Raw genomic sequence first — 113,377 nt, 5'->3', positions numbered from 1 at the left:
TCGACATCGATCAGCTGGTGGCCTTGGCGAAGAACTCGTTCCGCGGCTCCTGGATCACCCCGGCGCGGCTGGACCAGTTCCTTCGCGAGATCGACGATTACGTCGCGGCCAACCGATAACTAAGGACCGACCCGAATCGGTACCGGCCCCGGCCGGAAGACCGGGAACATCGGCGGCGGCAGCACCCGGCGTTGCCGCTCGGCGATCACCGCGCCGAGGATCTGCAACGGCGGATACCCCGTCGGCACCGGCACCTGGAGTCGCGCGCACACCGCACTCACCAGCGCGATACCCAGCTCGTGTTGCACAACGGGGGTGAGGGTGCGGAACCGGCTCAGATACTGACGCACCGCGAGCGCCAGATCGTCCGGCAGCATCGCGAGCGGCAACGGCACCGCCCAGCCCGTGAGCCACGGCGGTGCGACCGCGAGCAGCGGCACCGGCAGCGGCCGCTGGGCATGGATGACCACGGTGCCCGCGAGCACGTCACCGACCCGTCGCGCGTTCGGCGAGCACATCGACGTCACCACCGCGACGGCACCGAACGCGCCGAGCATCCAGAAGTCGACGATGGCACCGGCCAACCCGCGGGTCAGCGCGTGCCGGAAGTCGATCGGGCCGCCGTCCGCGCGCACCACCCGCAGCCCGAGCAGCAACTTGCCCAGCGTGCGCCCGTGCGAGGCGGTTTCGCAGGCCACCGGATAACCGACCAGCACGCCGACGATGGTGACCAGCACGGCCACATCCAGCCACGCGGTGTCCGCCCCGCCGGGCAGCAGCACGCTCACGGTCAGCACGAACAGCACGCTGGCCAGCAGGAACTGTGCCACCACGTCGACGAGGAACGCGGTGGCCCTGGTGGGGAGCCGGGCGATCGGCAGCTCGAGCGCGACCGCTTCGCCGGTGGTGAATTCAGCCATGTCGATAGCATTCTTCCGACCGGCGGTAGTGGGAGGCAAGCCAGTGGATGTTGACGCTTACAGCTATGCGCACCGGAGGGCTTGGGAACGACTCGACTACCTGGCCAAGCGGAGCCAGCTCAGCGGTGCCGAGGCGGACGAACTCGTCACGCTGTACCGGCGCACGTCCCAGCAGTTGGCCCGGTTGCAATCGCACAGCCCGGATCCGGAGCTGATCGCCGGGTTGAGCGCGCTGCTGGCCAGGGCGCGCGGGCGGGTGCTGCGCAGCCGGGGCGACACGTGGCAGGAGATCGGCCGGTTCTTCACGCACCGTTTCCCGGCCGCCCTGTATCGGAGCTGGCCGTGGTGGGTCAGCGTGGCGGCGGTGTTTCTGCTGGTGTCCGCCGGGTTGGCGATCTGGGTGGCCGAATTCGATTCGGCGCGTACGGTTCTCGGGATTTCGCCGAATACCCGCCAGCTGACCGAGCAGGGCGGCGCCTTCGAGTCCTATTACTCCGAACATCCGCAGGGGGCATTCGCCGCGCAGGTGTGGACGAACAATGCCTGGGTGACGGCGATCGCGCTGTTCACCGGGGTGCTGATCCTGCCCGCCGTGTATCTGCTGTTCATGAACGCACTCAATCTGGGTGTCTCGGCCGGGCTGATGGCCGATGCGGGGCGGTTGGATTCGTTCTTCGGGTTCATCCTGCCGCACGGCACGCTCGAGTTGACCGCGATCTTCGTGGCGGGTGGTGCGGGGCTGAAACTCGGTTGGACGCTGATAGATCCGGGTCGGTTGAGCCGGTTGGCGGCGGTGGCGCGGCAGGGTCGGGCGACCGCGACGATCGCGCTCGGGTTGGTCGGCGTGCTGCTGGTGTGTGGCTGCATCGAGGGGTTCGTGACGCCGAGCGCCCTGCCCGCGCCGGTGCGCATCACGATCGGGTTCACCGCCGAGGCGTTGTTCCTGGTCTATGTATTCGGGGTGGGTCGCCGGGTGGTGCTGGCGAAGGCCGAGGCGGCGCTGGAATCGTCGGGCGAGGGTCTGTAGACAACCTCGAGCACACACTGAGCGAAGCGGGTTCGGACACTCGACAGCTACGCCGTGTCACGGATCGGTTTCGATGCCCCCAAATTGAGTTCCGCTGGCCGCAGCGAGTCATGCTCAGCTGCGGCCAGCGTTACCGTTGACTCTACACAATCGTTATCCCTATGCAACCCTCCCCGCTGGTGTCAAGCGTATAAAGCAGCACGCCAGCAAACCCTTGTGAGGGCATGGTTTTTCACAGTTCCAGCTAACTTGTAGCTGTCGCTTTCGGCGCGTTTCGAACAGCCGAGAAGTCGACGATCGCGCGAATCCGCAGGTCCGTCCATATCTCCTTCGTGGCGGTACAAACATTGTTCGAACGATTAGCTGCGACATCGACATAGACCCCTCAATGGCCCATACGCAGGGCCAACGACCTGCGGGTTCATCTCGGAAAATCCAGATAGCTGGACGCTGGATGAACAGAAAGCGACCATAGGTTTGTTTACAGCGTTATTAACACGACGCATACCCAGTTGGACTGCCTGTGGACATGCATGTGTCTTGTCAAGATCGGGAATAACCAGACACGAAAAGGCGACCGCGTGACCGCCTCGGCGGGGTCGGTTCAGCACCACGGCCGCAACCTCGAGCCGGACTGTGATCTTCGCCTCACTGGCCGCGCAGACCCGACGAAAGCGGCGAAATCGACACTGCGGCAACCATTCCCCACTTGAGACACGCCGGGACAACACGCCGAAAGGTGCACGTCGAGCCTGTTCTCGGCCCGGTCGGACCGGCGTTATCAGCACGAGGTGACAAGTTCCCGTCGTCCGGCCATACACAACGATCCAGCCGCGATCGCACTCGTCCACAGGCTGGGAGTCGCGAACCCTCCACCGCTGTGGACAGGATCGACGCGTTCCCGCACTGCCTGTTAGTCCGCCGAGAGCTGGGATCGATGTACACACCCGGGCAGCTCCACGTCATCCACAAAGGCCACGCTGCCTCAACACCTTTCGCGCACGTTTCTCCCCACCCGCGCGAACCGTCATGCACAGCCACCAGCCAGGCGCTTCGGAGTCGATTGCGCCGCAACGCTCGAGTTCAGCCAGGCAACGCGAAGGTGAACGGCATTCGGCCATCCCGAAACAACACACAGCATCATCCACAGCCACGATCCGACTCCGCCAAACCTCGTGCGGCGCAATATCGCGCCCAGAAGAGGGCAGAACAGGGGTGTGCACCGATCGATGATCCTCGAGCAGCACACAGCTTTATCCACAGGGGAATCATCGGCACTCGGCATGTGCATAAACCGTGAACTCGGCTGAGCGGCACCGGTATCCATCCGGCAAGAAGAGAAGGAGGCGCGTCGCGAACCCGGGCTCAGCCGACGCGCAGAATCCCGGTGACCGTGCCCTGCAACACCTGTCGGCCATGCGTGATCAACGGCGATGTCTGCAGCGGATCATCGACGATGGTGCCGGGTAGCGGACGACTGGCGGTCACCGCGCCAGTGTCCGGATCGATCACCGTGAACGCGTAACCGTCCAGCGGAGTGGTGGTATCGAGCCCGAGCCGGGTCACTGTGTATACCGCCGCATCGGCTGTGGACAAGTGTGGAACAGCCGCGCTGCGCACCGTATTCTCCCAGACCGTGTGACAACCGTTGTCGTCCACATCAACCCGGGTCATCCCGCCGGTGAACGGCGCGGTCGGCGGAACCGCGGGTCCGGCGCCTGCTGGCACCGCCGGATACGGATAGCCGTAGGTGCTCGCGACGAACAGCGACCGGCCGATGCCGACCGGTGAGTTCTCGCTCCCCGCACGGCCCTTCGTCAGGACCGGCTGCGAGCACACCAATTGTCCGGTTCCGGAACGGAATACCAGCGCGTTGACCTGGCCGTCGGCATTGTCGACGATGGTCAGGTAGTCGGCGCCGGTGTTCGGCCCGAAGTAGGTGGGTGTCGATCCGGTACCCCAGCTCAACTGTCCCGGCTTGCGGGCCGCGCCGCGTTGGTAGGCCGCGCGCCAGAGGATTTCGGGCCGGCCGGACGAGTCGGCGTGCAGCTCGTACAGCGCGTGTGTGGTCGCGATCGCGATCCGTCCGCTCGGCGCCGCCGAAATGCTGTTGGCCACTTGCTCATCGGCGGGCAACGTCACTGTGACCGCCGCACCGGACGGCGTGACCAGACCGACGACGCCCTTGCCGGTGGCGAACCAGATGTTGCCCGCCCAATCCGGCACCAAGCCGGTCACGTTGTCCCCCACCGGAATCACCGCCGACAGGTCAGCCACCTGCTCGCTCGCCAACCGCCACCTACCCGCCGCATCACGGGCATGGCCGACGCGGAGCAATCGATTGCCGCCGTCCACGACCACGAGCCGGTCGTTGTTGTCCAGATACGCGTAGACGCCGCCGAGCAGACTGCCCTTGGTGAGTTGGAGCGAGGCCAGCGAATGTCCGACCGGTCCGGGCGACGCAGGATCGATCAGCTGCACGGTCGGCGCCTGACCGACGATCGCCGTGCACAACGCGGCCACCAGATTGTCCGACCCCTCCAGCAGCGTCGGGCACGCCGACGCGAGCGGATACGCCGACACCGACGCCGCGCCGACGCCGGGCCCGGCCAGCGGAGTGGCATCCGACGAACCCGCGTCCCCATGCATCGTCGAGGTGCCGAGCGGCCCGAGATAGGGATTGGGCGGCGCCAGCGGACCCCACGGCCCGGTCGCCGCGGCCGGGCCCGCGGTCAGCAACGCCGTCGAACAGGCGGCAAGGAGAATCAGCGGAACGCGCATAGCGGTCTTTCGGGTCGACAACACAGCATCCGATCGAACCGAAACGAACGCCCTCGGCACAGTATTCGAAACGCCAATGATCCAAATTCGGGCGGTCCGGGCCACCGGGATTCGGTCGTCGGCAGCAATAGCGGATTCGCGCATACGATGGCGCCATGACCGGTGTGCGCGCCCGCTTGATGTCCACCCTGGCCGATCAACTCGGCAATCCACACGGTGTGCTCGGCAAGGGCGTTGCCTTCATGCTCAACCGCGGTAACAAGCGCGCCATCGAGGCCGCGGTGACGGCCGCCGGGATCAGCGCGGGCGAGACCGTCGCCGACCTCGGATTCGGCGGTGGCGCCGGGCTTTCCATACTGCTGGCGCGGGTCGGTACCGACGGCATCGTGCACGGCATCGAGCTCTCCCCCGACATGCTCGCCCGCGCCCGTTCGAGCCACTCGCGCGAGACCGCCTCGGGCCGACTGCTGCTCGCCGAGGGCTCGCTCACCGCGTTGCCGCTCGCCGACGACAGCCTCGACGCCGCGATCACCGTCAACACCATCTACTTCGTGCCGGATCTGGACGCGGTCTGCGCCGAGCTGGCCCGCGTCATCCGGCCCGGCGGCCGGGTGGTGATCGGCATCGGCGACCCCGACACCATGGCGAAGCTGCCGTTCACGCCCTACGGCTTCACCCTGCGCCCGGTCGCCGACGTCATTGCCGCGCTGGAGAAGTCGGGCTGCACCGTGACCCCCGAGCAGCTGCCGAATCCGCCGATCCCGCATAATCTGCTGATCGCGAAGCGCGCGTAACTACATCAACGCGCCGCCGTCGATCCGGATCTCCGTGCCGGTCATATAGCGCCCGTCGTCCGAGGCGACCATCGCGACGACACCGGCGATGTCCTCCGGACTGCCGAGCGCGCCGCCGTTGAGCCAGCCGGTCATCCGGGCGAACAGCTTCGGGTCGAAGCCTTCCGGCTGATCCCGGATCGACTTCGTGGTGATTCCGCTGGTGATGCCCGCGGGCACGATGTTCACCGCGCGCAGCCCCTGCTTCGAGTACTCCAGCGCGATCGCGTGCGTGAAGGCGTTGACGCCGCCCTTGGACGCCGCATAGGCCGCGAGGTAGGGCGCCGCACTGAACGCGGCGGTCGAGGAGATGTTGACGACGACGCCGTGCCCGGATTCCACCAGTGCGGGCAGCGCGGCCTGCGTCATCAGGAAGGTGCCGGTCAGGTTCACCCCGATCACCTGATTCCACGCTTCTAGGGGCATCTCGTGGGTGCGCGCCGGGCGCAGGATGCCCGCCCCGTTCACCAGCACGTCGAGCCCGCCGAGGAACTCGAGCGCCGTCGCGGTCGCCGAGCGCACCGAGTCCGGGTCGGCGACGTTCACCGCGACCGTCCGCAGTCGCTCGGCGGCGTCGCCTGCCTTTTCCGCCGTGGCCGCCAGCCCCGGCTCGTCGATATCGGCGGCGACCAGCTGGGCCCCCTCGTCCAGCAGCCGGAGGGCGATGCCCTGTCCGATGCCGGAGCCTGCTCCCGTCACCACCACGCGGCGGCCGTCATATCTGCGCATGCCAAGAATTAGAACAGGTTCTCATTGTGAGTCAAGGCACTTCCGGCACCTCATTTCGCGAACGCGGAACTGAAACACGTTCTAGTGTGAGCAGATGCCGAACGACGCGTTCCAACCGGCCAGGCTCGGGCCGGTTCAGCTGCGCAACCGCATCATCAAGGCCGCGACGTTCGAGGGGCGCACGCCGGACGCCCTGGTCACCGACGAGCTCATCGAGTTCCATCGCGGCGTCGCGGCGGGTGGCGCCGGGCTGACCACGGTCGCCTACTGCGCGGTCGCGCCCGAGGGCCGGACCGATCGGCATCAGATCTGGATGCGCCCCGAGGCGGTGCCCGGGTTACGACGGCTCACCGACGCGGTGCACAGCGCGGGCGGCGCGGTCTCCGCCCAACTCGGCCACGCGGGCCCCGTCGCGAACGCGGCCTCCAATCGCGCGCCCGCGCCCGCGCTCGCGCCGAGCAGGCAGTTCAGTCCGATCAGCCTGCGGCTCACCCAGGCGGCGACCGAGGGGGACGTCCGTCGGATCATCAAGGCCCACGCGCACGCCGCCCGGCTGGCGGTGGAATCCGGATTCGACGCCGTCGAACTGCATTTCGGGCACAACTATCTGATCAGCTCGTTCCTCAGCCCGGCGCTGAACAAACGCTCCGACGAGTACGGCGGCACCCTGGTCAATCGCGCGAAGCTGGCCAGGCAGACCGCCGACGCGGTGCGCCAGGAAGTCGGCGGCGAGATCGCGGTACTGGCGAAGTTCAACATGGACGACGGGGTGCGCGGCGGATTCGGCGGCGCCGAAAGCCTGTCCGTCGCACGGTGGCTCGCGCAGGACGGCAACCTGGACGCGCTCGAACTCACCGTCGGCAGCTCGCTGCGCAATCCGATGTATCTGTTCCGCGGCGACGTGCCGCTGCGCAAGTTCGCCGACCAGTTCCCGACACCGCAGCGCTTGGGCATTCGCCTGGCGGGCCGCCGATTCTTGCGCGCCTACCCGTACCACGAGGCCTACCTGCTCGAGCAGACGTGCGCTTCCGCGCCGAACTCGCGCTCCCGCTGGTGCTGCTCGGCGGCATCGCCTCGCGCGCGGCGATCGACACCGCGATGTCGCACGGTTTCGAGTTCGTCGCGATGGCGCGTGCGCTGCTGCACGATCCGGAATTGGTGAACCGCATGCGGTCCGACGCGGCGGCCGCGTCGCTGTGTACCCACTGCAATCGCTGCATGCCGACCATCTATCGGGGCACGCATTGTGTATTGACTTCTCCGGTGCCGGATTCCGCGACAGCGACATAGTCCGATGGATAGCGAGAAGGCCCGGTCCTGATGGACCGGGCCTTCTTTCGGTGATGTATCCGCATTGCTCGCAATGCGGATTACGGCGCCTGACCGGGCTTCGTCAGCCTGGCACCGACTACGCCACCCTCACCTGTCGAGCAATTAGGCGGGCTTGGCAGCGGACGCGGTCAGCTCCGGACCGACGATCGACACCCACTCGTTCATCTCCGGGGAATCGTCCTTGGCGATTGCCGCGACGTCCTGCCTATTGCAGCCGCCGCCGATCGGGACCCCGTCGAACCTCTCCTGGAGCCACTGATAGGTGCTCGGCACGGACAGGAAGGCCTGCGAGTAAGCCTCGCCGATTTGGAGGCGCCGGTAGGTGATCTGCCCATCATTCTGGCAGTAGGTGTCCACCAGTCGGTCCGCCGCGTAGGCGGGCATAATCCAGTCACCCATCGACTGGAAGATATACGTCGGGCGGTCGGGAGTCACATTTCCCATCTTGACCTGATCCAAATACTTGGCCGGGATCGGCTCACGCGTCAGGTCCGGGGTATCGAACAGTCCCTTTATGTTCAGATTAGGAAAGGTCGATACATTCCAGCCCTGGCACACGTTGCTGTGCACGGTGCGCAGTCCCTGACCCAGCGGGTTCATGTGCTGATCCAGGTACGTCTGCAGTTCCGGGTATTCGCGGCTCAGGCCGATAATGCCCGAGAACACGGCCCCGGCAGCGGGCCCGCTGTTCTGATAGTCGACCAGGTCACGCAGGTCCGCCGGGGTGGAGCCGGAGACAATACCGGCGATGTTCACGTCCGGAGCGTAGGTGGCGCGCTGCTCTGCGGCGTGCATCGTCGGGATGGCGCCACCCGAGTCGCCCCAGAGGCCGACTTTTGTGTCGCGCCCTTGATGCAGTTCCATCGGCTTGAAGTTCTCCGCGGCCCGGATGCCGTCGAGTGTGATCCGGCCGGCCAGCGGGCCCGCGGCGAAGGCGGAGAGCAGGCCTTCGTGATCGGGGATGGAGACGCCCCAGCCCTTCGTGACCGCGTAGAGCGCCATCGGGAGCATGAAGTTCGGGCCCATCGTGCCCGCGTAGTTCGGCGGCAGCGCCAACATCTGGCTGGTGTAGGACGGTGCGCAGTGTGCCGCGACCGCGTCTTCCGGGATCTGCACCGACACCAGGTTCGTCGGGGCCTTACCGCGTGGCTTCATGACCGTGGTCACCGCGGCGATCGGCTCATCCCGGCTGTTGTTCGAGCGATACGACAGCTGCCACGCGTCGACGTCGGGCTGAATGATCGACTGGAACGCGGGATGCACTTCGCGAGCGGCAATGATCTCGCCCGGCTGCTTCGCCGCGACCACGTCACGCGGCGGATTGAGAAACACCTGATCATCGGCGGGCATGGCCGGCGGAGTCAGGGCAGGCTGAATCGGGACATAGTCATCCGAAGCGCATGGGCAAGCCGCGGCAAAGCCGACAGCCGCCACTTGAATCACGGCCGCAGCACCTGCGGCCAACATCGTTGCCCGCCCATATCGGCGGTGCCGTGTTTTGAAGATGTTCATACCTGATCCTTCAGCTGAGGGAGAGGTGCATGACAAGCCGTAACCAGGAGCAGCGGCACCAAATCCCCGACGAATGCAGGTATAGGCGAAGTGACCACTCCGGTGTGAGCCGCCGCAATCGTAGATGAACATTCGAATAATCCAACGCGAAACGCGAGGGAGAACCCATTTAAATCCCCCTACCACCACCAACACTCATCAGACCCGACCCCAATTAACTTCCGCCCGAGACCTTTCCGCCCCAACCTCAGTCCGAAATGTCCGATGTGATGACAAACCCGCAGGCCTGAATCAACAACGTTTCATCAATAGAGAACAGCTACGTACACAAACCAAGAATCCTCGAAAATAACGCCCATTGGGCGGATTTTGCGTTATGCACACCTTGTGGATATCGATAGTTGTACACAGCTTGTGGATATGCCCCGCCGCGCCCATCGCCGAGAAATCAACTCCGCCAACCCGAGTCACGCGCACCACCTCCAGTCCCACTCCCCCGAAACCGAAACACGGCACCAATCCCACTCGAGCCCTTAGACACGCACCCACCACTCGCTCAAAGAACGTGCAACCACGCGACTCACATAACCAACGCGCCCACCATGGGACTCACGCAACAGACGCAGCAGAGGGCGGGCTCACACCCGAACGAGGCTGCCATCGCCTCACGCGATCCACACGATGTAGCCACCGACCCCAAGCGGTCGTCATCGGGCTCTACTCCGCCGGTGGGCAGTCATCGCCGCCGCAACCCACACACGGCGTTCAAAGGCGGGGGAGTTCGGGGGGCGAAGCCCCGCCGAGCGGGTGTGGGGCTGCGCCCCACAAAGACAAACGACCGAAACGAGAAAAGCCCACGCTCTGTGTGAGCATGGGCTTCCCCGAGTGAAGGTGGGCGAAGGGGGACTTGAACCCCTAGCCGCTGCCGGTTGGACTAGGCCCAATCGGCGAAAACGCAGGTCATTGGCACACATCCGGACATCTGAGGACATCTCGACGCCTGTGGAAACACGAAGGTACCGCGATTCTGTGTACCGTGTCCACACTCGATTTGGCCCGTCTAGGACAACCACGGACAACCCCGCCGCCGCCTGAAACCAACCGCATCGTCGGGCGCGTCGAACCATGCATGACCGAACCCCTGGACCCTGATTCGGACTACAACCCGTTGTTCGGCGGGTGGACCGCTGATGGCCTGTTGAGCCAGTTCGAACGCTGGCAGGAGTGGACGGCGGGGACCTACTTTTCGAGCGACGCGAGCCGGCGAATCCCCTTCGAGAACGACCCGGATCGCCAGTCCAGTGGATAGCCGATCAGCTACGGTGAGTCGATGTTTGCACTCGTGGTGAAGTTCGATCTGATCGACGCCGAGAGAGCGGCGGGTTTCGACCAGCTCGTCGCCGAGACTGTTAAGAGCATTGCTGAATCTGAACCCGGCACCCTTGTCTACGCGACCCACACTGTCGAGGGGGAACCTCTCTCGCGGGTCTTCTACGAGGTGTATCGCGACCGTGAGGCGTTCGAGGAGCACGAGCGTCAGCCGCACACACGCCAGTTCCTGAGCCAACGTAACGACTACGTCGCGTCACACCGTGTCGAGTTCCTGACACCCGACGCTGCCAAGGGTCTGCCCGCCGCCGACTGACTACAGGCGTTCCGCGATCCCACACCACACGGCAAAGCCGTGCACCGTTTCGACGGTTCGCGCCTCGGCCCGAGCCAGTGCGCGGACCGTCTCGTGCACCATGGGGTTATACCGAGTCTGCGTCGGTGCGATGGCTTTCGCGGTCCGAAGCGCCTCGAACGCGCGTCCGCGGTCGCCATGCAGCAGGTATGCGCGAGACATGTCCATGTAGTGGTGCCCTACGCGTTCCTTCGGCGCGTCCGTCGGGATCGTGAGCGCCTGCGCCCTGTTGAGTGCTTCGGTTCCGTCCATCGCCTCGACTGCCAGCGCTACAGACCAGATTCCGACGTTGGTTGGGCCGAATGACAAAATCGGGTCGCGGTCGTCACCCAAGCGTTCCGCAGTCTGCCGGGCCTCGTCGAGATGCATGTCTGCGAGGCCGCGATTGCCTGAGCGTGAGGCAGCCAACCCAGATTGCAGGTGTAGACCTCCCCATGCGATGAGGTCTTGCCGTCGACCGGTACCGAGGCGGGGCTCGATATCTGATCGACAGCGTTCGAGGAACCTAAGCGATGAGTTCCAGTCACCACCCGAGGTCAATATCGCGGCCCGTTGGAACTGACCCGTCGCAATCCATAGCCCATGACCCGATTCATTGGCTGCCCACGAGATCCGATCAATCGCTAGGGCGGCGAGGTCTGCGTAGCCGAGCTTGTGCGCCAGGCTGTGAGCCGCGTAGTACAGCTCGCACAACAACGTCAATGCCTGCTCGCGGTCACGACCACTTGTGCGGTGTACCGCAGCACGTACCTCCCCCAGCAATGACGGTAGGGCGTCGCCGAGCTTGTGGAATGACGCGGCACGACGGTAGCGGCACACCTTCTCGACATCAGCGGCGATCTGAGGCAGCGAACGTAGATACGGCACGTACGCGTTGTCGATGTCATAGGCGGCCAACTCGGTACGAAGCACGGATATTGCCGCATGAAGCTCGGTGTCTTCGCCGGGCGGTGGCGGGTAAGGCTGCCCAGTCAAGTCGTTCACGCTGACACGCAACGCCTTGGATACCGCGCCGAGGAATGCTGGCGTCGCGGTCGCCTTCTTCTGCTCAACCGCCCTGATTAGGCCCAACGACACGTTCGATTTCGCGGCGAGTTGCTTCTGAGTGAGCCCGCCGAGAATCCGGGCTTGCTTCACCCTGGCCGCAACGCTGGCGCGATCTTCGCTCATCGGGATCACTACTCCATTCAACGCCTTTCGCAGTACTAAGGGTACGAAAAACTTTGGTACTTCGCGGTCAAGAACTGCGGCACGGTACTACTCATGCCCCGACGCCGGGTAGACGGCGTTCCCGTTTGGCACATGACCGACCCGCGTCGAACGCCCGTCGGAGTGCGCGCCTCCCCGGCGTCGGTGCGTTCAACCGAACGAGCGACCAGGAGGCGCAGGCGATGGGTTTGGACGACGAAGACGGCGACGCGACGCCGCAGCAGATCTACTACGGGAAGTTGTTCCACCTTGAGCAATTCGGCACCCCAGAGGAGGTCGCCGAGTTCTCCGCCGCCGGGCCGCCGCCGCCGGGAAAAGCGGACGGGGTAACCGGCAAGATCCTGTTCTACGGGGCGAACACGCCCACGGTTGAGGAGTTCGCCGGGCTGCTCACGGAGATGGAAAAGGCAGGCTGGATCACCAGCGAAGTTCGGGAGAAGGTCGAGGGGCTGCCGCGCGCGGATGGCGTCGCCGAGCTGAAAGCACGCATGGTCGAACCTGATTCCGGCCAGCGGCAGCCAGCGGCCGGGACCGAGTGATCCGCTATGGAGAACACCGAGCTTCTCCCTGACAAACAGGCTGCTGTGCTGGAGTCACAGCGCAGGTTCTACCAAGTCACATGCGGGTTGCCCGCTCGCGTGCGGCTTGAGTACTCACGGATCGAATTCAGGGTCGGCAGTGTCGGCGCGGTCACCATGCCCGCTCTCCTCGGGGCGCTGGTCAAGGCGCACATGCTGGCGCAGCGCAACGGCCGGGTTGGGCCGATCGTCTCGCACCCACGCTCGAAACGTTGGACATTCCTCGTGTGCCCGGACATCCCTGGCGACGCATCGCTGTCCGCAAAGTTGTTCCGCTACAACGTCTCTGTTGTACCGATCGGTGGCGAGGTCGCATTGCCTTCACTGTTCGATACGTCGGATCCGTCGGTTGGATACCGAGAGTGGGTGCACAAGCCTAGCGACGGATACCGGCCCCCAGGTACGGAGATAGTCGAGGCGATCCGGTGCTGCGTGTCTGCGCTGCCCTCATCCGATTCGGGGCGCGTTCGATGAGGCGGCGGCTATACCCCTCGGATGTCGACCGTTGGTTGCGCGAGAAGCACGACGCGGTCGTGCAGACCCTCGACGAGGTACTCGACCTCGAGGCGGGTCTCGCGCAAACGATCGGTGGCCGCTTGGCCGGGTTCGCTACCGGCCGCACCGGTGAGATTGCGACCTACCGGCGGAACGAAATCGCCCCTTCGGTGAGGCAGCTACTCGCCGAGTTCAATGCGGACACGCTGGAGAAGATGCGGATTGCCCCCGTGGATAGTCGACCAACGATTCACCAATCTGACGGAACGCTGTGCGAGGTGGACGCGGACGGTTGGGTGCGCGAGCCAGACGAGATGGATACGCCCCCCGTGATCGACGTCGAGCCGATCAGCGTTCTCGATATCCCCACACGCCCACAACTCCCCCCGGCTACCTCGGGCGTGCACACAAGTCCCGAATCTCGAGTACCAGCTCATTCGACAGACAGCAGCGGCAACAGTGAATCCGGAAAGGAGTCGTATATGGATAGCGAATCCAAAAGCGCGACAATTGAATTGGACGATCATCCTGGCGTCGAGTACTCGGTGACGATCACCCAGCCATCACCCGATAGTTGGGTATTGAGCCGGGTTACCGTCGCCTCCAGGAGCGGGATTCTGACCGGTTGGGACCTCCAGCCCAGCGCGGAAAGACTGGTCTACAACGTCCTATACGGCATCGACATGCTGTTCCGGGAACCCGGAGAACCACCAGAGCACGAATTCGACTGGATGGACGAAACCTCCCGAAACATATTGATCTTCAACGGAATACGCACCATGGCGATGCTCGCGGACAAGACCGACGCGCAGTTGCTCGAGCTTAGGAACATGGGGTCAATCCGGGTCGGAAAGCTCCGCGAAGGCATCACGAAGTGGCAAGCGAAGTACGCGCAGCAGATAAGCGGCGCAGGGCTAAGGCCATGAAGGCGCATCTACCGAGAGTTCGGGCTCCACCGCGAGTTCGCCTCGCGCAGAATCGCATTCGACTGTCTCGTCCGCACCTCGACGCGGGCCGCTCTCAACCCGGCACCCCGGCTCTTACTCCGGGGTAGTCCAAACCACAGACACGAAAGTGTCTGTTCACGCCTAGATTCCTTGGGGGGAATCATGCGAAAAATATTGAACCGCTTCTTATTTCTGATTACTGCGCTCTGCGCGTCGTTCGCACTCATCGGGCTTACACCCGCTCTTACGGCGTCGGCGTCGGCTGGGCCGCAAGGGTGCTCGTCGACGTGGATCGTTCCCGAGATCACGGCACAAGGTACCGGCACGGCGGTGTGGTTCGGGATCAACTTTGTGTGCACTCGGCCGGTGGAGTACAGCCTCACTGTGGCGGCCTACTCGGGCAACGGCAAGGCCGGGGAAGCGACGCGCAACGGCGTCTCGTCCAATCCGTCAGTCTCGGCGTTATCCCTGCCGTGCGTGAACAACAACAGCAGTTGGAGTATGAACTTGCGCGGAACGATCATCGACACCAACGGCAGAACACACGTACTCGACGACGAACCGGGCAGTTGGCGCGCGGGGGTCACCGTGGGTTGTAGCCTGCGATGATGCCCCTCACCCTGGCTGCTCCGGCCGAGATCCATGTCGACGGCGATGTTCGGATCTGGCACGGCGGACTCATCCAAGGACGCTCGCGGACGTACTTCGCGATCGTCATCGAAGCTGTTGAGCCGAACGGCGATTCGTTCCCGCTGCCCGTGGATGTGATCCTAGGGCTACAGCGGTCGGTCACCGTGACATTTCAGCGCGACGAGGTCACCTTGCCCTATCCGATGATTGCCGGTGCGGAAGACCTGGCGTCGATGGCCTGGTCGACCACGTTCCCCCGCTTGGAGCCCGGTACGTACACGATGCACGTCGATATCGCTGCACTGAACATCAACCACACCACGCCGATCGAGGTCGTGGCGGACTAAATACACCAAGAGCGCCCCGACCCGTCAAAGGGTCGGGGCGTTCGCGTCTCTGGTGCCGGTCGACGCCTGGTAGTAGCGTCACGGCAACGTCGGGGCCGATCAGGGGAGATTCATGAGAACCGTTGCAGTACTGACCATTGCCGCCGCATCCATCGCGCTTGCCGGGTGCAGTACGGACAGCACGAGCGAGACCAAGGACGCGCCGACCTCGGCCGCCGCCGCGCCCGCGAGCGCGGCACCTGCCGCAGCCGGTTGCTACAAGTCGTCGCCGATCAGCGATCCGGATCTCGCGGCGTTCGCGGCCGGTCTCCAGTTGCCGCCCGGCGTACATGTGGTGACCGGTCGAGTCAGCACACAAAGCGACAAGCCGGGCCTTGTCGGTGTGGCGCTCGATCTGTGTGTGCCCGATTCCAAGACCCCCGATGCGTTGCGGCCGATCGCGACACAAATTGCCGCAGCGCTCAAGCCGACCGACCTCGGCTCGCGGACGTTCGCGCTGTACGTCGCCGACAAAGATCCGGCGTTCAAGGATGAGGCGAAGATCAAGGACGGCGACTACAAACTCCACCTGTGGAACGGTCAGCCCTCGGCGGCGGCCGAGCTGGAACGGTGGCAGGTGGTTACGGGCTGAGCCGAGAGACGACAAAGCGCCCCGGCCGTTCGGCCGGGGCGCTTGTTGTTTGGTTGGCTGCCTTATCAGGTGATCGTGAGAGATGTTGCGGCACCGGCGGATACGGAGCCGTTTCCGAAACTATTGGGGCAGGACATTTGCACGCCGATCGTGGTGATTCCCGAGAGGTTGACCCCTGTGAGCGAGGCTGTGCAGGTGCCCGCCTGCGCGCTCACCGGTGCACCGGTGACGAGGACAGCGCCGCTCTGGTTGACCAGGCGTATTCGATGGTCGCTGGCGAACCCGGCCCCAGAGAATCCGACGCTAGCCGAGACCGCCGCGTTGGTCTTGGTGCCCTGCACGACCAGGCGGTTCGCGGAGATCGACGAGCCGGGATAGGTGCCGGTGTTAGGTGTCCAGCTGATGAGGTCGAGCCAGTCGTCGCCGCCAACGGCCCAGTTCTGTGTGCCGCTCTTGGTCATGCCCGAGGGCCGGAACACGACCACAGCTGCGCCTGCCGTTCCGGCACCGGCGGCCGTCGCGAGCACAAGCGCCCGAGGCACGGCGGAAGCAACTGCGCTGGCTATGCCGGTCGCGTGCGCCGCGACCAGCACCCCCGGCACGATGGCGGCGCTACCGGCACCTGCCGAGGTGGCAAACGCTTGCACGACCGCGATCGGGCGGCCGACGGTTCCGGCGACCGCGCTACCGGCCGCACTCGCCGCGAAAAGCAGGGAAACAATCGGTGCTGCGGTCGCGCGGCCCGCTCCGTTCGCGGTGGCGTCGACTTCGGTATTGATGACAGCGCCTGCCGCAATGCCCGCGCCTGTAGCTCTCGCCTCGACCATGGCGGCTACAGCGGCGGCGGCCGAGCCAACGCCAGCACCAACGGCGGCGGCGTTGCGCCAGGGAGTCAACAGCACCACCACGCCCGCGGTACCGGTGCCGAGAGCAGGCACGAGCAGCAGAACCGCGAACTTGGGTGCGGGCGGGAACCTCACCGCGCGGGCTTCCGGTGCGGGGAACGCCGTTGCGCGGGAATCTGGTCGAGGGGCCGCCATCGGCCGGGCGTCGGGGCCGGGCCACGGATACGACATCAGTCGGCGGTGCCGCTGTAGGTGTAGGACGGCGTCACCTTGACCTCGCCGGCGGGCGACACGACGGCGTCTGTGGTGTCGAGAACCGTCAACAGGGTCGCGCCGTTCCAGCGGCACATGTGGGTGTAACTGCCTGCGGGCACGGTGAATACCAGCTGAGTGCCGGTCACGGTGCCCGCGACCGCAGCGCCCCAGGTGGTTGTCTGGCGTGCATAACCGCCGCCAGTGGCCTCGTTGGAGGTGCCGCCCGCACCGGGGTCGCCGGTGTGCAGGCTGTAGCTTGCGCCGAGGCTGGCCCAGTGATCGGCCATGGAATTCTTGACCGCAGCTGTAGACGACATTATCTCTCCTGTCTGCGGATCATCGGCGAGCTACGCCCTTGATCCATTCGTAATCGTCTGTGGTGGAGGTGATTTGGTTTGGGTAGTGAATCCACATGACGAACGCTGTGCCTGCGGCGATGGCCGCAACGGCGGTTGATTCAATGCGCCACGACACTGTTGCGCCGTCGATGGTCGCAGGCCAGGTTTGTCCTGTGGCCCAAACGATTTCGGCGGTCGTCCCTGGTAGGAGCGCGCCGCCGGGGTTGGTGCGCGAGGCGATGAAATCGCCTCGCGTGAGTTCGATGTCGTCGCGGATCGTTCGCCATCCGATGCCCATGGCCGTGCCTCCAAATCAGTTAGCTCAGTGCGTAGTAGGGGATGAACCCGGCATCGAAAGTGAGCGAGGAGTACGAGATCGACGTGAGCGGCGTCGATGACGCGGGCGCGTAGGCGTAGAGCGCATACGGCCGCACGCCGGGCGGCGGCGTCATCGGCCACACCGACCGCGCGAGGATCGACTTGCAGGTCTGCACCAGCCCTGTCACTTGCAGCAGGCCGACCGCCCAGACCTCACTTTTGAGTGCGGCGTACGTACTGGGCAGGGTGAGGGTGTACTCGCGGTTGGTCGCGGTGATCGTGTCTTTGATGTCACCGGTGGCGGCCTTGAGGATGAGATCGCCGGTGGTCTCGCTCATCAGGTAGACCATGGCGTACATAGCGTTGATGCCAAGGGCCGTAACCGAATTGCCGGTGCCGAAAGTGATTCGACTGTATGCGCGGTCCTTGCTGCACTCGATAAACCCGAGTTCCGTGAAATTGGAGCCGTGCCCGGCCGGTTGGTAGTCGGGCGGGTCGTCGAACGTGATCGAGTGCGAATGCGAGCCACCCCCGCTCGACCCTGCCGAACCGGTGCTTGTCGCGGTGGGCGTCAGCAAGATTCGGGGAAACGTCGGGTCGGCGTTGCGGACGTACGCGTTCCACAGGCCAGCGCCGGACGGGATCACGTTGCGATCGGTGGCCGCGATGTCTTGCTGTGCTCGGGTGGCCGAGCCCGAGCCGCCGACGATAGGTGCCTTGGATTTGTCGTAGATGCTCGCCTCGGTGAGGTTTCGCCACTCCTCGAACGACCCGGGCCTCGTCGGGTTGTGTGCGCCATTGGGATTCGCGCCGTCCGGCTGAGTCATCTAGATCTCCTCCTCGAGCTCGGCCGGGATACTGACCGGGTTCGGCGGCGGCGGGTCGCCGGTCCGGCGGGAGATGAACACGACGAGATCCTCGATATGGCGCAGTAGCCCGCGGATCACTCGCACAGCGGCCTTGAACCGGCGGTGTTCCTCGGCCATCTGCGCCTCGAGCGCGTCGACGCGCTCGCGCAGCTGGCGCACCTGTTTGGCCTGCCACGCCGAGAACGCCCCGACAACGGTCGCGACGGCGACGCCGAACGCCTGGACGAACTCGGCGTTCAACCAAGTCATAGGCCACCGCCGACGGGCTCGGCGGCCAGCCACGGCGCCCAGATGGCAAGCGCGGCATTGACCGCGGGCACGCCCATAAGCCGCGTGATCGCCGCCGAGATCGCCAGCGCGGTACCGATCCCGGCGGCGGTGGCCGGTAGACCGGACGCCGAGACAATGATCGGCAAGGCGCTCGCGAGACCGACGACGAGCTGAAACACCGTACGGACAAGGGCTCGCCACGGGTAGCGCACCTGCGAGGGCTGCTCGGTGGCCTGGTCGCGGCTCATCACTTCGCCTCGCGGATAGCGGCGGCGATCTTGACCGGTAGCTCGTCGAGGGCCGCCTCGATCCGTGCCAGCGCGGCGGGCACGTCGACGCTCGCCTCGTGCACGCGCCCGTCGGTGTTGAGCGCTATTCCGGCGAGGGTGTCGACTGGTTCGTCGGTGTCGCGGTAGTGCGACCTTGACGGGTAGCGCTGTGTCAGTTCGCGGTGCACGTCGGCGAGCTGCTGTGCCTGGTCGGGCGTCATGTCGGTGTCTCCTCCGGTGAGTAGTGCTCTGAGTTGGTCGGGAGTGCCTCGGTAGGCGTCCACGTCGATGGCGCGACCGGCGACCGCGCCGCGCTCGGAAAACTGGAAGATCTCGACCGGTAGGCCGCCGTAGCCCTGCCACCCGATGTCGTCGGGCCCGGGGTAGATCAGTGAGGCGATACCGGCGCGGTTGGGGCCGTAGTGCGAACTCATGAGCGGCGGTAGCGCGCTCAGGTCGGCGCGGCCGATTTGGTCCCAGTACCAGCGCGGCAGGTAGGTCAGCGCGCACCGGACGCCGCGGCGTTGGATGGCGTCGCGCACCGCTCGCAGTACCTCGACGCCGCCGGAGTTGGCCTCGTGGTCGAGCATCGCGGGAATCGTGGTGTCGCCGAGGTGGTCGACGAACAGCGCGGCCTGTGCCTCGATATCGCAGTCGGCGCGCACGTAGTGATAGCCGACGAGCACCTTGCCCGCGGCGAGGGTGGTGTCGCGAAATCCGGGCCAGGCGTGATCGCAGAAGTAGTCGCCCTCGCTGACCTTGGCGAGTACGAACTCGAAACCCTCACCGAATACGGCCGAGAGATCGAGTCCGCCTTGATGGTTCGAGATATCGACGCCGAACGTCGTCGTCGGTTCTGGCATGTCCTCACCTCCACCGGCCGGGGTTTCCGGTTCGCGGGCGCCGGTCAGCCACGCGAGCGGGTCGAGTCGATCCGGGCCAGGCGGCGCCCACACCGAGCGATGCACCTCGAAATGCAGGTGCGAGGCGACCCCACCGTTCGTGTTGCCGTCTGGGTTGATGTGGGCGACGCGTTGGCCCGCGACGATGAGGTCGCCGACGAGCACCTCGGGCACGACGTGCCCGTATACGGTGGTGCCGCCGCCCGCCTCGGTCGGGTGGTCGATGACTACCCACATGCCGAAACCCGTTGCCGGTCCGCACATCACGACTGTTCCGGTCTGTGCGGCGTAGACGGGCAGGCCGCCGCTACCACCGGCGCGGCCGAAATCGACGCCCCAGTGCATCTCGCCCCACCGAGGCCCGAACGTGCTCGTCACCTCGCGGCCGTCGCCGAGTGGCCAGAATCTTTCGGGCATTACCGCACCTCCGGAAAGCGTTTGAGGATCCCTTTGCGTTTGCTCTGTTCGGCCTCGATGCCGATCACGCGGGCGATCTCGTCCGGGCTCGCGGTGCGCAGATGCGCGAGGGTCTCGACGACGCTGTGCTCGGTCGGATCGAACCGGGTTATGTGCGTGACGTAGGCGTGCGGTCGTTGCGGTGGCGGCGCGGCGGCCTGCTCGCGTTCGGCGAACTGGCGTTGCAGCTCGGTTTGCATGGCGCCGGAGAGCTTTTCGATATCGACCTCGGTCGTCCAATCCGCCGGCGGTGGCTCGTCTTTCCATTCACCGGCGGCGAATAGCGGATTCAGCTCGCCCGCCTTGGGCGGCCAATACCAGGTGACCGCCTGCTCGGTCCGGCGTGCGCCGCCATCCCAGAGCCGTTGCGACCACTGCCGAAGACCGGCGATCGGGACCGCCATACTCGCCCCACGCATCCCCGGCAGGCCGACGAGATACGGAACGAATGCCTCGCTCGGGCAATGTGGATTGCAGTTGTCGACCGTGGGGAACGCACCGGTCGGTAGCCGCGGTTCGTGGTCGAGCGTGCACTCGCGATGACAGTGCACGCACGGACAGCGCCGGGTGCCACAGATCTTGCACGGACGCGGCAATGGTGCCCGTTCGGCCATCACAGCACCGGCCGTATCGCGTGCAGCGGTGCGGCCATGACGCGCCCGCGATAGCGCACCGGCACCTGTGTTGCCTCGTCGATCTCGTCGTCCTCGACCTCGTCGAACTGGGCGACCGCGCCGACGAGCACACGGGCCGCCGCACCTCGCGGCAGGACAGCGGAGCGCAGGGGCGAGAACGGCCGACAGCGCGGGCCGGGCGTCTCGGGTACCTGAAAGTAGACGAGCTGCTGTTTCGACATGACGAATTCGCCTCCGATGAGGTTGGCGTGGTGGGTGTTTGGTGCTCGGCTAACCGAATACGCCGAGGTCGTGCAGTGCCGACAACGCACCGTTGAGGCGCTCGAGTGCGCGTTGTGCGGGGTCCTTGTCGCGGGCGTTGTCACCTATGACGGGAATCCAGGACATGGGCTCGGTGTCGCTGTAGCGCAACCGAACCGACTTGATCCGGTCGACATGGATACGGCCGGTGCGGTCGCCGAGGATCCCGAAACCCACACGATCGCCGACCCAGCAATGCCCGCGGCCTTGGTCGCCGATCACCCAGGGCGATCCGTCGTTGACGTTTACCTCGGCAGCGAACCGCCCGCGAGTCGCCTGGAACCCCGCACGCAGCACTAGAAGCGACTGGAGCGTAAAGGCACGATCGGCCCCATCCTGGAAGTACTCGAAATAGCGACTCCAGCCCGAATGCTGTGCTCTCGCATTGGATTTGACGTTCATCCAGCTGAGCACGGTGTCGGTGTAGAGCACGGATAGCAGCCGGTCCACCGTGCCCCCAACGGCAGGGACGAATAGGGCAGCGGACAGAAGATCAAAAGAGAGCTGAATCGAAGCTGAGATCGCCTCGTTCACGCCGTAAGCGCTGTGCCCGCCGACGACGACTTGCACGCCCTTGGACGGCCAGCGCGTGAGCTTGGACGATTGGATGCCGGTCTCTTCGCCCTCGAGCCACACCACATAGGGGCGTCGACGGTCGGTCAGTAGCAGGCCGGGGACGCGGTAGGCGGGCACGTCCACATCGACGGCGGTGTCGAGGGTGGTGTCGATGAAGTCGGACGCGAACTTGGCGATCGTGCGAATCAGGCCGTCCCACAACGTTCCCCCGTTGGAGGTGCCGATGTAGAACCCGGACTTGTCGACGATGTCGATCACCAGCGCGCCGGGCCGAAGGGTCTGGCCGGGGATCGGCGGCGGGTCGCCGAGGTGAGGCAGGTAGCGCCGCCACACGACCGACAGCTCGGCGTCCTCCAAAATGGGTGCCGCCACGTCGTGCCAGTTCTTGAACCTGCTTGCCAGCAGGCACCACAAGATCCCGTCGTTGAGGTCGTCGACGAACGAGTGCGGCTTGACGACCACGCTCCAGTTCGCCACCGAGGCGGGCACCCACGAGGCGGGATTGAGCGGGTCGTCTGGCAGTGACCACCAGTTCTGTTGCTCCCGCATGATTTGCAGGTGCAAGGCCGTGAGCAAGCACCAGCGCGCGCCACCCGCCAGCAAAAAGACCCTGGGGAATTGCAGGATGCTCGGCAGGGCCGCGTTGGCCCAGATCGTATACCATTTCAGCGTCTCGTAGTCCGAAAGCCATTGCACAACAAGGACTTTCGATCCGTCCTCACGTTTGTCCGGTGCGCAGGATTCGAGCCGTCCGGACCATCGCGCACCGTTGGCGCACTCGACGACGATGTGAACGTTGCGCTTCTCGCCTCGTGAGAGGCGGCCCCATTCATCCCAAATCCATTGCGCGACATAGTGATCCCAAGGCAGCTCGACGACACCGGCGCCGGTGTCGTTGTCGACCCACTCGAAATCACCCAAATACTCGCTGTCGATCCAACCGTGCAGGTTCCAATCGCCGTCGTAGACGGTGGTCGAGGGCGGTTCGAGACGCTGGGCCTGGCGCTGGCGCTCGCGCTTTTCGGTCTCCTGCCAGATCGCCTCGCACTCGGCGAGGGTGTCCGCTGCCATCACGGCCATGTCAGAACCTCTCGAGTCCCCACGGGCGCGACCAGTAGCGCGGCTGCTTGGCGAGAACCCCGAATACAGGGGAGGTCACACTGAGCGCCGCGACCGGTACCGGGGTGGGCCGGGTGTAGGGCGGCACCACGTAAAGCAGCCTGTTGCCGCCCATCTCGGCTGTGATGTTGGTGCCGGTGAAATCCTCGAGCGGGATCCTCATGCGGTCGGTACGGGCGACCGCGCCGTGACCGTTGGTCGCGTCGATCGGCGGCAAGGTCAGCAGGCGACCGGAATCGTCACGGCCCGTGCGGAAGTCGATGCCGGGGACACGCTCACCCTTCGCGCCTGTCCAGCTGAAATCGGGCAGTCGCACGACGCCGTCGCCGGTGATTACCCAACTGTGCGCCATCGGCCGATCAGTCGGATTCGACAGCCACACCGTTCCGCTGCCCGACGCTGCGCCCTCGAGCTGCCACCCGACCGGGTGCTCGGCGTCGCCGGTCCAGTCGGCCTCGCGCCACATCGGTTGTGGCGCAACCAATGTGACCGGCAACAGGCTGTGCCCGTAGTCCCACGGATCGACATCCATTGCCATGATCGGGCTCTCGAGTAGCAGCACGTCGAGCCAGCGGGTACCGCTGCGCGGCGTGGTAATCGACAATCGCGCCGGTCCGGCGCCTGGATCCCACCCGTCGACCTCGTAGTCGAACGCCATGCGCAAGCGACTGTCGACCTCGGCCCACTCCTCGGGAGTGTCACCGAGCGCGCCGAGCCCGAGCATCAGCTCGCGGTGCGGGCGGTCGATCTTGGCCGGTTTGCCGCCGACCTCGAACGCGCCGCGCTTCATGGTCACTTTGACCGGGGCGTCATACAGGCCAGTCGGCGAGGTGCCGAGTACCACGCCTTGCTTCCCGGCGTCCGGCCCCGACAGCTGGAAATAGGAACCGTCGCAACCGAATAGCTCGACAGTGGCGTATATACCCACTAGAACCGGCTCCCTGCCGCCATGGCCTGGCGCTGCTGCTCGCGCCGCCAACGACTGATCGCCTCGTCTACGTCCTTGACGATGATGTTGACGTTGTTCACGGTCTTCTCGATGCCCTCGGCCGCGCCGCCGAACGGGGTCGCGGACAGCTGGCCTCGGGCGAACGCGTCGCCCGCCTTGCCGAAGTTCTTCCCGGCGTTGCCGAGCGCGGTGTCGATCGCGCCTTGCTGGTCGAACTGATCCGCGGCACCGCCGCCGGGCTCGAACCCCGGAGTCGCCGGGCTCGCGCTACTCGGCGTCGAACTGCTCGGCGACGCCATGCCGATGCTGTCCGGCCAGTTCGACACCCAAACGCGCACGGTATTGCCGCCGGGATCCGAGGCGCTGCCACCGGTCCCGGCCGCCGACGAGCCGCCCGCGCCGGTCCCTGAGCCGAGGCCGGCGGAAGTGCCGCCGCCGGTGCCGGGCGTGCCCGCGCCGCCGCCTGGATTGAGCAGGCCGCCGGGATCACCGGACAGCGGTAGATGCCACTTCAACGGGAAGTCGGCCGCGCCCTTCGCGTCCGGCCCGACCTCGACACCCTCGGAGCTGCTCTCGGCGTTGAGGTCACCGATGGTGCCCGCCATATGGCTATTCGGGCCGCCCCCGCCGCGCATGACACCGATCGAATAGTCGCTAGGACCACCCAGACCGGGCAAGAAGCCGAGCCCGCTGAAATCGGTCTCGGTGGTGAAATGCCGCACCCCGAGCGGCTTTCCGGTCAGAATCGCGTAAATGTCCGACTGCAAGCCCGAACAATCCCAGCTCGGATCACCAACTCCCCCATACTGATACGGCGCACCCGCCTTACCGCGCGCCCAGTTCTGCGCCTCGACCAGGCCGCCCCCGGCGAATCCTGGTAACAGCGCGTGCAGCAGTTCGGGGGAGGGCACCCACCCGGCGCGGATCGCTTCCAGCAAGGGGAGCGTCGCCGGGGTGACCTTGTCGGCAGGTTCGATGAACTCGCCGTTCGAGATCCTGGCGAGGATGGAATCGCTTGTGCCCGTGCCGGGTCCGCGCGCAACACCGCCCCCGGCGAGTTCGGGGATATCGGGTAGGCCGAGGGTGAATCCGTCGTAGCCGACGGGGCCGACCTTGAAACCCGGAATCTTGAATTCGAGGCCGTTCCACGCGCGGATAATGAAGTTCACGGCCGCGCGGAACGCTTCCTTGATCCCGTCCCACATGCCCGACGCCGCCGAGCGGAGCTTGCCCGGCAGTCCGGTCACGAACGCGACGAGGTCGCCGAACCGGTCGACCACCCAGTCTTTCGCCTGTCCGGCCTTCTCGCCGACGAGCGAGAGCGCCGCGCCGAACAGCTCGAGCGCTGGCTTGATGAAATTCGACCAGGCACCGGACACGGCCGCGGCGATCGCGGCGAATCCTGGTTGTATGACGTTCTGCCACAACCAATTTGCGATCTCACCGGCTTTCTGGAGGTTGCCGACCCACCAGGAAAAGAACGGCTTGAGAACGTTGTCCCACACGAACAGGGCTGCGGCCTTGATTCCCTCCCAAGCGGCCGTGACGACTGTGCGGAAGGTCTCGGAGTTGTTCCACGCCCAGATCAGCCCGGCGACCAGCGCGGCTACTGCCACGGTGACACCGATGATCACCAGACCGATCGGGCTCAGCGCGGCATTGAGCAACCATTGCGCTGCCGCCCATGCCATCGTGGCTCCGCGAATAACGCCGGTAGCGATGGTGTACGCGCCCAGGGCGATCGAGTTGCCTGCCAGTGCAGCGGTACCCGCGCCAGTCGCGGCGGCCATGATGCCTTGCGCCACTGCGTATCCGGTGGCGGCGATCTTGGCGGCGAGCAGTGCCGCGCCGAGGGTGCCCAGCGCCCCGGCGAGCACGAGAGCGGCGGTCTTGTTGTTCTCGATCCATTCCGCGCCCTTGGTGAGCCCCTCGACCAGGCTCCCGTGAATACTTCGCTTGAGTACCTCGAGCTTGGACGCGGTGTTGTCGGCGAGCGTGGCGCCCATTCGATCGGCGGCACCCTCGAATCCAGCCATGGCACCCGAGCCACCCGAGAGGGCTTGGAGGAACGCCGGAATCTGGTCGACCGAAAGGTCTTCCACCGGTGTGCCGAATAGGGCAATCGCGGTGTTCGCGCGGGTCGCGGGGTCCTCGATGCCGAGCAGCCCGCGCGCGGTCGCCTGTAGGGCGTCTTGGGCGGCGGGGCCGCCGGTCGCGATGGCGTTCGACATGTCCGTCGCTGAGAGTCCGATCGCGGTGTACGCGTCGACCGAGGTCTTGGACATGTCCGAGCCGCGAATCGTGAACTCCTTCAACGCATCCCCGGTTTTGTCGAGCACGAACTTGCCTTGCTGGGCGGCGTTGACGAGCAGCTCGAACGACTGCTGACCGGTGAATCCCAAGGCGCGGAAGTTGATTCCGTACTCGTTGAGGATCTCGGGTAGCTCGTCGCGCATCGCGACCGGAACACGCTGGAACGCGGCGGTCATCAGATCGAACGCTTGCGTGCTGTCCTTGGCCAGTCCGTTGGTGACCAGCTGCGAGGCGGTCTGTACCGACTCGGGAACCTCGGTCCCGAAGACCTCGGCGAAATTCAGGGCGCGCCCGGTCACGGTCTCGAGTGATGCCTCGCCCTCGGATCCCAGCGTCGCGAAACCTGAGCTGACCGCGCCGATTGCCTCGCTCACCGCGCCGAACGACTCGCCGAATCCCTTCGCGTACAGCTGTCCCGTGGTCTTGCCGTACTCGGCGGCCAACTTCGGCGAGGCACCCCGCGACGCGGCGAGAACGTCGGTGGTCTTCTCGCGTCCGATCGCCTCGTTCGCCAGGTCCATGGCCGAGCCGATACCGGCGGCGGCCACGCCCATGGCGAGCATTTGTTTCGTGGCCGGGCCGAGTCGGCTCGTCAGCCCGCCGACGCGGTCGCCGAATCGCTGCTCTGACTCGGCGGCCTCGTCGGTCGCGTTGGCCATCCGTGCGCGGGCTTGAGCGAGTTCATCGGCGGCGCGGGCGCGGCGAGTGGCGGCGGTGTCGGCGGCACGCTGGGCTCGGGCGAGGGCTTCCTCGGCGGCGGCGATCTGTGAGGCGGTCGCGTTGCCGCGTCGGCGTACCTCCTCGAGTTTCAGCTCGGCGACTCTGAGTTTGCCGTTCGCGTCGGCTTCCTTGTCGCGTGCTGCCGCGAGCGCGGCCGAGGCGCGTTGGACCTCGGCCGTCGCGTCGGCCAGTCCTCGCGCGATGCCCGCGCCCGCGGCTCGGCCCGCGCTGCGCCCGGCCGCGCCGAGTGAGTTCGTGATCTCGCCCTCGAGCGCGCCGGTGGTGCCGCGCATGGACGGGATGACTTGCAGCGTGGTGTACGCAAGCGCTGTATCGCTCACTCGGTCACCCCCTCACCGGATCCGTTGGCGCGGCGACGCTTTGCGAAGCGCCGGTGCACGGCGCGCTCGGCGCGCAGCCGTTGGGCCGTGAGCTGTTGCTGTGTACGGGTTTTCGGTCGCGCGTCGTGCGCACGGCCGGTCAGTGCCCGGTAGACATCGGCGAGTAGGTAGTCGGTCACGCTCCAGCGCGGGCCGCCACTGCCCTTGACCACGAGCGCCGAGTCGTTGGGCAGGATTTGGATGCGCACCCAGATCTCGCGCAACGTGAGCAGGCGCCGCCCGCGGGCGTCGAACCGCCACCGGTCGGTGTAGCGCAGCTGGTGAAACCTGCTCAAATCGGCCTCGACGGCGTCGGCCTGCTCGGCTAGCAGCCGTAGCAGGCTGGTCAGTTTCCCGTGCTACCGAATCCGACCGCGTCGGAGATCGCGTCGAACAAGTCGCGGGCCTGCGGGCCTTTCATGCGCGGCATAGCTCGTTGCAGCACGGTCGTTTGCCGCGGCCCGAGCAGCCCGAAAATCGCCTGTGGAATGTTGTTCGCCGACAACGGGGTAAGGACGGTCCAGAAATCCCACTCGTCCGGATCGGCGACGATCTCGAACTCGAGCCCCTCCCACTCGACGACGACGGTCTCGACGCCCTCGGCCTCGCGCTGCGCGGCGGGCCGCTTGTGGTCCTGGGGCTCACGAACCCCTGCGGGCTTGGTCGGGGTCGCGCGCTTGGTGGCGGTCTTACGAGGTGCGGTCATGGCGTGGTTTCCTCTCGTGGATGTAGTTGCAGCCCTACGGTTTTCAGCAGGTGCTCACCGGCTGCGACGACCAGGCCGACGCGGGCTGTGCGGCAGGTGATTCCGGCGGCTTTCAGCTCGGCGTCAAAGCGGGCAAGCTGGGCGGCGGTCGTGTCTGCCGGTGCCGGGTCTGCCTCGGCGGTCTCGTGGTCGGCGAGCTGTAGGGCGGCGGCGAGCTTGCTGCGCAGCCGTTGCGGGTAGTTGCCGTGTTCGTCGGCGTGGCCGAGCCGGGCGGCGGCGTCGCGGATCTGGGCCTCGGTGGGCAGGGACATGGCGCGGTTCCCTTGCTGGCGTGGTCGAGGGAAGGGCGGCGGGCGCGGCGAACCACGCCAGAACTCCGAGCCCGCCGCGTCTGTTACGGCGCCGCAGCGACCTGCACGCCACCGCTCGGGGTGAGCCCCGTTGCGATGCCGACGAGCAACTCGTTCTCCTGTCCGGCGAGCGCGCCTTGCAGCGTCACCGAGTAGGGACCGCCGGCGGTGCCGGTCACCGCCACGTTGCCGCTGCCGATGCTCGACAGCGCGGCGAGCGCGCTCTGAACAGCGGTCGCGGCGGCGTTGTATGCGATGTCGGCGGTGGGGATGCCGAGGTAGCTGAGCTTGAACACACCACCGCTCGGGCTGCCGGTGATCGTGATGAGCTGGTGCTCGAGGATCGGGGTGTACTGGCGCGTGTAGAGCAGGCCGTCACCACGCGCGAAAATGTCGGCCGTGACCTCGTGACTGGTGGGGTCGCTCTCGTTGCGGTCGAGGTCGGGAATCCAGCACTGAGCGGGGCGGGCGGTGTACAACCTTTCCGGGAGCCCCAAATCGTTGGTGAACTCGAACGCCAACATGAACACCCCCGGGCGCGGCACAACGATGTTCGTCGCGGTCGAGCCAGGGTGCGCGATCCGGCGTGTGGTTGTGTTCGACTCGAGGCAGGTGAATTCTCTGCTCTCTTTGAAATTCTTGAATCCCTTGCGGTACAAGCCGATTCCCCAGCCGAAATGTTCGGTGACGTCCCATTCGCGCGCGTTTTTGATGCCGTCGTCACCGCTCAAAATGCCTGCGTTGTCCCAGGTTTCATCGAAATCGGCGGTGATCGTGGCGGGCCGGTTAGGGGTGAGGGTCTTACCGACGAACACCGCCGCGTCGGCGAAGATTTGGACTTTGTCCGGGTTCCTGGTCAAAGACATGGCAATGCGTCCCCTTTCGTGAGGATGAGCGGTTACTCGGGGTGCGTGGTTCCCCCACCCGAAAGGGGCAGGTGGTCAATGGGTTCGCGGTCATCCCGCGAGCGTCCGCGCTTGCGCGGTCACCGTGAACGAGCACATTTGCCCGCTGTTGTGCGCGTCGAGCGCCTCGAGCAGGCCCGTCGGCGCGGTGATCGTGGCGACGCCGTCGATTCGGTAGGTCAACAGCACGCCGAGGCAGACACCGGCGATGCCGCGGGCTCGGTCGCGCCCGGCGGCCCACACCGTGACGCGCACGGTCGGCGCGGTCGACACGGGCCAACGATTGCCGCCGCCGTCGTCGAACACCCCGATATGCGGTGGTGAGGCCGTCGACCAGTTCGCGGGCACGGTGAGCGCGACGGTTGGGTGCGGTGCGGCGACGAGGCCGGGCACGGTAGCGGCGAGCTTGTTCTTGATCAGCTTCGCCGGATCCGCCGGGAGCCGGTACGGCTTCACGGCTTGGCCTTGATCTCGAGGCCAAGCGCCGCCGCGGCTCGGGTGAGTGCGCCGTCGCGGGCTTGGCGGTGCGCGGGTACGCGAACGCTCGCGGCCTGTCGGTCGGTGGTGTACTCGGTGACCTCGGCGTCCTCGCCGACCTCGGCGGCGATGGCGCGGGTAAGCGCGTTGACCTCGGCGCCGTATTGGTTCTTGAGCAGCTTCGCGACGTTGTTGCGGTACAGCGTGACTCGGGGACGGGCCACCGTTCAGCCCTCCCCACTGCTGCACAACACGACGGTGCCGGTTCTCCCGGTGTAGGGCGATACCCACTGTTCGACCTGTACGGCCATGCGTCGGCCGCGCACGGTCACCTCGTCGGCGTTGGCGATGTCGGCGGCCGGGTAGAAGTAGGCCGAGTATTCGACGCGGTCACCGTTGCGGCCTCGGTCTTTGTAGTCCTCGGTCGCGCCGGGTGCGATTGCCAGCGCGGCGAGCGGAGTATCAACCCATGGGATCGGGTTGCCGTCGCCGTCGGTGCCGCCGCCACGGTGGCGGGTGAGGATCTCGGTCACGGCTTGCCCGGCACCTTGAACCGGTCGAGCACCCGATATTGCGCCGCGCTGAACTCGACACCGCTCGTCGTGCCGCCGAAGGTGAACGGCCCCATCGTTTCCGGTTGATCCACCGCGATACCGACCGGCGCGGCGACGGCGGCCGAGGCGGCGTCGAGGATCACCGAAACGAGATTCTCGGGCACGCTGGCATAACCGTGGTTCACAACCGCGGCAATGCCTCGATACCGGCGCGTCCACCGTGGCGGCCCCCAGGTGCGCGGGTACGCGCGGCTCCATCCGAAATCGTCGAGCGACAGCGGTAGCAACCCATGTTCGCGACAGCGGCGCAACGAGCCGTCGCGCGACCACTCGTAGTCATCGGCGGGCACGGCGATCTCGTTCTCACTCACCGAGGCAACCGAGTTCAGCAGCAGCGTTGGGAGCTGCTGCACGTCCGCGCCGCTACCGTCGACGACGAGGGTCTCGTCGATCGCGGGCGCGATGTGCCATCCGCAGTAGTCGCGGATATCGCGCACGATGCCAGACAGACGCAACGCCTCGAGCCCGGTCCCGGCGACGAGCGCCTGAAACGTCGCGAGGTCGAGCAGCGGCACAGGGGCACTCACTTACTCGGCCTTACGCCTGGTCGAGGCCGTGCGGGCGGTCTTGTTCGCCGGCGTACGCGCCTTGTTGGCCGGGGCCGCCGCCTTGTCCTCAACGCCCTGCAGAAAGATCCCGCGCTCTGCGGCGTCGGCGTCGCTGAGTTGCAGAGTGGTTCGTACGCCGTTGATTTCGACCTCGTAGAGCCGCAGTTCGGGCACGTCGTCACCTCCTTGATTGCCTGCCACGCTCGGCCGAGGCGAGGGTGCCCCGACCGAGCGTGAACTGATGAGCGCCATCAGGCGAGGGAGACCTTGACGAACGCGGTCGGGCGAGTGACGGCGAACGCGAGCCGCTCCTCGGCGAGGATCGCGACCAGGTTGCGCACGAAAAAATCCTCGTGCGAGTCGGTCATCGTGACCGTGGTCTGTTCGCGATCCCACAGCACCGCCTTGGCGAAGTCGCCGAGGGTGCCAACGCCCGCGGGCTGGGTCTCGGACTCGACCACCGGTACACCCCACATCTTGCGGGGGCCGATCATCTGCGGGCCGCCGTAGCGGTAGGCGCCGTTGAGATCCTTCGCGAGGTCGATCTTTTCGGCGTCGACCGGATTGACCACCACGGCGTTCGGGTTGACGCGCCCGATGGTGCGGGCCTTGGTGATGGCCTTGCGCACCGACTCGAAAATATCGGTCGAGAACGCTTGGGTCTGCACGCCCGACCAGTTGTTGATACCGGTGAGGTTCTCGCCGGTGCCGTTGCCGTTGAGGATCTGGCCCTCTTCGGCCTCGGCCACATCGGCGCGCAACTCGTCGTTGATCAGACCCTCGAGCGCGGCCACGTCGGCGAGGGCTCGCTTGGTCGCGGGCACCCACTCGGCGATGGTTTTGACGTTGGCGACGCGGCGCACGAACGCCCAAGCGCCCTCGGGCTTGTAGCCGCCGTTCGGGTCGCGCACGAGCGGACCGGCAGCGCCGGGTGCGGTCGGAGCGGCGCTCGAGATCGCCTCGGCGACGGTTGCGGCGTTGTTGGTGTGGCTCGTCTGCTCGACGTATTCGACGGCGTCGGATCCGGTGCGGCGCACCGAGACCAGGTCGCGGATGGTGAGCGGCTTGCGGCCGAGCATTTCCACGATGCCCGACTGTTCGTTGACCACGAACGCGCCCGCGCTGGTGTCGGTGCCGCCGACGAACAAGCCCTTGATGTCGATCGGGTCGGACTGGATTCGCGTCTTGTCCGGAATCCGGCCGTCCTTGAACGGTGCCAGTACCGACTTGAACGCCTGCGAGTCGATCACCTGGAGCCCGAGCGCCTTGACGCGTTCGCGTACGGGCTGATTGCCCTGCGCATCCAGGTCGCCGAGCGCGGGCTCGCCGATCTCGGCGGCCAGGTTCTTGGCCTCGTCGAGCAACTCGAGGTCGGCCTTGGCGACCTTGATCTGTGCGAGCAGATCGCGAGCCTTGGTCATTTCGGCGTTGTAGTCGGCGAGGATCTGCTCGGCCCAGGCGCTCGGGTCGCCGTCGGCCTTCTCGGCGATCGTGCGCGCCGCCTCGGTCGCCGACAAGGCGGCCTTTTGGAGGTCGGCGAGCTTGGTCTTGGTCATCATTTCGGTAAACCCCTTCTCGGAGAGTTGATTACGCGATCAGCTCGATTTCGAGCGCGAGCGCGTCTCGCACTGCCGAGGTCACGACGGACGGATTTACCGGTGCTACCGCTGGCCCCTGCGCATCGGGACGGACGGATTTACCGGGCTTACCGCTGGCCTTCTCCTCGTCTGTGTTTGCGTCGAGAACTTCGAGCACCCGCGACAGCGCTTCGTGCGCGCCGCGGATCTCGGTCTCGTTCTTGGCCGAGAGCACCCGGCCCGCCTTGATGTCGCCGGTGAACCGGTCTGCCAGTGCGGCAACCGATTTCACGGCGAGGATCTCGGTCTCTTGGTTGGCGCCGATCGTCACGACCGATACCTCGTAGAGCTTGAGTTCGTGCAGCGCGTAGAACTCCTCGGACTCGGGCTCGCCGCCCTCGACCGGGTCGCCGTCCTTGGCGCGCTGCTCGTATCCGCCGGTGATCACGTCGTAGGCGAAACTCATCTGATTGACCCTGCGGCCCTTGATCATTCGGTAGACCTGCGCGGCCTTGGGGTTCTGGAGATCGAGCCGTGCTCGCACCTTGAGCCCGGTCTCGTCCTCGCTGGCCTCGACCACTTCGCCGATGTTGAAATCGGGGTCACTCATGTTGTGGCCGAACAGCAGCGGAATCGGGTCACCCTTGGCCGACCAGGCCGCGAGTGTCTTGGTGAACGCGCCCGGCATGACCACGTCGCCGTAAGAGTCCTTGTTGCCGAAAACGCTGGCGTAGGCGCTGAATTCGCCCTCTGCGAGGCCGTCGTCGGGTCCGGCCTTGATAGCCGCGACGGCGTTCTTGGTGAGCATCTACTCGCCCTCCTCGGGTGCGTCGGGGTCGGTGGCGGGCTCGTCGTCGGGTTCGGGTGCTGGTTCGGCGGGTACCGGTTCTTGGTCGCCGTTCTGGGTGACGTTGAGCGGGCGCACCAATTCGTCGCCGCCCTCGATCGGCGGCCGGTTGTCCAGCGCGCGAGCCTCGTTGACGGTCATCCACGGGCTACCGACGGCGGTTTGCATCTGCGTGGCGCGTTCCTCGAACGAGCCGGTCAGCTTCTCGCGCAAGTTGAATTCGACGTAGAGCCGGTCGGTACCGGCGAGGTCGGGCACGAGCTGTAGCTCGAGTTCCTCGGCGAACATCACCAGCCAGGGGCCGAGGGTGTCCTGATAGAGCATCTTGTGTTGCTCGGTGATGTTGGAAAACGTTGCATGGTCGAGGATTCCGACCATGGGCGGCGGGATGAAATACGCCGCCGCGACTTCCTCACGCGAGAGTTTGCGGACCTCGAGGTACTGGAGTTCTTTCGCGTTCTGGGCTGCGGCCTGGAAGCTGATTCCGTCCTCGAGGATCGGGGTTCCGCCGGCCTGCGGTCCGTTGCCCGCGTACTGGCTGTGCCATTCCTTGCGGAACTTCTCCCGCGCCGGGTCCGACCACTTCGGGGCCTCGATCGGGCGTTGTAGGTAGCCCGAGATCCGTGCGCCGTTGCGTAGCACCTGCTCGCGCATCTTGGTCGCGGCGAATTCCTCGGCGAGGGTCTGCCGCAAGCTCTCGATCGGGCTCGTACCGAAATCGTTGGTGCCGCTGTAGCCCCGGAAATACACGATCTCGTCCGCTGGAATGATCCGCTTGCCCTTGGACGCCGACACCTCGAACGAGTCCGGTGTCAGCCAGTTCTCGCCCTTCGGTGTGACCAGCGGCGGCGGTAGCCGTATGAGCCCGTTCCCGTTGGCGGTTTGCGATTTCCACCAATAGGCCCGGTCGAAAATCGCGAAGTCGTGCACAAGTGCGTTCATGAGCCGGTAGCGCGTCATCCATGGCGCCGGGCGCTCGATCAGATTCGAGACCGGGTGCTCGGTCACTCGTTCGCGCTCGGTGTCGCTCGTCCGACGGAACACATGGATGCCGAGCTGGGCGATATTGCGCGCCAGGAACGACACACAGGTGCGCACGGCGGGCTGAGTCCGCCACAACTCGTAGTAGTCGATCGAGAGGCCGTCGGCGATGGTGACGCGCGGCATGGCAGGCATGTCCGGGCGCGACAGCGACCGGATAGCGCCCTCGGAGACGACGAAAGCCACCGCTCACCCCCTCGGCGTCAACGCTTGGATGTAGTCGACGTTCGCCTTGTCGACGATCAGCTCGCCGTCGGCCGGGGCCGCCTGGTCGCCGTCGTGCACGGTCGCGTCCCTGATCACGTACAGCGGCCCGCGCGTCTGGGTGATCACGCCCGAAATCGCTGTGCCCGACAGCAGATTCACCACCACGCGCCGATGCGCGACGTACCGATATCCCATGGCCGCCTCTCCCTCACACGACCATCAGGCCGTCATCCTCATAGGCGCTGCTCTGCCCTGGTCCGGTGTCGATGGCCCGGCCGAGAGCCATGATCAGCGCCGCGACGGCGTCGATCTTGTCCGCGGCTAATGCTTTGTGGGGCTTGACGTTTCCCGCCGGATCCATGGCCACGGCGAAGTTGTCGGCCATCCAGCGCACTGCCGGGTTGCCGCCGTGCCGCATGACCGGGGCGTCCTCGGTGCCGAGCAGCACGAGCCGCTGTAGTTCCTTGGTCGGGCTCGACATGGACGCATACCCCTGCCCCATGGTCACCATGGGTGCGCCGTCGCTCATGAGGTCGTTGACAAGCTGGCTGGAATTCCAACGGTCGTAAGCGATTTCGCGGATATCGAACAGCTCGGCGTCGGCTTTGATCGTGGCGCGGATGTAGTCGTAGTCCGCGACGTTGCCCGGCGTCGCGGTCAGGATGCCTCGGCGCACCCAGACCGAGGCCGCGCCCGCGGTGCGCTTGTCCAGCGCGGCGACGTTGTCCTCGGGTGTCCACAGCCGCCAGAGCAGGTCATAGCCGCCACGCTCGGCGTCCGGGAATACCCAGCACAGCGCCGTAAGGTCGCTCGTCGCGCCGAGGTCCAGGCCGCCGAAACACTCGCGGCCGTGCAACCGCGCCTCGCCGACGATGCTCGCGTTGCGGTCCCATGCCGTGATGTCGAGGTAGCGCTCGGACTGCTTGGTTCGGATCCCCAGGTGCAACCGCAGATAGCTCGCGTGGTCGGCCGGGGACTGCTGCGCCTTGATCGCGGCCTGTCGCAGGAACGCCCGCGTCGGCGAGATCCCGAAACCGGGGTTCGCGGCGCGCTGGGCGGCCTCGCTGAACGGGTCGAATCCCTCGGCCTGCTCGTCGGCGGCCCAGATCACGCCGTAGGTCGCCGGATCCTTGAGTACCCGTCGGGCGAGCTGCTCGACGAGTGTGCGCTTGCGGTCGTACGGGGTCTCTTTGCGCGACGCGTCCGCCGTCGTGATGAACACGATCAGCGGTTGCGAGCGTGAGCCGGTGCCGGTCTCGATGGCCTCGACGAGGTCATTGGTCTTGTGCAAGTGCAGCTCGTCGACGATGCCGCCGTGCAAGTCCGCGCCGTGCTGGGCGTCACCGGCATTGGCGACCGGTTGGAAGTACGACGCGGTGCGCCCGTGCACGATCTTGGCCTTGTACGCGCGAACGTGCTGCTTGAGCGCGGGCGACTTCTCGGCGAGCTGCTTGATAGGAGCGAACACGAACTGTGCCTGTTCCAGCCGTGTCGCCGCGGCGATCACCTGCGCGCCCTCTTCGCCGTCGGCGGTGGTGAGGTAGATCCCGATGCCCCCGGCGAGGGTGCTCTTGCCGTTCTTGCGCGGTAGCTCGACATAGAGCGTGCGAATGATCCGCACGTAGATGCCGAGATCCTCATCCAGGTGCACCCACCCGAACACCGGCGCCAGGATGTAGGCGACCTGCCAGGGATCGGGAACCAGCGCCTTGCCCGCGAGCCTGCCCTTGGTGTGGCGCAGGTTGCGAAACACCGTGAGCACCTTGTCGACCCGCTCGGGATCGAACCGCGCGCCTGGCTCGTCCCTGGGTTCGGGTGTCTTCCAGCGCGGCGGGCAATCCGGCAACGGGATGCCACGCGAGATCAGGTACCAGGCGACCTCGGGCGAGAGCTTGAGCCGGTCGAGTTCCTCGGCGTCGGGTAGCTCGATGCCGTGTGGGCTGCTAGGCGAACGGGTTGTCGTCGTCATCCTCGGCCGCCTCGCGCCCGAGGCGTGACTCGGCCGAGGGTGTCAGCCCGAACTCGTGGCACCACGAGCGCAGCTGTTGCGCGGCGCGCTCGGCGACCGCGACGGCGGGGTTCTTCGTGATCCAGGTCGACTCGGTGCCGTCCTTGCGGGTCGAGGTGTTCTCGACCGTGAGCCCGTTGCGTCGCACGTCGCGGATTGCCTCGACGTAGGTCGCCCAGGTCTCGCAATAGGAGGTGAGCGCGGCGCGGTCTTCCTCTTTGAGCAGGTCCAGGCGCGACAGGCCGGGCACCACGCGCCGCCATTCGGCGACGGCCTCGCGGCTGAGCCAGGTCGGCGGTTTGGGCGGGATCCGGCGAAAGGCCGGCGGGGGCGTGACGACTCGCCCTCCGCTGTCTCGGCCCTCGGCGCGGCCGGTCAGCAGCCGCAGAGCGGCCGGTCGCGGTGTCGGTGCGGCCATGTGCACCCCCTTGGGCGTCGAGCTGAGCGTGCGACACAAGCACCACCGAGCGTGGTCCGGGCCGGGGCGGCCCAGCGGTGGCGACCCCCTACCCCCAGCGGGCGGCCAGGGCCTCGGTCAAGGTCTTGTCGAGGTGGCACGGCGAGCACAGGCTCGCCAGGTTCGCCCAGTCGTATCGGTCGCCCTCGGCCGAGACGGGCGTGATGTGGTCAACCTCGGTGGCGAGGGCGCGGCACGTGGGCCGCTCGCAGATCGGGTCGGCTGCGAGCTTGGCGGCACGCAAGGTTCGCCATCTGCGCGTGCTGCCGCTGCCGGTGTAGCCGTTGTGTCCGGTCCATGCCGGGGAGCACAGGCACCGTTGCCCGGCGGGTGCGGTCCTTCGGCATCGGCTACACAGTCGAGGCGGTCGGTTCGGCATGGTGCAGGCGGTTGGCTAGATCGCGGCCTTGATCAGTGCGCCGATGATCTTCGCGAGGCCGACACCGACCTCGACCCAGTTGACGGCGGACAGGACGGCGGAAAGGGTAGACAGCACGGCAGGCTCCTCGCATCAGGGCATGAAAAAACCGCCCTGATCAGTACCCGGGGTCGGGTCGTCAGTAGCGGTTTCGAGTGCCACTGTACATCAAATCATGGATTTGGTGTACAGATTGCCCTCTACTCAGCGAGCTTTCGTGTCTCTTCTGTATAGACTCGCAGACCCTCAGCAAGTTTGCCCGCAGCGTTCTCCAGCTGCTCAGGGGGCAGGTATTTGCTGAACGCTGCGGCGTCGAGCAGCTGCTCGCGAACCTGGTTGATGTTCATGTATGCCCATTCGAGCCGAGTGATTTGAGGCATGACCGAGACAGTACCTCGAGTCGAACAGGTATTCGAGAGTGTGTTATTGGTCGTTGATTCTCCACTCGGGTTGATAGTCGGGGTGAGCCGACCAGACGGCGGCCATAGCGCGGATAGCGCGGATCTCGGCTATGTCGGCCGCGACAGCGGCGGCCGAGGACGGCGGGGATTGCACCAGCAGTTCCCACGTGCCGGTGTACTCGAGGATCGCGACAAACGTTTCACGGGTCGCTCGGACTTGGCGTAGGACTTGGGCCGGGTTCGACGCGGTGCTCGCCGTCCCCTCGTCTTCGGCCAGGCGGGCTCGTATGAACTCGTCGATCCGAGGTTCGCTCATGCCGCCGATCCTCTCGCGATCTGGTTTCGGCGCGCCAGGGCGAGGACATCGCCGATGCGGTAGACGCGCACCGCGCTGTCGTCGATCGGGTGATCGGTGATCCGCACGACGCCGTGCTCGTCGCGGTGTTGCCATCCTGTCGGCTCGAGGCGGTGCTCGCGTTTCCACCGGTACAACGTGGTTTTCGCGACGGGTTGGCCGATGCTCGTGGTGACCTGCACGAGGTCGGCGAGGGTGTAGGAGAGGTTCTCGGCCGCTGCTCGCGCGGATTTCTCGATCTCGGCGACCTCGTGCTGTATTCGGCACCGGCCGCACCGCACCCAGGATGCACCGCGCTGTACGCGCAGTTCGGCGCCGCAGCCGCGGCCGTCGGTGAGCGTTGCCGGGCACGGTCCGAGGTAGCGGAGTTCGATCGGCCGATCGACGAGGTAGCGCAGCTCGGCGAGCGCGCCGGAGACCTCGACGAGTAGTTCGTGCGCGGCCTCGTGCGCGCGTAGTTGGTGGCGGTGCCCGGCGAGCCATACCGCGGCTTGCTCGAGTTCGGTCGGCTGCGTGAGCGGCAGCGTGCCGGGGTCGCGGCCGATGTCGCCGCGCCGCTCGCGCACCAGGGCGAGCAGGTGAGGGCCGTCGATGAACGGCGTCACGCCCAGGTCTTCGGCGAGTGCTCGTGTCCAGCCGTGCACCGTGGTTTCGAGTCGTGAGAGTGCACGGTCGCCTTGCATGGTCGTGCGGTATCGGGTGGCGCGCACCGGTAGCGGTGTTTCGGCCGAGCGCCCGCCGGCCGAAACTGCGCCTGTGCGGCCCAGCCCGGCGCGGGTGATCGCCAGCTCGGCGCACAGGCCCGGAACGTCCTGCAGATCGGTCACAATGCCATCGACGCAGGTCAGGCATAGCGGCAACGCGTCGCCTACGGGACGTGAGCACTCACGGCAGGCCGTGTCAGTCATAGCCACCGCCACACCCGCAGAGCATCGAGCATGTGTCCGAACTCGGTACGCAGCCACGACGCCCAGCTCGGCGGGTTTGGCTCGATGTGGATATCCCATGCGACGGGCTCGACCGGGTCGTTCTCGTCGACGGGCAACGACCGAGGCCGAGTCGGCCAGGGCGCGCCCGGCTGGCCGAGTACGTCGCGCTCGTAGTTGTCGAACCATGCCATCGCTAAACCTCCTCGGGTCGGACGCCGGTCAGGATCGCGGCGAGGTCGCGAACGGTCATCAGGACGAATTGCGCACCGGGGTCCGCGACGCCGCGCCGCTTGGCTACGACGAACGATGCGAGGGCGTCATCGTTGCCGCGCTCGATCTCGGCCTCGGCGAGCCACTGGCCGGGCAGTAGTCGGCCGCCGTAGTCCTTGCATTCGCCGACGAGTCGGCCGCCGCCGGGCGCGCGGACCGAGGACAGGTCGCCGCGGTCGCGGCGGCCGTTCTTGGCCCGGCGTTCGATCCGGTCGTCGACGTGCTCGGCGAGGTATTCGGCGGTTGCCGACTCGTGCCGTGTTCCGGCGGCCTTGGCGCTGCGGCGGTTTCGGCGCGGTCGGCGTGCGGGTGGCTCGCTGGTCGCCTCGGCGACGGTGTCGAGCATCGAGAGCACGCGAGTCTCATCCATGGCGGTTGTCCTTCTCGATGGCGAGGCGGGCGCGCTCGCTGAGGTAGGTCGGGTCGTAGTTGACGACGGGCGGGCGGGATCGGCGGCACAGCAGGCACGGGCGTTGCACGTCTTCGTGTTCTTCGGTCGCCCAGCCGTCGCGGCATTCGTGGGGTTCGACGGGTTCGCCATAGCGGTCGAGTCGCCGGAATTCACCCATGGCGCACCGCTGTTCGTCGCTGCCGGTGATGATTTGTGGCCCGCGCTCGTGCGCGTTGCGAAACGTAGGATTCGATGCCAACGCGAGTAGCAATCTCCGTTAGTCCGTCCGTACGTCCGTTCGTTAGGGTAAGCCAACTTGTCAAACGTGATGGCAAACCCTGTTGTGAGCCAACGGTTTTGCCATATGGCAAATTCACTCGCGCCATCGCGCCGCCGCCCCCTTCCTGCCTGCCTCGGCGCGGGTGTCGCTCAGCGCCTGTTGTGCGAATCCGACGACGTTGCGGTCGCCGAAGTTGTTGATCCGATATCCGCCCTCGGCGCATTGCCAAAGACCCGCTTGCACAAGCCAATTCGCGTCGGCCTTGGTGCAATGGATGAACGGGAGCGCACTGCGTTTGATGACGCCATCGGTGCCGTTGGCGACCGACCACAGGTAGGAACAGACGTAGACGAACGCGGCGGCCTTGCCCTTCGGTCCCCCGGCCAAATCGAGTAGCTCGAGGATCTTGTCGTGTGTCGGCAAGTTGGTATCTGTGCGCGCCCAGGGCAAGCCCACTAGGGCACCTCCGTAGTCATGTGCGCGGGCCTTCCGGTTCCACCGGCCCGAGTAATCCATTGATCAGGTCGCGCACGCGCCCGTACTCCGCGCCGGTATCGAGTGCGCCAGAGTTGTACGCGGCGATCAGGTTCGCGGTGTGCTGCTCGACAACCAGCGCGCCGAGCAGCTCGGAGACGACGATCAGGGCACGCGATTGCGCGGCGGTGAACAATCCGGCGGCGATCTGCGCCGCTTCGGCTTGTTCTCGATAGGTGGTGTCCTGGCGCCGGGAGTCGACGAGGTACTCGTGCGCGACTTCCCACAGGTGCGCGGCGGCGCGCTGTTCCTCGGCGCTGAGCGGCGGAATCGGCGCGCTCACTGGTCGCTGCTTTCGGTCTCGGCGGCGTCATCCTCGGCGGGCTTGGATAGGTATTCGATCAGCTGCGTTGCCTCGACGCGGGTGAGTTCTTTCGAGCTGTCGAACGTCCGGCCGAACTGCTTGCCGAGGTACTCGAGCTTGTCCTCGCGCTCGGTAGTGCCGTGCTGCTCGAGCAGGATCGCGAGCTTGCGTTGCTGCGCGGTGGTGCTCGCGGGCTCGATGAGCGGCGCGGGTTCGGTGTCCGGCTCGGCGGTCGCGTCCGGCTGTTCGGCCTCGTGCGGGGGTTGTGCGGGCGGTTCCGGGTCCGATGCCTCAGCGGGCGGCGTCTCGCCGAGAACGTCGGCCGCGGACACTCGCTCGGAACGCACACGTACCGGGGCCGGTCCGGCGTCGCGAGCTTCGTTGACCTCCATGTCTATGCCGAGCAGTGCCTCGGGCGCGACCTTGCGGGCGCACTCAGCGGTTGCTCGCGCGTAGAGCATGTTCTGAGGTTCGCGGCGGTACTTCTCGTTGGTCTTGTCGTACCCGGCGGTCTTGACCCGTTCCAGGTCCCACACCGATTCCTCGGGAGGCAGGTCAGGGTCTGCGCCCTTGCGGCGACCGCGAACGACACACCGCGTCGCCGAGGTCTCGACGGTCCACAGTTCGTGGCCGGCGGTGAGGATCGCCGCTTTCATGACCTTGGCGTAGGTGGACGGGCGGCCGTGAATGACGAATATGTTCTGTAGTGACTGCACGGCGTCGAGGCCGAGGCGGGAACCGTACAAAATCGCGACCGCGCCCTCTTCGGGTCGGCCATGAAAGTCTTTCGGCGCGAATGCGGTCTGGCACAGCGATTTAGCGATCGTGTATGCGGCGTCGAGTGCCTGTACCTGCAATTGCAGATCGGACACGATCGCCGCGGTCATCGTTGCCGGGGTGTAGGACTCGGCGACAGCAAGGTCAGTGGTCACGCTGCGTACTCCTCTTGTTTGTAAACCCATGCGGGCTGGGGGATTTCATGAATTCCGGTGCCATAGCCCGGCCACTCGCCCGCCGCGAGGCACGAGGCGTACAGCTCGATCGCGCGGCGGTTGCGTTCGTGACCGCGCTCGACGAACGCGGCCGGTATCTGGTTGAGCGAGACCAGGTGCGGCGGGCGACGGGCGACGACGACGAATAGGAACGCGGCGTCGACATCGTTCTCGGCGAGTCCCTCGACATACCAGGGCTCTTGCTGGTGGTAGCCGAACTTGCGAATGGATTCGGCGAAGCGGCGCGGGTCCGCGGTCTCGGCGGTCTTGAGATCCATCGCCAGCGCCGCACCCGACGGCGAGGTGTAGAGCGCGTCCGTGCGGAACCTGCGCCGTATCCCGGTCTCTCGGTCGAGGAACCAGCCCGATAGCTCGCGCTGGCTCGCCTCGAGACGCGGGCCGATCACCGGGTGTAGCCGCACCGCATCGGCCATCGCCACAGCGGCCCTGTATTTCGCGCTCAATAGCGGGATTTCTCCGGCCGCGCGGTGCTTACGTCGAATCTCCTGATCGGCCTTGCGGTTCCAGTTCTGGGCATGGATCTCGACCACCGGCGCGCCGACGCCGAGGGTCAGCGAATGGACCGCCGAACCGAATTCCATGGTCTCGGACACCTCGGCAGGCTCAGGGTTTCGCCAGTCGTAGAGCCATTGCTCGGGCACCGTCTCGCACAGCGCTTTCGCCCCCGAGCACGACAACGCCTTGAGGTCGCCGTGGTACTCGGCCTCGGGCACGCCGGGGTACAGCCCCGGCGCTCGCAGCGCGAGCGGGGCGGCTTTCGCCTGACAGTGCCAGCAAGCTTCGCGGTCGAGATCCGTTGTGCCGCATATGTCATTCACTGTCTGACACCCTCTTGCGCGGGTGTCAGACACCCTGTTATCGTAGGTGTCAGACACCCACTGAGAACGGAGTCACTCGAATGAACATCAACGCTCACCACAAAGGCCGCCGCATCCGCTTGCTCGACGGCGTCACCGGAAACGGCATCGCCCCCGGTTGGCCGGGATGGGACGCACCCAACCAGGCCGATTACCGGCGTGCGCTCGAGGCTGGCTGGGTCGGCACGATCGAGTCCGTCGAGTCGCACGGATACGCTCCCTACACCCGCTATGCGGTCAAGTTCGACAACGAGGTGTACGGGAGCGGTATCGAGCCCGCACACCTCGAATTCGTCGACTGACAGTCTCGAAACATCGAGCCGCACAGCCGAATTCAGAACGGAGCACCCAATGCCGAGCCAGGGCACGCAGCGCCGAACGATCCGCATCGCCGATGAGATCTGGGATCCCGCCGAGAAGCGCGCCAAGCGTGAAGGCCGCGAGGTCGCCGACGTGATTCGCGAGCACCTCACCCAATACGGCATCTGGGAGCCCGCCGAACAACGCGCCGCCGATGAAGGCCGAGACCTGCTCGAGGTGCTGCGCGAATACCTCACCCGATACGCCACTGAGACACCCGAAGAGGACCCACCGACATGAGCACCACCGACACGAACCGCGATGCCTACATCGCCGAACTCACCGAGCGGTACGCCGCCGAAATCAGTTTCTTGCGCGACCACGACAGATCGCCCGAGGTCGTATGGACCGGCCGAGGCGAAACAGCGTTGCAGGCCACGGCCGGACCAGGACGCCGAATGCTCGCCACCAACGGCGACGCGTGCCTCGTCGGCAGTCGCGACGAGGACGCCTACGGCGAAAACCCGAGGACGTGGTGCGTCGGGCTGTACAACATCGGGCGATCCGTCGAGGCCGACACCTGGATAACCGAAGGGATCGGCGACACACTCGAGGCCGCCTACCGACAGGCTTTCGCCTCGCTCGCAAAGAGTGATCACGACGCCGAAAAGCCCGAGACGAAGACCACCCGAGTCGCCGTGCGCGCCGTCACCTCCGGCACCTTCGGCGTCAACAGCGACCACACCGAGGCGTGGAAGATTCTCGAGGTTCCGACCGAGATCCTCGGCGACTACGACGCCGAGGCCACCGTGATCATCGACGATCTGGGTATGTCGTTCGTCAGTGACGTGATCGTCGTCGACAAGGACGTCGAGGGATTCGCCGCAGGCTGCTCCACCTGGGCTCGGTTCGGCGGCGACCCGAACTATGACGACGACTACGAATCGAGCGAACACGCACAGGCGGCACGCGAGCACTGGAATTGCGAGCACACCCTGTTCGGTGCGACGCCGACCGAGGGATGGACACAGGTCACCGACGCCGCCGAGCTGGACGCGCACGACACGCTCGAGCTGTGGACCTTCCGCACCGGCGAGTACGCCGAGGGCGAGTACGAGGCGCTCGTCGCCCGCTTCACCTGGGATCCGGAAACCTACCGGCTCACGGTGTTTCGCGACGAGCACGGCCCGCTGTGCGAACAGGTCCAGATGGAGGGGCTCGACGACGCCAAGTCCGGCGGTATCGCCACGATCGTGGATGCGATCGAGGGGCTCTGACCGATGAGCGACGACGCTACCGAGATCTTCGCCTCCATCGATGCCGACGACTACCGTTTGCGGGTGGTCGACAACGACGACCGAACGGCCACGTTCTACGCCGAGCGCCTCGACGATGGCGATTTCATGGCCTCGGATCTCACCCCGGCGCAAGCGCGTGAACTGATCGACGCATTGACACGCTGGGTAGACCGAAACTGACTTGGGGGAAACAATCCTCACGCCGCCACCTCGCACATCGTGCGCAGGTGGCGGCCCGCTGCAATCGCTTGCGGCACGACAACGCCGTTACCGATGATGCGCAACTGCTCGATCCGAGTAAGCGCGAGAGCCGGATCGGTGACGTGACCGAGCGGCCAGAACATCATCCATTCGGCAAACCGCGTCGACAGGCGGGGATTGCCTTTCGCGTTCGGCTCGGTCGGCGACGGCGCGGGGCGCGACAACGCTTCCTGACGACCTATCGCGCTCTCGTACTGCCCCCAGCGGGGCGAATTGTGCAGTACCGCATAGTCAATGAGCTGGTTCGTATGCCCTTCGCGTGTGTCAGGGTGGACACCGCCACCGGTGCCGTCTGAGGCGTTCGGGGTCGGTAACAGACGTTGTACCGCCGAGGGCAACATCAGGTCGCCGCTCGAACCATGCTGCCCCGGACTACCTTTCGTGCCGTCGCTCGCGCGCGGCGTCGGCATCAACGCACCATCGGCGTGCGCGCGAGCGAGCCCACCGAGCAACATCTCGCCTTGGCGGTCACCCGATCGGGTGACGTGCCCGCCGGTGCCGTCGGCGACCGAGGGCGTCGGCAGGAACGCCGTCACGGATCCAGGTGCGCCCCCAGCACTTCGGGCAATGTCCCGTTCCCGTCCTCGACGTGCTTGCGCGCGGCCGGTGCCGTCATCGAGCCTTTCCAGTCGGCCGCCCTGGGCGTCGGCAACATCTGGCGCACTGTGTCGGGCAAGGTGTTGCTGCCCGCCGTGCGTGGTCGTCCTCCCCGTTCGCGGCCCGGCGGATTCGCTTCGCCTTTGTGATCGCGTGCGGTCGGGGTCGGCAGGGTGGGCGAGGATGAACACTCGTTCTCGTCGGTGGCAGGCGCCCACGGCGGACGCTCGTAGGCTCGTCCACTGCGCGTCATACCCGATATCGGCCAGGTCGCCGAGTACGGCTCCGATTGCTCGGAGAACAGGTCGACTTGCCCCGTCTCCCACCACATCTGACTTGGATTCCACTTCGCGAATGGCTCGGGCATTGAGCAGACCTCTCACGTTCTCGATCAGCACCCACCGCGGGCCGATCACCTCGATTGCGTCGCGCATGTGCGACCACAGCCCCGAGCGCGTACCGAGGCCGAGGCCGGCGCGCTTCCCGGCCGCCGAAACGTCCTGGCACGGGAATCCGCCGGTGAGGATCTCGACCGGTGGCACGGTGGCCCAGTCGATCTCGGTCACGTCGCCGAAGTTCGGCACGTGCGGCCAGTGGTGCGCGAGCACGCGCGAGGCGGCCGGGTCGATCTCGGCGTGCCATGCCACCGCAGCGCCGGGAAACACTTCGGTAGCGGCCACGTCGAGCATTCCGGCACCGGAGAACAGTGAGCCGATCCTCATCCCGACACCGCCCGTGCGGCATCGATCCGGCTCTCGACGATTGCCTCGGCGCGTTTGATCAGAGCACTTGTCGGGCCGTCGTAGTCGACCCATGTCGCGAGGGTCATCGCTACTTGGGCCATGCGTTCGGGGTCGCGCTGGCAGGCGAGAGTCAGTGTCCGATACGTCTCGGCCGGGCCGAGTTCGCGCACGGCCGCACAGATGGACAGTGCCTCGGCGGCGAGTTCGTCGTGATCGGTGTGGCGCGCCATCTTCACCACACCTCGTTGCGAATGTCGGTGGCTTGGTCGTGCCCGCGGTCCCATGCGCCGCCGGTGTCCTCGTCGACCGAGTCCGATTGGGCGGCGGTCGGGTGGCCGAATCGGCAGTTCAGGCACGAGCAGCCATGGGTGTGCACGCGCATTCGCGCGCCGCGCGCGGTGGCGGCCTCGTAGACCTCGAACCATGGGCCGGTCACAACGGCCGCCCGTCGGATTCGAGGCTGTCGGCCATCCATCGCAGCGCGTGAGCGGCATCGGTGGCGGCGATCGTCTTGCGGGGCAGTGCGATCGGCGGCACCAGGCGGAACGCTTCGACGCGCATCGTGTCGGGGTCGTCCGGGTTGTGCCCGGCCACCACCGCGACCGCGCCATAGCGCAACGCGTCGGCGAGATCTGGCGGCAGCTCGGACAGGTCGGTGTGCTGGGCGCGGGCGTTCATGCCGCGCTCGCGGCTAGGTGTCGGGTGATCCGGCGTGCATCGGCGGTGGGGTTGCCGGTGAGCACGCCGCGCTCGGCGAGGCTGGCGTGTGCCTCGTCCCATTGCGCGCGGGACTCGGCGAACTCGGCCGAAACCTGGTCGCGGCGTTCTCGTCGGCGGCGCTCGGCGTCGCCGATGATGCGCTCGGCCTCACGGGCGCAGGTGAAACCCAGTGCCCGCATGATCATGTCGGCCTCGACCTCGGGCACGGGTGTGCCGTCTTGGTACCGGCATGGGATCCGTTGAGGTGGGTTATTGGTCATCGTGTGGCCTCCGTGTTCGGGATGGATGCGCAACCCCGGAGGTCAGGTGTGAGGGGGTTCACCTGCCGGTACTCCCTCCGGGGTTGCGCAATCCCTCGGCGCGGCGTCGGCGTCTGTACACCGCACCGAGGGGGGCTCAGTGGGTGCGGCTCGCGAGGCGTCGCCGACTCGCGGCGGTCAAGCCGGTCGGATTGGGTGGTGCAGGCGCAGGCGGTACCGATACGGGTCCGGGTTCCGGTTGTGACTCGGTCTCGTTGACGATGGACGCGACGAGGTGGGCGATATCGCTCTCGGTCATGCGCCATTTGCGGCCCGCACGACGGCCGCGCAGCCGTCCGTCGTTGAGCCGAATGCGGATCCAACGCTCGGACGGGACGCCGGTGCGCTCGACGACGTAGTCGAGCGGGAACGTCTCGATCTCGAGGTTCATGCCGACTCGCGGGCGATTCGGTCGAGCAGCTCGCCGGGGTTCTTGCCCAGCAAACGCGCGACGGTCACGAATTCGTCGACCCGGAATGCGGTCGCGCCGGTCATGCGCCGACGCCAGGTGCTGGCAGTGATGCGTGCCTCGTCGGACACAGCGCGTTGCGTTACCCGAGGTCGAGCGCCGTCGATCGCCTCCCGCACCGCGTCGGCAGCTGCTCGGTTGATCTTGCCCATGAACCGAACGTAACCCGTTTCATGTCCACTGACAACCCTAAATATGTCCACTTACGGACTGGGAAGTCCATTTATAGCAAACCTTCGAACAAATGAGCGAATTGATCGGGACTTGCTATAAGGTCATATTTGTCCTCAGAATGGACACCATGGACCACACCAGCACGGCCGAGACCGACCTCGGGGACGGGCTCGACGACGCTGCCGAGCAGCCCGACGACGAGGTCGCCGAGCAACGGCGGCAACTCGCCGAGGAACTCGGGTTACAGATCAAAGTTCAGCGAACCGCGAAAAAGTTGACTCGCGTACAGCTGGCGGCGGCGATTCCGATGAACTTGAAGACGCTGCAACGCATCGAGAACGGCGACACCGCAGCGAACATCAATCAGCTGTTCGATATCTGCCGCGCTCTCGACATCGCGCCGAGCGACCTAATCAATCCGGCTGAGAAGAAAGTCGGCATCAAGGGCCGCGAGTAGCGCGGCCGTTCCCCCGCGCCGACGGGCGTCTACGACCAGCGCGACAACGTCGGTATCTCCCCCGTAAACGAACGGCGCGCACCCCCGATGTGCGCGCCGTCCGTGACTGATCGCGACCGAAGGGTCTGCGTTTGCGTTTGCTTCCACCTCATCACCCCTGCGTCAACCATGGTGCGGGTCCTCCCCCTGACGGATGGGCCTCGCGCGTTTTTGCTGCACACCAGTCCGGTAAATACCGGATGGTTTCGGACTGTAATACCCCGATTGGGGTACCCGCAAGGGTAATGTCCAGATACAACCTCGGCACCACAACGCGCACCCCGACCGGGAGTGACCAGCAGTGAAGCCACCAGATGAACCCTTAATCAGGCGAGCGCTCGGCGCGGAGATCCTGCGACGGCGGAAAGCCCTCGGCTTGCTACAGCGGCAGGTATGGGAGCGCGCCGGGCTCGCCAAGAACGTCTACCTACGTCTCGAGCGAGCCGAGCGCAATGCCCTGGTGCACCAGCTGATCGCGGTGGCGATCGGCCTGGACACGACCGCGGGTGAACTCCTCGGCGGCGCTCTGGACCGTATCGCCCGCGGCGACGTGCCGAGTGCCGGCGACGAGTGGCGCGCGGCGTTCGGGGTCGAGTGACCGGTATTACCAGCGTGAGACCGTGATCGCGGTTCTCAAACCTCCCACGAATTTGTACACTGCCGAGATGTTGCTCGCCGTGCTTGTCCTGGGCGGCGTCGCTGTGGTCAGGCTGTTTCTGTGGCGCGATCAGCCCCGCTCACGCGTGCTAACTGTCGGGATGCTCGCCGTGGCAACGAGTTACGGGCTTGCACTCGAACGCGTCGATCGCTTCCTCGACCCGCGCCTCGCCTGGCTGGGGGCCAATCTCACCGATCTATTCCAGCTGGAATTCCTCGCGCTCGGGTTGTGGGCTCTGGGGGCCGTCTGTGTGCGGGCGGTCGGGCGTCACCGGCTCGAACCGGTGTGGTCGGCGGTGATGGGCGCGATTGCCGTAGCCGTGCTGGTGGCCTGGTGGCTCGGCGACGGCAGTGTTCGCGAGTCCGACGAAGTCTTTGAACTCCGCGACTCCTGGAGCGTGGTCTACACCTGGATCAGTATCAGCTGGTCCGACCTGTTCGCACTGCTCATGATCACAGCGAGCGTGAGCGGCCTGCGCGCGGGCGGGCCACGCCGCGCCCTCTATGCGTTCTTCGCCATCGGGGTGTGTTGCCTCGTATACGCGCTCGGCGGGGCGGCGGTGCTGATATTCAGCCCGGACACCTTCCCGCGGTTCTATCACCTGTTCATGCAGCTAGGCGGAACACCCGCCCTGCTGTTCCTGGCCGCTAGCGGCATGCTCGCCATAGTGAACACAGTGCGACGCGCACGCTCGGCCGACTAAGCCGCGCGACGCGCCGCTCGTCGCCGCTGCCCGGTGGCTCTGGCCCTGTGCTGGCGCACCGGCGAGCGCGCTCCGATGGCGTCGACGAGCCGGTGATTATCGGCGCAGTGCGCCCGGACCTCGGCGAGCGCGCTCTCGGCTACGCGGGTGATGCGATCCCGATCGGCGCGTGCCTCGACGAGTGCGGCGTCGATCTTCGCCAGTTCGGCGTCCGCGACCGCCGACACGCGCGCGACATCGCGGTCGCAGTCCTCCCGCATCCTGGTCACGGCCTCGACGGCCTCGTCGCGGCCCGCTATCGCCTCTTCTGCGGCGTCGCAAGCGATCTCGGATAGTTCGACGGCCTCGTCGCGCTCTCGGCGGGCTTGCGCGGCGTCACGCTCGGCGGCGGCCTGCGCCGCGAGTGCCAGCGCGACCCGCGCGTCGGCCGCTGCTTCTACCGCGCGCATCTCAGCGGCGACGAGATCGAGGTCGGCGACATCGGCCGCGAGTTCCTCGGCGTCGGCCAGCTCCGCGAGTAACTCGGCCTTGAGGTCGCCGAGCCGGTCGAGCGCGGCGGCCAGCGCCGAAACCCGCTCGGTGACCGGCCGTTGCGGCTCGGCGTCGGAGTCCTGGTGCGTGCGGGCGCGGAACCGCCGGTCGGCGCGCAGTCTGGCGACCGCATTGTGTTTCGGGTCGTCACAGTAGACGCGCGGGCGGCCGGGGCCGGACCGTTGGGCAACGGTCCGGCCGCACACGCGATCGGCATGGATGGGGAACGGGCACAGGGTTTCTGTCATTGGATTTCGTTTCATGTCCGGGGTGAAAGGAAATGAATTCAGGCGGCGACGGCGAGTCGGTCGCCTGCCTCGTGCTGGGCGACGTGCTCGACGGCGGCGGCGTAGTCGGCGAAGACTGCCGAACACACCAGGCCCTCGGTGTTCATCCAGATCGCCTCGAATCCGCCGGGGACCGGGCAGAGTTCGCCGAGTTCGCCGAGTTTGACCATGCGACGGCGGCGCGCTTGCTCGAGGTCGACCACCTCGCGGCGCAGCCGGGGCAACCGGCCTGCGACGGTCTGTGCGGCGGCGGCGCTGGCTGCCGAGGAGACACGCCCGTACCGCTCGGTGGTCGCGATCGATTCATGCCCAGCGTCGCGTGAGACAACCCAGATCGGCTCGCCGTCCTGGAGCCGCCAGGAGATGCCCGTGTGCCGGGTGCAGTACGGCGTGAGCCGCTTGAGCAACATGCGCTCGATCAGGTGGCCGTAGCGGGCGAGCAGCACCTCGAACGATGCGCCCGCCCATGCGGCGCGGCCGGTGAACGGGGTGCGGTCGCCGTCGCGCAGGGCGAGCAGCCGCGCGATGGCCGGTGCCCAACCCTGTTGGTAGAACCGGACTGCTGTCACCGGCTTACCGTTCGGTGTCAGGAACAGGTAGTCGGTCAGCGGCCGGTCGAGATCGAGGCGGCCGACGGTCTCGAGCGGAACATAGGTGGTCCGGACGCCGCGCGCCGATTTCGGTTTGCCCATCTTCATGTTGCCGTTGGCCCATTTCCAGGCACGCTCGATACTCACTGCGCCGGTATCGGGGTCGATGTCGCACACGCGCAGCGCGCCGTATTCGCCGGGCCGTGCCATGGACATGGTCGCGAACTCGAACATCGGCCGCCAGAACGGCGCGAGGAGCTGCTCGAGAAACTCGAACTCCTCATCGTTGAACGCGTCCAGGGCGGCAGGGTAGACCGGCGGCAAGGTCGTGTCGCTGCACGGGTTGTAGGCGATCAGCGGGGCCGGGCGCTGGCGCGCCGCCGCACCCATGGCCGCGCACAAGAACCCGTGCTTGTTGTGCACGGTTTTGGGGCTATTGCCGACTTCTTGTTCCAGGTGCACCACCCATGCGGCATCCATGGCCGGGGTGAGCGCGTCGACGGGCAGGGCGTGACCGAAGAACGGCACGATGTCACGGTCGATGAAACGCCGGTACTTGCGGCGGGTCTCGGCCTCGATCCCGGTCAGGCCGTCGACGTAGCTGTGCAGGTAGTCACGCAGCAACACGAAGTCGATGCCGCGCGCCTCGGCGGCGAGCATGGCCTCGAGGATCGCCTCGGCCTCGACCGGGCCGGGGTTGACCAGCAGGCGGGCGAACCACGCCGCGCGCGTGAGGTTCTCGAAAGTCCGTGAGGTCTCGACGGGTTTCGCGCCGCCGCGCGGAATGCGGTAGCGCACTTTCCATGTGGTGAGGCCCGCGGCGCTGGTGTGCGGGGTGGGTGTCGGTCCCTGTGGGAGGGGGGCAATTCGGGTACGGCGTGATGCCATGGTCGCGTCCTAGCGGTTCGCGACGCCGAATCCCCTCAGATCCGTTGTGTACCGGAGTGTGTACGCAGATAGGGCCGAGATCATTGATCTCAGCCCTGACCTGCGTATTTTAAGTGGGCGAAGGGGGACTTGAACCCCCACGTCCCGAAGGACACTGGCACCTGAAGCCAGCGCGTCTGCCATTCCGCCACTCGCCCGAGCGACTCGGAGACAGTATCACGCACCGCGCGCCGACACGAAATCGCCCGTGGGGGGCCGTGACGCGGGGGCTGGACAAGCGCGGGAACCCGCTGATCTTTCCAAGAGTTACAGGTGTGGACGATCGTGGATATCATGCAATGAACGTGCTCGATACGCGACACGCCATACACGCGTGTCGTTGTTACGAATCAGAAGAAGAGACGCTCACCGAAGGGAGGCCGAGATGGGCATCGTTTCACGGTTCGAGCGTCGTCTGCAGGGCGCCGTCGGTGACGTGTTCGCCAGGGTGTTCGGCGGCAACGTCGTGCCCCAGGAGGTGGAGGCGGCGCTGCAACGCGAGGCCGCCGATCATGTTCAGGAGCTCGACGGCGGACATCTGTTGGCTCCCAACAGTTATGTGATCACTATCAACTCTTCCGATCACCAGCAGTTGGACGCCGATCACGACCTCACCACCCGCGCGTTCGCCAAACACCTGCAGGATTACATCCGCGAGCAAGGCTGGCAGACCTACGGCGAAGTACACGTGGCGTTCGAGGCATCACCTACGCTGCACACCGGACAGTTCAGGGCAAGCGGCCGGGTCGACCCGGATGTCGGTCGCGGAGCTTCACCGGCTCCGAGCCCTGGACCCACGCCACAACGACCTGAAAACCCGCAACCAGGAGCTGGCCCCATGACGCAGAACTCAGGCTACGACCCGAGCCGTGAGCCCGCGGAGTCCGATCCACGCAACCGCGGGTACGCCCCACCGCCTGCCGGTCGCGGCGGTGCGCAGAACGGCGCGTACCGCGAGGATTACGCGCGTGGCTCGGCGCCCGACGGTCAGCAGGGTTACGGCGACTATCAGAACGGCTACGACTACCAGCAGGGTGGCCAGGCCTACGGCCAGCCGGGGTATCAGGAGCCGGGCTACGGCGGCCAGCAGCAGGGCTATGCCGATCGTGGCTACGGTCAGCAGGGCTACCAGGAGCCTGCCGCGTATGGCCAGCCGGGCTACCAGGAGCCCGCGTACGGCCAGCCGGGGTATCAGGAGCCCGCGTACGGTCAGCCGGGCTACCAGGAGCCGGGCTACGGCCAGCAGCAGGGCTATGCCCAGCAAGGCTATGGCGATCAGGCTTACGCGGATCCGGCGTACGGCCAGCAAGGCCAGGGCTACGCCCAGCCGGGGTACGGCCAGCAGGGCTACCAGGAGCCCGGTTACGGCGACCAGGCGTACGCCGAGCCCGGTGCCTACGGTCAGGATGACCAGGGCGGTTACGGTCAGGCCTACTCGCAGCAGCCCGGTTACGGCGCGCAGCCCGGCTATGGTGCCGCGCCCGCGTATCCCGCTGCCCCGCAGGCGGGATCGGGCTACTCGGCGACTCTTCAGCTCGATGACGGCAGCGGCCGCACGTACCAGTTGCGTGAGGGCAGCAACATCATCGGCCGCGGCCAGGACGCGCATTTCCGGTTGCCCGATACCGGCGTCTCGCGCAGGCACATCGAGGTCCGCTGGGACGGGCAGACCGCGATGCTTTCCGATCTGGGTTCCACCAACGGCACGCTGGTCAACGGTTCACCCGTGCAAGACTGGCAGCTCGCCGACGGGGATGTGATCCGCGCCGGGCACTCCGAGATCCTGATCCGTATCGTCTGATCCCGTAAGCTGCGCGATGCAGGTCACGACTTGGCCATAAAGGATTCGTCGGTCGTATCGTGATCGAATTCGACCTACGGCCCTATGATGCTGCCAACACACGCACGGCACCGGAACCGGGGTCGGGCAAGACCAGCATGCTGGTGGGGGTGGTCGAACCGCACCTACGGCACCGACATACACGGTCGAACAGGAGGTGGAACGCCGTGCAGGGACTGATACTGCAACTGACCCGTGCGGGGTTCCTGCTGCTGTTGTGGTTGTTCGTGTGGGCGGTGCTGCGCACCTTGCGCAGCGACATCTACGCGGCATCCGGCATACGGATACAGCCCAGGGCCGCACGCGGTTCCGCGGTGCTGCCCTCCTTCAGCCGGGGCCAGAAGGGCGCCAAATTTCTTGTGGTGACTCAAGGTTCACTCGCCGGCACCCGCATCTCGCTAGGCACCCAACCGGTGCTGATCGGGCGTGCGGACGACTCCACGCTGGTGCTCACCGATGATTACGCCTCGACCAGACATGCGCGACTGTCCCCGCGTGGCGATGATTGGTACGTCGAAGACCTCGGCTCGACGAACGGCACCTACCTCGATCGCGCGAAAGTCACCACTGCCGTGCGGGTTCCGCTCGGCACTCCTGTCCGTGTCGGCAAAACAGTGATCGAGCTGCGATCGTGACTCTCGTTCTCCGCTACGCAGCGCGTAGCGACCGCGGACTCGTCCGAGGCAACAACGAAGACTCTGTCTACGCGGGCGCGCGGTTACTAGCGCTCGCCGACGGCATGGGTGGCCATGCTGCGGGCGAGGTGGCGTCGCAGTTGATGATCGCCGCCCTGGCCCACCTCGACGATGACGAGCCGGGCGATGATCTGCTCGGCAAACTCGATTCGGCGACCCGAGAGGGCAACGCCGCCATCGCCGATCAGGTCGAGGAGGAGCCCGAACTCGACGGGATGGGCACCACGCTCACCGCGATCCTGTTCGCGGGCAAGAAACTCGGCCTGGTGCATATCGGCGACTCCCGCGCCTACATGCTGCGCGGCGGCGAACTGGCCCAGATCACCAGGGACGACACGTTCGTCCAGTCACTGGTGGACGAGGGCCGGATCACGCCCGAGCAGGCGCACACGCACCCGCAGCGCTCGCTGATCATGCGCGCGCTCACCGGCAACGAGATCGAGCCGACGCTGATCATGCGGGAGGCGCGCGCCGGGGACCGCTATCTGCTGTGCTCGGACGGCCTCTCCGATGTGGTGAGCGATGAGACCATCGCGAACACCATGCGCGAGGGCAGCACCGACGAATGCGCGGACCGGCTCATCGAGCTCGCGTTGCGCAGCGGCGGACCGGACAACGTCACGGTCGTCGTCGCCGATGTCATCGATCTCGATTACGGCCAGAGCCATCCGATCGTGGCCGGTGCCGCGTCCGGGGTAGACGAGGACACGCCGCCGCCGAATACCGCGGCCGGACGCGCGGCAGCCATGCGGCCGCCGCGGGCCGCGCCGCGCCGGGCCGCCGCGACTCCCGAGCCGGAGCCGAAGGGCAAGGTGCGCAAGCTGCGCTGGATCGTCCTGGCGTTCGCGCTGGTGGTCGCGGTCGGTGTCGGACTGCTGGTCGGCTACAAGATGATTCGCAGCAACTACTACGTCGGGGCCGACAACGGCTCGGTGGTGATTCTGCGCGGGCTACCCGGCTCGGTGCTCGGCTACTCGATCCACGACGTGAACCTGGTCGGCTGCGTCACCAAGACCGGGGAGCTCTCCCTGGTCGACCCCGGCGCCGACATGCCGTCGTCCTGCAAGCAGCTCAAGGTGACCGATCTCAAGCAGACCGGTCGCGAACAGGTCGGCAAGGGCCTGCCGCCCGGCTCGCTGGACCGCGCCAAGGAGCAGATGCGCTCCATCGCGCAGGGTGAGCTGCTGCCGCCGTGCCTGCCGAAGACGTCGGTGCCACAGCCCGGTGTGCTGCCGACGCCGACCAGCGAACCGGCTCCGCCCGCCCCGCCCGCACCACCGGCGCCGAGCACCGCCGCCGCCCCGACCGCCGAGCCGCCCGCGCCGGGCACCGGTGACGCCAGGGGCACCGAGATCAAGACGCCGACGAAGTCGGAAGCCCCGGTTCCGTCGTCGTCCGCGTCGCCGAACCCCCAGATCGTGGGGGAGAACTGCCGGGTGACGGACTGATGTCCGCGCCGGCACCGCCGTCCGCTGGGGCTTTTCCCAGTCCTCCCGGCGGCTTCGCTCCCGCGCCACCGCCGAGCACCCGACGCAATGTCGAGCTGCTGCTGCTCGCGGGTGCGACGGTGATCACGACGGTCTCGTTGTTCCTGGTCGAGGCCAGTCAGGAGCAGTCGGTCACCTGGGATATCGCCAAGTACGGGCTGGCCTTTCTTGCCTTGTTCGGGGTAGCGCATCTCGCGGTGCGCCGGTTCGCACCGTTCGCCGATCCGCTGCTGCTGCCCATTGTCGCGCTGCTCAACGGTCTTGGACTGGTGCTGATCCATCGGCTCGATCTGGCCGATCAGCAGGAAGCGGCCTACAACGCCTTGCCGGTGCCCTCCCCCGACGCCAACCAGCAGATCCTGTGGACCGCCCTCGGCATGGTGGTGTTCATCGTGCTGCTGATCGTGCTGCGTGACTACCGGACGCTGGCTCGCTACGGCTACACCCTCGGCCTGGTCGGGTTGCTCGCGCTGGCGCTGCCCGCGGCGCTGCCGAGCAGGTTCTCCGAGATCAACGGCTCGAAGAACTGGATCAAGATCACCGGATTCAGCATCCAGCCTGCGGAATTCGCGAAGATCCTGCTGATCATCTTCTTCGCCTCGGTGCTGGTGGCCAAGCGCGATCTGTTCACCGCCGCCGGGCGGCACCTGCTCGGCATGGAGTTTCCGCGCGGCCGCGACCTGGGCCCGATCGTGGTGGTCTGGATCGTCTGCGTCGGCGTGCTCGTCTTCGAAAAGGACCTCGGCACTTCGCTGTTGATCTTCAGCACGGTGCTGGTGATGCTCTACATCGCCACCGAGCGGGTCGGCTGGCTGGTCATCGGCGGCGCACTGCTCACCCTCGGCTTCTTCTTCGCCTACCAGACTTTCAGCCACGTCAAAGTGCGCACCCAGACCTGGCTGCACCCGTTCGACGACTACAACAACACCGGCTACCAGATCTCCCAGTCGCTGTTCGGCCTCGCCACCGGCGGTCTCGCCGGTACCGGCCTCGGCGGCGGTCGCCCGAACAAGGTGCCCTTCGCCAAGACCGACTTCATCATCACCACCATCGGTGAGGAACTCGGCCTGATCGGGCTCACCGCGGTGCTGGTGCTGTTCCTGGTGCTCATCGTGCGCGGCCTGCGCACCGCGCTCGCCGTGCGCGACAGCTTCGGCAAGCTGCTGGCGGCCGGGTTGGCGTTCACCGTCGCGATTCAGCTGTTCGTGGTGGTCGGCGGTGTCACCAAGTTGATTCCGCTGACCGGTCTCACCACGCCGTTCATGTCCTACGGTGGTTCGTCGCTGCTGGCCAACTACGCGTTGCTGGCGTTGCTGATCAAGGTCTCGGACGCGGCCCGTGCGCCCGCGCCCGCGCGCAAGGCCGTGCCCGCGGCACCGATCGCGGAGATGACCACCGAACTATTGCGCAAGCCCGACGCGGGCCGACCGGAAGCGGGGCCCGCAACGTGAACACTCCGCTACGCCGGGTCGCGATCGCCGTGATGCTGATGATCGTCGCGCTACTGCTCAACGCCACCTACGTGCAGGTGATCAAGGCGGACGACTACCGCGCCGACCCACGCAACTCCCGGGTACTGCTCGACGAGTACTCCCGCCAACGTGGGCAGATCTCCGCGGGCGGCACCGTGCTGGCCAACTCGGTCGAAACCGAAGACCGCTACAAGTACCTGCGCACCTACCCGAGCTCGCCCGAGGCCTACGCGCCCGCCACCGGCTTCTACTCGATGCAGTACCGCACGACGGGACTGGAGCGGGCCGAGGATTCGGTGCTCAACGGCTCCGACAGCCACCTGTTCGGACAGCGCCTCGTCGACATGGTGTCCGGCCGCGATCCGCGCGGCGGCAATGTGATCACCACCCTCAACCCGGCCATGCAGCAGGTCGCCTACGACCAGCTGACCAGCAAGAACTTCACCGGCTCGGTGGTCGCGATCGAGCCGAGCACCGGCCGGATTCTCACCATGGTGTCCACGCCGAGCTACGACCCGAACCACCTGTCCAGCCACGACGGCGCACTCGGCACCAAGACCTGGGACGAGCTGAACGCGGACCCACGCCAGCCGATGCTGAATCGCGCCGTCTCGCAGACCTATCCGCCCGGTTCCACGTTCAAGGTGGTGGTCACCGCGGCCGCGCTGGCGAACAACATCGCGACACCGGACGACCAGTTCACCGCCGCGCCGAACATCACGCTGCCGGGCACCAGCACCACGCTGGAGAACTACGGCGGCTCCACCTGCGGCGGGGGCCAGACCGCCTCGCTGACCGACGCGTTCCGCCTGTCCTGCAACACCGCGTTCGCCGAACTCGGTGTCAAGGTGGGTGCCGCGAAACTCAAGGACCAGGCCGCCGCGTTCGGCATCGGCGAGAACCGTTCCATCCCGATTCCGGTCGCGGAGAGCACGGTCGGCACGATCTCGGACAACGCCGCCCTGGCCCAGAGCAGCATCGGCCAGCGCGATGTGGCGCTGACTCCGCTGGACAACGCGGTGATCGCGGCGACCGTCGCCAACGGTGGCGTCCGGATGGAGCCACACCTGATCGACCAACTGCAGGGACCCGACCTCAGTGAATTGTCCAAGACCAAGCCGGTCTCGCTCGGCCAAGCGTTCAATGCCCAGGTAGCGTCATCGCTGACGAATCTGATGATCGCGTCGGAGAACAACACCACCGGTGGCCAGTCCTCCGCCCGCTATCAGATCGCGTCCAAGACCGGCACCGCCGAGCACGGCAGCGATCCACGCAATACCCCTCCGCACGCCTGGTACATCGCCTTCGCGCCCGCGCAGAATCCGAAGATCGCCATCGCGGTGATCGTGGAGAACGGCGGCGACCGGGCGCTGGGCGCGACCGGCGGCAAGGTGGCCGCGCCGATCGCACGTGCGGTCTTGGACGCCGGTCTGCGAGGCGGCTGAACGATATGGATGTGCGAGTGAAGGTACGGGGATGCTGAACAACGGTGCGATGATCGCCGACCGCTACCGCCTGCAGCGCCTGATCGCGACCGGCGGTATGGGCCAGGTCTGGGAGGCGCTGGACACCCGGCTGGACCGCCGGGTGGCCGTCAAGGTGCTCAAATCGGAGTTCTCCACCGACCCGACGTTCCGGCAGCGGTTCCGCACCGAGGCCAGGACCACCGCCCAGCTGAACCACCCTGGGATCGCCGGGATCTACGACTACGGCGAGACCACCGACCCGCAGGGCAGCGAAACCGCCTATCTGGTCATGGAATTGGTCCAGGGTGAGCCGCTGAACACGGTGCTGAACCGGCTCGGCAGGCTGTCCGTCGGCCAGGGTCTGGACATGCTCGAGCAGACCGGCCGGGCGCTGGACGTGGCGCATCGGGCCGGAGTGGTGCACCGCGACGTGAAGCCGGGCAACATCCTGGTGACGCCGACCGGTCAGGTGAAGATCACCGACTTCGGCATCGCCAAGGCCGTCGACGCCTCACCGGTGACCAAGACCGGCATGGTGATGGGCACCGCGCAGTACATCGCGCCGGAGCAGGCGGTCGGCGAGGACGCCACCGCGGCGAGCGACGTGTACTCACTCGGCGTGGTCGGCTACGAGGCGCTGGCCGGGACGCGGCCGTTCAGCGGCGACGGCGCGATCACCGTCGCGATGAAGCACGTCCGGGAGACGCCGCCGCCGATGCCGGGTGATGTGCCCCCGAACGTGCGCGAACTGATCGACATCACCATGGGCAAGGACCCGAACGGCCGCTACTCGCGCGGCGGCGAGTTCGCCGACGCGGTCGCCGCGGTGCGCGCCGGTCGCAGGCCGCCGACCCCGACCGGGGCCAACCCCTCGGTATCGATGACCGGTGCCACCCGGGTGCTGCCGCCCGGACCGACCGTCGCATTGCCTTCCACGCCATCGGATTTCGACGGCGCGACGGTGCACTACTCCGCGCCCGCGGGCGCCGCGCTCAGCAACGCGGGCTATGCCAACGGCTCCGGTGCGCCTGCGACGATGCTCAATTCCGGCACCGGTGGCAACCAGGTGGCCGGGGCTGATGGCAAGCGGTTCACCACAACTCAGAAGTGGATGGCCGCGCTCGGCGCCGGTGCGGTGCTGCTGCTCGCCACCGTCCTGTACCTGATGTTCGGCGGCGACACGAATCCCGATTCGAAGGTCCCGCCGGTCACCTCGTCCACGCCCGCCCCCAAACCGCCACCGCCGCCGGTCACCAGCGCGCCGACGACCAAACCTGTTCCGCCGCCGGTGGAAACCACCGAGCCGACCACAATTACCCAGCCGACGACGACAACGCCGGAGCCGACGACGACAACGCCGCCGCCGAGCACCACAACGACGCCGCCGAAGACAACGACTCCGAAGACAACGACTCCGGCCACCACTCTGCCCCGAATCCCCACGATCGACATACCATTTCCGGGGAACAACAACCCCGGTGCCCGGAACCCCGCGGCAACCCCGAGCGCGCCCAACACTTCTTCGCAAGGACAACAATGACGACCCCGAAGAATCTCTCCTCCCGCTATGAGCTGGGCGAGATCATCGGGTTCGGCGGCATGTCCGAGGTGCACAAGGCACGGGATCTGCGGCTCAGCCGGGACGTGGCGATCAAGGTGCTGCGGGCCGACCTGGCCCGCGATCCCACCTTCTATCTGAGATTCAAGCGCGAGGCGCAGAACGCCGCCGCGCTGAATCATCCGGCCATCGTCGCGGTGTACGACACCGGCGAGGCCAAGGTCGACGACGGCCCGCTGCCGTACATCGTGATGGAGTACGTCGAGGGCGACACGCTGCGCGATATCGTGCGCGGCCAGGGTCCGCTGCCACCGCGCCGGGCCATGGAAGTCGTCGCGGATGTCTGTGCCGCACTGGATTTCAGCCACAAGGCTGGCATCGTGCACCGCGACATGAAGCCGGCCAACATCATGATCAACCGAGCCGGCGCGGTGAAGGTGATGGACTTCGGCATCGCCCGCGCGATCGCCGACGCCGCCAACCCGATGACGCAGACCGCCGCGGTGATCGGTACCGCGCAATACCTTTCGCCCGAGCAGGCACGTGGCGAGACGGTCGACGCCAGGTCCGACGTGTACTCCGTCGGCTGTGTGCTGTTCGAAATCCTCACCGGTGAGCCACCTTTCACCGGTGACTCGCCGGTCGCGGTGGCCTACCAGCACGTCAGGGAGGATCCGCGGCTGCCGTCGCATGTGCATCCCGGCGTGCCGCGCGAGCTCGACTCGGTGATTCTCAAGGCGATGAGCAAGAATCCGGCCAACCGCTATCAGAGCGCGGCCGAGATGCGCGCCGACCTGATCCGGGTGCTCGGCGGGCAGAAGCCGATCGCCCCGATGGTGATGACCGACGAGGACCGCACCACCGTCTTCGGCTCCAACGAGCCCGCGCCGCGCAGTTACCGCACCGTCGAGCGCGACGACGACACCGCCGAGCAGGGACCGACCGAGCCCGGCGGCGCCCGCCGCACGCTCTATATCGGTATTGCCGCGGCCGCCGGTGTCGCCGTGCTGCTCGCCCTTTTCTGGGTGCTGATCGGACCTGGCAGCAAGCCGGATCAGATTGCCGTGCCCGACCTTTCGGGCAAAACCTCGCAGGAGGCGACGAACGCGTTGCAGGCGGCCGGCTTCAAGGTCGCCATCCAGCAGAAGCCGGACAGCAAGGTCGGGACCGGCAATGTCATCTCCACCGCGCCGCTCGGCGGTTCCCGGCAGGACAAGGGCAGCACCATCACCGTGCAGGTGTCCACCGGTCCGGCACAGGTGCAGGTGCCCAAGCTCGACGGGATGAGCCAGGCCGAGGCCGAAGTGGCATTGCGCAACGGCAACCTGAAGCTGGATTCGCAGGTGCAGAAGAAGCCGTCCAGCACGCAGGACACCGACAAGGTCATCGCGCAGGACCCGTCGGCGGGCTCCAGGGTCGACGTCGACAAGTCCATCGTCATCACCCTCGGCACCGGCCCGGAGGCGGTCCGGGTGCCGAACGTGATCGGCCAGGACATCGACGTCGCCAAGCCGAACCTGGTGGACAGCGCCGGATTCAAGATCCAGATCCAAGAGGTGCCGTCCGCCCGGCCCAAGGGCGAGGTGCTCTCGACCAGCCCCGCGGGCGGGCAGAATGCGGAGAAGGGCTCGACGGTCACCGTGCAGGTGTCCAGCGACCAGATCAAGATGCCGTCGCTGGTCGGGCTCACGGTCGCGCAGGCGGTGGACAAGCTGCGGGCCGAGGGTTGGACGGGCACGCAGAGCCAGATCAGCCAGTCGCCGCAGGGCACATTCGACACGAGCAGTGTCGGCCGGATCCTGAGTCAGCAGCCGTCCGCCAGCGGGTCGATCCCGAAGAACGGGACCGTGGCTGTCGGCGTGGGCGTCCTCGGCCCGCCCTGAGTGGGCCAGGCGGCTCGCCGACGAGAACCGGACGACTGATCTCGCACGCACATGGGTAACTCGCCGGGCACGGGCTAACCCCCTGCACACCAACACCGCCAGCCGCCAACGCCACTGCACCGTCACCTAACTCTGGCCTGAATACTCGGAGAGGCGGATAAGCAGACCGATGACGACCGCCAGGGACATCATGAAACCCGGTGCGCAGTGGATCTCGAAGGACGAGACCGTCGGGAAGGCCGCCCGGGTGATGGCCGAACTCGGCGTGGGGTCGCTCGTGATCGCCGACGACAACGACCGGATGTGCGGGATCATCACCGATCGCGACATCGTCGTGAAATGCATTGCGCAGGGCCGTTCCCCGGCCACCACGCGCGCCGCCGAGCTCGGTGAGTCGACGCCGCGCTGGGTCGAAGCCGACGCCTTCGAAACCCCTGATCGACGCACGTACATGGGTAACTCACCGGGTACCGGCTAACGAAGCCGACAACGTAACCGCCGACCGCCGATGTCACCGTCACAACAACCTAGATCTGGCCTGAATACGCGGAGAGGCGGGGGAGCCGACCTGGCCCGGCACCTCGACGACAACCAGCTCGGTGAGTTCGTGACCGCGCCCTACGGTCGGCCCTAGGTCAGATCGAGGTGGCGGTTCATCGCCATCGCGGCCGCCGCCAACTCGGCCAGCTCGACCACCTCGACACCGTGCTGCCGTAGCTTCTCCACGCCGACGCAGTTGGTCACGAAGGTCGTGGGTTCACGCCAGGCGAGGACCACCCGGGGAATCCCCGCCCGCAGGATCCGGTCGGTGCATGGCAGCCGGGTCGCGGTGCCGCGCTGCGAACACGGCTCGAGGGTGGTGTAGATCGTCGCCCGGGCCAGTCGTGGGTCGTTCGCGTCGAGCTTGTCCAGGGCGGACTCCTCGGCGTGCACCTTCGCGTCGGTCTCGCGTGAGTAGCCGGTGGCGATCTCCACACCGTCGGCGACGATCACCGCGCCGACGGAGAACGCCGTCTCGCTCGGCGGGCACAGCCGCGCGAGTTCGATTGCCCGCTGCATGAACCGAATGTCCTGGTCTGCTGGCTTCGGAAGGTAGCGCAGGACCGCGATGTCACCGATCTTCGCGACGTCGGCCAGTGTCATGCGGCGGTGCGGAGCGCCGGGAAAGCTTGCGGCGTCGAGGAATCGGGGCGCTGCGGGGTCACCGACGAGCAGGGGCGCGACGGCCAGGTGCAGCTCGTCCGCGAGGTCGGCGGCGAGGAAGGCGGTGTGGATGCGGGTGCCGCCCTCGACCATCAGACGCGCGATGCCGCGGCGGCCCAGATCGTCCAGCAGGACGCCGAAGTCGAGTTCGGTTCCGAGAGATACGACTTCGGCGAGGCCGGACAAGCTGTCGGCGAGCCGCTTCGCACCCGCATCGGTTGTGTAGACGAGCTTGTCGCCACCGTGATGCCAGAACCGCAGCGCTGGATCCAGCTCACCGCTTGCCGTGACGGTGATCTTCAGCGGGAACTCCGGCTTGCCCGCCGCGATCCGCGCGGCCCGGCGATCAGCACTATCGACCAGCAGCCGCGGATTGTCCCGACGCAACGTCTCGGCACCGATCAAGATCGCGTCGGAATCCGCGCGCACCTGATCGACCCGATCGAAATCCGCCGCGTCCGACAACCGCAGCCGCTCCGCACTCGCGTCGTCGATGTACCCGTCGACACTCATCGCGACCGACAGGAGCACATGCGGGCGGGTCGTGCCCTGGAGGGCCGACGCTTCTCCGCTATCCGCACTCATTGCCGCGCCCTTCCACTATGGCTATGGGTCGACGGCTCGGTACCCACGCGCACCCACGCGTCCGGTTCAGCGGCACTCAACTTCGCGCTACCTGGGCCGAACATGCCGACAACTCGCAGATCAGGGTTCCGCACAGCTGCGCCGCACAGTCGTCGAACACTCGCGCCATCGATGGACCCAGCGACACTCATCGCGACCGGCAGCAGGACCCGCGGGCGAGCTACCGCCGCGCCGCTGAAGCCGACACTTCGCCCGCCGCTCACTGGGCGCTCAACTTGGCATTGCGTCGGCCGCCTGGCCGACAACACGCTGATCACGAAACCGCACAGCTGCGCCGCGCAGTCGCTCAGCTCACCTCGCCGCGCTCGCGAGCTTCTGTGGTTCGCTGACCCACGCTCGTTCACGACTCCACCACGCGGGCGCTCGGCTTCGCTGTACGCGGAAGCGCGCCGTGCGCTTCGGTTTGCGCGGTCACTGCAGCACCAGCGCGGCGACCTCCGCCTCCAGTGTCTGCACCAGGCCCTCGGCCGGGCGCTCGCCGCAGACGCCGAGCCAGTTGGCCAGCATCCGATGGCCGCCCTGGGTCAGCACCGATTCGGGGTGGAACTGCACGCCGTGGATCGGCAGGGTGCGGTGCCGCATGGCCATCACGATGCCGGTCTCGGTGCGGCCGAGCACCTCGATCTCCTCGGGCAGAGTGTCCTCGAGAACCGTGAGCGAGTGGTACCGCGTCGCGGTGAACGGGTCGGGCAGGCCCGCCAGCACCCCGGCGCCGATGTGGAAGACCGAGCTGGTCTTCCCGTGCAACAGTTCGGGTGCGCGAGTCACCGTGGCACCGAAGGCCGCGCCGATCGCCTGGTGGCCGAGGCACACGCCAAGCAGCGGGACGCTGTGTGCGGCGCAGGCGCGCACCAGGTCGATACTGGCACCCGCCCGATCGGGTGTGCCGGGGCCGGGGCTGATCAGGATGCCGTCGAATTCGGTCACGACGGCGTCCACATCGGCGAGGTTCGGGTCGTCGTTGCGCCAGACCACGGCCTCGACACCCAACTGCCCGAGGTACTGGACCAGGTTGAACACGAAGCTGTCGTAATTGTCGACGACGAGAACACGCATGGTCCGAGATTACGTCCCCGCACGGCGGGGCGTCGCATCCATTACCAGTTGGGATAGCCTAGAGACACACCGGAGGGCGCCTGAGCCTCGTCCATTGTGGCGAGCGAGCTCCGCACAACCCACACGCGCCTGCCCCGCCGGTACCGACCTGCACGCCGAAATACGAGGACGTCATGCCCAAGTCGAAGGTCCGGAAGAAGACCGACTACACGATCAACCCTGCCAGCCGGACGCCGGTGAAGGTGAAGGTCGGGCCGTCGCCGGTCTGGTACGTCACCATCATGCTCGGGTTCATGCTCGCCGGACTGGCGTGGCTGCTCGTGTACTACCTCGCCGCGGACCACATCGGCTGGATGAGCGATCTGAACGCCTGGAACTTCCTCATCGGATTCGGCCTCATGGTGGTCGGTCTGATCATGACCATGAGGTGGCGGTAACACCACATCTGGGTTGTTCCGGGTAACGCGGACACCATATCTGGGTTACAGACGTGTCATTCATACACACCTGTGGATGAACCTGTGGACAACTCGAGGACCGATTGGGGAAAGTGACGCGTGACACCTGATTCTCCCGATCCCCAGGCGGCCGATCACGAACCGCGCGAGGCCACCCCGCGCCTCGCCTGGACCACGCCGGCGCCCGCGCTCGTCGCGGTCACCGGTGGCGGCATCATCCTGGCCGTGGCCGCGATCCTGGCCGACGAGGCCGCCAGCCGCCTGCTCATCGGGTTGGCTGCGGTAGGCCTATTAGCGCTGGCCGGACTGGGTTTCCGGCAGCGACCTCGGCTGACGGTGGTGCCCGGCGCCGACCCGCGGATGGTCGTGCGCAACCTGCTCGGCGCCGACGAATACGCCCGCGAACAGATCATCCGCGCCCGGGTGGTCGACTACCGCCGCCTCGGTCGCAAGATGCCGATGCTGGAGATCGACGTCGACCACGACGGCACCGAACGGCTGCTGATCTTCGGCCGCTGGGATCTGGGCACGCGGCCCGACGACGTCTACGACACCCTCGTGCAGACCCTCCGACTGTCCGGCGAGACCACCCGCTGACCCCCGGCTGTGCAAGTTATGCACAGGCTGGTTGTGCTCACTGACATCCCGCGGTGCGGCTTCGGCGTGTTTCACGTGAAGCCGCACCGCGAATGTCGAATCAGGTCAGCGACATAGCGGTAGCGCCGATCACCCCGACTGCCACCAGCGCGACGACCGCGACGGCGATCCAGCCGATGAGGCGTGCGGTCTCTTGCTTGTTCGCGCGCAGCCAGCCGGGCAAGAACAGGATGCCCAGCGTCGAGAGCGTGCCCGCGGCCAGACCGCCGAGGTGTCCCCAGAGCGAGATGCCCGGCAGCGAGAAGCTGATGAACACGTTGATGCCGATCAGGATCAGCATCTGATTCGGGTTCTGCCGCAGCCGGATCAGGATGACGGTGATCGCACCGAACAGGCCGTACACCGCGCCCGAGGCACCGGCCGTCGCGCTGTCCTGCGAGAAGACCATGACGGCCGCGGCGCCGCCGAGCATCGACACGAGGTAGACCGCGAGGTAGCGCAGCCGCCCGAGCACCAGCTCGGTATCCCGGCCGATCACATACAGCGCGAACATGTTGAGCAGCAGGTGGATCGGACCGTAGTGCAGGAAACCGGAACCGATCACCCGGAACCACTGGCCGTCGGCGACCAACGGCGGAAAGAGCACCCAGTCCCGGAACAGCGCCGAAGTGCGGTTCTCCACCAGGCTCTTGGACTGTGCCGCGGTGATCGCGAAGACCGCGACGTTGATCGCGATCAGCGCGTAGGTCACGTATGGCAGGGACGCCCTGGCGACCGGCGCGCCCGCGACGGTGCGCACCGGTGCCGCATCGCGCTGCTCCTGCCGCAGACAATCGACACAGTGCTGGCCGACCGCCGCGGGGCGCAGGCATTCAGGACAGGCGGGCCGTCCGCAGCGCGTGCACGCCAGGCCGGTCGGACGTTGGGGATGGCGAACGCACGTCGGCGCAGGCGGCTGGGCGGTCATAAGCTCATTCGATCGTGATCTTGGTGATCTCTACGGATTCCAGGGGGCGGTCGTTGCGGTCGGTGGCCGTCGTGGCGATCGCGTCGACGACCTTGCGCGACTCCGGATCGACGACCTCGCCGAAGATGCTGTGCTTGCGGTTGAGGTGCGGCTGGGCGCCGACGGTGATGAAGAACTGCGACCCGTTGGTGGCGGGCCCAGCATTGGCCATCGCCAGCAGGTAGCCGCGGTCGAAGCGCAGCTCCGGGTGGAATTCGTCGCCGAACTCGTAGCCCGGTCCGCCGCGCCCGGTGCCGGTGGGATCCCCGCCCTGAATCATGAACCCGGCCATCACCCGGTGGAACACCGCGCCGTCGTAGAACGGGCCGGTGCTGCCGCCGCTCGCGTTCGCGGTGGTGTACGGCGCCGAACCGTCGGCCAGGCCGATGAAGTTACGGACCGTCTTGGGCGCGTGGTTACCGAAGAGCGAGATCTTGATGTCGCCGCGATTCGTGTGGAGCGTCGCCACAGCGGTCTGATTCGGTGAGGTCACGCCGCAATGCTACGGTCCCGCCGCTCCGGAACTTCAGCGCACCGGCCGCTGCCGCCCGTGTCGGGTGACAAGTTCGGCGATGCGGTCGGCGAGTTACCCGTGGATGAACGACAGCCGTCGCCGCCGCGTCGAGCCTGAGCGGTATGTCACCCACCCCTGCCCGACCAGAGCGAATGGGTAGTGGACACGCGGCACCGAGCGAGGCGCTGAGCTGCCGCTACTGCATGAACGGCCCGGTTGTGCCAGCATGGGCCAATGACCTTGGGGCCCCTACATGTATCCGCACGTACTCGTAACCGGCTCATTGTCGCGGCCGCCGTCGCGCTGGCGGGTGCCGTGGCCTTGCTGATTCGCAGTAAGCGGCCGCAGCCCCCCGCGCCCGCCCCGGCGCCCCCGCGCATCGGCTACTCCCGCAACGGCTCTGCGCCGACTCCGGTGGCCGGAGTAAACGCGGAGAACGGCCGCTAGCTACCGCTGGCTAGCGGCTGACGGTCTTTTTGTACTGGCTGACCGAGAGCGGTACGAAGATCACCATGATCACCACTACCCAGATCAGGGTGGTCACTTCGGGATGTTGCAGCGACCACGCGGTGGTCTCCGGGGCCAAAGCGCTGGTGTTGCCGAACAGTTCGCGGGTTGCCTGGGTGAGGGCGGACACCGGGTTCCATTCGGCGATCACCCGCAGCACCGTCGGCAGCTTCTCGCTCGGCACGAAAGTGTTGCCGATGAACGTCAACGGGAAGACGACGATGAAGCTGGCGTTGTTGAACACCTCCGGCGCGCGGACCAGCAGGCCGACGAAGGCCATGATCCAGGACACCGCGTAGGCGAACAGCAACAGCAGCACATAGGCCAGCACCGCGTCCAGGAACGACCCGCGAATCCGCCAGCCGACCACCAGGCCGGTCAGCGACATCACCGTCAGGCTGACCACATTGATCACCACGTCGCTGAGGGTCCGGCCGATCAGCACGGCGGACGGCGCCATCGGCAGCGAGCGGAACCGATCGATGATGCCCTTCTGCATGTCCTCCGCCAGCGCGGAACCGGTGAACGACGCACCGAACACCACGGTCTGCGCGAAGATGCCCGCGATCAAGAACTCTCGATACCCACCGGAGACGCCGGGCACGTCGATCGCCGCACCGAAGATGTAGGCGAACAGCAGCACGAACATGATCGGCGAGAGCGTCGAGAAGATCAGCACGTCGGGCACGCGCCTGATCTTGATGACACCCCGCTTCGCGATGGTCAGGCTGTCGCTGACCACCATCGACAGTTTGTCGACGAGCGAGGGCCGGTCGACTACCGAAGCCGTCGTGGTCATCGGGACTTTCCTTCCGCTGCCTCGAGCTTGGCGGCCGCGCCGCGACCGTTGTCGTTGACCAGTTCCTCCGCCTCGTGCCCGGTGAGGGTGAGGAAGACATCGTCGAGCGAGGGCCGCCGCAGACCCACGTCATGGATTTTCACGTCGTGTTCGGCGAGCTTGCCGATCGCCGCAACCAGCGCCTGCGAGCCGTCCGATACCGGGACGATGATCCGGCGCAGCCCCGGCTCGACGTGAATCTCACCGTCGGCCAGGCCTTTCAGGGCCTGCTTCGCTGTTTCGAGGTTGTCGGCATGGTCCACCGTGAGCTCGATCCGGTCGCCGCCGACCATGGTCTTGAGTTCGTCGGCGGTGCCGCGGGCGATGACCTTGCCGTGGTCGATCACCGCGATCGCGTCGGCCAGTCGATCGGCCTCGTCCATGTGCTGGGTGGTGAGCAGCAGCGTGGTGCCACCGGCCACCAACTCCTCGATGACATCCCACAGGTCGAGCCGGGCCCGTGGATCCAGGCCGGTGGTCGGCTCGTCGAGGAACAGCACGGGCGGTTTGGCCACCAATGCGCCCGCCAGATCGAGCCGTCTGCGCATACCGCCGGAATACGTTTTCACCGGGCGGTCGGCGGCATCGCTGAGCCGGAAACGCTCCAGCAGTTCGCGGGCTCGCTCTTTACTGCGCTGCACACCCATGTGATACAGCCGCCCGACCATTTCCAAATTCTCGAAGCCGGTGAGGTATTCGTCGACCGCGGCGTACTGGCCGGACGCGCCGATCCGGGAGCGCAGCGTCCGTGGATCGCGCAGCACATCGATGCCCGCGACGGTCGCGCGGCCTTCGTCCGGGATGAGCAGGGTGCTGAGCACCCGGACCGTGGTGGTCTTACCTGCGCCGTTGGGTCCGAGCAGCGCGGTGACGGTCCCCTCCGGGACCGAGAGGTCGAGTCCGTCGAGGGCGACCAGATCGCCGTATCGTTTGACCAGACCCTCGGCGACTATTGCGTCGGGCATGATTCTCCTGAGTCGTGAGTTTTCATGGGATGTATTTGCACGACGCCACTGATCTGGTGTCGACCGAATTCGCTGGATCGGGACCGATTGCCGATACCCGAGTCAGTATTGCGCCACCCATCGACAATTTCATCCGATTTGTTCGGTATTTCGATCTTGGGAAAGTGCCGGCTCGGTACCACCGGGCGTCGTCCATTCCAGAACCTGCACGATCACCCCGTTGGGGTCGGTCACCTGGAAGAGCCTCTCGCCCCACGGCTGTTCGGTCAGCGGCAGCGTGATGGGCACACCCGCGTCCCGTAGTCGCGCCTCCTCGCGCGCGGCGTCATCGACGGTGAAGGCGATCGAGATGCCTTGCGAGGGCACGTGTCGTTGCTCCTCAGGGAGCACCATGAGGCCGAGCTCGTGCACCGCGATGCCCAGCGGCGCTTCCGGATGCGTCAGCGACACGAAGCCGTCGGCCGCGATTGTCGCGGTGTAGCCGAAGTGTTCGACGAGGAACCGCTCGGTGGCGGCGATGTCGGCAACAGTCAGGGACAGGGTGCAGGCGTTGATACGCAATCGCTCGATTCCTTCTGTGCGGGTGTTCGGCGAAGCTTTCTCTCTACAATGTACAGAGTTATGGGGTCGCTGCCCACCCCACAACTTCGGCCTCGAATTTCCGCCGCGAGATAGACAAAAGGTCGCACCTCGATCCAGGCGGTGCTCGGGGGTGCCGGATCGAAGTGCGACCGGTTCGATACTCCCGCGCGGCACCCCGCCGGGTCGCGGGTAGCGGACTACCCGATTCGCCGTCGCGCGGTACTCACGCGCGGGGGCGCCGACGCGAAAGCGGCCGAGCGCCTTGATCGCTCGGTAGATGCGGTTGGCCACGACCCCGGTGAACACGAACACATGTTCGCACCGGGGTACGACAGGTTTCGGCCTTGAGAACATACCGACGAAGACGACACGCGGCCTCCCGTGGAGCCCGCTGGGCGCGAATCGGCCATATCCGACAGCGATCCTCGCCACACAGCGACCGGTCGGCATGTTTTTCACCGCTATCGCCGCCCCAGGTCCGAACCGGCGAAGATTAGGTATCGACCTGCGTAACAGTGGTTTTGGCAAACAACAGGCCACCGTCGAACAGTGGCTCCCGGGGGTGCCGAACCTACCCGAAACGACCTCGAACTAGGAGAAAGTAAGCCCACCCAAAAAATCTTCGAAAAGTGGCCCTCCCCACGCGCACACAATCGCGGATCATCGCGTAGGATCATTCAGGTCGGCCCCTCCCCCCCGGGCCGACCTTACGCGGGCCTCGGCTAACTCCCCCCCTTCGCCGAGGCCCGCTCCCCATTTCCGGACCAGGTCAGACGGCCTGATCTGTATCGGGTAGCACTGATCGCCAGGCCGTAGCCAGCCGCTGATCGCGCACCCGCCCGGCGATCGCGAGCAACGGACGATCCCGCTCCCACCGTTGCTTGGTCACCGAATCCACCGACGCCCACAGGGAATCCAGCTCCGCCAGCAACCGGGCGACGTACTCGAACGTGCCACCCAGCGCGATATGCACGCCCGGCGAACTCGGCGCATCGATATCCAGCCCGCGTACCGCAGCCACCACGGTGAGCAGTTTCTGCAGCACCGTCTGCGGCCAGTCCGACGCACGCGCCACCCGAACCAGCCAACCGAGCGCCGCCGCGAGCACATGCACGTCCTCGATCGTGCGGAACGGCTTGAGGTAATCCAGGTAGCCGTCGCCCGGCAACACCACTGCCGCAACATCTGTCAGCGTGACCATGGCGTGCGGGATCTCCGGCGCGAACGGGGTCGTAGGCAGCTTCGTCACTGCCACCCCGGCCTCGCGCACGTCGACCGTGGTGGCGCGCAACCGATTCCGGCCGGTGTCGTCCGTGCCCACACTGGCGAGCACCACCAGGCGCTGCGCCAGCATGCCCAGCGTGGCAAAGGTTTTGGTGCCGTTGAGCCGGTAGCTGCCGAGTTCTTCGGTCAGCGTGGTGTGGATCGCCGACGGATGCCCGCCGCCCGCTTCGGTCGCGCACAACGCAACCAGCTCGTCGGCGGGCAGATCGGGAATCAGCGTGCGCACCGCCTCCTGATATCCGGACAGAAACGCATAACCGAGCCGGTCGGCGCCGAATCCACCGGCGATGGCGACATCGACCGGTTTGCCGAATCGGTTGGCGGCCACCCGATGTCGCGTCCAGGCGGCGGCGACGTCGTCGAGCGGGGTCGCGGCGAGGGGTTCGGTCAGCAAGAAATCCAGCACGGAGTCCACTCCTGCACGGTAACCGGCATCCGACCCGACGGGCCTCCGTCACCCGGCGACGCGTGCGGCCCCCGGCTGGGCCTGCCAGATCCGGCTACGCAGATCCGTGCCGCGAATCACCTGGATCCGCCACGGGTCCAGCCGCAGGATCTGCAGTTTCGGGTCCTGCGGCCCGCGCCAGAACTGGCCGAGGTCATACCCGGCGCCCGGCGGGCTGGTCTGCCGATACAGCTGCCAAACCCGCTGCCTGGTCTCGGGCGCGTCGACCCACTCGGCCGTCGCGTCGACCGCCACCGAGTTGTTGCCCGGTGCCCAATAGGAGAAGTTCACATGGGGATTGGCGGCGATGTGGGCCGCCTTGATCGGCGTCTTGTAGGTGGCCAGCCAACCGAGCGGCTGCCCGTCGGCGTTCTCCCAGACCGGGATCAGCACCCTGGTCCGAGGACGGTGCTGCCGATCCACCGTCACCATGGTGGCGTAGCCGATCCGCCCGACGTAGGTGTCGAATTCCGTCTCGATGTCGGCGAACGACGCGACCTTGGTCATGCCGCAGCTCCTTCCGTGCTACCCGTCACAACGGCCTGTCTGCATACCGACGCACTCACGATCCGTCTCCTCTTTTCTCAGCCGGTCCGTCCGGTTACTTCTAGTAACTGACAGCATCATGCGTCACCGGCGCTGACCACGGAAGACGGCACTTTCGAGTCCCTCGGTTACCGCACGGATACCGACATCCCGCTCACATCGGCAGCCGGAGGGTCGCCCGGCACAGCATTGGTGACTGTCCGGCAACCCACGGCGCTGCACATGCGCGTTCCGCCGGCGAGCGGTAACACTGAAGAGTCACATCCGCTGCGAAAGGAGCCTGACCTGTGCCAAAACCAGACGAAGCACGCAAAAGGGCACTTTTCGACAACGAGGCCAGATTGTCCTGGGTGCTGGCCGCATTGGCCGGATTGATCGGTGCCGCGGCATTCATGCATACCGCTGGCTACTTCGTCACGTTCATGACCGGCAACACCGAACGCGCCATCCTCGGCCACTTCCACGATCAGACCGACACCGCGGCCGCCGCGGCGGGCCTGCTCGGGTCGTTCGTCGGTGGTGTCGTCGTGGCCTCTTGGTGCCGCAGGCGCTACTGGTCCGGGCATCCGCACGGGCCGACCCTGCTGACCACCTTCAGCCTCGCCACGGCCTCGATCATCGACATCATTCGGTTCCAGAATCCCGAGACCGCCTCCATCGACTTCGTGCCGATCCTGTTCGTCGCGTTCGGCGTCGGCGCGCTCAACACCTCGTTCGTGAAGGACGGTGAAGTGTCGGTACCGCTCAGCTACGTCACCGGCACCTTGGTCAAGCTGGCCCAGGGCATCGAACGCCACATGAGCGGTGGCGATTACGCCGACTGGCTCGGCTACTTCCTGCTCTACCTGAGTTTCGCGCTCGGCGCCCTGCTCGGTGGCCTGCTGAGCATGCTCGTCGCCGGCTGGGCCATGCTCATCACCGCCACCGTCGTCTGCTTGATCGTGACCGGCTACACCTACCTGCATCTCGATCGGCACGGACCGCTCTCCGGCGACTGACTCCCGTGCACTCGTCGGTCGCGCCGGTTACGGTGGCCGCGTGGAGGAGAAATTCGGGGTCGACGCCGACCAGTTCGCGGCGCTCGTCCTGCACCAACTGACCGCCAGCGGCGAGCACGACGCGGAGTACCACCCCGACGACTTCAAGATCGTCGTCGGCAGCCTGGACCTGTACCTCAGCAATATCTTCCGGGAGACCGCGGAACTCCCGGAGGCCGAGCGGGACGGACGAATCGCGAACTTCGTCGCCAGCATCAAGGACGACGACCAGCCGGACACCTGGCCCGCGGTCCGTGCCATGCTGCGACCGATCCTGCGCCCCAATACCTTCGGGATCAGCACCCCGACCGACGGCATGCAGCCGATCACCCGCCCCGCATTCCCCTTCATCGACGAGTTGGTCGCGGTCGACAGACCCCACTCCCGCTCGATCGTCTCCACCGCGACATTGCAAGGCTGGGGCGTCAGCGCAGACGAAGTGTTCGCCGCCGCACGCGAAAACCTCACCGCCCTGGTCGGTTCCACCGGATACCAGGGATCCGGCCTGATCCGCTTCGCCGACAACGGCGACGGCTACTGCACCTCCTGGCCCCTGGTCCCCGGCTGGCTCGCCGCCTCCGGCGACGGCACCCACCGCCCCATCGCCTTCATCCCCGACGTCGACACCCTCATCATCGTCCCCGACCTCGACGACCTCGCTCCCCTCTTCGACCACGTCGAACAGCAATACCGCGACGCAGTCCGCCCCATCTCCCCGCAGGCGTACACAGTCGACGACCACGGCACCGTCATCCCGCTGGACCAGTCCCCCGACCACCGCCACCGCGCCCAAGCCCTACGCGCCCGATGTGGTTTAGCCGTAACCGAATACAGCGCCCAGGCCACGGCCCTGGAGGAGGCAGTAGACCTCCACCTCGCCTACCCCGACCACGACGACCTGGCCCCCGCCTTCGCAGGTTCGGTCATGTACGTCTCCGACGAAACCGGCCCCTACACCGCCACCATCTGGGGCAAAGACGTCGAATACCTCCTCCCCGAAGCCGACCGAATCATCTTCTGCACAGAGGAAAACGGTCAAATGACCACCCTCTTCGAAGCCCCCTTCGCCGCAGTAGCAGAGATAGCGGGCCTGACCCCGATCCCCAACATGACCCCCCGCCGCTACGAAATCCGCCACTGGCCAACCCCCGAAACCCTGGCCCGCCTAGAGGCCGCAGCAATCTCCCGCTGAAACAGCGAAGAGCACCCAGCCCGTCCACTCAGGATGGGTTGGGGTGCTGAGGTTTTCGCCTGATCAGCGATGAGAGATGTACCCATGAAGGGGATCTGGACCCCGTTTCAGAGTGAGGAAAGCCTGGAAGGTGGTCCCGAATCGAGCCTGGCTAGCGGTCAACGAGCCAGCGCAGAACCGATAGGTGGACCAACCAAGCAGACCTGGGAAGCGATTATGGGTAGGCGAACCGGGGAGGCGCCCCTGGGTAAACCTGCCCGGCAATCAAACGACCCAGCACACGGTCCGGGATAGTTCACCTAAAAGGGGGGTCCGGGGGGCGAAGCCCCTCCGGGGCGGGGTGTGGGGGCTCCGCCCCCACAAGACACGAACGAAACGAGCCCGGCACGCGCTTTTTGCGTGCAGGGCTCGTTGACGAGTGAAGTGGAGCCTAGGGGAATCGAACCCCTAACCCCTGCCTTGCAAAGGCAGTGCTCTGCCAATTGAGCTAAGGCCCCGAGTCAGCGGGTGGTGACCTCGTGCCACATGTCCGCGTCGTTGCGCTGACGCAGCTTCGAGATGCCGATGAGAACCGCGACCACGGCACCTACCGTGACAAGAAACTTCATGGTTCCCACCCTACTGTGATGTTCGGGAGTGGGCCTGGGAGGACTTGAACCCTGGACGTCACTCTCACAAAACCCCTGATCAAACGCCTCTGTCGCCGAGTAATCGCACATCAACAGACATTTCAGGGCACTTCATTACATTTCGCGACCCAAACTACCACTCTCCTGATGACGTCGTCATCACGCAGGTCAGCGTGTTCGCCGGCCTGCGGGTTGATGACAGCGCCGTCAACCGCCTGCCCTCCTCCGCCGTCCGCCCGCATCCACCACTGCATCTTGGCGAGCAGAGTCCCGGTCTTATCACACTGCCAGCGCGAACATCTCGGCGCCCACCCGCGCCAGCCTGCCCGCGATCATCTCTGCCGCCAGCTCACTCGCAGCGTGGTCGTTGTGACCGTAGCGAAGACAGTCACCGATTCATGGCCCTGCGTTGCGCGACGCCACGAAGAATTCGGGTCGAGACGACCTCGCACTGCCAGCACCTGGTTCTGCTCATTGGACCCGCGGCGAGAACGGAAACGGAGAATAACGAGACGTCGACCAAGGTATCGATCTACGCCGACTACGAAGGTCACCGCACACACGGCACCTACGACCGCGTCACAACCCGGATCGACATCACATCGGGCCCGCTCGCGGGACGGAGCTTCAAGACACCGACCGGCGCAGCCGGGGCCGTAGTGGCGCACTACAAACCGACCGTCAGCCCCAACCGCAACGGATGGATCTTCTGGGTCCTGGATGACGGGTCAGGCAAGACTCTTCAGAACATCCGACACTCAGCATGAATGCGGCCACAAAAGAGCACCACCGCGCCGACATGATGGACGACATCCGAGTGGCAGGGCACGCCATCCAGATCCGGCCCCACTTCGCCGCGAGCACCCCTCAGCGACACTGTTCGCCCAGCAATGCCCGACTAAATCCGGCTTCCCTCCACCGACGCGGATGGAAGGGCGCTCGATCCGGTGTCGACGAAGATATGCTATCGACACATGCGCATGCCATTCGCATGTACGCTATAGATATGGTCGTTGCGATTCAGATCAAGGACGTGCCCGAGGAAGTACGGGACGCTATCGCCGCACGTGCCGCGGCCCGCGGTCAGTCCACTCAGGTGTATCTGCGAGCCCTGCTGGAGCGAGAGTTGCGTGCCGAGCGGAACAAGCATCTGCTTGAGAGCTTGACCGGGCACCGCAGCCTCGGCATAGACGCTGAGGATGTTGTCGAGGATATTCGTGGCGGCCGCGAGGACGACGAGTGATCGTCGTCGACGCGAACGTGATGGTTATGACCTTGTCCAGCCCCGCGGCACAGGGCAACACCGCGCGAGCCGCGATGCTCGCCGACGACGACTGGATCGCTCCCGCGCACATGCCATTGGAGGTGCTGCGCACTCTCCGCAAAGCGGTGTTGGGCAATCACTTGACCGCCAACGACGCCGACGCCGCGTTCCGAGCGCTCGCCGCGATGCAGATCGTCTACATCGGAACCGATGCTGCACTACTGCACACGGTCTGGGCGATGCGCCACAACGTCTCGGTATACGACGCGGCCTACCTAGCGGTCGCCGCCCTGCACGATGCTCCGCTCATCACCTTCGATGCCCGGCTGGCCAAAGCCGCCGAACAGACCAAGCCGGACATCCGAGTCACCCTGCTCTGACTATTGACAGCAATGGTTCGAAGTGCGGCGGCGAATGTAATCATGACCATCCAGCTCGGTTGAGACAGCGTGCGCGGTCGTCCCATGAGCTGAGGGAATCACCTGCGGGGCTACATTTCCGCCCAACAGCCGGGCACACTGTGTGCCCGTGGAACAATTTCCCGGCGAACTCGACACCCTGCGCGCAGAGAACACCAGATTGCGAAATCTGCTCCGGCTGACCGAGCAACAGTCACGTGCGGCGGCACCGGATCAGACCGCTTCCGAGACGCCGGTCGATATGCAATCGCCACCGCAGGCCAAGGTCAAGTTCTACGCCGAGCTGTTCCAGTGCCGGTCCGACATCTACGCCGTCCGCTGGGAGAATCCCCGCGACGGCCGGTCAGGGTGGGTTCCCGCGATCCGCGGTCGCTGGCACAAAGGCATGTCCCCATCCGAAGCCTCGTACCTGCAGCTCACCGAAGAGGTCATCGCGCGGCATCTGCGCGGTGAACATCACATCGGCCTGTACCCACTAACCGACGACGACACATGCTCATGGGTAGCGGCGGACTTCGACAAAGACACCGCCATGCTCGATGCCCTCGCCTACCTGAAAGCCGCTCGCGCCAAAGATATTCCCGCTGCGCTCGAGGTCTCGCAATCCGGTCGTGGTGCACACGTGTGGATCTTCTTCGCTGACTCCACCTCGGCGGCTTCGGCGCGTCGGATCGCTACCGGGCTGCTCAGCGAAGCAATCCGGTTGCGTGGCTGTATGAACCTGTCCAGCTATGACCGGCTGTTTCCGTCGCAGGACACCCACACCGGACGCGGCGTCGGCAATCTGATCGCCGCCCCCTTGAGCGGCGCCCGCCGCCAACATGGCACCACAGTGTTTCTGGACCCGGCGACCCTCGAACCGTTCGACGACCAATGGGCATACCTGTCCAGCATCGCGCGACTGTCCCCGAGACATGTTGCAGCACTGGCCACCTCGCTGCCGCAGCCGAAATTCGGCCACGACGTCCGCCGTTTGCAGATGCCGACCTCGTCAAAGATCGTGCCCCGACCCGCGGCGCTTGTCCGCGCGTCGTTCGGTGCCAGGATCCAGCTGTCCGCGACAGACTTGGGTCCGGCGATGATCTCCGCAGTCAAACACGCCGCCTCTATCCCGAACCCGGAGTTCTTCACCCGCCAGCGAGCACGCCGAAGCACCTGGGACACACCCCGGTTCCTGCGCAGCTACGACGAAACACTCGATGGCGACTTGATCCTGCCCCGTGGACTACTGCCACTGCTGACCACAATCATCGAGTCTGCGGGAAGCACGCTGCATATGGAGGACACACGCATCGAAGGCGTTCCGCAGCACCTCAGCTGCTCGGCAGAGCTACGTCCAGAACAGAACCAAGCACTGCGCGCCATCGAAGGCGCCGACACCTGCCTCGTCGTGGCACCACCTGGCACCGGCAAGACTGTCATCGCATGCGCAGCCATCGCCGCTCGAGCAACCTCCACCCTGATCGTCGTCGACCGAAAAGCACTGGCCGATCAGTGGCGCACCCGGATCGCAGAGCATCTCGGCGTGAAATGCGGGCAGATCGGTGGCGGCCGATCCAAAACCACCGGCGCCATCGATGTCGCCCTCCTGCCCACACTCGCCCGCAGATCGAATGTCGACGAACTGACCGCTGGGTACGGGTTCGTCGTCGTCGACGAGTGTCACCATGTCGCGGCGATGGCCTTCACCGATGTTCTCAACCGGATCCCGGCCAAGTATTGGCTCGGCCTGACGGCCACACCGTATCGCCGTGACAAGCTCGATGACCTGATCTACCACCAGCTCGGCTCGCACACTCATACCATCGAAGCCGCCAAAGCCGGCCACCTGCCATCGAACGGCACCGCACCGGCCCCGCACCCTGTCCTGCATGTTCATCCCACGCAATTCGCCTACAGCGGAGACGCCGACCCCGCACAGCCTGGCGGAATGGCGATGATCTATCGAGCCTTGATCGCTGATAACGACCGGTTGCAGCAGATCGTCACCGACGTCGCCGAAGCCCACCGCAACGGTGCGAACATCCTCGTGCTGACAACCTGGATCAACCACCTCACCGCACTCGTCGACCGACTCACCGACGCGGGGCTCGACAACATCATCGTTCTACGCGGCGGTGTGGGCGCACGTGAACGAAAATCGCTGGCCGACACCATCTCCGCTCGTCTTGCCCGTGGAGCCCCGCTGCTGATCGTCGGCACCGGACCCTACATCGGAGAAGGCTTCGACTGCCCCGCCCTGGACACGCTATTCCTGGCTGCTCCGGTGAAGTTCAAGGGCCGTTTGGTTCAGTACGTCGGCCGCATCACCCGACCGCATCCCGGCAAAACCGCCGCCACCGTGCACGACTACTACGACGCCCGCACACCCGTCATCGCCAAGACACTCCACGACCGCGCACCCGGATACACCGAGCTCGGCTTCCCAGATCCCCGCAAATGCCTCGACACCTGACAGCACCACGACTGACCCGAAACCTGTGGTCATATCAGTGTGCTCGTGCCGACACGCCGCTCTAGGATTGCTCGGTGCATTCCTGATGGGACGTCACGATTACCGACTCGGGCAGATTCGCCCGCACCCCGCGTGCGCAGCGGCTGAATGTGGTTACTAAACCTGCTGTTCGAGCGGCCGGTACCCTCTCGATCGGTTTGTTCATACGCAGGGTGACGACCGCCTCGGGGGCGCCAGCGGTGCAGATCGTGCACAAACGCGGGCGTACCGTCGCAGGCATCCAATACATCGGCTCGGCCCAGACCGACGAAGAACTCGCCCTGCTATTGGCCCAAACCAGAGACCGTTGGCATGTCGGTCAAGGCGTGCTGGCGCTGCAGTTATCTACCGAACCGGGCCAGCCCCGGTCGGCTACTACCGTGACCGTGACCGTGACCGTGACCGCATCGACGGTATCGTCGCAGACACTGCGCAGCGCCTATCAGCGGCTGGGGTTCGACGAGGTCGGCGACGAGGTCGGCGACGAGGTCGGCGACGAGGTCGGCGACGAGGTGGTCGGCCACGCTGGTGTTGACTCGGATCATCGAGCCGACCAGCAAACTCGACACCATCGGTGTGCTGACCGAAATGGGCGTCGACGCGTCGTCAAGATCCACCGTCACCCTGTCCCGGATCGGCGTAGGAGACTGTCGAGACATAGTGGCCGAAAATGTTTCCAGCACACACATGCCGTTGGGATCGCGCTGGTGCTCTACGACGTGACGACCCTATATTTCGAGGCGTAGAAGGAAAACTCGCTACGCAAATCCTCACACGAGCAAAAAACGGCGCCTGGACCCGTAGATCGTGATCGGCTTGCTTCACCGCACCGCGCCATCGAGTAAATCGGCGACTGTCCGGGTGGACGCCTCGATTCTTGGATCATCCGACGTGCCGCGGAAACGACATAATGGTTCCATCCGCACGGCCGCCGCCTCGTCGCTGGCTACTCTTACCAGCAGCCGGTTCTTCTCGGCAACTGGAGGATCGCCGGAAGCCACGACTCAGCGTCGCGGTCCCACTCCTCGTCCTCGTCCTCGCTGCTCATATCCACCAGAATGCTCTTGCCCGCAGCCCACGCCGCCACATGGCCGTCGAGACAGTACTGCTCAGCACTATCGAGGTCGAGCACGCGCTTTCAGCGGTCGCAGCATGATCCGCCGCGAACCCCAGTTCGCCAGATACAGGTGCGCGTCGTAGTACCGCTCCATCATCCGGCCCGCGTTGCCCCCGGAAGTTGCCCCAGTGGTACGCGTTGACGAACGTAGTGCTCATGATCCGAGCCCGCGTCGACACCTCCCGCACCGCCGCCTGCTGCCGGTCGTCCAACGGACGGTCGACGGCCACGAACTCGTAGCACTGGTACTCGCTCACCGCCACTCCGATCGCCACGATACTGCCCACATCGTGATTCTCATTGCGGCACAGAGTAACTCCCCGCCAAACCGGTGTCTCGCCGCACCGAATGTCCGTCCGACGTACCCGACCCTCACGGATCCCACCGGCATAGTCTGCCGTCAGCAAACGACAATGCGGACTACAGCGGCAGCGGCCTCGGTTTGCGATCCACCGACAGTTCTGTTACTCTGTACGACTCGGATCGCCCGGGTGCCCGATGAGGCTGATCCCGGTGGGTGAACCTTGCACGACCAGCTCACACATCCCGAGTGCGCCGTGCCGCCGGATCCGGCGTGCTTCCACCTTCGACTGCTGATGGACCGGCGAACCTCCGCCATCGGATCAACCCGCCTCCGCCTGCACATAAGGTGTGTACCGCAACGCATCCCCCCTGCACTCCGGAGGTTCTACGTGCCCGATGCCGCCTACCGCCTGTCGTTCACGACCGGAGGATTGCTGCGTGTCGAAGGCGCGGCGGTCGCCGAGATGCTGCTGTCCGCACCGGACGCGGCGACGGCACGGGCGAAGGCGATCGCGAGCAATGTGGTGCAGCAGCGCAGCGCGGCCTCCACCTCTCGGGTTACCAGGGAGGTGCTGCAGCGCTTGTCCACGCTGCCGCAGCCCGGTCTGGAGCTGCTTGCGCACGGCGCGGTCGACGATGGCAGGCATCTGATGTGGTTCGCCGCCTGCGCGCGATATCGGTTCCTGCGGGATTTCGGCCAGGCGGTGCTGCGCGAGCGTCCCATCGTGACCCCCGCCGACTTCGATACATTCTGGAATTTACAATCCGCCTGGGCGGACGCGCTGCGCGATGCTACGGTGTCCACGCGAATCAAGTTGCGGCAGAACACCTTCCGCATGATTCGTGAGGCGGGGTATCTGGATGTCGATGGACAGGTTCGGCAGGCGCAGCTCGGGTCGGCCGTGGTGGCGGTGATCCGTGCCGCCGACCAAGAGCTATTTCTGAGTTTTCCGATGGACACCGCGCGGCTGCGCGCGGTGGCGCAGCAAAGGGGGCGCTAGATGGTGCGTAAGGCGGAGGTGCTGACCTTCCAGGAGCGTTTCGACCATGCTTACCTGGTGCTGTCGTCACCGAACTTCCTGCAGATGAAGGGCTTGGTCAACGAGGTTCCATACTTCATCCTGACCTACGCGCCCGGCGATGAGCCGCGGGTCGGCGCCGCACGCGGCCGACTGGTGACCCGGCTGCGCAGCGCGGGTATAGATGTCTGCGATATCGATCTGTGGTCGGTGGCGACCGACCTGTGGCGCGGAACCGGCGTGCTGGAACAGATCCTGGCCGCCGAATCATCGATGCCGAAAACGACCTTCGCGGAGGCAGTCGGCAACGTGGTATCCCCCAGCACCCATCTGGCGCCACGGATCGCCGAGATCGTGCACGACCAAGTACCGCCGCCGCAGCTACTGCTGCTGTCCAATATCGGCAGACTGTTCCCACTGGTGCGCGCGCACACAGTGCTCCATACGCTGCAACCGCTGCTGGCTGACCGTCCGGTGGTGTTGATTTTTCCCGGGTCCTACCAGCAGTCCGCGACACAGGGTTCGGCGCTGGAACTGTTCGACCAGATGACCGACGACGACTACTACCGTGCATTCGATCTGCTGGACCAGGAGGTTCCCCGATGCTGATCAACGACATCCTGGCCAAACCGATCGACCGCGCGCTCGACGGCGTGGTCAAGGCCTCGAACGTCGCGCAACTGCGCACCGAGGTCAGTGAATATGTTGTCACCTCCGAGATCGCCCAGCACCTGGACACGCTGCTCGAGGTCTACACCCATCCCGGGGATCCGCAGTCCAACGGTGTGTGGATAGCCGGCTTCTTCGGTTCCGGTAAATCGCACCTGCTGAAGATGCTCGCGCATCTACTCGGTGAAGTTCGCGACAGCGCGATCACCCGTGTTGACGTGGCAGCGGAGTTCGCGGACAAGATCGATGAGAATGACGCCCTCCTGCGGGCTGCGCTGCAGCGCTCGGTCTCGATTCCGGCGCGGTCGCTGCTGTTCAATATCGACGAGAAGGTCGACAAACACGAAAAGGATCAGGCCGACGCCCTGCTCAAGGTGTTCGTCCAGGTCTTTTATGAGGCGTGCGGCTACTTCGGTAAGCAACCTTATATCGCCCGCTTCGAACGTGATCTGGCCGGGCAGGGTCATCTCGCGGCATTCGAGGTGGCCTTTGAACGTCATTTCGGCCAGCCCTGGTCGCAGGGCCGCGAGCTGGCCGTCTTTGCCGAGCAAGCCGCGGAGCTCGCTTACACGGACGTCACCGGCACCACCGTGCACCAGCCGCTGACCGGCTATCGGGACAGCTATTCGGTGTCCATAGAATCCTTCGCCGAGGAGGTCGCGCAATGGCTGGCCACACAACCGGAACCGGGCCTGCGGCTGAACTTTTTCGTCGACGAGATCGGCCAGTTCATCGGTGACAACCAGAAGCTGATGCTGAGCCTGCAGACCATCGCGGAAAGCCTGTTCACCCATTGCCACGGCCGGTCCTGGGTGGTGGTGACCTCGCAGGAAATGATGGACACCATCATCGGCGACCGCACCAAAGGTCAGAAGATGGACTTCTCCAAAATCCAGGCGCGCTTCACCGTGCAACTCAAGCTGGATTCGAAGAACGTCCGCGAGGTGGTATCCAAACGCCTTCTGGCCAAGACCACCCCAGGCGCCGAGGAGTTGGCGCGCGTCTACGCGAGCAATGCCGACCGATTCCGATCGCTGTTCGCCTTTCAAGGCCAGCGCACCTACACCAACTACGCCAGCGCCGCGGACTTCATCGACATCTACCCGTTTGTGGACTACCAGTTCGAGCTCTTCCACGCAGCGATGCGCGGCTTATCCGATAACGACGGCTTCACGGGCAAGCATGCCTCAGTGGGTGAACGGTCGCTGCTCGGCGTGACCAAAGAGATCGGTTCAGCGCTCAAAGCCCAGCCGGTCGGGCGGTTGGCTACCTTCGACCGATTCTATGACGGCATCGAGAACTCGCTGCTCTCAAGTGTCAAGCACAACGTGCACACCGCGGAGGATCACCTCGATGGCCCGGACAAGGCGCTGGCCGTCCAGGTGCTCAAGGCACTGCTGTTGACCAAGTGGAACGACCAGTTCAACGCTACCCCGCAAGCACTGGCCGTCTTGCTGACCCCTGCGATCGACACCAACATCGCCGCGCTGCGCGAGGACATCGACCGGGCGTTGCAGCGGCTGGTAATCAACACCTACGTCCAACGCAACGGCTCGACCTACACCTACCTCACCGACGAGGAACAGGATGTCGAGAAGGCAATCAAGGCCGTTGAACTCAACGACGGCGCGGTCAAGCAACTACTCAACGAGGAGATCGTCGCCGCTGCCGCGATCGGCGCGAAGGTGCGCCACGACGCCACCGGCACCGATCTGGGGCTGGAGCGCTGGCTCGACGGAGAACGTTACGGCCGCAGTGAACCGCTCGGCATCCATTTCGTCACCTCCGGTGGCGATACTGTCGAGGACGTACAGCAGCGCTCGACCGGATACTCCGGAACGGTGTATGTGATGCTGGATCTGGATCAGCGCACCCTCGCGGAAATTCAGCTCGCGGTGCGCACCAAGGACTACTACCAGCAACAGCTGAAGAAATCGTTGCCCGACAGCCGCCGACGCATCCTCGATGCGCATGACAAACGCAATATCGTCCGCGAGCGCGAGGTGCGCGCCACGCTGCGAGCGGCAGTCGCCGCCGCTACCTTCGTGCAGAACGGCGGGGTGCTCGCTATCGCGGGCAGCACGGCCAAGGAACGGGTGCACGCCGCCTTGCAGATCGTGATCGAGGCGAAATACACCCGCATAAACGAGGCCCGCGGCGTTGTCAGCCTGGCCGAGCGTGACTTGACGAGCATCCTGCGTGAGAATCACACCCTGGATTTCCCGGTGACGTCCTCGCTGGACGCACTGACCCAGGCGGTGATCAATCGGCGCCGCCAAGAGAAGACCGCCGGACAGACCACCACCGTCGCCGCCCTCGTCGGCGAGTTCGGCAATCCGCCGTTCGGCTGGTCGATGCTTGCCGTACTGGTCGCCCTGGCGCACGGCGTCAAGACCGGGCGGGTCCGGTTGCATTTGGACGGGCGCGTCCTGGTGCGCACCGAAATCCCCGGCGAGCTGCGTAATACGGCCAAACATCGCAATATCATCGTCGATGAGGTGCGTGCCCAAGATCCGGCGAAGGTGCGCGCACTGCGCGCCTTCCTCACCGATTTCAGTGACGCCGCCGACCCGCCGTCGAGCACCGAGGATCTGGTGCGCCAGGTGCGGGCCCGTCTCGCGGCCACCCTGACCGAAGTGACGGACTGGATCCCTTTGAACTATCCGTTCGCGCCGCGCGTGCGCCACGCACACACCGTGCTGTGCACCGCCACCGAACAACACGACGACGACTGGTATCTCGACGGTTTCCTTTCCGGCCTGTCCGCCACCCTGCTGGATGTGAAGGTGGACGTACTCGATCCCGTGCGTGCCTTCCTCAAGGGTTCGCAGAAAAAGATCGTGGACGACGCCGCTACCTTCCTCGACACCGGGGCCGAGGAACTCGACCTCGCCGATACCGCCGAGATCGACCGACTGCGTGCGCTGCTCGACAACCCGAACTTCCTGCGCGGCAACGCCATCCCACAGATCAAACAGCTCACCGAGGAGCTATGCGGCCGAGTGTCTGCCGCGGTCGCCGCCGACCGCGCCGCCCTGCACGACAAGATCGACCAGCGGCGCGGCGTCCTGCGGGACGAACCGGCCTTCCGTGACGCCACCGTGGATGCGCAGACCGCCGCGGAAGCTCGGTTCACCGAACTACTCACCGAGATCGACGTGATGACCACCCGCGGTCAGCTCGCCTTCGCCGACGCCCGGATTCCGGCGAAGTACCAGGCGATCGTCGAAACGCTGCTCGCGGCGCATCCCGCCGATCCCGAGGACGACGCACCGGAACCGACCGGCCAGGAATCCGCGCCGAGCGGCGGCGGCACGCCCGAGCGACGTCCAACCACCTCCCCCTCGCGGCCGACCACGGTGCACCTCGGTGACCTCACGGTCACCGGGGCCCCGGCCATGCTGCGCACCCCAGAGCAAGTCGATATCTACCTAGCGGCGCTGCGCGACAGCCTGCTGGCCGCCCTCGCGCAGGGAAGGACGGTTATCCGATGAATACCGCCGCTTTGAAAGACTTCGCGACCACCGCACGCCGAACGCTGACCGAGCAAATGCGGACCCGCATCACCCATTTGCTCGCCGACTCCGGCGCCGCGTTGGAGTGTCCGGGCGAGATCGCGATGCTGCGCGCGGCGGTGGAAAAACGCGGCATCGATGGGGCCGCCGAAACCGCCGCCTACACCTGGTTCAACCGGCTCACCGCCGCCCGTTACCTGGACGTCGACAACTTCTCCGGCCCGTTCCGCATAGTCTCCCCCGAGCCAGGCTCGGTCTTCGCGCTGCCGGAAATCCTGACCCGCGCCCACGCCGGCGAGTTCCCCGACGACTTGGTGCCCACCGAAACCCAGGCCGCGGTCGGCGATCTACTGAGCGGCCGCCGGATCTCGCCGGACCCGGACCTGGAGGCATACACACTGCTGCTGCATGCGGTGTTCCGGGCCTGGTACACCCCACTGCCTGAAGTTTTCCCCGCCGCCGTCGATTGGATCCGGTTGCTCACCCCCACCGATATCCTCGCTCCCACCTCGGTGCGAGCCGCTGCGATTGCGGTGATGGACGAACGGGCTTGCGCCGATGTCGAAGTCGTCGGCTGGCTTTACCAGTTCTATAATGCCGAACTCAAGGCGCTGATCAACGAATCCAAGGTGCCGATCGACGCCGCCGAACTCGGCCCAGTGACCCAGCTGTTCACCCCGCACTGGATCGTGCGCTACCTGGTGGAGAACTCCCTCGGGCGGCTGTGGTTGCGGTCCCGTCCGACCAGCGGCCTGCGCGACCACATGCAGTACTACGTCGAACCCGTTGCCGGACAAGACGACACCGGCATCATGGTTACCGCCCCGGAACAGATCCGGCTGGTCGACCCCGCCTGCGGCTCCGGCCATATGCTCACCTATGCCTTCGACCTGCTGTACCTGATCTACGAAGAAGAAGGCCATGAGCCGACCAGCATCCCCCGGCTGATCCTGCAACACAACCTGCGCGGCCTCGAAATCGACGCCCGCGCAGCCCAACTCGCCTCCTTCGCACTGGCCATGAAGGCCCGCGAGCGCGACCCGCGCTTCCTGACCCGCAAGATCCAACCCGATATTGTTCACCTCACCCCGATCGAGTTCACCGAGGACGAGGTGAAGGCCATCGTGGCCGCGATCGCGGACCAGAACCCCGACACCGACACCGTCGAAGTCGCCCGCCTGCTGTACACATTCAAAGATGCCGACACCTTCGGCTCGCTGCTGCGCGTCGACGCCGCGGCCGTCGAGGCCCTCGCCGCCGACCTCGACGTCCTCGAACACGGTGCACACGCGCTGTATACCCACAACGCCATCGACCGGCTCACCGTACTGGTGCGCCAGGCGCGGGCACTGGTCGACCGGCAGTATCACGTGGTGGTCGCCAACCCGCCTTATCTGGGTAGCGGGAATATGGGTTACCTGCTGTCGGAGTTCGCCAAAAAGCAGTACCCGGAGACCAAGGCTGACCTGTACGCCATGTTCATCCAACGCAACGCCGAACTCGCCACAGCCGCCGGTTCGGTGGCCATGATCACTATGCACTCGTGGATGTTCCTGACCTCCGTACAAGAAGTTCCGAGCGAATCTGCCGAGTTGGGGCTACCTGAGTTCGATGGCGCATCTGGGCACCCGCGCCTTCGATTCGATCAGCGGTGAAGTGGTTCAAACCACCGCATTCGTGATCGACACAGAGAAACGTCCGGGACACAAGGGGGTGTTCATTCGGCTGGTCGATGGGAAGAACGAGGCCAGCAAAAGGCTCGCATTGAGTGACGCGGTCGTTGGATCGAACAATTCGATCCAATATGTGGCTGCGATGAATGATTTCGCGTTAGTGCCTGAATCGCCGATCGTTTACTGGCTCTCAGATGCGATGAAAGCGGCCTTCGGTAAGGGCACGCGGCTCGCGGATATCGCCTCTCCCAGGCAAGGACTTGCGACTGCGGACAACGATCGCTTCCTTCGGCAGTGGTTCGAGGTTTCCGGCGATCGCGTCGGATTCGGGATGACCGACCGGCGGGCCGCCGAGGAATCCCACCGGAAATGGTTCCCCCACAATAAAGGGGGTTCGTTCCGCAAGTGGTGGGGCAATCAGGACTACGTCATCAACTGGGAGAACGATGGTAAGGAATTGTGGGACTTCCGCCCACGTTCCGTGCTCCGCAACCCCGACAAATATTTCAAGCCGTGTGTCTCCTGGTCGAACGTCTCTTCTGGCGCACCAGCCTTCCGTCGATATCCGAGCGAGTTCATTTTCAGCCATGTCGGCCAGGCGGTCTTCGCTGCAGACGACACATTGTCCGCGCTGATGGGCTTCCTGGACTCTTCGGTCAGCGAACAGCTCCTCGCCATCCTGTCTCCGGCAATGCATTTCGAGGTCGGGCATATCGCCAACCTTCCGGTCATACCGGCAGATCAGTCGGTGGTCGGCCCGATCGTGGATGAGCTCACTGCAATTTCGCACGGCGACTGGGACGATTACGAGATTTCCTGGGAGTTCGACGCCAATCCGCTCGCGACATTGGGCGAGGGCCCGCTGGAGACGCACGCCAAGACCCGGTGGAATGCGGCATTGTCGGCGGCCGAGATCGCACAAGATTTGGAGGAAAGGAACAATCGATACTTCACCGACCTGTACAACCTCCAAGGTGAAGTCCCCTGCGATGTCTCCCTCAGTCGAATCTCCCTCACCCAAAACCCCTACTTCCGCTACGCCCACACCAAGGGCGCGAGCCGCACCGCCGACGACTACCGCAACCTCTTCAACCGCGACCTCGCCAAGGAACTGATCTCTTACGCAGTCGGCTGCATGATGGGCCGCTACAGCTTGGATCGTCCCGGTCTGATCCTCGCCGACGCGGGTGCCACCCTTGCCGATTTCGATCGGATGGTGCCCGATGCCCAGTTCCGCGCAGACGACGCCGGCATCATCCCGATTACCGCCGAATCCTATTTCGAGGACGATATCGTTGTCCGGTTGCGCGCGTTCTTGGCAGTGGCGTTCGGCCGCGAACATCTGGCAGCCAACGTCACCTGGCTGGAGCACACGCTGGGGAATGGGAAACCGATGTCGTTGCGGAAGTATTTCCTGGAGAAGTTCTACGACGACCACGTGAAGATGTACTCGAAGCGCCCCATCTATTGGCAGGCGTCCTCACCGAAGGGCGGCTTCAACGCATTGTTCTACCTGCACCGTTATACGCCCGCGACGCTGGGGTTGCTGCATCAGAACTATGCCGAGGACTATCTAGCGAAGCTTTCGGCCCGCATCGACACCATCGAGCATGCGCTGCCCTCGGCGGGTAAGGGGGAAGCAGCCAAGCTGGTCACTGAGCGTGACGACTTGGACACACAGATCCGGGAGGTGCGCGGATGGATCCAGGATCATCTGTTCCCGCTCGCCACCGCCGAGATCGCGCTGGATCTGGATGACGGCGTGAAGCAGAACTACCCGAAGCTGTCCGGCGTGGTGCGGAAGGTGAGCGGCCTGTGAGTGCGGTCGCGCCGACCCGGATCGCCGAGTTGCTGGCCGAACGTTTCGACGACACACCGGTGCTGGTGTGGCGCGACACCGAGGGCGAGTACGCAGCCGGCGTCGACGCGGTGGCCGAGGCGCTGGCCGGGCAGTTCGAGGCCGTCACCGTGCATCGGGTGTCCGGTGACGAATTCGGGGTCAAGTTCGGCCTGTACGCCGCACTTGACGCGGATGCGGCGGGCACGGCGAAGCATGTGGTGTACCGGGCCGGACCACGGGAGGCGGCGCGGGATAACTGGCTGCTCGATCTGGAAGTCGGATACGGGGTATTCACCGCGGACACCACTGCGATTCTCGTGCACGAATTGCGGCTGGACGGCCGCAAGATGGAAGGTGTGCTGGACGCGCATCCGCGGGTGCTCGATTCCCCGGCCGCGGTCGAGGCGGCGCGCGTCACCTTGGCAGAGTTGGACGCCAAGCTGGCGCCCGAGCTATTGGCCAAGCATCTGCGCGGCATCCTGAGCGCGACCGCGCTCGGCCTGCGGGGACCCGGTAGCCACCGCCTGCACCGGATCGTGGAGGCGCTGTTCGCGGATTTCGTCGCCGACGGCACCACAGGCTATGACGCACTGGTCGAGCATGGACTCGACGAGTTCCTCTGGACGGGTTGCACCGACATCTACGGCTACGCCGATCGGCAACCGTCGGTGGCGGGGCTGGCGATGTGGCTGTTCGAACAGGCGTGGCGGGATTGGCCCGACGCCACCAACGCGGCCAGGTTCGACTTCGAGCGATGGCGTGCCGATGCCGGTCTACGGCCGGTCTTCACGGCGCTGGCCGAACACGCACAAAGTGAACTCGGTATCGCTGAGCGCGTGCGGGGGGACTATCCATCCATCGAGCGGCTGGTGGAAGTCGACGTCTTCCCCATCGTGGACACCATCCTGGTTCAGGCGCTCACCGACGCGGTGCTCGGCAATACCGTGACCGCCGACCGGATCGCCGCACTGGTCCGCAAGCGCGCGCTCACCACCTGGTTCACCGGGGCCGAGCACGCGTATCGGGCCATCGAGACCGCTGCCGACTGCCTGGCCCGCATCGATGTGTTCACCCCCGCGATGGCCGACCCTGCCGACGGGGTGCGCCGCTACAGCGAGCAGTGGTGCGCGACCGACCGCGCCTACCGAACCTTCCTCTACCACCACGATCGCGCGACCGGTGACCTCACCGCCGCACTGATCACGCGGGTGGAGCATCGCTACACGACAGACTTTCAGCGGCCGCTGGCCGACGCCTGGCAACAGCAGGTGGACACCCTGAAGGAGTGGCGGATACCCGGTATCACGCCGCTGTCCGCTTTCGCGGTCCAGGATCTGCCCGCCAAGGCGAAAACGCTGGTGGTGATTTCCGACGCGTTTCGCTACGAAGTCGGCCTTGAACTAGTCGACCGGATGGCTGACCACCAATGGTTCAGCGCGAGCATCGAACCGCGGCTCGCGCCGCTACCGTCGTTCACCCAGCTGGGAATGGCCGCGTCGTTGCCACACAAACGGCTGGAATTGGTCGACGAGAACACTGTGCGAGCGGATGGCAAACCCACTGCGGGTTTGGCGAACAGAGCGAAGGTGTGGGCGCGCGCCGGGTTCGCCGCGACCGGGTTCGAGTCGGTGCTGCGGCTGAACAAGGAGGCGCTCGGCGAGCTGTGGTCCGCCCACGCCGGTGTGGTGGTCTACCACGACACCATCGACGCGACCGGTGACGAACCGAAAACGGATCTGGCGACACCCGAAGCCTGCCTGCGCGCGCTGGAGGACATTACCCGACTGGTAAACCACTTCAACAGTAAGGTCCGCGCCACCCGGGTGCTGGTCACCGCCGATCATGGATTCCTGTTCCAGTCCAGCCCGGTACAGGACGCGGGCAATCTGAGCGCTACCGCGCATGGTGACGATATCGTCTACCAGAACCGCAGATTCGTCCTCGGGCGCGGCCTACGCGCCGACCCGGCCTTCACCAAATGGCGGGCCGATCAGCTCGGCTACGACAGCGACCTCGAGGTGCTCATCCCCCGGTCGTTGTATCGGCTGAAGCGGCCAGGGGCGGGCTCGCGTTTCGTGCACGGTGGTGCCGCGCTTCCTGAGGTCGTGGTTCCACTGGTCGAATTGCGTCAAACCAAGCGCAAGAAAGACACCAGCGAGGTAGAGGTCGAGCTGGCCACGAGCAGCCAGACCGTTACCTCGAGCACCGTCCTGGTGACCCTGACGCAGAAAGAGGCCGTAACCGGCGCCCGACGTGGGCGCACGTTGCGGGTCGGGGTATGGGCCGACGGGAAAGAACTCTCGACGGTGCGGACCATCGAACTGGACAGCCGCACCGAGGACATCCGGGAGCGGGTCGTGACGGTCGAACTCATGCTCGGCGAAGAGGCGCAACAGTACAACGGTCGCACGGTGCAGGTCCGCGCCGACAAGATGATCGGCGGCACCGCGGTCGAGTACAAGACCACCACGGTGACTCTGCAACGCGGATTCGGCGGATTCTTCGACGCACTATGAACAACAGGCGACTCCACACCGAAAGGCGGTACCCTCGACAATGCCGGTGAACAGCAAGGGGGGCAACATGTTCGGTCACTATTTCAGGTGCCGTCACGAAATGGCTGCCGTTCGGGTTGTCCACACCCTTTCGGTAACACTGACCACGCCGACCGACCTGTGGAGGACGCCAGCCTGTGATCGAGACCAGCACCGCCCAGCCGCGTAGTCTCTCGGAGCTCGACGCCAAGGCGAACGCCATCTTTCCCAGCCTGGTGGTCCGCAAGGACCTCCCCGGCCGGGTCCGCGGTAACGCGGTCGTTCCCGGCTATGTGCTGGAGTTCCTGCTCGCGCAGTTCTGTGCCAGCGACGACGAGGACACCATCGAGCGGGGCATAGAAGCGGTCCGCGACGTGCTGGCCAAGCACTACGTACACCGCGGCGAAGCCGAACTGGTGAAGTCGACGATCCGTGACCGCGGCAGGCATCGGGTCATCGACAAGGTGACCGTGGTACTCGATGATCGCCGCGATATGCACACCGCAACCTTCGCGAACCTCGGACTCAGGGCCATCCCGATCGATGACGCCACCGTCAAGCGCAATCCGAAACTGCTCACCGGCGGCGTCTGGTGCCGGGTCGACCTGGAATACACCCCGGGCGATGCCGACGAAGGCCGCTGGTTCATCGCCGGGCTGCAACCGATCCAGTTGGGCCAGTTCGATATGGCCGAATATTTGACTCGCCGCGCCGAGTTCGGCACCGACGAGTGGATCGACCTGTTGATGCAGACCATTGGTTTCGCACCCGAACGGCTCTCGCACCGCGCCAAACTGATGCAGCTGGTGCGGCTCATCCCCTTCGTGGAACGCAACTACAACCTGGTCGAACTCGGCCCTAAGGGCACCGGCAAGTCGCACATCTATTCGGAGTTCTCCCCGCACGGCATGCTCATCTCGGGCGGTGAGGTGACCGTGCCCAAACTGTTCGTCAACAATTCCAGTGGTCAGATCGGCCTGGTCGGTTACTGGGATGTCGTGGCCTTCGACGAGTTCGCCGGGCAGAAGCGCGTCGACAAGTCGCTGGTCGACATCATGAAGAACTACATGGCGAACAAGACCTTCTCGCGCGGCGTGGAGACCATCGGCGCGGACGCATCCATGGTGTTCATCGGCAACACCAGCCGTCCGGTCCCGGCCATGCTTGCCCATTCGGATCTGTTCGAGGTGCTCCCACCGGCATATCACGACTCCGCTTACCTGGACCGTCTGCACCACTATCTGCCCGGCTGGGAAGTAGAGATCATCCGCCGCGAATTATTCACTGACGGTTATGGATTCGTGGTCGACTACCTGGCGGAGGCGCTGGCACACCTGCGCACCCTGGACTTCTCCGACGCCTACGCACCGCATTTCACCCTGTCCGAGGAGATCTCCACCCGTGACCGCGACGGCGTGCGCAAGACATTCTCCGGGCTGATGAAACTGGTCTTCCCGCACCGTGGCGCGACCGCCCAAGAGATCGAGCACCTACTGGCGTTCGCGATCGAGGGGCGCAAACGGGTCAAGGACCAGATCCTGCGGATCGACCACACAATGGACCAGGTCCGGTTCGGCTACGCGGACGCTGCCGGAACCTGGCACGATATCCAAACCCAGGAGGAACTGGACTACCCGCAGTACTTCGGCCACGGCGAAACCGACACTGACGGCCTCGTCCCGCCGCCGACACCGACTCCCTCGCCCGCCGACACAGCCGTCACCGAGTCGCCGTTGCGCACAGGTCTACTCGATATCCGGGAAAACACCCTCGGCCAGTCCTACCGCAGCCTGCTCATCCCACACCTGCGCGGGGCGACGGTTATCGATATTGTCGACCCATACATCCGGCAGACCCATCAGCTGCGCAACCTGTTCGAACTGTTGTGCGAAGTCGTCGCGGCGAAGTCGGAGGAAACCGAGATACGGGTCCGGCTCACCACTGTCGAGGAGACCAAGAACGCGGAGGTGCAGATCCTGCAACTGGCCGGCCTCAGCGAGATTCAAGCTGTCATGCAGGAAGCCGGAGTCGAATTCACCTGCGAATTCGGCGATCCCAAGAGCGAGCACGACCGCTGGATCGAAACCGACACCGGCTGGCGTATTCAGCTCGGCCGTGGCCTCGACATCTTCGAGCAGTTCGGTCGCGGCTTCGATCTGCGCGCCCAATTGCCCGAGCGACGCCGCACGAAGAAATTTACCGTCACCTACCTGCGCACGGACGCTGGTCAGTGACACCCTGTGTCGCGGTGCAATGTTGAGATCGCATCCCGCACGAGGGTGCAGGACATAGCGCTGTCGCAACGGACGCCACTGTATGTGGCGCGCATCCTTCCGATCGATGCCGGAGCTTCACCGTGCGGACGGGCTCCGGTGTCCGCGAACGCCCGGAAGTAATTCGCGCCGGTCCCGCTCGGTCGCGTATCGGGCGGCACCTCAGCTGCCGCCCGCGTAGCTACCAGCGGCCCCTCGCCGTGCAAGCTCGTGCATCGCCCGGCCAGCTCGGGTGGCCGAAGGGGATCGTCCCTGTGGCGATGACGTGCTACCTGGAGCGGACCGATATTCTGGCGCCCACCTTCGGCAACACGCTCGGGGTGCAGGGCTGATGCCGGTCAAGTTCTACGGCGACATGAACAACGACCCGATCGGAAAGACGACCACGGCGTCCAGGGGCCGTCGGAGCCGGTTCTTGGCTCGCTGCTGCGACCGCGTGCGCAAGGCGACGACGACTGCGAGCGCCACCGCGGTGCCAGCAACTGCTCGAACAACTCCCACTCATCGTTGTCGAAAATATCTATCTCCGGTGCGTCCCAGCGCGGTAACCGGGTTCCTGCGCGCGGGTTGTACGGGATCAGAGGTGTCGGACGCTGTTGTATCGCCGCCTGCATCCCCGCGCACAGAAACCCGTGCTTGTTCTGAATCGTCTTAGGCGCGTTGCCCTTGTCCTGCTCCAGATACACCACCCACACCGCATCAGTATCCTACGTGATCGCCTGAATCGGCAGAAACCCCATGAACTCATCGATATCGTTGCGAATGTAGCTGTGGTATATGCGACGGACATCCGAGACACTCACGGAATGCTTCGGCAGGTCCATCGATCCTCCGGCGGGCTGTTCAGTTCGCGATGAGGGATGCTGCGCGGTGCAGGATTTCAGGATCGTCAGCGTGGAGGTATCGGTAGCTCTGCGGTGGTCGAAAACCGGTCTCGGCGCGCAAATGTGTCAGGGTCGGTGGGGCGGTTAACGGGGTCGGATCGGTAAGAATCAACGCTGTAGCCGTCGAGGAACCTGAAAGGTAGGCGTCATATTCGGTGCGGCGCAACGCCATTCGTCGACCATAGCGTCGCCATATGCGCGCTATGGTGTCGGATTCGTTTCCGATGAGGGTGACAACACCGACTACGGCCATGACGGGCGCACTCGCATACAAAACGAGTCGCGTGCCCGGAGGTGCGCTAACGCGTTGGCGTCTGAGTTCGACTGTCTTGGCGCCATCCAGAATTGCCGTCGCGAAACGTGGTTTGAGCGATAGCACCAATGGTCGGAGCCTCGCTGGTTCGTTCGTCTCTTCGCCCGCAGGAGTCACTCGGGGATCATATCCCGGCGATCGTTTCGGGTAGGTGATTGAGTGAGAAGAGTCGCGAAATATCCTGCCGCGCATTGCTACTCGGGACTGGGGTCCTGTCCGGCGCCCAGCCGATACACTGCTTCGAACATCGCGGGTTGGATTGTCGTTGGAGATTGAAAACCTCGGGGTCCTGGTATTCGTTCCCTGATAAAGGTGTAGCTCGACGAGGAGATAGGATAAGGGAATAGTTCGATGTCCGATAGCAGCAAGGCTTCGGCGATGTTGTCTGCATTTGCGACGCTCTTGATGTGTTCGAGCGTGAATACCCCGTACCGGCCGTAGGAGCGGTGAAGCGCCTCTGGGGTGTCGCGTTCGACGGAGTCCAGAAGTGAGGTTCCGATAAATTGTCCTTCGCCGACGGATTTGTCGCCGCTCATGTACCAGAGAATGCGTCCGGGCGCTTGTAGGCAACTTCGTCGTCCGCTGCGGTAGTAGACGTGCTCTCTGCCCAGTGCGAGCTGGGAATCGCGAGCCGTGAGGGTCGAGGGCACACCGAAAAGGTCGGCGCTCCAGCGTGGACGAATCGGGACGACGAACCGGGGAAGGCTGCTGTCGGTAATCTTGGCAGGCCACCATACACGTTCGTAAAGGCTTGCCACCACCGCATTTTCGTAGGTACGAATCAAAGGCGCGGCGGTCATGCCGACCGACTCGCTGATTGTGTTCGCTGTATCAGTTACGTCTCGACCGGACCCGATTACATCGACCACGACGGCGCATAGGCCGGATCGGCCGTGCCGGTAGGACTCGGTCTCGGCGATCCTTTCAGTTATAGGGGTGAGGTGGCGGTCGGTGAGTTGCACGATTGTGGCGCCATTGCGTCGGGCCTGCAGCCGGAATCTCCACAGCAGCTGTCGCGTCAGTGTCTCGGCGATGGGATGGTTGGCAACGCGCAGGAGTGGCACATTCAAGGTCATGCCGACACTGTTGATCGCGTAGCACGCGATGAGCGTGCCGTCTGGTGCCGAGACAACCTCGTAGGTGTCGCTATCGCGGGCGGCCTCGCGCAGCAATGCCTGGAACTGCGACCTTGTCTCGCCGTGAGTGCTGTTGAGGAATCGCTGTAAGAGCTGACGTGCGTCGGAACCTGCGCGGGCAGTGGTGAAGTGACTGCCTGCTAGGGCGAGCGGGCTGTAGGCGGCGGTGTTTGCCAGTTCATCCAAGCGAATCTCCAGATGATCCGGGTCGAGTACCCGCATGCGTGCGACTTCTGGCGCAGCCACCGAGAGTGCCGCTGGGGCAACGATGTTCATGAGACGCTCGTCCCAGGTGAGGAAGGCTTGCGCGCCTACTGCGGCGGCCTCGGCCAGGTGCCAAAGGTCCCCGATGTCCTGCGGGGTCTTGGGAAACCCCGTGACGCGCAGCTTGACTGCGGTGAGCATCGCGTCGAAGAGCGCTTGGGCGCGCTTGGGAAGCTCAGTCGGCCGGGTGAAACTGTCAGCGAACTCGAGAACACGGGCTGTGGCGGCTTGGGGGTGATTATCGAGGTCGCGCTCCAATCCGCGGGTGACCACCAACTCCATACGACCGATCAGGTGTTGAGCCAGTAACGCCGCGGACCTAGCCCGTCGGGTATCTCCGGATCCGGTCAGCAGGTCGAGCAGGATCATCGTATCGATCGCGACCTGGACAACGGTCGGTTCTTCCATGGGCGGGGTGAACAGATTTGGATGCTCGTGGTCTCGCCACCATATCGTCATCGACTTTCGGTCATGTCCGCGCCCGCGGGCGCGTGCGCGCGGGGTGAAACCCAGACCTGTCCATACATTTGCTATGCCGTCGTAGTCATCGCGGCACTTGGCCTTGATCCCCTGTCGCGCGCTGTGGAGGTCACTCACCTGATCGACGAGTTGTTTCGCGATCCCTGATTTACGGAAATCCGGATGGACACATACGTGGGTCAGCACGACCTCATCACGTGGTAGACGAAACAGGACATAACCAACCGGCTCACCATGGAGCATCGCGGCTAGCAGCCAGTGCTTTGCAGCTGCGTCGTAATAGACTGCGGGGGGCATGAAGCCCAACGTCTTGCGCGCTCGGTCACCAAGCTTGACGACCTTCGCGATGGTTCCGTCATCGGCGGCATCCACCCGCTCGACCTGGACGTGGATCACATCTGGCCCACCCATCTAGTCAGTATGAGCGGATGTCCAGCTCTGTGTGCCGTAAACGACCGATGCTCCGAGATGGTGAAGCTGGTCTACCGCCCGGCCGAGTGCGGTCGGCCCCGAACGCTCACGCATCGAGTCCGCTGTTGGCACGATGAGGCTGTGAGCGGTGGAGTTCTCTACGACGGCTGGTGTGGCGAGCCCATCGCCTGGGCGCGGGTCGGTGAGCCTGTCATCGGGCAGGAATGGACCGAGCGCGGCTACCTAGCTATTACGGAGCGTCTGAGCCCGGCCGAAGCGGTGCGGAAGTACGGCCCGATCACAGAGGTGGAGTTGGGCCGCAATGGCGGCCACAAGTCGGTCACCTACGGGGCCACGAAGTTCATCTGCCGATTCGTGGACCCACGCGGCACCGGGTTGTACGACGATGCCGTTGTCGTCGTAGACGACCCTGCCAGGGAGAATCATGAGTGCCCGGTCTGCGAAGTTCCGCCTGGTGCGCAATGCGCAGACAAGAAGGGACAGCCTCGTGGGACGCACCAGAAACGGTCTCAAGGGCGCAGCCGCTGGGATATCGAGCAGGCACAGAAAGAGATTGAGCGGGCGCAGGAGGCGGAGCGGATCGCCCGTGAGGAGGCCAAAGCCGCCGAGCAGTGGAAACGTGAGATGGCTAAGCCACCCGTCGTCGGCGCAGTCGTAGAGATCAAGCGATGGAAGCTCGCCGATCCCCCGACGTGGGAACGAATGCCCGATGTCCCCGACCGCGTTACCGTCCAGCGGACCTATGCCAACCGAGCGGTTGACGGTACTGCCGAGAGCGGCGCGCACATGTTCTTGGCGCGCAACGAGTTCACCGGCGATTGGCACGAAATCTGTGGTCAGCCAACGTCTACGCGTTTGCCCTGTAGGAACGGCGGCGCTGGTCTGCGGTGCCAGGTTCGGCATAGGGCAGGGCTACACCTACGAGACGACACGCCGTGGGTTTCAAGCACCAGCTCCCCATAAGATCGACCCTTCACCAACGCCCGGTCTACACCTGCCCAGCCCGGAAATCCAAGGCGAGAGCGCCGAGACCGAGCGCCCGCACGGAACAACAAGTTGCCTCGGCTCAATCTCAAGCGATACCGAGTGGACTGCTGAACAGAAGACGTGAGCGTGCTACCAGACCGAACGGCTTCAACGGGTGGGAACCGACCCGATCCCACCGCGCCAAGCTTCATTGGCGCTACCGCATGGCCAGATACGGATCGGTAGCCGCATTGCCACGGACACGAGACGTGAAGGCTCAGCAGGAAGCCGAAGCAGCAGAAGCTGAGCGTGCATGCCAAGCAGCCCGTCGGCCACGCCAGTCCGACCAGGACCCGTGGGGAAATGCGCCTGCGGCAGGCTCCTTCGGCGGGGGCCGGCCGTGCAGACGACAAACCGCCGTTCAGCCCGATAGCCGCCGATCCCAGCTGCTTGCTGGAGGTCAGGATCGAGTCGTCTCAAATTCCTATGCGCACCGAAGCGTCCATTCAGGGGAGGTAAGGTCACCGATCTCACCTCTGACCTGAGTCTTTACTGTGGAGCCTAGGGGAATCGAACCCCTAACCCCTGCCTTGCAAAGGCAGTGCTCTGCCAATTGAGCTAAGGCCCCGACGCCACCGATGGCGGCAACGGCATCCACAGACGCCGGGGAAACGGTACCCTCCCGCATCCATACGGTCAAAACCCAACAGAGGGCCCGACACACCACGGCCAATCGAAGCTCGTTAGAGGCGAACGCCTTCCGCACCGAGGTCACCCTTGAGGTTCTCTGTCGGGTTGTCGCGTTAGGCAGCAGGTGGATATGCGCCTACACCTGAGGGGATTCACCTGAACCAAGCTGTTAGCCAGCTGATCACAAGGCTGACGTCGACGGGGTAGGAGGATCCTGATGACTCTGGATCAGAGATAGAAATACCAGATCAGAGCTAGTTTGCGCTCCGCCAGCACAGCAACCGAAGTGGGCGGAGGAGCGTAAAAAGTGATGACGGCGACATCAAAAATCCAGCTCACAGCCGTCTCCACGAGCTCGATCATCTGAAGAATGAGAGGCAGGAGGCCCGTTCGTCATCACGAAACTCGGGCTAAAAGGACGTAATTTACGCCAAAGAATCTCTGACCAGCAGAGTTAAATAGAAGTTTGTGGGCCTAGGAGGACTTGAACCTCCGACCTCTTCGTTATCAGCGAAGCGCTCTAACCGCCTGAGCTATAGGCCCGTATGACTCTTGTGTTCTTCCACCTGAGCCGAGGCTAGAGATTACCCGACCTGTCGCACTACCTCCAAAACGGCTGGTAGCAGGGGTGCGACGGGGGCTCGCGGCGGTCGGCGCAGGCTGTCGGAAGGTGTCGTGCGGAGCAGTGAAAACGGCCGGCGTCGTCCCCTGGATAGGGACGACGCCGGCCGTTGGGTGACCGAGTTCTAGTCGGGGTCGGCGAGGGTGACCTGGATGCCGCCGACCAGATCACAGCACTGGTTGTAGATGAACGTGCCGACGGTGCCGAGCGCGGTGAACAGCACCACGTTGATCAGCCCGATGACGCCCGCGTAGCCGAAGACGGTGCCCGCGTCGATGAGCCCGACCGAGCCGCTGTCCTGCGACACCATGTCGGTGAAGGTGTTGTTCAACCGTTCCCACACGCCCATGCCCTCGAGCACGATGTAGAGCAGGCCGACGGCGAGCATCCAGACGAAGAACATGGCCACGCTGATCACCAGCGAGATCTTCAGCGTGGACCACGGGTCGATCCGGCGGATCTGCACGGTGGCCCGCAGCGGCTCGCCGGTGGCGACGGCAGCGGCCACCGCGACCGGTACCGCGGGCGAGATGGGTGCCTGCGGACCGGTGTGGTCGGCCGACGGCGGCAGCGGGTGCCGGATCTCCGAGAGGTCCGGCATGTCCTTGATCAGCTCAGGCCGGGCGATGCTGCGGGTGGGTCCGTCGATGCCGACGGACTTCACCATCGCCGCTTCCTTGCGGGCCGCCTTGGCCGCGAGGTCGGCGGTGGTGCGCGCGTTGGTCACGCCACCGCCGAGGCCGCCGCCACCGCCACCGGCCTGCGCACCGGAGCCGCTCGGGCGTCCGGTGACCGGCGCCTGGCCGGGCCGGTACAGGTTGGACTGTGGTTCCCGCTGCGGCAGTTGTGCCCAGCCGTCCTGGAACGGCGATTGGCCACCACCGTTGCCACCGGACTGATCCCCCGACTCGGGTGCGCCGGGCTCTGAGTTGTTCATGCGGACAGTCTGATCGAACGGATCTTGCCCGGTGTGACCGGGAGCCTGCTCCGACCCCTTCGGCTGGCCCGCGAAATCGCCTTGCTTGTCGTGCATTTCACGTTGCTGCCCGCCACCGGACTGGGCACCACCCGGCTGGCCGCCGTGCTGCTGCCCGCCTTGCTGGCCCGCGGCGGACTGGCCACCACCCGATTGGCCACCGTTCGGCTGGCCGCCACCTGGCTGCCCGCCGCCCTGCTGGCCGTTATCGGCCGACGAGCCCGGCCGTGGGATCGGCCGCGGCGGAATCGGGGACGGTGCGATCCGCTCGGTCACACCGTTCGTCTGGTGCCGCTCGTCATTCGGCTGATTCGGAGTGGTCAATGGGAATCCTTAGATCCGTTCGTTGCCGCCGCTGTTGGGTTACTACTCAGAGGAACCGGTGTCGCCGCCTTCGCTGGCGAGCAGGTCGGGATCAGGCTCGTCGGCATTGCGCGCGATAGCAAGCAACGTATCGCCCTCGCCCAGGTTCATCAATCGCACGCCCTTGGTCTGTCGTCCAGCCTTACGCACCTGCTTGGCCACCGTCCGGATGACACCACCGGTCGAGGTGATCGCATACAACTCATCTTCGTCCTCGACGATGAGCGCACCGACAAGGGTGCCACGCTTGGCGTCGTATTGGACGGTCAATACGCCTTTACCGCCTCGACCCTGCGCCGTGTACTCCTCGATCGCAGTCCGCTTAGCGTAACCGCCGGCAGTCGCCACCAGCAGATATGTATCCGGCCGCACAACGTTCAGCGACAAGAGTTCATCCGAGGCGTTGAACCGCATGCCCTGCACACCGGAGGTGGCGCGGCCCATCGGACGCAGCGCCTCGTCGGTCGCGGAGAACCGGATCGACTGGCCCAGCGCCGACACCAGCAGCAGGTCGTCGTCGGCCGAGCACAGCACGGCGCCGACCAGTTCGTCCTCGTCGCGCAGGTTCACCGCGACGATGCCGCCGGTGCGGTTGGAGTCGAAATCGGTGAGCTTCGACTTCTTCACGAGGCCATTCTTGGTGGCGAGCACCAGGTATGGGGAGTCTTCGTAGGATTTCAGCTGGATGATCTGGGCGATCTTCTCGTCCGGCTGGAAGGCGAGCAGGTTGGCCACGTGCTGGCCGCGCGCGGTGCGGCTGGCCTCGGGCAGCTCGTAGGCCTTGGCGCGGTAGACCCGGCCCTTGTTCGTGAAGAACAGCAGCCAGTCGTGCGTGGACGAGATGAAGAAGTGCCGGACCAGGTCGTCCTGCTTGAGACCCGCACCCTGCACGCCCTTGCCGCCGCGCTTCTGGCTGCGGTAGAGGTCGGTCTTGGTGCGCTTGGCGTAGCCGGTCTCGGTGATCGTGACGACCACGTCCTCGCGGGCGATCAGATCCTCGTCGGCGACGTCACCGTCGGCCGCGATGATCTTGGTGCGCCGTTCGTCGCCGTACTTCTCGACGATCTCGGCCAGCTCGTCGCGCACGATGGCACGCTGCCGCTCCGGCTTGGCGAGGATGTCCTTCAAGTCGGCGATTTCGAGTTCGATCTTGGCCAACTCGTCGACGATCTTCTGCCGCTCCAACGCCGAGAGGCGACGCAGCTGCATGTCGAGGATCGCGGTGGCCTGGATCTCGTCGATGTCCAGCATCTGCATCAGGCCGGTGCGCGCGGTGTCGGTGTTGGCCGAACGCCGGATCAGGGCGATCACCTCGTCGAGCGCGTCGAGCGCCTTGACCAGGCCGCGCAGAATGTGGGCCCGCTCCTCGGCCTTGCGCAGCAAGTACTTGGTGCGCCGGACGATAACGTCCAACTGGTGCGTGACGTAGTACCGGATCATCTGGTCGAGCCGCAGGGTGCGCGGCACGCCGTCGACGATCGAGAGCATGTTGCAGCCGAAGCTGGTCTGCAGCTGGGTGTGCTTGTAGAGGTTGTTCAGCACGACCTTGGCGACCGCGTCCCGCTTGACGGTGACGACGATCCGCATGCCCGCGCGGTCCGAGGACTCGTCGTGGATGTCGGAGATGCCCGCGATCTTGCCGTCGCGCACCTGCTCGGCGATCGAGTTGATGAAGTTGTCGGTGTTGACCTGGTACGGCAGCTCCGTGATGACCAGGGTGGTCCGGCCCTTGTTGTCTTCCTCGATGACGACGACGCCGCGCATCCGGACCGAGCCGCGGCCGGTGCTGTAGGCATCGTGGATGCCCTGACCACCGACGATGAGGCCGTAGGTCGGGAAGTCCGGACCCTTGACCCGCTCCATACAGGCGGCCAGGGTGGACTCTTCGTCGGCATCGAAGTTGTCCAGCGCCCAGTAGATCGCCTCGGCGAGCTCGTTGAGGTTGTGCGGCGGAATGTTGGTCGCCATGCCGACCGCGATGCCGTTGCTGCCGTTCATCAGCAGCGCGGGCACCCGGCTCGGCAGCACGGTCGGTTCCTGCGAACGACCGTCGTAGTTGGGCACGAAATCGACCGTCTCGTGGTCGATCTCGCGCAGCATCTCCATCGCGAGCGGGGTGAGCCGGCACTCGGTGTATCGCATGGCGGCCGCGCCGTCGTTGCCGCGCGAACCGAAGTTGCCCTGGCCGTCGACCAGCGGGTAACGCAGCGACCACGGCTGCGCCATGCGCACGAGGGTGTCGTAGATCGAGCTGTCGCCGTGCGGGTGGTAGTTACCCATGGTCTCGGCGACCGGGCGGGCGGACTTCACATAGCCGCGGTCGGGCCGATATCCGTTGTCGTACATGGCATACAGCACGCGCCGGTGCACCGGCTTGAGGCCGTCGCGCACCTCGGGCAGCGCGCGGCCGACGATCACGCTCATCGCGTAATCGATGTAGCTGTTCTGCATTTCCTGCTGGATGTCGACCGGGTCGATCCGGTCGCCGCCGGTGCCTCCGTACGGAGGCAGCGTCGTGTCGGTCATGAAGTCTCCTTAGCGGGCCTGGTGCGGTTGCGGTGACGTGGCATCGCGCACCGGCTTATACGTCGAGGAAGCGAACGTCCTTGGCATTACGGGTGATAAAGCTGCGGCGAGCCTCTACGTCCTCACCCATCAGCACGCTGAACAGCTCGTCGGCCGCGGCGGCGTCATCCAGGGTGACCAGCTTGAGCACGCGCACCGAGGGGTCCATGGTGGTCTCCCACAGTTCCTTGGCGTTCATTTCGCCGAGACCCTTGTAGCGCTGGACGCCGTCTTCCTTGTTGATCTTCTTGCCTGCCGCGAGGCCGGCTTCGATCAGACCGTCGCGTTCGCGGTCGGAGTAGGCGAACTCCGGATCGCTGCGCTGCCACTTGAGCTTGTACAGCGGCGGCTGGGCCAGATACACGTGACCCTGCTCGACCAGCGGACGCATGAACCGGAACAGCAGCGTCAACAGCAGCGTCGCGATGTGCTGGCCGTCGACGTCGGCGTCGGCCATCAGCACGATCTTGTGATAGCGCAGCTTGGCGATATCGAACTCGTCGTGGATACCGGTGCCGAACGCGGTGATGATCGACTGGACTTCGTTGTTCTTGAGCACCCGATCGATCCGGGCCTTCTCGACGTTGATGATCTTTCCGCGCAGCGGCAGGATCGCCTGGTACATCGAGTCACGCCCGGACTTCGCGGAACCACCGGCGGAGTCGCCCTCGACGATGTAAATCTCGGACTTGCTCGGATCCTTGGACCGGCAGTCGGCCAGCTTGCCGGGCAGACCACCCAGGTCGGTCGCGCTCTTGCGGCGCACCAGCTCGCGGGCCTTACGCGCGGCGACCCGCGCCTGCGCCGAGGAGACCGCCTTGTTCACGATCGTCTTCGCGTCGGCCGGGTTGGCCTCGAACCAGTGCGAGAGGTGCTCGTTGCACGCCTTCTGCACGAACGACTTGACCTCGGTGTTGCCGAGCTTGGTCTTGGTCTGGCCCTCGAACTGCGGCTCGGAGACCTTCACGCTGACGATCGCGGCCAAGCCCTCACGGATGTCGTCACCGGTGAGGTTGTCTTCTTTTTCCTTGAGGAGCTTCTTGTCCTTGGCGTACTTGTTGACCACCGTGGTCAACGCCGCGCGGAAGCCCTCTTCGTGAGTGCCGCCCTCGTGGGTGTTGATGGTGTTGGCGAAGGTGTGCACCGACTCGGAGTAGCCCGAGTTCCACTGCATCGCGACCTCGAGCTCGTGGCCGGTGCCCTTGCCGGTGAACCCGACGACGGAGTTGTGGATCGGCTGCTTGGTCCGGTTGATGTGGCGGACGAAGTCCTCCAGACCACCCGGGTAGTGGTAGGTCCGTGACTTCACCTTGTGCTCGACCGGCGCGGCGACGGCATTCGGATCCGTGTGCTTCGGCGCGTCCGCGGTCTCGCTGACCACATCGTCGGTGATCTCGGCGGCGGTGACGCGCTCGTCGGTGAGGGTGATGGTGAGGCCCTTGTTCAGGAACGCCATCTCCTGCAGCCGGCGGGCCACGGTCTCGAAGTTGTAGGTCGTCGTCTCGAAGATGTTCGGATCGGCCCAGAACCGGATCGTGGTGCCGGTCTTCTTGGACGGATCACCCTGGAGCAGCTTGCCGGGAACCGAGTCCTTGTACGTCTGGCTCCAGTGGAAGCCGTCGCGGTCGATCTCCGCCTCTAGCTGTGAGGACAGCGCGTTCACCACGGAGATACCGACGCCGTGCAGACCACCGGACACCGCGTAGGAGTCGGAGTCGAACTTGCCGCCGGCGTGCAGCTGGGTCATGACCACCTCGATGGTGGGGACGCCCTGCGCGTGCATGGCCACCGGGATGCCACGGCCGTCGTCGACCACCTCGACACCGCCGTCGGCGAGCAGGGTGACCTCGACTTTGGACGCGTACCCGGCCATCGCCTCGTCGACGGAGTTGTCGACGACCTCCCAGATCAGGTGGTGCAGGCCACGCTCACCGGTGGAACCGATGTACATGCCGGGACGCTTGCGGACCGCCTCGAGTCCCTCGAGGACCGTGATGGACGAGGCGCCGTAGTCCGCCTTGCCCGAGGTAGCGTTGGTCGAGCCCGATGCGTTGGAGTCGTTGGCAGCCACTGGTCGGTAGCTCTCCTTACTTGCTGATCCTCCTGGCGAGGCACTGCACAGCACGCGTTGATCCCTGGCCATGACTGCTCGAGAAATACAGGGCCACGCGGGCTGTACGGGACGCACCGAAGGTGATCGCCGCTAGTTACCTCTTCATCCTACTGGTAGACCCAACCTACAGCGCACCTACGACACCCCTGACAGCTCCGTGAATGCGAGAAATCGGATTGCGGCGAGTCTGTTCCGCCCTCCGGGTCTTCAACTCGCCTCTGGGATGATTCGGACGGTACGGATCGACGGACCGACCGGCTGATGTGCGGCCGAGGGGCGGTATGCCCGCATTTCCGGGCCGTCGGACGTAGCCGACAAGTTACTCACACAGCCTGCGAGATCATGCGCGGTGTCGGCTTCCGACGACGGATCGGTCTGCGAGCAGGGGCGGGAGATCAATACCAGGGGTGCGACGACCTCGCGATGGTTCGGCTGCCGTCGAGGGTGCGGCCGCGTAGCCGTTGTCGGCAAGGTCCAGCTATTACTGCTCGACTGAAATCGGTTGGCGCATCGAGCGTTACCGACGAACGGTTTCGCGTGGAACGCGGTCGGTCTACCCGTAGGTGTCGCGCGGTCCACGTCCCCTCACGTGACGTTCGCCCTTGCGCCAACTAGGTGCCGCCGGTCCGGTGATTTTCAGCGACGTCACGACGCCCGGACCGACCGCAGCGTTGATCTTCGCCAGGATCTGGCTCTGCAACATGCGCAATTGAGTTGCCCACGCGGTGGATTCGGCGGCGATGCTCAGCACGTTGTCCTTCAAGGTCAACGGGGTGGCGTGCGAGGCGATGTCCTCGCCGACGACGCCGGCCCAGCGGCCGAACACCATCCCCTCGGCGACCTTGGTGGACCAGCCACGGTTCTTGGCGAGCGAGCCGGTCAGCTTGCCGAACAGTTGGGGATCACGCCCGTCGGGTCCGGCACCCGACCAACCGCTGCGGCGACGCGCGCCGGTCCGCAGCTTGCGCTGCGGTGAGGATCGCCCCTGTCCGACGGACTTGCCACTCGCTTTGGCTGCCGCACGGGCTTCTTCGAGCGCCCGCCTGGCCAGATCGACACCGCGCAACTCCGGCTCTTTACCTGCCGGTTCGGCGCCTTTTTGATCGGTCACCAGGCTCCTCTCGTAGTGCGCGGCCAGAGGGTCACTCTACGACAGGGCACCGACAAAACAGCGTCCTCGGGCGCGGCAAAGGGCGCGGTAGTTCTCCACAGGACCTGTTGATAACCATGCTTTTCTGTGCATACGTCATAGTGCGAATGTCAGGGAGCAGGGGTGATGGGCTCGGCGATCCGGGAGGTCCGGCCGTCCGGGCCGCCACTGGTTTCCACCCGCAGCGGCACTGCGGCGAGTTCGGCGGGCACGTCCTCCGGGACCGCGGCGGTGATCAATACCTGCTCCGCGCCTGCCGCCACCGATGCGAGGGCGGTGCGCCGACGGCGGTCGAGTTCGGCGAAGACATCGTCGAGCAGCAACACGGGTTCGGACCCGGTCGCGCGCAACAACTCGAACGCACCGAGGCGCAGCGCCAGCGCGAAGGACCAGGATTCGCCGTGACTGGCGAAACCCTTGGCCGGTGCTTCGCCCAGGTTCAGTTCGAGCTCGTCGCGGTGCGGGCCGACCAGGCAGACACCGCGCTCCAGCTCCTTCGGTCGCGCCGCGGCGAGCTCGCTCAGCATGATCGCTTCCAGTGCCTCGGTGTCGTCCGGCTGGGGTTCCCTTGCGGGGTCCAGGAATTCGGGTGGCAGGGTCGCGCTGCGGTAAGCGATTGCGGCGGGCCGTGATTCGGGCGCGATCGACGCGTAGGACTGGGCCAGGTACGGGTACAGGTCGTGCACCAGGCGCAGGCGGTAGGTCAGCAGCACCGAGGCGTGCGTGGCCAAATGGCCGTCCCACACGTCGAGGGTGCCGAGCTCCGTCTTCGATCTGGCTTGCCGCCCAGCGGATTTCAACAAGGCCGAGCGCTGGCGCAGCACCCGGTCGTAGTCGCTGCGGACGGCGGCGAGCCGGGGCAGGCGAGCCGTGCACAACTCGTCCATGAAGCGTCTGCGCTCGCCCGGATCGCCGCGCACCAGCGCGAGATCCTCGGGGGCGAACAGCACCGTTTGCAGGATGCCGAGGATCTCCCGTGGTCGCCGGGCGGGCGAGCGATTGATCTGCGCGCGGTTGGCGGTGCCCTGGTTCAGCTCGATGTCGATCCGCAGTTCGCGGCCGCTGTTGACGACGGACGCGCCGATCCGGGCCTTGTCGGCACCCAGCCTGATCATCGGGGCATCGGCCGCGACGCGATGCGATGCGAGGGTGGCCAGGTAGCCGATCGCCTCGAGCAGGTTCGTCTTGCCGTTGCCGTTCGAACCGAGGAAAACCGTTCGGCCTGGGGATAATTCGAGCTCCGTGTGTTCCCAGGAGCGGAAGTCACGCAGCGACAGTGTTCTGATGAACATCCGCTACCTGACCCCTGCCTGCGCGAGTTCTCGCACCTGGACCTGTGCACAGCGCATCGACGCGAGCGCCGAAACCGTTGGCGCCCAACCACAGTGTGTGGAAGACCTGTGCATAACTACCGCCGAGCCCGATCGCCTCGTCGCCGAATCCCGCAGCACCGCTACCGGTTTCGCAGCGACCGAGGCATCGGACGAACTCGGCTCGCGGTCGTGCACAGACGGTCAGCCCGGGAGCCGGACCGGCATCAGCAGGTAGGTGTACGGGCTGTCCAGCGCCGCGAACGCACCCGACTCGAGCACCTTCGGCTCGTCGTCGACGGCCGGGAGCAGCACCGCGGGACGGCTGGGTGTGGTGAACCCGAAGGTGACCCGCTCGGCGTGCAGCGCGGAGAGACCGTCGATCAGGTAGCCGGGGTTGAACGCGATGGTCAGCGATTCGCCGCGGAAGTCGGCCTCCAGCCATTCCTCGGCGCGACCGGCGTCGTCCCCACCCGCGGACAGCAACAGGCCCTCTGTGGAGAACTCCAGCCGCACCTGCGCGCCACGCTCGGCGACCAGGGCGACGCGCTTGATCGCCTCGGTCAGCACGGACACCTGGAGGGTGGCGATCGAGGTGTGTTCCTTCGGCAGCAGCTGACGGAACTTGGGGAATTCGGCATCGAGCAGCCGGGTGGTGGTCCGGCGGCCCGCGTTCACGATGCCGAGCAGACCGTCTGAGCCCGCACCGGTGCCGAGCGAAAGTTGTACGGGCGCATCGGAGGCGCCGAGTGTCTTGGCGGCCTCGGACAGCGTCCGGGCCGGAATCAGCACGGAGGTCTCGATGGCGGCATCGGCAGGCGACCACTCGATGTGCCGGACCGCGAGCCGGAATCGGTCGGTGGCCGCGAGCACCACCTTGGAGCCCTCGATCTCGACGCGGATGCCGGTGAGCATCGGCAGCGTGTCGTCTCGGCCCGCCGCGACGGCGACCTGGCCGACCGCATTGGCGAACACGTCGACGCTCAGCTCGCCGGTCTGCTGCGGCACCTCGGGCAGCTGGGGATAGTCCTCGACCGGCATGGTCGGCAGCGAGAACTTCGCACTGCCACAGGCGATCAGCACGCGAGTGCCGTCGACCGACACATCGACCGGCTTGTTCGACAGCGACTTGGTGATGTCGGCGAGCAGCCTGCCGGAGACGAGCACCTCGCCCGGACCGGCGACCTCGGCGGCGACACGCATCTGCGCGGAGACCTCGTAGTCGAAGCCGGAGACGGTCAGCCCGCCCTCGTCGGCAACGAGCAACACGCCACCGAGCACTGGGACGGGAGGCCGGGACGGGAGGCTACGCGCCACCCAGGCAACGGATTCCGCGAAGTCCTCTCGGGCGACCCGAAACTTCATGCTTGCAAGCTCCATCGCCCGATCTGTCCTCTCCCAGTTCCGTGAGCTGTTATGCGGTGGCCGGACATTCGTCCTCCAAGCCTGTCGGCTCGTTCAACGTTGATTCGCGCAGGATGTGGATCAGCCGCCATGGAAAGTGTGGCACAGGCGACCGACACCAAACCGTACCCGCGACCAACGCTATGGCCTAGCCCGACCCTCCGGCGGTTCTCGATGGCCCGATGTTCGGTCATGCCGGTGCGTGCGTGGCGAGTGTGTACGGATCCTGTCGATGCGTGTGCGGGGACTCGTGGATCGCATCGATGCGTCACCCTGCGACCGATCGGTTGATCGATGTCGAGCACTGACGTGTCCGAGGACGGATCGCGGATCTGCTCCGGCTCGTCCTCCTTGCCTGTGGACGAGAGCGGCTCCGGAGGTGACTCTCCTCAACCCGACTTTCCACACACCTGTTTTAAAGAAGGTTCTTCTAGGAGAAGAACTGAAGTAGTAGTAGGCACTGTGGAATCTGTGCACTGACGCCGAATTCGCAGGTCAGCGAGCGTGGTGCCGTGGGGATGACCGCGGGGTGTCTCGAGGATGAACGAGGGGCGTCTGTGGAGTTCCGAAGTTGTCCCACATTCATCCTCGAGTGCTCCTCGAGTTGTTCCACCGAATTCACCCGGTTGTTCACACGTGTGCACCGATGGGTGGACAACTCGAGGAATCCTCGAGGACTCCACATGGAATCCTCGAGGATTCCCCAACCCCTTGACCGACTGCCGTGCTGGTCACCGCCTGTGCGCAAAACCGCCTGGGGATGCTGGGGATAAGACCCTGTTAGCGAACGATGCGCAGTCGCTCCCCACACCTGTTAGCCAACCGGTGCACAACTGGCAGTTTCCTCGAGGACTCCACAAGGATTCCTCGAGGAATCCACAGGCCACAAAAAAGCACCGCCCCAGGTCAGGGGCGGTGCGGGGTTGTTAGTGAAACTCAGCGCGAGCGTTGCTTGATTCGGGCTGTTAGTTCTTGCACCTGGTCGTACACGCGGCGCCGCTCGGTCATCTCCTTGCGGACTTTCTTCTCCGCGTACATCACCGTGGTGTGGTCGCGGCCGAACGCCTGGCCGATCTTCGGCAGCGACAGATCGGTCAGCTCACGGGACAGGTACATGGCGATCTGCCGCGCCTGCGCCAGCGGTCGCGCCTTGCCCGGCCCGGTCAGCTCCTCGAGCGTGGTGTTGAAGTACTCGGCGGTGACGGCCATGATCGTCGCCGCGTTGATCTCCAGTGCCGCGGTATCCGGCATCAGGTCGCGCAGCACCATCTCGGCCAGCGACAGATCCAGCGGCTGGCCGTTCAGCGACGCGAACGCGGTGACCCGGATCAACGCGCCCTCCAGCTCGCGGATGTTGCGTTCGACCCTGGTGGCGATCAGTTCCATCACGTCGTGCGGCACGTCGAGGCGATCCATCCGAGCCTTCTTGCGCAGGATGGCGATCCGCGTCTCCAGCTCGGGCGGCTGTACGTCGGTGATCAGGCCCCACTCGAACCGGGTGCGCAGCCGTTCCTCCAGCGTGGCCAGCTGCTTGGGCGGGCGGTCCGAGGAGACGACGATCTGCTTGTTGGCGTTGTGCAGGGTGTTGAAGGTATGGAAGAACTCCTCCTGGATACCTTCCTTGCCCTCGATGAACTGGATGTCGTCCACCAGCAGGATGTCGGTCTCGCGGTAGCGGCGTTTGAACGCCACCTTCCGGTCGTCACGCAGGCTGTTGATGAAGTCGTTGGTGAACTCTTCGGTCGAGACGTACTTCACCCGCATGCCCGGGAACAGCCGCTGGGCGTAGTGGCCGGCCGCGTGTAGTAGGTGCGTCTTGCCCAAACCCGAAGCGCCCCAGACGAATAGGGGGTTGTAGGCGCGGGCCGGTGCCTCCGCGATGGCGACCGCGGCCGCGTGTGCGAAGCGATTGGACGCGCCGATGACGAAAGTCTCGAAGGTGTACTTCGAGTTCAGGCTGGCCGAGGAACTCGACGGCGCCGCGCTTTCCTGTGACTTGGTGAAGTAGGTCGGCCAGGAATTGCGGGCGTTGACCACGGGTTCGTCGTCGCGATCGGCGCGCGGGCTCTCGGGCTCCCGGACCGACTCGTGGGCGGCCGCCATGCCCTGGTCGTTGGACTCCGCTGCTTCGCGCACGGGCGCCCGGACCGGTCCGCGCACGGCGGCGGGGCCGGGGTCGGGCGTGAACAAGGACTCCTGGCCGGGCGGGATCGACTCGCGACGCGGCGGCAGGCCCTGCTCGCGGCGTTGCGCGGGGGTCGGTTCGTGTCGAGGTGCGGACTGCATCTCGGCCGGGGCCGGGTATTCGTCGCGGCCCGCGTACTCGTCGTGGGCGTAGTCCTGCCGGTTGTACTCGCTGGCGGAGGCGTATTCCGGTGCGTATTCGTTGTCGGAGTAGTCGGATCCGCCGTTGTAGCCGGGGGCCGGGGCGTAGTCGTTGGACTGGGCGTAGCGCGGTTGCTGGTAGTCGTCGCGACCCTGGTACTCGCCGCCGGGGTAACCGCCCTGGCCGCGGCCGTTGTCGCGAGGTCCGTTGTCGCGAGGTCCGTTGTCGCGGGGGCCGTTATCTCGGGGTCCGTTGTCCCTGGGCCCGTTGTCGCGAGGTCCGTTGTCCCTGGGACGTTCGGGCCTGCTCGTCATCCTGGCGTGCCGGGGGTTGTTGCTGTTTCGGTCGCTGGTCGGGGCGGTCGGCGCGGCGATGCGCACCCCGAGTCCCTCCACCTGTGGACCGAGCCGCCGGGCCAGCGACCGCAGGATCGGCTCGCGCAGATCGCGTTCTATGGCCTCCTGAGCCAACGAGGAAGGCACCGAGAGCAGGGCGAATCCCTGCGCCACCGTCAGCGGCTTGACCAGTTTCAGCCAGGCCTGCTGTGCTCTGGTCACCGGCGGAATGGCACCGTCCGGTGAGCCGGTGGTCAGCTCGGCAACTACCTCGGGCCACACCGTGGCCAACACGTTCTGCTCGTCGTCCAT

At 65.6% G+C, this 113,377-nt stretch carries 116 protein-coding genes, 4 tRNA genes and 1 pseudogene (1 of these 121 cut by a window edge); 44 read left to right on the top strand and 77 right to left on the bottom strand.

Annotation, left to right across the window (positions count from 1 at the left end; all coding sequences use genetic code 11):
- Positions 1 to 119: the end of an adenosine deaminase gene (gene add, locus ACQPW1_RS00605; protein ID WP_433660823.1), read on the top strand. Its footprint begins 898 nt before the window's first position; the window shows 119 of its 1,017 coding nt (coding positions 899–1,017); its start codon lies off the left edge, out of view; it ends in the stop codon at positions 117 to 119.
- Here the strand turns inward: add and ACQPW1_RS00600 are convergent, their stop codons facing one another.
- The gene (locus ACQPW1_RS00600) at positions 120 to 920 is read right to left on the bottom strand and encodes an RDD family protein (protein WP_433660822.1); all 801 of its coding nucleotides are present in this window, start codon (positions 918 to 920) and stop codon (positions 120 to 122) included.
- A gap of 43 nt (positions 921 to 963) precedes the next feature.
- On the opposite strand from ACQPW1_RS00600, the gene ACQPW1_RS00595 reads away from it, so the two are divergent.
- Positions 964 to 1,947 (top strand): stage II sporulation protein M, encoded by a 984-nt coding sequence (locus tag ACQPW1_RS00595; protein ID WP_433660821.1) that lies wholly within the window; start codon positions 964 to 966, stop codon positions 1,945 to 1,947.
- A gap of 1,365 nt (positions 1,948 to 3,312) precedes the next feature.
- Here ACQPW1_RS00595 and ACQPW1_RS00590 read toward each other — a convergent pair.
- Positions 3,313 to 4,728, bottom strand: coding sequence for a hypothetical protein (locus ACQPW1_RS00590; protein WP_433665575.1), 1,416 nt, complete (start codon positions 4,726 to 4,728; stop codon positions 3,313 to 3,315).
- Positions 4,729 to 4,883: 155 nt separating this feature from the next.
- Between ACQPW1_RS00590 and ACQPW1_RS00585 the strand changes: the two genes are divergently transcribed.
- Positions 4,884 to 5,522, top strand: a complete 639-nt coding sequence (locus tag ACQPW1_RS00585) for a class I SAM-dependent methyltransferase (RefSeq protein WP_433660820.1) — start codon at positions 4,884 to 4,886, stop codon at positions 5,520 to 5,522.
- On the opposite strand, the gene ACQPW1_RS00580 is transcribed toward ACQPW1_RS00585, so the two are convergent.
- Complete coding sequence (locus tag ACQPW1_RS00580; RefSeq protein ID WP_433660819.1) at positions 5,523 to 6,290, bottom strand: SDR family NAD(P)-dependent oxidoreductase; 768 nt, start codon at positions 6,288 to 6,290, stop codon at positions 5,523 to 5,525.
- A gap of 94 nt (positions 6,291 to 6,384) precedes the next feature.
- Between ACQPW1_RS00580 and ACQPW1_RS00575 the strand changes: the two are divergent.
- Positions 6,385 to 7,580: pseudogene (locus ACQPW1_RS00575) on the top strand (NADH:flavin oxidoreductase).
- Positions 7,581 to 7,724: 144 nt separating this feature from the next.
- Here ACQPW1_RS00575 and ACQPW1_RS00570 read toward each other — a convergent pair.
- Positions 7,725 to 9,134, bottom strand: coding sequence for a lipase family protein (locus ACQPW1_RS00570; RefSeq protein WP_433660818.1), 1,410 nt, complete (start codon positions 9,132 to 9,134; stop codon positions 7,725 to 7,727).
- A 1,129-nt stretch (positions 9,135 to 10,263) separates the two neighbouring features.
- Here ACQPW1_RS00570 and ACQPW1_RS00565 point away from each other — a divergent pair.
- Both ACQPW1_RS00565 and ACQPW1_RS00560 read left to right on the top strand, forming a co-directional pair.
- A complete protein-coding gene (locus ACQPW1_RS00565) occupies positions 10,264 to 10,443 on the top strand; it encodes a hypothetical protein (RefSeq protein ID WP_433660817.1) in 180 nt (59 codons plus the stop codon).
- Between the two features lie 21 nt (positions 10,444 to 10,464).
- Complete coding sequence (locus ACQPW1_RS00560) at positions 10,465 to 10,779, top strand: putative quinol monooxygenase (RefSeq protein WP_433660816.1); 315 nt, start codon at positions 10,465 to 10,467, stop codon at positions 10,777 to 10,779.
- Here ACQPW1_RS00560 and ACQPW1_RS00555 read toward each other — a convergent pair whose 3' ends face one another.
- Positions 10,780 to 11,988 (bottom strand): helix-turn-helix domain-containing protein, encoded by a 1,209-nt coding sequence (locus ACQPW1_RS00555; protein WP_433665574.1) that lies wholly within the window; start codon positions 11,986 to 11,988, stop codon positions 10,780 to 10,782.
- A 221-nt stretch (positions 11,989 to 12,209) separates the two neighbouring features.
- Between ACQPW1_RS00555 and ACQPW1_RS00550 the strand changes: the two genes are divergently transcribed.
- From ACQPW1_RS00550 to ACQPW1_RS00525, 6 genes are all read left to right on the top strand, one after another.
- Positions 12,210 to 12,566 carry a hypothetical protein gene (locus ACQPW1_RS00550; protein ID WP_433660815.1) on the top strand — a complete coding sequence of 119 codons (357 nt, stop codon included), beginning with the start codon at positions 12,210 to 12,212 and terminating at the stop codon, positions 12,564 to 12,566.
- Between the two features lie 6 nt (positions 12,567 to 12,572).
- The gene (locus ACQPW1_RS00545; protein WP_433660814.1) at positions 12,573 to 13,079 is read left to right on the top strand and encodes a DNA-directed RNA polymerase subunit beta; all 507 of its coding nucleotides are present in this window, start codon (positions 12,573 to 12,575) and stop codon (positions 13,077 to 13,079) included.
- 35 nt (positions 13,080 to 13,114) lie between these two features.
- Positions 13,115 to 14,026: a hypothetical protein gene (locus ACQPW1_RS00540; protein WP_433660813.1), complete on the top strand. Its 912-nt coding sequence runs from the start codon at positions 13,115 to 13,117 to the stop codon at positions 14,024 to 14,026.
- A gap of 183 nt (positions 14,027 to 14,209) precedes the next feature.
- The gene (locus ACQPW1_RS00535) at positions 14,210 to 14,656 is read left to right on the top strand and encodes a hypothetical protein (RefSeq protein WP_433660812.1); all 447 of its coding nucleotides are present in this window, start codon (positions 14,210 to 14,212) and stop codon (positions 14,654 to 14,656) included.
- Entirely contained in the window at positions 14,656 to 15,024 is a 369-nt protein-coding gene (locus ACQPW1_RS00530) for a hypothetical protein (RefSeq protein ID WP_433660811.1), read from the top strand. Before ACQPW1_RS00535 ends, ACQPW1_RS00530 begins: the two co-directional genes overlap by 1 nt.
- Before the next feature lie 112 nt (positions 15,025 to 15,136).
- The gene (locus tag ACQPW1_RS00525; RefSeq protein ID WP_433660810.1) at positions 15,137 to 15,655 is read left to right on the top strand and encodes a hypothetical protein; all 519 of its coding nucleotides are present in this window, start codon (positions 15,137 to 15,139) and stop codon (positions 15,653 to 15,655) included.
- A gap of 65 nt (positions 15,656 to 15,720) precedes the next feature.
- Here the strand turns inward: ACQPW1_RS00525 and ACQPW1_RS00520 are convergent, their stop codons facing one another.
- From ACQPW1_RS00520 to ACQPW1_RS00335, 38 genes are all read right to left on the bottom strand, one after another.
- Entirely contained in the window at positions 15,721 to 16,731 is a 1,011-nt protein-coding gene (locus ACQPW1_RS00520) for a hypothetical protein (protein ID WP_433660809.1), read from the bottom strand.
- Positions 16,731 to 17,072, bottom strand: coding sequence for a phage tail fiber protein (locus ACQPW1_RS00515; RefSeq protein ID WP_433660808.1), 342 nt, complete (start codon positions 17,070 to 17,072; stop codon positions 16,731 to 16,733). Before ACQPW1_RS00515 ends, ACQPW1_RS00520 begins: the two co-directional genes overlap by 1 nt.
- A 19-nt stretch (positions 17,073 to 17,091) precedes the next feature.
- Positions 17,092 to 17,391, bottom strand: a complete 300-nt coding sequence (locus ACQPW1_RS00510; RefSeq protein ID WP_433660807.1) for an LtfC-like domain-containing protein — start codon at positions 17,389 to 17,391, stop codon at positions 17,092 to 17,094.
- A gap of 19 nt (positions 17,392 to 17,410) precedes the next feature.
- Positions 17,411 to 18,238 (bottom strand): hypothetical protein, encoded by an 828-nt coding sequence (locus ACQPW1_RS00505; protein WP_433660806.1) that lies wholly within the window; start codon positions 18,236 to 18,238, stop codon positions 17,411 to 17,413.
- Positions 18,239 to 18,529 (bottom strand): hypothetical protein, encoded by a 291-nt coding sequence (locus tag ACQPW1_RS00500; RefSeq protein WP_433660805.1) that lies wholly within the window; start codon positions 18,527 to 18,529, stop codon positions 18,239 to 18,241.
- Positions 18,526 to 18,798, bottom strand: a complete 273-nt coding sequence (locus ACQPW1_RS00495; protein WP_433660804.1) for a hypothetical protein — start codon at positions 18,796 to 18,798, stop codon at positions 18,526 to 18,528. Before ACQPW1_RS00495 ends, ACQPW1_RS00500 begins: the two co-directional genes overlap by 4 nt.
- A complete protein-coding gene (locus tag ACQPW1_RS00490; protein ID WP_433660803.1) occupies positions 18,798 to 20,138 on the bottom strand; it encodes a peptidoglycan DD-metalloendopeptidase family protein in 1,341 nt (446 codons plus the stop codon). The genes ACQPW1_RS00495 and ACQPW1_RS00490 overlap by 1 nt, the downstream gene beginning before the upstream one ends.
- Complete coding sequence (locus tag ACQPW1_RS00485) at positions 20,138 to 20,791, bottom strand: phage gene 29 protein family protein (protein WP_433660802.1); 654 nt, start codon at positions 20,789 to 20,791, stop codon at positions 20,138 to 20,140. The genes ACQPW1_RS00490 and ACQPW1_RS00485 overlap by 1 nt, the downstream gene beginning before the upstream one ends.
- Positions 20,791 to 21,033, bottom strand: a complete 243-nt coding sequence (locus ACQPW1_RS00480) for a hypothetical protein (protein ID WP_433660801.1) — start codon at positions 21,031 to 21,033, stop codon at positions 20,791 to 20,793. Before ACQPW1_RS00480 ends, ACQPW1_RS00485 begins: the two co-directional genes overlap by 1 nt.
- Positions 21,034 to 21,082: 49 nt before the next feature.
- Entirely contained in the window at positions 21,083 to 22,768 is a 1,686-nt protein-coding gene (locus ACQPW1_RS00475) for a phage tail protein (RefSeq protein WP_433660800.1), read from the bottom strand.
- A 1-nt stretch (position 22,769) separates the two neighbouring features.
- On the bottom strand, positions 22,770 to 23,735 hold the full coding sequence (locus tag ACQPW1_RS00470) for a hypothetical protein (protein WP_433660799.1): 966 nt from the start codon (positions 23,733 to 23,735) through the stop codon (positions 22,770 to 22,772).
- Positions 23,735 to 27,130, bottom strand: coding sequence for a phage tail tape measure protein (locus ACQPW1_RS00465; RefSeq protein ID WP_433660798.1), 3,396 nt, complete (start codon positions 27,128 to 27,130; stop codon positions 23,735 to 23,737). Before ACQPW1_RS00465 ends, ACQPW1_RS00470 begins: the two co-directional genes overlap by 1 nt.
- A complete protein-coding gene (locus ACQPW1_RS00460) occupies positions 27,127 to 27,465 on the bottom strand; it encodes a hypothetical protein (protein WP_433660797.1) in 339 nt (112 codons plus the stop codon). The genes ACQPW1_RS00465 and ACQPW1_RS00460 overlap by 4 nt, the downstream gene beginning before the upstream one ends.
- 50 nt (positions 27,466 to 27,515) lie before the next feature.
- Positions 27,516 to 27,875, bottom strand: a complete 360-nt coding sequence (locus ACQPW1_RS00455) for a hypothetical protein (RefSeq protein WP_433660796.1) — start codon at positions 27,873 to 27,875, stop codon at positions 27,516 to 27,518.
- Positions 27,872 to 28,186, bottom strand: coding sequence for a hypothetical protein (locus ACQPW1_RS00450; protein ID WP_433660795.1), 315 nt, complete (start codon positions 28,184 to 28,186; stop codon positions 27,872 to 27,874). Before ACQPW1_RS00450 ends, ACQPW1_RS00455 begins: the two co-directional genes overlap by 4 nt.
- An 83-nt stretch (positions 28,187 to 28,269) precedes the next feature.
- On the bottom strand, positions 28,270 to 29,091 hold the full coding sequence (locus ACQPW1_RS00445) for a hypothetical protein (RefSeq protein ID WP_433660794.1): 822 nt from the start codon (positions 29,089 to 29,091) through the stop codon (positions 28,270 to 28,272).
- A gap of 90 nt (positions 29,092 to 29,181) precedes the next feature.
- Complete coding sequence (locus ACQPW1_RS00440) at positions 29,182 to 29,586, bottom strand: hypothetical protein (RefSeq protein WP_433660793.1); 405 nt, start codon at positions 29,584 to 29,586, stop codon at positions 29,182 to 29,184.
- Positions 29,583 to 29,831 (bottom strand): hypothetical protein, encoded by a 249-nt coding sequence (locus ACQPW1_RS00435; RefSeq protein ID WP_433660792.1) that lies wholly within the window; start codon positions 29,829 to 29,831, stop codon positions 29,583 to 29,585. Before ACQPW1_RS00435 ends, ACQPW1_RS00440 begins: the two co-directional genes overlap by 4 nt.
- Positions 29,832 to 29,834: 3 nt before the next feature.
- Positions 29,835 to 30,140: a hypothetical protein gene (locus ACQPW1_RS00430; protein WP_433660791.1), complete on the bottom strand. Its 306-nt coding sequence runs from the start codon at positions 30,138 to 30,140 to the stop codon at positions 29,835 to 29,837.
- Complete coding sequence (locus ACQPW1_RS00425) at positions 30,137 to 30,748, bottom strand: hypothetical protein (RefSeq protein ID WP_433660790.1); 612 nt, start codon at positions 30,746 to 30,748, stop codon at positions 30,137 to 30,139. The genes ACQPW1_RS00430 and ACQPW1_RS00425 overlap by 4 nt, the downstream gene beginning before the upstream one ends.
- On the bottom strand, positions 30,749 to 30,943 hold the full coding sequence (locus ACQPW1_RS00420) for a hypothetical protein (protein ID WP_433660789.1): 195 nt from the start codon (positions 30,941 to 30,943) through the stop codon (positions 30,749 to 30,751).
- Positions 30,944 to 31,020: 77 nt separating this feature from the next.
- Positions 31,021 to 32,325 carry a phage major capsid protein gene (locus ACQPW1_RS00415; protein WP_433660788.1) on the bottom strand — a complete coding sequence of 435 codons (1,305 nt, stop codon included), beginning with the start codon at positions 32,323 to 32,325 and terminating at the stop codon, positions 31,021 to 31,023.
- Between the two features lie 31 nt (positions 32,326 to 32,356).
- Entirely contained in the window at positions 32,357 to 33,154 is a 798-nt protein-coding gene (locus ACQPW1_RS00410) for an HK97 family phage prohead protease (RefSeq protein WP_433660787.1), read from the bottom strand.
- Complete coding sequence (locus ACQPW1_RS00405; protein ID WP_433660786.1) at positions 33,155 to 34,420, bottom strand: phage portal protein; 1,266 nt, start codon at positions 34,418 to 34,420, stop codon at positions 33,155 to 33,157.
- A gap of 3 nt (positions 34,421 to 34,423) precedes the next feature.
- Positions 34,424 to 34,636: a hypothetical protein gene (locus tag ACQPW1_RS00400; RefSeq protein WP_433660785.1), complete on the bottom strand. Its 213-nt coding sequence runs from the start codon at positions 34,634 to 34,636 to the stop codon at positions 34,424 to 34,426.
- Between the two features lie 13 nt (positions 34,637 to 34,649).
- Complete coding sequence (locus ACQPW1_RS00395) at positions 34,650 to 36,410, bottom strand: terminase large subunit (RefSeq protein ID WP_433660784.1); 1,761 nt, start codon at positions 36,408 to 36,410, stop codon at positions 34,650 to 34,652.
- Complete coding sequence (locus tag ACQPW1_RS00390) at positions 36,385 to 36,867, bottom strand: phage terminase small subunit P27 family (RefSeq protein ID WP_433660783.1); 483 nt, start codon at positions 36,865 to 36,867, stop codon at positions 36,385 to 36,387. The genes ACQPW1_RS00395 and ACQPW1_RS00390 overlap by 26 nt, the downstream gene beginning before the upstream one ends.
- Positions 36,868 to 36,955: 88 nt before the next feature.
- On the bottom strand, positions 36,956 to 37,285 hold the full coding sequence (locus tag ACQPW1_RS00385; protein ID WP_433660782.1) for an HNH endonuclease signature motif containing protein: 330 nt from the start codon (positions 37,283 to 37,285) through the stop codon (positions 36,956 to 36,958).
- Positions 37,286 to 37,524: 239 nt separating this feature from the next.
- A complete protein-coding gene (locus ACQPW1_RS00380; protein ID WP_433660781.1) occupies positions 37,525 to 37,704 on the bottom strand; it encodes a DUF6374 family protein in 180 nt (59 codons plus the stop codon).
- Positions 37,705 to 37,747: 43 nt separating this feature from the next.
- Positions 37,748 to 38,041, bottom strand: coding sequence for a DUF6221 family protein (locus ACQPW1_RS00375; RefSeq protein WP_433660780.1), 294 nt, complete (start codon positions 38,039 to 38,041; stop codon positions 37,748 to 37,750).
- Positions 38,038 to 38,907, bottom strand: coding sequence for a hypothetical protein (locus ACQPW1_RS00370; RefSeq protein WP_433660779.1), 870 nt, complete (start codon positions 38,905 to 38,907; stop codon positions 38,038 to 38,040). The genes ACQPW1_RS00375 and ACQPW1_RS00370 overlap by 4 nt, the downstream gene beginning before the upstream one ends.
- 77 nt (positions 38,908 to 38,984) lie before the next feature.
- Positions 38,985 to 39,200 carry a hypothetical protein gene (locus ACQPW1_RS00365; RefSeq protein ID WP_433660778.1) on the bottom strand — a complete coding sequence of 72 codons (216 nt, stop codon included), beginning with the start codon at positions 39,198 to 39,200 and terminating at the stop codon, positions 38,985 to 38,987.
- A 2-nt stretch (positions 39,201 to 39,202) separates the two neighbouring features.
- A complete protein-coding gene (locus ACQPW1_RS00360) occupies positions 39,203 to 39,649 on the bottom strand; it encodes a hypothetical protein (RefSeq protein ID WP_433660777.1) in 447 nt (148 codons plus the stop codon).
- Positions 39,642 to 39,929 carry a hypothetical protein gene (locus ACQPW1_RS00355; RefSeq protein ID WP_433660776.1) on the bottom strand — a complete coding sequence of 96 codons (288 nt, stop codon included), beginning with the start codon at positions 39,927 to 39,929 and terminating at the stop codon, positions 39,642 to 39,644. Before ACQPW1_RS00355 ends, ACQPW1_RS00360 begins: the two co-directional genes overlap by 8 nt.
- A 114-nt stretch (positions 39,930 to 40,043) precedes the next feature.
- A complete protein-coding gene (locus ACQPW1_RS00350; protein ID WP_433660775.1) occupies positions 40,044 to 40,373 on the bottom strand; it encodes a hypothetical protein in 330 nt (109 codons plus the stop codon).
- A 49-nt stretch (positions 40,374 to 40,422) separates the two neighbouring features.
- Positions 40,423 to 40,767, bottom strand: coding sequence for a hypothetical protein (locus tag ACQPW1_RS00345; RefSeq protein WP_433660774.1), 345 nt, complete (start codon positions 40,765 to 40,767; stop codon positions 40,423 to 40,425).
- Positions 40,764 to 41,720, bottom strand: coding sequence for a hypothetical protein (locus ACQPW1_RS00340; protein ID WP_433660773.1), 957 nt, complete (start codon positions 41,718 to 41,720; stop codon positions 40,764 to 40,766). Before ACQPW1_RS00340 ends, ACQPW1_RS00345 begins: the two co-directional genes overlap by 4 nt.
- Positions 41,717 to 42,619, bottom strand: a complete 903-nt coding sequence (locus ACQPW1_RS00335; protein WP_433660772.1) for a PD-(D/E)XK nuclease-like domain-containing protein — start codon at positions 42,617 to 42,619, stop codon at positions 41,717 to 41,719. Before ACQPW1_RS00335 ends, ACQPW1_RS00340 begins: the two co-directional genes overlap by 4 nt.
- 80 nt (positions 42,620 to 42,699) lie before the next feature.
- Between ACQPW1_RS00335 and ACQPW1_RS00330 the strand changes: the two genes are divergently transcribed.
- The 4 genes from ACQPW1_RS00330 to ACQPW1_RS00315 are packed head-to-tail and all read left to right on the top strand — an operon-like array spanning position 42,700 to position 44,436.
- On the top strand, positions 42,700 to 42,960 hold the full coding sequence (locus ACQPW1_RS00330; protein ID WP_433660771.1) for a hypothetical protein: 261 nt from the start codon (positions 42,700 to 42,702) through the stop codon (positions 42,958 to 42,960).
- A 49-nt stretch (positions 42,961 to 43,009) separates the two neighbouring features.
- Entirely contained in the window at positions 43,010 to 43,258 is a 249-nt protein-coding gene (locus ACQPW1_RS00325; RefSeq protein WP_433660770.1) for a hypothetical protein, read from the top strand.
- Positions 43,255 to 44,235, top strand: coding sequence for a hypothetical protein (locus tag ACQPW1_RS00320; RefSeq protein ID WP_433660769.1), 981 nt, complete (start codon positions 43,255 to 43,257; stop codon positions 44,233 to 44,235). Before ACQPW1_RS00325 ends, ACQPW1_RS00320 begins: the two co-directional genes overlap by 4 nt.
- Before the next feature lie 3 nt (positions 44,236 to 44,238).
- Complete coding sequence (locus tag ACQPW1_RS00315; protein ID WP_433660768.1) at positions 44,239 to 44,436, top strand: hypothetical protein; 198 nt, start codon at positions 44,239 to 44,241, stop codon at positions 44,434 to 44,436.
- A gap of 17 nt (positions 44,437 to 44,453) precedes the next feature.
- Here the strand turns inward: ACQPW1_RS00315 and ACQPW1_RS00310 are convergent, their stop codons facing one another.
- From ACQPW1_RS00310 to ACQPW1_RS00280, 7 genes are all read right to left on the bottom strand, one after another.
- A complete protein-coding gene (locus tag ACQPW1_RS00310) occupies positions 44,454 to 45,836 on the bottom strand; it encodes a DNA cytosine methyltransferase (protein ID WP_433660767.1) in 1,383 nt (460 codons plus the stop codon).
- Positions 45,833 to 46,087 (bottom strand): hypothetical protein, encoded by a 255-nt coding sequence (locus ACQPW1_RS00305; protein ID WP_433660766.1) that lies wholly within the window; start codon positions 46,085 to 46,087, stop codon positions 45,833 to 45,835. The genes ACQPW1_RS00310 and ACQPW1_RS00305 overlap by 4 nt, the downstream gene beginning before the upstream one ends.
- Before the next feature lie 2 nt (positions 46,088 to 46,089).
- Entirely contained in the window at positions 46,090 to 46,293 is a 204-nt protein-coding gene (locus ACQPW1_RS00300; protein WP_433660765.1) for a hypothetical protein, read from the bottom strand.
- Complete coding sequence (locus ACQPW1_RS00295) at positions 46,290 to 46,535, bottom strand: hypothetical protein (protein WP_433660764.1); 246 nt, start codon at positions 46,533 to 46,535, stop codon at positions 46,290 to 46,292. The genes ACQPW1_RS00300 and ACQPW1_RS00295 overlap by 4 nt, the downstream gene beginning before the upstream one ends.
- Positions 46,532 to 46,837: a hypothetical protein gene (locus ACQPW1_RS00290; RefSeq protein WP_433660763.1), complete on the bottom strand. Its 306-nt coding sequence runs from the start codon at positions 46,835 to 46,837 to the stop codon at positions 46,532 to 46,534. Before ACQPW1_RS00290 ends, ACQPW1_RS00295 begins: the two co-directional genes overlap by 4 nt.
- 136 nt (positions 46,838 to 46,973) lie before the next feature.
- Positions 46,974 to 47,267 (bottom strand): hypothetical protein, encoded by a 294-nt coding sequence (locus ACQPW1_RS00285; protein ID WP_433660762.1) that lies wholly within the window; start codon positions 47,265 to 47,267, stop codon positions 46,974 to 46,976.
- The gene (locus ACQPW1_RS00280; RefSeq protein WP_433660761.1) at positions 47,264 to 47,497 is read right to left on the bottom strand and encodes a hypothetical protein; all 234 of its coding nucleotides are present in this window, start codon (positions 47,495 to 47,497) and stop codon (positions 47,264 to 47,266) included. The genes ACQPW1_RS00285 and ACQPW1_RS00280 overlap by 4 nt, the downstream gene beginning before the upstream one ends.
- 149 nt (positions 47,498 to 47,646) lie before the next feature.
- On the opposite strand from ACQPW1_RS00280, the gene ACQPW1_RS00275 reads away from it, so the two are divergent.
- The 3 genes from ACQPW1_RS00275 to ACQPW1_RS00265 all read left to right on the top strand — a co-directional run bounded on the left by ACQPW1_RS00275 (position 47,647) and on the right by ACQPW1_RS00265 (position 49,376).
- Positions 47,647 to 47,976 carry a helix-turn-helix domain-containing protein gene (locus tag ACQPW1_RS00275; RefSeq protein WP_433660760.1) on the top strand — a complete coding sequence of 110 codons (330 nt, stop codon included), beginning with the start codon at positions 47,647 to 47,649 and terminating at the stop codon, positions 47,974 to 47,976.
- A gap of 340 nt (positions 47,977 to 48,316) precedes the next feature.
- Entirely contained in the window at positions 48,317 to 48,613 is a 297-nt protein-coding gene (locus tag ACQPW1_RS00270) for a helix-turn-helix domain-containing protein (protein ID WP_433660759.1), read from the top strand.
- Between the two features lie 67 nt (positions 48,614 to 48,680).
- Positions 48,681 to 49,376, top strand: coding sequence for a hypothetical protein (locus ACQPW1_RS00265; RefSeq protein ID WP_433660758.1), 696 nt, complete (start codon positions 48,681 to 48,683; stop codon positions 49,374 to 49,376).
- Here the strand turns inward: ACQPW1_RS00265 and ACQPW1_RS00260 are convergent.
- The 3 genes from ACQPW1_RS00260 to ACQPW1_RS00250 all read right to left on the bottom strand — a co-directional run bounded on the left by ACQPW1_RS00260 (position 49,373) and on the right by ACQPW1_RS00250 (position 51,869).
- Entirely contained in the window at positions 49,373 to 50,155 is a 783-nt protein-coding gene (locus tag ACQPW1_RS00260) for a hypothetical protein (protein WP_433660757.1), read from the bottom strand. The two genes, ACQPW1_RS00265 and ACQPW1_RS00260, sit on opposite strands and share 4 nt — an antisense overlap.
- Positions 50,156 to 50,193: 38 nt before the next feature.
- Positions 50,194 to 51,672, bottom strand: a complete 1,479-nt coding sequence (locus ACQPW1_RS00255; RefSeq protein ID WP_433660756.1) for a tyrosine-type recombinase/integrase — start codon at positions 51,670 to 51,672, stop codon at positions 50,194 to 50,196.
- Positions 51,673 to 51,786: 114 nt separating this feature from the next.
- Positions 51,787 to 51,869: transfer RNA gene (locus ACQPW1_RS00250), tRNA-Leu, on the bottom strand.
- Positions 51,870 to 52,096: 227 nt separating this feature from the next.
- Between ACQPW1_RS00250 and ACQPW1_RS00245 the strand changes: the two genes are divergently transcribed.
- From ACQPW1_RS00245 to ACQPW1_RS00210, 8 genes are all read left to right on the top strand, one after another.
- Positions 52,097 to 53,512: an FhaA domain-containing protein gene (locus ACQPW1_RS00245; RefSeq protein WP_433660755.1), complete on the top strand. Its 1,416-nt coding sequence runs from the start codon at positions 52,097 to 52,099 to the stop codon at positions 53,510 to 53,512.
- A 206-nt stretch (positions 53,513 to 53,718) separates the two neighbouring features.
- Positions 53,719 to 54,186 carry an FHA domain-containing protein FhaB/FipA gene (locus tag ACQPW1_RS00240; RefSeq protein ID WP_014980860.1) on the top strand — a complete coding sequence of 156 codons (468 nt, stop codon included), beginning with the start codon at positions 53,719 to 53,721 and terminating at the stop codon, positions 54,184 to 54,186.
- Positions 54,183 to 55,694, top strand: a complete 1,512-nt coding sequence (locus ACQPW1_RS00235) for a PP2C family protein-serine/threonine phosphatase (RefSeq protein ID WP_433660754.1) — start codon at positions 54,183 to 54,185, stop codon at positions 55,692 to 55,694. The genes ACQPW1_RS00240 and ACQPW1_RS00235 overlap by 4 nt, the downstream gene beginning before the upstream one ends.
- On the top strand, positions 55,694 to 57,184 hold the full coding sequence (locus tag ACQPW1_RS00230) for an FtsW/RodA/SpoVE family cell cycle protein (RefSeq protein ID WP_433660753.1): 1,491 nt from the start codon (positions 55,694 to 55,696) through the stop codon (positions 57,182 to 57,184). The genes ACQPW1_RS00235 and ACQPW1_RS00230 overlap by 1 nt, the downstream gene beginning before the upstream one ends.
- The gene (locus ACQPW1_RS00225; RefSeq protein ID WP_433660752.1) at positions 57,181 to 58,650 is read left to right on the top strand and encodes a peptidoglycan D,D-transpeptidase FtsI family protein; all 1,470 of its coding nucleotides are present in this window, start codon (positions 57,181 to 57,183) and stop codon (positions 58,648 to 58,650) included. Before ACQPW1_RS00230 ends, ACQPW1_RS00225 begins: the two co-directional genes overlap by 4 nt.
- A 31-nt stretch (positions 58,651 to 58,681) precedes the next feature.
- A complete protein-coding gene (locus tag ACQPW1_RS00220; RefSeq protein ID WP_433660751.1) occupies positions 58,682 to 60,211 on the top strand; it encodes a protein kinase domain-containing protein in 1,530 nt (509 codons plus the stop codon).
- Positions 60,208 to 62,112, top strand: coding sequence for a Stk1 family PASTA domain-containing Ser/Thr kinase (pknB, locus tag ACQPW1_RS00215; RefSeq protein WP_433660750.1), 1,905 nt, complete (start codon positions 60,208 to 60,210; stop codon positions 62,110 to 62,112). The genes ACQPW1_RS00220 and pknB overlap by 4 nt, the downstream gene beginning before the upstream one ends.
- A gap of 169 nt (positions 62,113 to 62,281) precedes the next feature.
- Complete coding sequence (locus ACQPW1_RS00210; protein WP_433660749.1) at positions 62,282 to 62,590, top strand: CBS domain-containing protein; 309 nt, start codon at positions 62,282 to 62,284, stop codon at positions 62,588 to 62,590.
- Positions 62,591 to 62,742: 152 nt separating this feature from the next.
- Here ACQPW1_RS00210 and ACQPW1_RS00205 read toward each other — a convergent pair whose 3' ends face one another.
- Both ACQPW1_RS00205 and ACQPW1_RS00200 read right to left on the bottom strand, forming a co-directional pair.
- Complete coding sequence (locus ACQPW1_RS00205) at positions 62,743 to 63,900, bottom strand: dihydrofolate reductase family protein (protein ID WP_433660748.1); 1,158 nt, start codon at positions 63,898 to 63,900, stop codon at positions 62,743 to 62,745.
- A 471-nt stretch (positions 63,901 to 64,371) separates the two neighbouring features.
- Positions 64,372 to 65,016: an aminodeoxychorismate/anthranilate synthase component II gene (locus tag ACQPW1_RS00200; RefSeq protein ID WP_433660747.1), complete on the bottom strand. Its 645-nt coding sequence runs from the start codon at positions 65,014 to 65,016 to the stop codon at positions 64,372 to 64,374.
- Between the two features lie 173 nt (positions 65,017 to 65,189).
- On the opposite strand from ACQPW1_RS00200, the gene crgA reads away from it, so the two are divergent.
- Positions 65,190 to 65,453 (top strand): cell division protein CrgA, encoded by a 264-nt coding sequence (gene crgA, locus ACQPW1_RS00195; protein WP_357380114.1) that lies wholly within the window; start codon positions 65,190 to 65,192, stop codon positions 65,451 to 65,453.
- Between the two features lie 120 nt (positions 65,454 to 65,573).
- A complete protein-coding gene (locus ACQPW1_RS00190; RefSeq protein WP_433660746.1) occupies positions 65,574 to 66,071 on the top strand; it encodes a PH domain-containing protein in 498 nt (165 codons plus the stop codon).
- Positions 66,072 to 66,171: 100 nt separating this feature from the next.
- Here ACQPW1_RS00190 and ACQPW1_RS00185 read toward each other — a convergent pair whose 3' ends face one another.
- Entirely contained in the window at positions 66,172 to 67,038 is an 867-nt protein-coding gene (locus ACQPW1_RS00185; protein ID WP_433660745.1) for a rhomboid family intramembrane serine protease, read from the bottom strand.
- Positions 67,039 to 67,042: 4 nt separating this feature from the next.
- Positions 67,043 to 67,570 (bottom strand): peptidylprolyl isomerase, encoded by a 528-nt coding sequence (locus ACQPW1_RS00180; RefSeq protein ID WP_375907562.1) that lies wholly within the window; start codon positions 67,568 to 67,570, stop codon positions 67,043 to 67,045.
- Positions 67,571 to 67,825: 255 nt separating this feature from the next.
- On the opposite strand from ACQPW1_RS00180, the gene ACQPW1_RS00175 reads away from it, so the two are divergent.
- Positions 67,826 to 68,038, top strand: coding sequence for a hypothetical protein (locus tag ACQPW1_RS00175; protein WP_433660744.1), 213 nt, complete (start codon positions 67,826 to 67,828; stop codon positions 68,036 to 68,038).
- 10 nt (positions 68,039 to 68,048) lie between these two features.
- Here the strand turns inward: ACQPW1_RS00175 and ACQPW1_RS00170 are convergent, their stop codons facing one another.
- The 5 genes from ACQPW1_RS00170 to ACQPW1_RS00150 all read right to left on the bottom strand — a co-directional run bounded on the left by ACQPW1_RS00170 (position 68,049) and on the right by ACQPW1_RS00150 (position 72,719).
- Positions 68,049 to 68,897: an ABC transporter permease gene (locus tag ACQPW1_RS00170; protein WP_433660743.1), complete on the bottom strand. Its 849-nt coding sequence runs from the start codon at positions 68,895 to 68,897 to the stop codon at positions 68,049 to 68,051.
- Positions 68,894 to 69,901, bottom strand: a complete 1,008-nt coding sequence (locus tag ACQPW1_RS00165; protein WP_433660742.1) for an ATP-binding cassette domain-containing protein — start codon at positions 69,899 to 69,901, stop codon at positions 68,894 to 68,896. Before ACQPW1_RS00165 ends, ACQPW1_RS00170 begins: the two co-directional genes overlap by 4 nt.
- Positions 69,902 to 70,030: 129 nt before the next feature.
- Positions 70,031 to 70,795, bottom strand: coding sequence for a VOC family protein (locus tag ACQPW1_RS00160; RefSeq protein ID WP_433660741.1), 765 nt, complete (start codon positions 70,793 to 70,795; stop codon positions 70,031 to 70,033).
- 457 nt (positions 70,796 to 71,252) lie between these two features.
- Positions 71,253 to 72,182, bottom strand: a complete 930-nt coding sequence (locus ACQPW1_RS00155) for an acyl-CoA dehydrogenase family protein (RefSeq protein ID WP_433660740.1) — start codon at positions 72,180 to 72,182, stop codon at positions 71,253 to 71,255.
- 39 nt (positions 72,183 to 72,221) lie between these two features.
- The gene (locus tag ACQPW1_RS00150; RefSeq protein WP_433660739.1) at positions 72,222 to 72,719 is read right to left on the bottom strand and encodes a pyridoxamine 5'-phosphate oxidase family protein; all 498 of its coding nucleotides are present in this window, start codon (positions 72,717 to 72,719) and stop codon (positions 72,222 to 72,224) included.
- 326 nt (positions 72,720 to 73,045) lie between these two features.
- On the opposite strand from ACQPW1_RS00150, the gene ACQPW1_RS00145 reads away from it, so the two are divergent.
- Both ACQPW1_RS00145 and ACQPW1_RS00140 read left to right on the top strand, forming a co-directional pair.
- A complete protein-coding gene (locus ACQPW1_RS00145) occupies positions 73,046 to 73,756 on the top strand; it encodes a YoaK family protein (protein ID WP_433660738.1) in 711 nt (236 codons plus the stop codon).
- A gap of 40 nt (positions 73,757 to 73,796) precedes the next feature.
- Positions 73,797 to 74,987, top strand: a complete 1,191-nt coding sequence (locus ACQPW1_RS00140) for a hypothetical protein (protein WP_433660737.1) — start codon at positions 73,797 to 73,799, stop codon at positions 74,985 to 74,987.
- Between the two features lie 424 nt (positions 74,988 to 75,411).
- On the opposite strand, the gene ACQPW1_RS00135 is transcribed toward ACQPW1_RS00140, so the two are convergent.
- Both ACQPW1_RS00135 and ACQPW1_RS00130 read right to left on the bottom strand, forming a co-directional pair.
- Positions 75,412 to 75,484 (bottom strand) — tRNA-Ala (locus ACQPW1_RS00135).
- Between the two features lie 3 nt (positions 75,485 to 75,487).
- On the bottom strand, positions 75,488 to 75,595 hold the full coding sequence (locus ACQPW1_RS00130; protein WP_223884814.1) for a DLW-39 family protein: 108 nt from the start codon (positions 75,593 to 75,595) through the stop codon (positions 75,488 to 75,490).
- Between the two features lie 1,027 nt (positions 75,596 to 76,622).
- Here ACQPW1_RS00130 and ACQPW1_RS00125 point away from each other — a divergent pair.
- The 4 genes from ACQPW1_RS00125 (at position 76,623) to ACQPW1_RS00110 (ending at position 80,539) form a co-directional block, all read left to right on the top strand.
- On the top strand, positions 76,623 to 76,859 hold the full coding sequence (locus ACQPW1_RS00125; protein ID WP_433660736.1) for a FitA-like ribbon-helix-helix domain-containing protein: 237 nt from the start codon (positions 76,623 to 76,625) through the stop codon (positions 76,857 to 76,859).
- Positions 76,856 to 77,260, top strand: a complete 405-nt coding sequence (locus ACQPW1_RS00120; RefSeq protein WP_433660735.1) for a type II toxin-antitoxin system VapC family toxin — start codon at positions 76,856 to 76,858, stop codon at positions 77,258 to 77,260. The genes ACQPW1_RS00125 and ACQPW1_RS00120 overlap by 4 nt, the downstream gene beginning before the upstream one ends.
- A gap of 148 nt (positions 77,261 to 77,408) precedes the next feature.
- On the top strand, positions 77,409 to 79,754 hold the full coding sequence (locus ACQPW1_RS00115) for a TOTE conflict system archaeo-eukaryotic primase domain-containing protein (RefSeq protein WP_433660734.1): 2,346 nt from the start codon (positions 77,409 to 77,411) through the stop codon (positions 79,752 to 79,754).
- Between the two features lie 212 nt (positions 79,755 to 79,966).
- Positions 79,967 to 80,539 carry a hypothetical protein gene (locus tag ACQPW1_RS00110; RefSeq protein WP_433660733.1) on the top strand — a complete coding sequence of 191 codons (573 nt, stop codon included), beginning with the start codon at positions 79,967 to 79,969 and terminating at the stop codon, positions 80,537 to 80,539.
- A 206-nt stretch (positions 80,540 to 80,745) separates the two neighbouring features.
- Here the strand turns inward: ACQPW1_RS00110 and ACQPW1_RS00105 are convergent, their stop codons facing one another.
- On the bottom strand, positions 80,746 to 80,925 hold the full coding sequence (locus ACQPW1_RS00105) for a hypothetical protein (protein WP_433660732.1): 180 nt from the start codon (positions 80,923 to 80,925) through the stop codon (positions 80,746 to 80,748).
- 677 nt (positions 80,926 to 81,602) lie between these two features.
- Here ACQPW1_RS00105 and ACQPW1_RS00100 point away from each other — a divergent pair.
- The 7 genes from ACQPW1_RS00100 to brxL all read left to right on the top strand — a co-directional run bounded on the left by ACQPW1_RS00100 (position 81,603) and on the right by brxL (position 94,697).
- A complete protein-coding gene (locus tag ACQPW1_RS00100; RefSeq protein WP_433660731.1) occupies positions 81,603 to 82,214 on the top strand; it encodes a DUF1819 family protein in 612 nt (203 codons plus the stop codon).
- A complete protein-coding gene (locus ACQPW1_RS00095) occupies positions 82,215 to 82,841 on the top strand; it encodes a BREX protein BrxB domain-containing protein (RefSeq protein WP_433660730.1) in 627 nt (208 codons plus the stop codon).
- A complete protein-coding gene (gene brxC, locus ACQPW1_RS00090; RefSeq protein ID WP_433660729.1) occupies positions 82,835 to 86,395 on the top strand; it encodes a BREX system P-loop protein BrxC in 3,561 nt (1,186 codons plus the stop codon). Before ACQPW1_RS00095 ends, brxC begins: the two co-directional genes overlap by 7 nt.
- Positions 86,392 to 88,071 carry a BREX-1 system adenine-specific DNA-methyltransferase PglX gene (gene pglX, locus ACQPW1_RS00085; RefSeq protein WP_433660728.1) on the top strand — a complete coding sequence of 560 codons (1,680 nt, stop codon included), beginning with the start codon at positions 86,392 to 86,394 and terminating at the stop codon, positions 88,069 to 88,071. The genes brxC and pglX (ACQPW1_RS00085) overlap by 4 nt, the downstream gene beginning before the upstream one ends.
- Positions 88,028 to 89,908 carry a BREX-1 system adenine-specific DNA-methyltransferase PglX gene (gene pglX / locus ACQPW1_RS00080; protein WP_433660727.1) on the top strand — a complete coding sequence of 627 codons (1,881 nt, stop codon included), beginning with the start codon at positions 88,028 to 88,030 and terminating at the stop codon, positions 89,906 to 89,908. Before pglX (ACQPW1_RS00085) ends, pglX (ACQPW1_RS00080) begins: the two co-directional genes overlap by 44 nt.
- On the top strand, positions 89,905 to 92,445 hold the full coding sequence (gene pglZ / locus ACQPW1_RS00075) for a BREX-1 system phosphatase PglZ type A (RefSeq protein ID WP_433660726.1): 2,541 nt from the start codon (positions 89,905 to 89,907) through the stop codon (positions 92,443 to 92,445). Before pglX (ACQPW1_RS00080) ends, pglZ begins: the two co-directional genes overlap by 4 nt.
- A gap of 176 nt (positions 92,446 to 92,621) precedes the next feature.
- Positions 92,622 to 94,697, top strand: a complete 2,076-nt coding sequence (gene brxL, locus ACQPW1_RS00070; protein ID WP_433660725.1) for a BREX system Lon protease-like protein BrxL — start codon at positions 92,622 to 92,624, stop codon at positions 94,695 to 94,697.
- An 882-nt stretch (positions 94,698 to 95,579) separates the two neighbouring features.
- Here brxL and ACQPW1_RS00065 read toward each other — a convergent pair.
- Positions 95,580 to 95,792 carry a hypothetical protein gene (locus ACQPW1_RS00065; protein WP_433660724.1) on the bottom strand — a complete coding sequence of 71 codons (213 nt, stop codon included), beginning with the start codon at positions 95,790 to 95,792 and terminating at the stop codon, positions 95,580 to 95,582.
- Between the two features lie 335 nt (positions 95,793 to 96,127).
- Positions 96,128 to 98,224 carry a GNAT family N-acetyltransferase gene (locus ACQPW1_RS00060; protein WP_433660723.1) on the bottom strand — a complete coding sequence of 699 codons (2,097 nt, stop codon included), beginning with the start codon at positions 98,222 to 98,224 and terminating at the stop codon, positions 96,128 to 96,130.
- Positions 98,225 to 98,365: 141 nt separating this feature from the next.
- On the opposite strand from ACQPW1_RS00060, the gene ACQPW1_RS00055 reads away from it, so the two are divergent.
- Entirely contained in the window at positions 98,366 to 99,208 is an 843-nt protein-coding gene (locus ACQPW1_RS00055; RefSeq protein WP_433660722.1) for a hypothetical protein, read from the top strand.
- A gap of 558 nt (positions 99,209 to 99,766) precedes the next feature.
- Here ACQPW1_RS00055 and ACQPW1_RS00050 read toward each other — a convergent pair.
- The 10 genes from ACQPW1_RS00050 to dnaA all read right to left on the bottom strand — a co-directional run bounded on the left by ACQPW1_RS00050 (position 99,767) and on the right by dnaA (position 113,377).
- Positions 99,767 to 99,839 (bottom strand) — tRNA-Ala (locus tag ACQPW1_RS00050).
- Positions 99,840 to 100,129: 290 nt separating this feature from the next.
- Positions 100,130 to 100,264, bottom strand: a complete 135-nt coding sequence (locus tag ACQPW1_RS00045; RefSeq protein WP_433660721.1) for a hypothetical protein — start codon at positions 100,262 to 100,264, stop codon at positions 100,130 to 100,132.
- Between the two features lie 106 nt (positions 100,265 to 100,370).
- Positions 100,371 to 100,444: transfer RNA gene (locus tag ACQPW1_RS00040), tRNA-Ile, on the bottom strand.
- Positions 100,445 to 100,647: 203 nt separating this feature from the next.
- Positions 100,648 to 101,823, bottom strand: coding sequence for a DUF3566 domain-containing protein (locus ACQPW1_RS00035; RefSeq protein ID WP_433660720.1), 1,176 nt, complete (start codon positions 101,821 to 101,823; stop codon positions 100,648 to 100,650).
- 42 nt (positions 101,824 to 101,865) lie between these two features.
- Complete coding sequence (gene gyrA / locus ACQPW1_RS00030; protein WP_433660719.1) at positions 101,866 to 104,388, bottom strand: DNA gyrase subunit A; 2,523 nt, start codon at positions 104,386 to 104,388, stop codon at positions 101,866 to 101,868.
- Positions 104,389 to 104,443: 55 nt separating this feature from the next.
- Positions 104,444 to 106,498 (bottom strand): DNA topoisomerase (ATP-hydrolyzing) subunit B, encoded by a 2,055-nt coding sequence (gyrB, locus tag ACQPW1_RS00025; protein ID WP_433660718.1) that lies wholly within the window; start codon positions 106,496 to 106,498, stop codon positions 104,444 to 104,446.
- 595 nt (positions 106,499 to 107,093) lie between these two features.
- Complete coding sequence (locus tag ACQPW1_RS00020) at positions 107,094 to 107,654, bottom strand: DUF721 family protein (RefSeq protein WP_433665573.1); 561 nt, start codon at positions 107,652 to 107,654, stop codon at positions 107,094 to 107,096.
- Between the two features lie 146 nt (positions 107,655 to 107,800).
- Positions 107,801 to 108,982, bottom strand: a complete 1,182-nt coding sequence (recF, locus tag ACQPW1_RS00015; protein WP_433660717.1) for a DNA replication/repair protein RecF — start codon at positions 108,980 to 108,982, stop codon at positions 107,801 to 107,803.
- Between the two features lie 222 nt (positions 108,983 to 109,204).
- Positions 109,205 to 110,380, bottom strand: a complete 1,176-nt coding sequence (gene dnaN / locus ACQPW1_RS00010; RefSeq protein ID WP_433660716.1) for a DNA polymerase III subunit beta — start codon at positions 110,378 to 110,380, stop codon at positions 109,205 to 109,207.
- A 960-nt stretch (positions 110,381 to 111,340) separates the two neighbouring features.
- Complete coding sequence (dnaA, locus tag ACQPW1_RS00005) at positions 111,341 to 113,377, bottom strand: chromosomal replication initiator protein DnaA (RefSeq protein ID WP_433660715.1); 2,037 nt, start codon at positions 113,375 to 113,377, stop codon at positions 111,341 to 111,343.

This window comes from Nocardia sp. CA-128927, from assembly GCF_050955855.1.
Taxonomy (GTDB): domain Bacteria; phylum Actinomycetota; class Actinomycetes; order Mycobacteriales; family Mycobacteriaceae; genus Nocardia.
This window is presented reverse-complemented; position numbering and strand designations above follow the sequence as displayed.

Bases quoted from the DNA above. Each gene is read 5' to 3' on its own strand.
- ACQPW1_RS00315 (WP_433660768.1), top strand. From the start codon at position 44,239: ATGAGCGACGACGCTACCGAGATCTTCGCCTCCATCGATGCCGACGAC.
- ACQPW1_RS00500 (WP_433660805.1), bottom strand. From the start codon at position 18,529: ATGACTTGGTTGAACGCCGAGTTCGTCCAGGCGTTCGGCGTCGCCGTC.
- pglX (WP_433660727.1), top strand. From the start codon at position 88,028: ATGGCGCATCTGGGCACCCGCGCCTTCGATTCGATCAGCGGTGAAGTG.
- ACQPW1_RS00415 (WP_433660788.1), bottom strand. From the start codon at position 32,325: ATGACCAAGACCAAGCTCGCCGACCTCCAAAAGGCCGCCTTGTCGGCG.
- ACQPW1_RS00290 (WP_433660763.1), bottom strand. From the start codon at position 46,837: ATGACCAATAACCCACCTCAACGGATCCCATGCCGGTACCAAGACGGC.
- ACQPW1_RS00170 (WP_433660743.1), bottom strand. From the start codon at position 68,897: ATGACCACGACGGCTTCGGTAGTCGACCGGCCCTCGCTCGTCGACAAA.
- ACQPW1_RS00385 (WP_433660782.1), bottom strand. From the start codon at position 37,285: ATGCCGAACCGACCGCCTCGACTGTGTAGCCGATGCCGAAGGACCGCA.
- ACQPW1_RS00265 (WP_433660758.1), top strand. From the start codon at position 48,681: ATGTTGCTCGCCGTGCTTGTCCTGGGCGGCGTCGCTGTGGTCAGGCTG.
- ACQPW1_RS00530 (WP_433660811.1), top strand. From the start codon at position 14,656: ATGCCCCTCACCCTGGCTGCTCCGGCCGAGATCCATGTCGACGGCGAT.
- ACQPW1_RS00560 (WP_433660816.1), top strand. From the start codon at position 10,465: ATGTTTGCACTCGTGGTGAAGTTCGATCTGATCGACGCCGAGAGAGCG.
- ACQPW1_RS00395 (WP_433660784.1), bottom strand. From the start codon at position 36,410: ATGACGACGACAACCCGTTCGCCTAGCAGCCCACACGGCATCGAGCTA.
- ACQPW1_RS00515 (WP_433660808.1), bottom strand. From the start codon at position 17,072: ATGTCGTCTACAGCTGCGGTCAAGAATTCCATGGCCGATCACTGGGCC.
- ACQPW1_RS00455 (WP_433660796.1), bottom strand. From the start codon at position 27,875: ATGACCGCACCTCGTAAGACCGCCACCAAGCGCGCGACCCCGACCAAG.
- ACQPW1_RS00590 (WP_433665575.1), bottom strand. From the start codon at position 4,728: ATGCGCGTTCCGCTGATTCTCCTTGCCGCCTGTTCGACGGCGTTGCTG.
- ACQPW1_RS00450 (WP_433660795.1), bottom strand. From the start codon at position 28,186: ATGTCCCTGCCCACCGAGGCCCAGATCCGCGACGCCGCCGCCCGGCTC.
- ACQPW1_RS00365 (WP_433660778.1), bottom strand. From the start codon at position 39,200: ATGGCATGGTTCGACAACTACGAGCGCGACGTACTCGGCCAGCCGGGC.
- pknB (WP_433660750.1), top strand. From the start codon at position 60,208: ATGACGACCCCGAAGAATCTCTCCTCCCGCTATGAGCTGGGCGAGATC.
- ACQPW1_RS00380 (WP_433660781.1), bottom strand. From the start codon at position 37,704: ATGCCTCAAATCACTCGGCTCGAATGGGCATACATGAACATCAACCAG.
- ACQPW1_RS00130 (WP_223884814.1), bottom strand. From the start codon at position 75,595: ATGAAGTTTCTTGTCACGGTAGGTGCCGTGGTCGCGGTTCTCATCGGC.
- ACQPW1_RS00550 (WP_433660815.1), top strand. From the start codon at position 12,210: ATGGGTTTGGACGACGAAGACGGCGACGCGACGCCGCAGCAGATCTAC.
- ACQPW1_RS00060 (WP_433660723.1), bottom strand. From the start codon at position 98,224: ATGGGTGGGCCAGATGTGATCCACGTCCAGGTCGAGCGGGTGGATGCC.
- ACQPW1_RS00390 (WP_433660783.1), bottom strand. From the start codon at position 36,867: ATGGCCGCACCGACACCGCGACCGGCCGCTCTGCGGCTGCTGACCGGC.
- ACQPW1_RS00600 (WP_433660822.1), bottom strand. From the start codon at position 920: ATGGCTGAATTCACCACCGGCGAAGCGGTCGCGCTCGAGCTGCCGATC.
- ACQPW1_RS00320 (WP_433660769.1), top strand. From the start codon at position 43,255: ATGAGCACCACCGACACGAACCGCGATGCCTACATCGCCGAACTCACC.
- ACQPW1_RS00410 (WP_433660787.1), bottom strand. From the start codon at position 33,154: ATGCTCACCAAGAACGCCGTCGCGGCTATCAAGGCCGGACCCGACGAC.
- ACQPW1_RS00495 (WP_433660804.1), bottom strand. From the start codon at position 18,798: ATGAGCCGCGACCAGGCCACCGAGCAGCCCTCGCAGGTGCGCTACCCG.
- ACQPW1_RS00125 (WP_433660736.1), top strand. From the start codon at position 76,623: ATGGTCGTTGCGATTCAGATCAAGGACGTGCCCGAGGAAGTACGGGAC.
- ACQPW1_RS00200 (WP_433660747.1), bottom strand. From the start codon at position 65,016: ATGCGTGTTCTCGTCGTCGACAATTACGACAGCTTCGTGTTCAACCTG.
- ACQPW1_RS00585 (WP_433660820.1), top strand. From the start codon at position 4,884: ATGACCGGTGTGCGCGCCCGCTTGATGTCCACCCTGGCCGATCAACTC.
- dnaA (WP_433660715.1), bottom strand. From the start codon at position 113,377: ATGGACGACGAGCAGAACGTGTTGGCCACGGTGTGGCCCGAGGTAGTT.
- ACQPW1_RS00095 (WP_433660730.1), top strand. From the start codon at position 82,215: ATGGTGCGTAAGGCGGAGGTGCTGACCTTCCAGGAGCGTTTCGACCAT.
- ACQPW1_RS00485 (WP_433660802.1), bottom strand. From the start codon at position 20,791: ATGGCCGAACGGGCACCATTGCCGCGTCCGTGCAAGATCTGTGGCACC.
- dnaN (WP_433660716.1), bottom strand. From the start codon at position 110,380: ATGGAGCTTGCAAGCATGAAGTTTCGGGTCGCCCGAGAGGACTTCGCG.
- ACQPW1_RS00545 (WP_433660814.1), top strand. From the start codon at position 12,573: ATGGAGAACACCGAGCTTCTCCCTGACAAACAGGCTGCTGTGCTGGAG.
- ACQPW1_RS00305 (WP_433660766.1), bottom strand. From the start codon at position 46,087: ATGGCGCGCCACACCGATCACGACGAACTCGCCGCCGAGGCACTGTCC.
- crgA (WP_357380114.1), top strand. From the start codon at position 65,190: ATGCCCAAGTCGAAGGTCCGGAAGAAGACCGACTACACGATCAACCCT.
- ACQPW1_RS00325 (WP_433660770.1), top strand. From the start codon at position 43,010: ATGCCGAGCCAGGGCACGCAGCGCCGAACGATCCGCATCGCCGATGAG.
- ACQPW1_RS00565 (WP_433660817.1), top strand. From the start codon at position 10,264: ATGACCGAACCCCTGGACCCTGATTCGGACTACAACCCGTTGTTCGGC.
- ACQPW1_RS00505 (WP_433660806.1), bottom strand. From the start codon at position 18,238: ATGACTCAGCCGGACGGCGCGAATCCCAATGGCGCACACAACCCGACG.
- ACQPW1_RS00520 (WP_433660809.1), bottom strand. From the start codon at position 16,731: ATGTCGTATCCGTGGCCCGGCCCCGACGCCCGGCCGATGGCGGCCCCT.
- ACQPW1_RS00480 (WP_433660801.1), bottom strand. From the start codon at position 21,033: ATGTCGAAACAGCAGCTCGTCTACTTTCAGGTACCCGAGACGCCCGGC.
- ACQPW1_RS00490 (WP_433660803.1), bottom strand. From the start codon at position 20,138: ATGCCCGAAAGATTCTGGCCACTCGGCGACGGCCGCGAGGTGACGAGC.
- pglX (WP_433660728.1), top strand. From the start codon at position 86,392: ATGAATACCGCCGCTTTGAAAGACTTCGCGACCACCGCACGCCGAACG.
- recF (WP_433660717.1), bottom strand. From the start codon at position 108,982: ATGTTCATCAGAACACTGTCGCTGCGTGACTTCCGCTCCTGGGAACAC.
- ACQPW1_RS00310 (WP_433660767.1), bottom strand. From the start codon at position 45,836: ATGAGGATCGGCTCACTGTTCTCCGGTGCCGGAATGCTCGACGTGGCC.
- ACQPW1_RS00255 (WP_433660756.1), bottom strand. From the start codon at position 51,672: ATGGCATCACGCCGTACCCGAATTGCCCCCCTCCCACAGGGACCGACA.
- ACQPW1_RS00360 (WP_433660777.1), bottom strand. From the start codon at position 39,649: ATGGATGAGACTCGCGTGCTCTCGATGCTCGACACCGTCGCCGAGGCG.
- ACQPW1_RS00280 (WP_433660761.1), bottom strand. From the start codon at position 47,497: ATGGGCAAGATCAACCGAGCAGCTGCCGACGCGGTGCGGGAGGCGATC.
- ACQPW1_RS00535 (WP_433660812.1), top strand. From the start codon at position 14,210: ATGCGAAAAATATTGAACCGCTTCTTATTTCTGATTACTGCGCTCTGC.
- ACQPW1_RS00260 (WP_433660757.1), bottom strand. From the start codon at position 50,155: ATGACAGAAACCCTGTGCCCGTTCCCCATCCATGCCGATCGCGTGTGC.
- ACQPW1_RS00205 (WP_433660748.1), bottom strand. From the start codon at position 63,900: ATGAGTGCGGATAGCGGAGAAGCGTCGGCCCTCCAGGGCACGACCCGC.
- ACQPW1_RS00445 (WP_433660794.1), bottom strand. From the start codon at position 29,091: ATGTCTTTGACCAGGAACCCGGACAAAGTCCAAATCTTCGCCGACGCG.
- ACQPW1_RS00580 (WP_433660819.1), bottom strand. From the start codon at position 6,290: ATGCGCAGATATGACGGCCGCCGCGTGGTGGTGACGGGAGCAGGCTCC.
- ACQPW1_RS00220 (WP_433660751.1), top strand. From the start codon at position 58,682: ATGCTGAACAACGGTGCGATGATCGCCGACCGCTACCGCCTGCAGCGC.
- ACQPW1_RS00295 (WP_433660764.1), bottom strand. From the start codon at position 46,535: ATGAACGCCCGCGCCCAGCACACCGACCTGTCCGAGCTGCCGCCAGAT.
- ACQPW1_RS00165 (WP_433660742.1), bottom strand. From the start codon at position 69,901: ATGCCCGACGCAATAGTCGCCGAGGGTCTGGTCAAACGATACGGCGAT.
- ACQPW1_RS00275 (WP_433660760.1), top strand. From the start codon at position 47,647: ATGGACCACACCAGCACGGCCGAGACCGACCTCGGGGACGGGCTCGAC.
- ACQPW1_RS00230 (WP_433660753.1), top strand. From the start codon at position 55,694: ATGTCCGCGCCGGCACCGCCGTCCGCTGGGGCTTTTCCCAGTCCTCCC.
- ACQPW1_RS00150 (WP_433660739.1), bottom strand. From the start codon at position 72,719: ATGACCAAGGTCGCGTCGTTCGCCGACATCGAGACGGAATTCGACACC.
- ACQPW1_RS00510 (WP_433660807.1), bottom strand. From the start codon at position 17,391: ATGGGCATCGGATGGCGAACGATCCGCGACGACATCGAACTCACGCGA.
- ACQPW1_RS00555 (WP_433665574.1), bottom strand. From the start codon at position 11,988: ATGAGCGAAGATCGCGCCAGCGTTGCGGCCAGGGTGAAGCAAGCCCGG.
- ACQPW1_RS00045 (WP_433660721.1), bottom strand. From the start codon at position 100,264: ATGATCGAGCTCGTGGAGACGGCTGTGAGCTGGATTTTTGATGTCGCC.
- gyrA (WP_433660719.1), bottom strand. From the start codon at position 104,388: ATGACCGACACGACGCTGCCTCCGTACGGAGGCACCGGCGGCGACCGG.
- ACQPW1_RS00285 (WP_433660762.1), bottom strand. From the start codon at position 47,267: ATGAACCTCGAGATCGAGACGTTCCCGCTCGACTACGTCGTCGAGCGC.
- ACQPW1_RS00525 (WP_433660810.1), top strand. From the start codon at position 15,137: ATGAGAACCGTTGCAGTACTGACCATTGCCGCCGCATCCATCGCGCTT.
- brxC (WP_433660729.1), top strand. From the start codon at position 82,835: ATGCTGATCAACGACATCCTGGCCAAACCGATCGACCGCGCGCTCGAC.
- ACQPW1_RS00065 (WP_433660724.1), bottom strand. From the start codon at position 95,792: ATGGCGTTGCGCCGCACCGAATATGACGCCTACCTTTCAGGTTCCTCG.
- ACQPW1_RS00475 (WP_433660800.1), bottom strand. From the start codon at position 22,768: ATGGCCGTGATGGCAGCGGACACCCTCGCCGAGTGCGAGGCGATCTGG.
- ACQPW1_RS00210 (WP_433660749.1), top strand. From the start codon at position 62,282: ATGACGACCGCCAGGGACATCATGAAACCCGGTGCGCAGTGGATCTCG.
- ACQPW1_RS00245 (WP_433660755.1), top strand. From the start codon at position 52,097: ATGGGCATCGTTTCACGGTTCGAGCGTCGTCTGCAGGGCGCCGTCGGT.
- ACQPW1_RS00185 (WP_433660745.1), bottom strand. From the start codon at position 67,038: ATGACCGCCCAGCCGCCTGCGCCGACGTGCGTTCGCCATCCCCAACGT.
- ACQPW1_RS00330 (WP_433660771.1), top strand. From the start codon at position 42,700: ATGAACATCAACGCTCACCACAAAGGCCGCCGCATCCGCTTGCTCGAC.
- ACQPW1_RS00570 (WP_433660818.1), bottom strand. From the start codon at position 9,134: ATGAACATCTTCAAAACACGGCACCGCCGATATGGGCGGGCAACGATG.
- ACQPW1_RS00375 (WP_433660780.1), bottom strand. From the start codon at position 38,041: ATGAGCGAACCTCGGATCGACGAGTTCATACGAGCCCGCCTGGCCGAA.
- ACQPW1_RS00175 (WP_433660744.1), top strand. From the start codon at position 67,826: ATGACCTTGGGGCCCCTACATGTATCCGCACGTACTCGTAACCGGCTC.
- ACQPW1_RS00400 (WP_433660785.1), bottom strand. From the start codon at position 34,636: ATGGGATATCGGTACGTCGCGCATCGGCGCGTGGTGGTGAATCTGCTG.